105 protein-coding genes and 1 pseudogene (1 of these 106 running past the window's edge) are annotated in these 115343 nt (G+C 63.6%); 63 read left to right on the top strand and 43 right to left on the bottom strand.

The annotated features are described in order from the left end of the window. From mltG to nusB, 7 genes are all read left to right on the top strand, one after another. Positions 1–371 carry the final stretch of an endolytic transglycosylase MltG gene (gene mltG / locus AC5RTB_RS14780; protein ID WP_494061816.1) on the top strand. 856 nt of this gene lie to the left of the window's left edge, so the window shows 371 of its 1227 coding nt (coding positions 857–1227); the start codon falls outside the window, past its left edge; the stop codon is at positions 369–371. Then, entirely contained in the window at positions 372–1265 is an 894-nt protein-coding gene (locus AC5RTB_RS14775; protein WP_494061815.1) for a shikimate dehydrogenase, read from the top strand. Between the two features lie 31 nt (positions 1266–1296). Then, positions 1297–2496 carry a chorismate synthase gene (gene aroC / locus AC5RTB_RS14770; RefSeq protein ID WP_494061814.1) on the top strand — a complete coding sequence of 400 codons (1200 nt, stop codon included), beginning with the start codon at positions 1297–1299 and terminating at the stop codon, positions 2494–2496. Beyond that, positions 2496–3053 (top strand): shikimate kinase, encoded by a 558-nt coding sequence (locus AC5RTB_RS14765; RefSeq protein WP_494061813.1) that lies wholly within the window; start codon positions 2496–2498, stop codon positions 3051–3053. Before aroC ends, AC5RTB_RS14765 begins: the two co-directional genes overlap by 1 nt. Beyond that, positions 3043–4134 (top strand): 3-dehydroquinate synthase, encoded by a 1092-nt coding sequence (gene aroB, locus AC5RTB_RS14760; protein ID WP_494061812.1) that lies wholly within the window; start codon positions 3043–3045, stop codon positions 4132–4134. The genes AC5RTB_RS14765 and aroB overlap by 11 nt, the downstream gene beginning before the upstream one ends. A gap of 121 nt (positions 4135–4255) precedes the next feature. Then, complete coding sequence (gene efp, locus AC5RTB_RS14755; protein ID WP_494061811.1) at positions 4256–4819, top strand: elongation factor P; 564 nt, start codon at positions 4256–4258, stop codon at positions 4817–4819. Continuing rightward, positions 4816–5226 carry a transcription antitermination factor NusB gene (gene nusB / locus AC5RTB_RS14750; RefSeq protein ID WP_309069996.1) on the top strand — a complete coding sequence of 137 codons (411 nt, stop codon included), beginning with the start codon at positions 4816–4818 and terminating at the stop codon, positions 5224–5226. Before efp ends, nusB begins: the two co-directional genes overlap by 4 nt. Before the next feature lie 52 nt (positions 5227–5278). Here nusB and AC5RTB_RS14745 read toward each other — a convergent pair whose 3' ends face one another. Continuing rightward, positions 5279–6547 carry a PrsW family intramembrane metalloprotease gene (locus AC5RTB_RS14745; RefSeq protein ID WP_494061810.1) on the bottom strand — a complete coding sequence of 423 codons (1269 nt, stop codon included), beginning with the start codon at positions 6545–6547 and terminating at the stop codon, positions 5279–5281. A gap of 97 nt (positions 6548–6644) precedes the next feature. On the opposite strand from AC5RTB_RS14745, the gene pyrR reads away from it, so the two are divergent. The 13 genes from pyrR (at position 6645) to AC5RTB_RS14680 (ending at position 21461) form a co-directional block, all read left to right on the top strand. After that, positions 6645–7220 (top strand): bifunctional pyr operon transcriptional regulator/uracil phosphoribosyltransferase PyrR, encoded by a 576-nt coding sequence (gene pyrR / locus AC5RTB_RS14740; RefSeq protein ID WP_494061809.1) that lies wholly within the window; start codon positions 6645–6647, stop codon positions 7218–7220. Next, entirely contained in the window at positions 7217–8215 is a 999-nt protein-coding gene (locus tag AC5RTB_RS14735; RefSeq protein ID WP_494061808.1) for an aspartate carbamoyltransferase catalytic subunit, read from the top strand. The genes pyrR and AC5RTB_RS14735 overlap by 4 nt, the downstream gene beginning before the upstream one ends. Further along, a complete protein-coding gene (locus AC5RTB_RS14730; RefSeq protein WP_494061807.1) occupies positions 8212–9531 on the top strand; it encodes a dihydroorotase in 1320 nt (439 codons plus the stop codon). The genes AC5RTB_RS14735 and AC5RTB_RS14730 overlap by 4 nt, the downstream gene beginning before the upstream one ends. A gap of 3 nt (positions 9532–9534) precedes the next feature. Continuing rightward, positions 9535–10065, top strand: a complete 531-nt coding sequence (locus AC5RTB_RS14725; protein ID WP_494061806.1) for a PH-like domain-containing protein — start codon at positions 9535–9537, stop codon at positions 10063–10065. Continuing rightward, the gene (gene carA, locus AC5RTB_RS14720; protein ID WP_494061805.1) at positions 10062–11306 is read left to right on the top strand and encodes a glutamine-hydrolyzing carbamoyl-phosphate synthase small subunit; all 1245 of its coding nucleotides are present in this window, start codon (positions 10062–10064) and stop codon (positions 11304–11306) included. The genes AC5RTB_RS14725 and carA overlap by 4 nt, the downstream gene beginning before the upstream one ends. Further along, on the top strand, positions 11307–14618 hold the full coding sequence (gene carB / locus AC5RTB_RS14715; protein WP_494061804.1) for a carbamoyl-phosphate synthase large subunit: 3312 nt from the start codon (positions 11307–11309) through the stop codon (positions 14616–14618). Between the two features lies 1 nt (position 14619). Then, the gene (pyrF, locus tag AC5RTB_RS14710; RefSeq protein ID WP_494061803.1) at positions 14620–15468 is read left to right on the top strand and encodes an orotidine-5'-phosphate decarboxylase; all 849 of its coding nucleotides are present in this window, start codon (positions 14620–14622) and stop codon (positions 15466–15468) included. A gap of 98 nt (positions 15469–15566) precedes the next feature. Next, the gene (gene mihF / locus AC5RTB_RS14705; RefSeq protein ID WP_494061802.1) at positions 15567–15902 is read left to right on the top strand and encodes an integration host factor, actinobacterial type; all 336 of its coding nucleotides are present in this window, start codon (positions 15567–15569) and stop codon (positions 15900–15902) included. A 14-nt stretch (positions 15903–15916) separates the two neighbouring features. Continuing rightward, complete coding sequence (gene gmk / locus AC5RTB_RS14700; protein ID WP_494061801.1) at positions 15917–16501, top strand: guanylate kinase; 585 nt, start codon at positions 15917–15919, stop codon at positions 16499–16501. Between the two features lie 30 nt (positions 16502–16531). Beyond that, entirely contained in the window at positions 16532–16792 is a 261-nt protein-coding gene (gene rpoZ, locus AC5RTB_RS14695) for a DNA-directed RNA polymerase subunit omega (RefSeq protein WP_309070006.1), read from the top strand. A gap of 26 nt (positions 16793–16818) precedes the next feature. After that, positions 16819–18054, top strand: a complete 1236-nt coding sequence (gene coaBC / locus AC5RTB_RS14690; RefSeq protein WP_494061800.1) for a bifunctional phosphopantothenoylcysteine decarboxylase/phosphopantothenate--cysteine ligase CoaBC — start codon at positions 16819–16821, stop codon at positions 18052–18054. Between the two features lie 94 nt (positions 18055–18148). Further along, the gene (gene metK, locus AC5RTB_RS14685) at positions 18149–19363 is read left to right on the top strand and encodes a methionine adenosyltransferase (protein WP_494061799.1); all 1215 of its coding nucleotides are present in this window, start codon (positions 18149–18151) and stop codon (positions 19361–19363) included. 16 nt (positions 19364–19379) lie between these two features. Continuing rightward, positions 19380–21461 (top strand): primosomal protein N', encoded by a 2082-nt coding sequence (locus tag AC5RTB_RS14680; protein WP_494061798.1) that lies wholly within the window; start codon positions 19380–19382, stop codon positions 21459–21461. On the opposite strand, the gene AC5RTB_RS14675 is transcribed toward AC5RTB_RS14680, so the two are convergent. Genes AC5RTB_RS14675 through AC5RTB_RS14660 form a run of 4 tightly spaced genes read right to left on the bottom strand, consistent with a single transcriptional unit; the run spans position 21458 to position 25250 of the window. Then, positions 21458–22567 carry a glycosyltransferase family 4 protein gene (locus AC5RTB_RS14675; RefSeq protein WP_494061797.1) on the bottom strand — a complete coding sequence of 370 codons (1110 nt, stop codon included), beginning with the start codon at positions 22565–22567 and terminating at the stop codon, positions 21458–21460. The genes AC5RTB_RS14680 and AC5RTB_RS14675 overlap by 4 nt on opposite strands. Continuing rightward, positions 22564–23478: an alpha/beta fold hydrolase gene (locus AC5RTB_RS14670; RefSeq protein WP_494061796.1), complete on the bottom strand. Its 915-nt coding sequence runs from the start codon at positions 23476–23478 to the stop codon at positions 22564–22566. The genes AC5RTB_RS14675 and AC5RTB_RS14670 overlap by 4 nt, the downstream gene beginning before the upstream one ends. Continuing rightward, positions 23447–24283, bottom strand: a complete 837-nt coding sequence (locus AC5RTB_RS14665; protein ID WP_494061795.1) for an aldo/keto reductase — start codon at positions 24281–24283, stop codon at positions 23447–23449. Before AC5RTB_RS14665 ends, AC5RTB_RS14670 begins: the two co-directional genes overlap by 32 nt. A gap of 55 nt (positions 24284–24338) precedes the next feature. Continuing rightward, positions 24339–25250, bottom strand: coding sequence for a sugar-binding transcriptional regulator (locus AC5RTB_RS14660; protein ID WP_494061855.1), 912 nt, complete (start codon positions 25248–25250; stop codon positions 24339–24341). A gap of 212 nt (positions 25251–25462) precedes the next feature. Here AC5RTB_RS14660 and AC5RTB_RS14655 point away from each other — a divergent pair, with 212 nt between their 5' ends. The 3 genes from AC5RTB_RS14655 (at position 25463) to glpK (ending at position 29675) form a co-directional block, all read left to right on the top strand. Continuing rightward, entirely contained in the window at positions 25463–27199 is a 1737-nt protein-coding gene (locus tag AC5RTB_RS14655; protein WP_494061794.1) for a glycerol-3-phosphate dehydrogenase/oxidase, read from the top strand. 137 nt (positions 27200–27336) lie between these two features. Further along, entirely contained in the window at positions 27337–28077 is a 741-nt protein-coding gene (locus tag AC5RTB_RS14650) for an MIP/aquaporin family protein (protein ID WP_494061793.1), read from the top strand. Positions 28078–28160: 83 nt separating this feature from the next. After that, positions 28161–29675 carry a glycerol kinase GlpK gene (glpK, locus tag AC5RTB_RS14645; RefSeq protein WP_494061792.1) on the top strand — a complete coding sequence of 505 codons (1515 nt, stop codon included), beginning with the start codon at positions 28161–28163 and terminating at the stop codon, positions 29673–29675. 121 nt (positions 29676–29796) lie between these two features. Here glpK and AC5RTB_RS14640 read toward each other — a convergent pair whose 3' ends face one another. Next, entirely contained in the window at positions 29797–33267 is a 3471-nt protein-coding gene (locus AC5RTB_RS14640) for a bifunctional proline dehydrogenase/L-glutamate gamma-semialdehyde dehydrogenase (RefSeq protein WP_494061791.1), read from the bottom strand. 322 nt (positions 33268–33589) lie between these two features. Between AC5RTB_RS14640 and leuS the strand changes: the two genes are divergently transcribed. The 5 genes from leuS to holA all read left to right on the top strand — a co-directional run bounded on the left by leuS (position 33590) and on the right by holA (position 41720). Then, positions 33590–36130: a leucine--tRNA ligase gene (gene leuS / locus AC5RTB_RS14635; RefSeq protein ID WP_494061790.1), complete on the top strand. Its 2541-nt coding sequence runs from the start codon at positions 33590–33592 to the stop codon at positions 36128–36130. Positions 36131–36153: 23 nt separating this feature from the next. Continuing rightward, complete coding sequence (locus AC5RTB_RS14630) at positions 36154–37077, top strand: DegV family protein (RefSeq protein ID WP_494061789.1); 924 nt, start codon at positions 36154–36156, stop codon at positions 37075–37077. A 93-nt stretch (positions 37078–37170) separates the two neighbouring features. After that, positions 37171–38052 carry a ComEA family DNA-binding protein gene (locus tag AC5RTB_RS14625; protein ID WP_494061788.1) on the top strand — a complete coding sequence of 294 codons (882 nt, stop codon included), beginning with the start codon at positions 37171–37173 and terminating at the stop codon, positions 38050–38052. 36 nt (positions 38053–38088) lie between these two features. After that, the gene (locus tag AC5RTB_RS14620; RefSeq protein ID WP_494061787.1) at positions 38089–40641 is read left to right on the top strand and encodes a ComEC/Rec2 family competence protein; all 2553 of its coding nucleotides are present in this window, start codon (positions 38089–38091) and stop codon (positions 40639–40641) included. Positions 40642–40709: 68 nt separating this feature from the next. Continuing rightward, positions 40710–41720, top strand: a complete 1011-nt coding sequence (gene holA, locus AC5RTB_RS14615; protein WP_494061786.1) for a DNA polymerase III subunit delta — start codon at positions 40710–40712, stop codon at positions 41718–41720. Positions 41721–41835: 115 nt separating this feature from the next. Here the strand turns inward: holA and rpsT are convergent, their stop codons facing one another. Further along, positions 41836–42099: a 30S ribosomal protein S20 gene (rpsT, locus tag AC5RTB_RS14610; protein ID WP_490891617.1), complete on the bottom strand. Its 264-nt coding sequence runs from the start codon at positions 42097–42099 to the stop codon at positions 41836–41838. Positions 42100–42300: 201 nt separating this feature from the next. After that, a complete protein-coding gene (locus AC5RTB_RS14605) occupies positions 42301–42849 on the bottom strand; it encodes a type II toxin-antitoxin system PemK/MazF family toxin (RefSeq protein WP_494061785.1) in 549 nt (182 codons plus the stop codon). Positions 42850–42987: 138 nt separating this feature from the next. On the opposite strand from AC5RTB_RS14605, the gene lepA reads away from it, so the two are divergent. Both lepA and hemW read left to right on the top strand, forming a co-directional pair. Next, positions 42988–44841, top strand: a complete 1854-nt coding sequence (gene lepA / locus AC5RTB_RS14600; protein ID WP_494061784.1) for a translation elongation factor 4 — start codon at positions 42988–42990, stop codon at positions 44839–44841. A 27-nt stretch (positions 44842–44868) separates the two neighbouring features. Continuing rightward, positions 44869–46098: a radical SAM family heme chaperone HemW gene (gene hemW / locus AC5RTB_RS14595; protein ID WP_494061783.1), complete on the top strand. Its 1230-nt coding sequence runs from the start codon at positions 44869–44871 to the stop codon at positions 46096–46098. 4 nt (positions 46099–46102) lie between these two features. Here hemW and AC5RTB_RS14590 read toward each other — a convergent pair whose 3' ends face one another. Then, on the bottom strand, positions 46103–46534 hold the full coding sequence (locus AC5RTB_RS14590; protein ID WP_494061782.1) for a DUF4870 domain-containing protein: 432 nt from the start codon (positions 46532–46534) through the stop codon (positions 46103–46105). A 113-nt stretch (positions 46535–46647) separates the two neighbouring features. After that, positions 46648–47502 (bottom strand): DUF3097 domain-containing protein, encoded by an 855-nt coding sequence (locus AC5RTB_RS14585; RefSeq protein ID WP_494061781.1) that lies wholly within the window; start codon positions 47500–47502, stop codon positions 46648–46650. A gap of 144 nt (positions 47503–47646) precedes the next feature. On the opposite strand from AC5RTB_RS14585, the gene hrcA reads away from it, so the two are divergent. From hrcA to AC5RTB_RS14570, 3 genes are all read left to right on the top strand, one after another. Continuing rightward, a complete protein-coding gene (hrcA, locus tag AC5RTB_RS14580) occupies positions 47647–48663 on the top strand; it encodes a heat-inducible transcriptional repressor HrcA (RefSeq protein ID WP_494061780.1) in 1017 nt (338 codons plus the stop codon). Between the two features lie 66 nt (positions 48664–48729). Beyond that, complete coding sequence (dnaJ, locus tag AC5RTB_RS14575) at positions 48730–49857, top strand: molecular chaperone DnaJ (RefSeq protein WP_494061779.1); 1128 nt, start codon at positions 48730–48732, stop codon at positions 49855–49857. A 15-nt stretch (positions 49858–49872) separates the two neighbouring features. Further along, positions 49873–50628, top strand: a complete 756-nt coding sequence (locus AC5RTB_RS14570; RefSeq protein WP_494061778.1) for a 16S rRNA (uracil(1498)-N(3))-methyltransferase — start codon at positions 49873–49875, stop codon at positions 50626–50628. Between the two features lie 40 nt (positions 50629–50668). Here the strand turns inward: AC5RTB_RS14570 and AC5RTB_RS14565 are convergent, their stop codons facing one another. Further along, positions 50669–51628 (bottom strand): GerMN domain-containing protein, encoded by a 960-nt coding sequence (locus tag AC5RTB_RS14565; RefSeq protein WP_494061777.1) that lies wholly within the window; start codon positions 51626–51628, stop codon positions 50669–50671. Between the two features lie 378 nt (positions 51629–52006). Here AC5RTB_RS14565 and AC5RTB_RS14560 point away from each other — a divergent pair, with 378 nt between their 5' ends. From AC5RTB_RS14560 to AC5RTB_RS14540, 5 genes are all read left to right on the top strand, one after another. Further along, positions 52007–53053 (top strand): PhoH family protein, encoded by a 1047-nt coding sequence (locus AC5RTB_RS14560; protein ID WP_494061776.1) that lies wholly within the window; start codon positions 52007–52009, stop codon positions 53051–53053. After that, entirely contained in the window at positions 53043–53516 is a 474-nt protein-coding gene (ybeY, locus tag AC5RTB_RS14555; protein WP_494061775.1) for an rRNA maturation RNase YbeY, read from the top strand. Before AC5RTB_RS14560 ends, ybeY begins: the two co-directional genes overlap by 11 nt. A gap of 31 nt (positions 53517–53547) precedes the next feature. After that, a complete protein-coding gene (locus AC5RTB_RS14550) occupies positions 53548–54867 on the top strand; it encodes a hemolysin family protein (protein ID WP_494061774.1) in 1320 nt (439 codons plus the stop codon). Next, positions 54864–55793 carry a GTPase Era gene (gene era / locus AC5RTB_RS14545; RefSeq protein ID WP_494061773.1) on the top strand — a complete coding sequence of 310 codons (930 nt, stop codon included), beginning with the start codon at positions 54864–54866 and terminating at the stop codon, positions 55791–55793. Before AC5RTB_RS14550 ends, era begins: the two co-directional genes overlap by 4 nt. A gap of 115 nt (positions 55794–55908) precedes the next feature. Further along, on the top strand, positions 55909–57432 hold the full coding sequence (locus tag AC5RTB_RS14540) for an LCP family protein (RefSeq protein WP_494061772.1): 1524 nt from the start codon (positions 55909–55911) through the stop codon (positions 57430–57432). Between the two features lie 6 nt (positions 57433–57438). Here AC5RTB_RS14540 and AC5RTB_RS14535 read toward each other — a convergent pair whose 3' ends face one another. After that, entirely contained in the window at positions 57439–59388 is a 1950-nt protein-coding gene (locus tag AC5RTB_RS14535; protein WP_494061771.1) for a M13 family metallopeptidase, read from the bottom strand. A 229-nt stretch (positions 59389–59617) separates the two neighbouring features. Between AC5RTB_RS14535 and leuA the strand changes: the two genes are divergently transcribed. From leuA to AC5RTB_RS14520, 3 genes are all read left to right on the top strand, one after another. Beyond that, complete coding sequence (gene leuA, locus AC5RTB_RS14530; RefSeq protein ID WP_494061770.1) at positions 59618–61348, top strand: 2-isopropylmalate synthase; 1731 nt, start codon at positions 59618–59620, stop codon at positions 61346–61348. 73 nt (positions 61349–61421) lie between these two features. After that, complete coding sequence (recO, locus tag AC5RTB_RS14525) at positions 61422–62171, top strand: DNA repair protein RecO (protein ID WP_494061769.1); 750 nt, start codon at positions 61422–61424, stop codon at positions 62169–62171. Further along, positions 62168–62959, top strand: coding sequence for an isoprenyl transferase (locus AC5RTB_RS14520; protein ID WP_494061768.1), 792 nt, complete (start codon positions 62168–62170; stop codon positions 62957–62959). Before recO ends, AC5RTB_RS14520 begins: the two co-directional genes overlap by 4 nt. On the opposite strand, the gene AC5RTB_RS14515 is transcribed toward AC5RTB_RS14520, so the two are convergent. Then, positions 62926–64020: an alpha/beta hydrolase gene (locus AC5RTB_RS14515; protein WP_494061767.1), complete on the bottom strand. Its 1095-nt coding sequence runs from the start codon at positions 64018–64020 to the stop codon at positions 62926–62928. The two genes, AC5RTB_RS14520 and AC5RTB_RS14515, sit on opposite strands and share 34 nt — an antisense overlap. 65 nt (positions 64021–64085) lie before the next feature. On the opposite strand from AC5RTB_RS14515, the gene AC5RTB_RS14510 reads away from it, so the two are divergent. After that, the gene (locus AC5RTB_RS14510; RefSeq protein WP_494061766.1) at positions 64086–65162 is read left to right on the top strand and encodes a quinone-dependent dihydroorotate dehydrogenase; all 1077 of its coding nucleotides are present in this window, start codon (positions 64086–64088) and stop codon (positions 65160–65162) included. A 72-nt stretch (positions 65163–65234) separates the two neighbouring features. Here AC5RTB_RS14510 and AC5RTB_RS14505 read toward each other — a convergent pair whose 3' ends face one another. Further along, a complete protein-coding gene (locus AC5RTB_RS14505) occupies positions 65235–65822 on the bottom strand; it encodes a DUF3043 domain-containing protein (RefSeq protein ID WP_494061765.1) in 588 nt (195 codons plus the stop codon). Positions 65823–65882: 60 nt separating this feature from the next. On the opposite strand from AC5RTB_RS14505, the gene AC5RTB_RS14500 reads away from it, so the two are divergent. The 6 genes from AC5RTB_RS14500 to AC5RTB_RS14475 all read left to right on the top strand — a co-directional run bounded on the left by AC5RTB_RS14500 (position 65883) and on the right by AC5RTB_RS14475 (position 72048). Next, a complete protein-coding gene (locus AC5RTB_RS14500; RefSeq protein ID WP_494061764.1) occupies positions 65883–67283 on the top strand; it encodes a dipeptidase in 1401 nt (466 codons plus the stop codon). A gap of 199 nt (positions 67284–67482) precedes the next feature. Beyond that, positions 67483–67866 carry a HesB/IscA family protein gene (locus AC5RTB_RS14495; RefSeq protein WP_494061763.1) on the top strand — a complete coding sequence of 128 codons (384 nt, stop codon included), beginning with the start codon at positions 67483–67485 and terminating at the stop codon, positions 67864–67866. A 220-nt stretch (positions 67867–68086) separates the two neighbouring features. Then, positions 68087–68968 carry an aa3-type cytochrome oxidase subunit II gene (ctaC, locus tag AC5RTB_RS14490; RefSeq protein WP_494061762.1) on the top strand — a complete coding sequence of 294 codons (882 nt, stop codon included), beginning with the start codon at positions 68087–68089 and terminating at the stop codon, positions 68966–68968. Between the two features lie 4 nt (positions 68969–68972). Continuing rightward, positions 68973–70694 carry an aa3-type cytochrome oxidase subunit I gene (gene ctaD, locus AC5RTB_RS14485; protein WP_494061761.1) on the top strand — a complete coding sequence of 574 codons (1722 nt, stop codon included), beginning with the start codon at positions 68973–68975 and terminating at the stop codon, positions 70692–70694. Next, entirely contained in the window at positions 70695–71096 is a 402-nt protein-coding gene (locus AC5RTB_RS14480) for a cytochrome c oxidase subunit 4 (protein ID WP_494061760.1), read from the top strand. A 169-nt stretch (positions 71097–71265) separates the two neighbouring features. After that, entirely contained in the window at positions 71266–72048 is a 783-nt protein-coding gene (locus AC5RTB_RS14475; protein ID WP_494061759.1) for a GntR family transcriptional regulator, read from the top strand. 139 nt (positions 72049–72187) lie between these two features. On the opposite strand, the gene qcrB is transcribed toward AC5RTB_RS14475, so the two are convergent. The 4 genes from qcrB to ctaE all read right to left on the bottom strand — a co-directional run bounded on the left by qcrB (position 72188) and on the right by ctaE (position 76521). After that, positions 72188–73873: a cytochrome bc1 complex cytochrome b subunit gene (gene qcrB, locus AC5RTB_RS14470; protein ID WP_494061758.1), complete on the bottom strand. Its 1686-nt coding sequence runs from the start codon at positions 73871–73873 to the stop codon at positions 72188–72190. A 1-nt stretch (position 73874) separates the two neighbouring features. Continuing rightward, complete coding sequence (gene qcrA / locus AC5RTB_RS14465) at positions 73875–74900, bottom strand: cytochrome bc1 complex Rieske iron-sulfur subunit (RefSeq protein WP_494061757.1); 1026 nt, start codon at positions 74898–74900, stop codon at positions 73875–73877. A 76-nt stretch (positions 74901–74976) separates the two neighbouring features. Beyond that, positions 74977–75771, bottom strand: a complete 795-nt coding sequence (gene qcrC, locus AC5RTB_RS14460; protein WP_494061756.1) for a cytochrome bc1 complex diheme cytochrome c subunit — start codon at positions 75769–75771, stop codon at positions 74977–74979. 111 nt (positions 75772–75882) lie between these two features. Next, positions 75883–76521 carry an aa3-type cytochrome oxidase subunit III gene (ctaE, locus tag AC5RTB_RS14455; protein ID WP_494061755.1) on the bottom strand — a complete coding sequence of 213 codons (639 nt, stop codon included), beginning with the start codon at positions 76519–76521 and terminating at the stop codon, positions 75883–75885. 149 nt (positions 76522–76670) lie between these two features. Between ctaE and trpD the strand changes: the two genes are divergently transcribed. Then, positions 76671–77729, top strand: coding sequence for an anthranilate phosphoribosyltransferase (gene trpD, locus AC5RTB_RS14450; protein ID WP_494061754.1), 1059 nt, complete (start codon positions 76671–76673; stop codon positions 77727–77729). 7 nt (positions 77730–77736) lie between these two features. Here the strand turns inward: trpD and AC5RTB_RS14445 are convergent, their stop codons facing one another. After that, on the bottom strand, positions 77737–78018 hold the full coding sequence (locus AC5RTB_RS14445; protein WP_494061753.1) for an Lrp/AsnC family transcriptional regulator: 282 nt from the start codon (positions 78016–78018) through the stop codon (positions 77737–77739). Further along, the gene (locus AC5RTB_RS14440; protein WP_494061752.1) at positions 78015–78464 is read right to left on the bottom strand and encodes a DUF3054 domain-containing protein; all 450 of its coding nucleotides are present in this window, start codon (positions 78462–78464) and stop codon (positions 78015–78017) included. The genes AC5RTB_RS14445 and AC5RTB_RS14440 overlap by 4 nt, the downstream gene beginning before the upstream one ends. A 115-nt stretch (positions 78465–78579) precedes the next feature. On the opposite strand from AC5RTB_RS14440, the gene AC5RTB_RS14435 reads away from it, so the two are divergent. The 6 genes from AC5RTB_RS14435 (at position 78580) to AC5RTB_RS14410 (ending at position 83872) form a co-directional block, all read left to right on the top strand. Next, positions 78580–78852: a DUF2277 domain-containing protein gene (locus AC5RTB_RS14435; RefSeq protein ID WP_494061751.1), complete on the top strand. Its 273-nt coding sequence runs from the start codon at positions 78580–78582 to the stop codon at positions 78850–78852. Positions 78853–79006: 154 nt separating this feature from the next. After that, positions 79007–79426, top strand: coding sequence for a VOC family protein (locus tag AC5RTB_RS14430; RefSeq protein ID WP_494061750.1), 420 nt, complete (start codon positions 79007–79009; stop codon positions 79424–79426). Between the two features lie 312 nt (positions 79427–79738). Further along, positions 79739–80611, top strand: a complete 873-nt coding sequence (gene ppk2, locus AC5RTB_RS14425; protein WP_494061749.1) for a polyphosphate kinase 2 — start codon at positions 79739–79741, stop codon at positions 80609–80611. Between the two features lie 164 nt (positions 80612–80775). After that, positions 80776–81939, top strand: coding sequence for an alpha/beta fold hydrolase (locus AC5RTB_RS14420; protein ID WP_494061748.1), 1164 nt, complete (start codon positions 80776–80778; stop codon positions 81937–81939). A 118-nt stretch (positions 81940–82057) separates the two neighbouring features. Further along, entirely contained in the window at positions 82058–83233 is a 1176-nt protein-coding gene (locus AC5RTB_RS14415; protein ID WP_494061747.1) for an MFS transporter, read from the top strand. Positions 83234–83242: 9 nt separating this feature from the next. Continuing rightward, positions 83243–83872: a peptide deformylase gene (locus AC5RTB_RS14410; protein ID WP_494061746.1), complete on the top strand. Its 630-nt coding sequence runs from the start codon at positions 83243–83245 to the stop codon at positions 83870–83872. Between the two features lie 11 nt (positions 83873–83883). On the opposite strand, the gene AC5RTB_RS14405 is transcribed toward AC5RTB_RS14410, so the two are convergent. Further along, positions 83884–85899, bottom strand: coding sequence for a S9 family peptidase (locus tag AC5RTB_RS14405; RefSeq protein WP_494061745.1), 2016 nt, complete (start codon positions 85897–85899; stop codon positions 83884–83886). 276 nt (positions 85900–86175) lie between these two features. On the opposite strand from AC5RTB_RS14405, the gene AC5RTB_RS14400 reads away from it, so the two are divergent. From AC5RTB_RS14400 to AC5RTB_RS14385, 4 genes are all read left to right on the top strand, one after another. After that, entirely contained in the window at positions 86176–86856 is a 681-nt protein-coding gene (locus AC5RTB_RS14400) for a methyltransferase domain-containing protein (RefSeq protein ID WP_494061744.1), read from the top strand. Positions 86857–87001: 145 nt separating this feature from the next. Beyond that, entirely contained in the window at positions 87002–87481 is a 480-nt protein-coding gene (locus tag AC5RTB_RS14395) for an NfeD family protein (protein WP_494061743.1), read from the top strand. Between the two features lie 37 nt (positions 87482–87518). After that, positions 87519–88469, top strand: a complete 951-nt coding sequence (locus AC5RTB_RS14390) for an SPFH domain-containing protein (protein ID WP_494061742.1) — start codon at positions 87519–87521, stop codon at positions 88467–88469. Positions 88470–88711: 242 nt separating this feature from the next. Further along, positions 88712–89059 carry an RNA polymerase-binding protein RbpA gene (locus AC5RTB_RS14385; RefSeq protein ID WP_026543576.1) on the top strand — a complete coding sequence of 116 codons (348 nt, stop codon included), beginning with the start codon at positions 88712–88714 and terminating at the stop codon, positions 89057–89059. Positions 89060–89138: 79 nt separating this feature from the next. Here AC5RTB_RS14385 and AC5RTB_RS14380 read toward each other — a convergent pair whose 3' ends face one another. From AC5RTB_RS14380 to AC5RTB_RS14295, 18 genes are all read right to left on the bottom strand, one after another. Further along, positions 89139–89876, bottom strand: coding sequence for a polyprenol monophosphomannose synthase (locus AC5RTB_RS14380; RefSeq protein ID WP_494061741.1), 738 nt, complete (start codon positions 89874–89876; stop codon positions 89139–89141). A 499-nt stretch (positions 89877–90375) separates the two neighbouring features. Beyond that, a complete protein-coding gene (locus tag AC5RTB_RS14375; RefSeq protein WP_494061740.1) occupies positions 90376–92004 on the bottom strand; it encodes an amidohydrolase in 1629 nt (542 codons plus the stop codon). Positions 92005–92040: 36 nt separating this feature from the next. Then, on the bottom strand, positions 92041–94854 hold the full coding sequence (locus AC5RTB_RS14370) for a DEAD/DEAH box helicase (protein ID WP_494061739.1): 2814 nt from the start codon (positions 94852–94854) through the stop codon (positions 92041–92043). Positions 94855–94904: 50 nt separating this feature from the next. Further along, positions 94905–95732, bottom strand: a complete 828-nt coding sequence (gene tatC, locus AC5RTB_RS14365; RefSeq protein WP_494061738.1) for a twin-arginine translocase subunit TatC — start codon at positions 95730–95732, stop codon at positions 94905–94907. 5 nt (positions 95733–95737) lie between these two features. After that, positions 95738–96031: a Sec-independent protein translocase subunit TatA gene (gene tatA, locus AC5RTB_RS14360; RefSeq protein WP_494061737.1), complete on the bottom strand. Its 294-nt coding sequence runs from the start codon at positions 96029–96031 to the stop codon at positions 95738–95740. 40 nt (positions 96032–96071) lie between these two features. Beyond that, positions 96072–96404, bottom strand: a complete 333-nt coding sequence (locus AC5RTB_RS14355) for a hypothetical protein (RefSeq protein WP_494061736.1) — start codon at positions 96402–96404, stop codon at positions 96072–96074. 9 nt (positions 96405–96413) lie between these two features. Continuing rightward, positions 96414–98393 carry a helix-turn-helix transcriptional regulator gene (locus tag AC5RTB_RS14350; RefSeq protein ID WP_494061735.1) on the bottom strand — a complete coding sequence of 660 codons (1980 nt, stop codon included), beginning with the start codon at positions 98391–98393 and terminating at the stop codon, positions 96414–96416. Positions 98394–98488: 95 nt separating this feature from the next. Beyond that, positions 98489–98884, bottom strand: coding sequence for an FKBP-type peptidyl-prolyl cis-trans isomerase (locus AC5RTB_RS14345; RefSeq protein WP_494061734.1), 396 nt, complete (start codon positions 98882–98884; stop codon positions 98489–98491). 16 nt (positions 98885–98900) lie between these two features. Continuing rightward, the gene (locus tag AC5RTB_RS14340) at positions 98901–99833 is read right to left on the bottom strand and encodes an FKBP-type peptidyl-prolyl cis-trans isomerase (RefSeq protein ID WP_494061733.1); all 933 of its coding nucleotides are present in this window, start codon (positions 99831–99833) and stop codon (positions 98901–98903) included. A 130-nt stretch (positions 99834–99963) separates the two neighbouring features. After that, a complete protein-coding gene (gene pafA / locus AC5RTB_RS14335) occupies positions 99964–101325 on the bottom strand; it encodes a Pup--protein ligase (protein WP_494061732.1) in 1362 nt (453 codons plus the stop codon). Beyond that, complete coding sequence (gene prcA, locus AC5RTB_RS14330) at positions 101325–102056, bottom strand: proteasome subunit alpha (RefSeq protein ID WP_494061731.1); 732 nt, start codon at positions 102054–102056, stop codon at positions 101325–101327. The genes pafA and prcA overlap by 1 nt, the downstream gene beginning before the upstream one ends. A gap of 2 nt (positions 102057–102058) precedes the next feature. Continuing rightward, complete coding sequence (prcB, locus tag AC5RTB_RS14325) at positions 102059–102874, bottom strand: proteasome subunit beta (protein ID WP_494061854.1); 816 nt, start codon at positions 102872–102874, stop codon at positions 102059–102061. 6 nt (positions 102875–102880) lie between these two features. Further along, positions 102881–103090 (bottom strand): ubiquitin-like protein Pup, encoded by a 210-nt coding sequence (locus tag AC5RTB_RS14320; protein WP_494061730.1) that lies wholly within the window; start codon positions 103088–103090, stop codon positions 102881–102883. A 38-nt stretch (positions 103091–103128) separates the two neighbouring features. After that, positions 103129–104712: a depupylase/deamidase Dop gene (gene dop / locus AC5RTB_RS14315; protein WP_494061729.1), complete on the bottom strand. Its 1584-nt coding sequence runs from the start codon at positions 104710–104712 to the stop codon at positions 103129–103131. Positions 104713–104774: 62 nt separating this feature from the next. Then, positions 104775–106541 carry a proteasome ATPase gene (gene arc / locus AC5RTB_RS14310; protein WP_494061853.1) on the bottom strand — a complete coding sequence of 589 codons (1767 nt, stop codon included), beginning with the start codon at positions 106539–106541 and terminating at the stop codon, positions 104775–104777. 108 nt (positions 106542–106649) lie between these two features. After that, positions 106650–107744 carry a tRNA (adenine-N1)-methyltransferase gene (locus AC5RTB_RS14305; protein WP_494061728.1) on the bottom strand — a complete coding sequence of 365 codons (1095 nt, stop codon included), beginning with the start codon at positions 107742–107744 and terminating at the stop codon, positions 106650–106652. A 56-nt stretch (positions 107745–107800) separates the two neighbouring features. After that, positions 107801–108955 carry a site-2 protease family protein gene (locus AC5RTB_RS14300; RefSeq protein WP_494061727.1) on the bottom strand — a complete coding sequence of 385 codons (1155 nt, stop codon included), beginning with the start codon at positions 108953–108955 and terminating at the stop codon, positions 107801–107803. Next, a complete protein-coding gene (locus AC5RTB_RS14295) occupies positions 108952–109719 on the bottom strand; it encodes an HAD family hydrolase (RefSeq protein WP_494061726.1) in 768 nt (255 codons plus the stop codon). Before AC5RTB_RS14295 ends, AC5RTB_RS14300 begins: the two co-directional genes overlap by 4 nt. Before the next feature lie 104 nt (positions 109720–109823). On the opposite strand from AC5RTB_RS14295, the gene AC5RTB_RS14290 reads away from it, so the two are divergent. Next, on the top strand, positions 109824–110720 hold the full coding sequence (locus tag AC5RTB_RS14290) for a proteasome assembly chaperone family protein (protein WP_494061725.1): 897 nt from the start codon (positions 109824–109826) through the stop codon (positions 110718–110720). A 360-nt stretch (positions 110721–111080) separates the two neighbouring features. Next, positions 111081–111533 (top strand): annotated as a pseudogene (locus tag AC5RTB_RS14285) (integrase core domain-containing protein); the annotation flags it as partial. Here the strand turns inward: AC5RTB_RS14285 and mshC are convergent. After that, positions 111530–112813 carry a cysteine--1-D-myo-inosityl 2-amino-2-deoxy-alpha-D-glucopyranoside ligase gene (gene mshC / locus AC5RTB_RS14280; RefSeq protein ID WP_494061724.1) on the bottom strand — a complete coding sequence of 428 codons (1284 nt, stop codon included), beginning with the start codon at positions 112811–112813 and terminating at the stop codon, positions 111530–111532. The pseudogene AC5RTB_RS14285 and the gene mshC overlap by 4 nt on opposite strands. A gap of 63 nt (positions 112814–112876) precedes the next feature. Then, the gene (locus AC5RTB_RS14275; RefSeq protein WP_494061723.1) at positions 112877–113701 is read right to left on the bottom strand and encodes an undecaprenyl-diphosphate phosphatase; all 825 of its coding nucleotides are present in this window, start codon (positions 113699–113701) and stop codon (positions 112877–112879) included. Positions 113702–113751: 50 nt separating this feature from the next. Here AC5RTB_RS14275 and AC5RTB_RS14270 point away from each other — a divergent pair, with 50 nt between their 5' ends. Further along, the gene (locus AC5RTB_RS14270; RefSeq protein WP_494061722.1) at positions 113752–114690 is read left to right on the top strand and encodes an aldo/keto reductase; all 939 of its coding nucleotides are present in this window, start codon (positions 113752–113754) and stop codon (positions 114688–114690) included. 20 nt (positions 114691–114710) lie between these two features. Here AC5RTB_RS14270 and AC5RTB_RS14265 read toward each other — a convergent pair whose 3' ends face one another. Further along, positions 114711–114956 carry a hypothetical protein gene (locus tag AC5RTB_RS14265; RefSeq protein WP_490891539.1) on the bottom strand — a complete coding sequence of 82 codons (246 nt, stop codon included), beginning with the start codon at positions 114954–114956 and terminating at the stop codon, positions 114711–114713. Between the two features lie 41 nt (positions 114957–114997). Here AC5RTB_RS14265 and AC5RTB_RS14260 point away from each other — a divergent pair, with 41 nt between their 5' ends. Beyond that, complete coding sequence (locus tag AC5RTB_RS14260) at positions 114998–115231, top strand: DUF5703 family protein (RefSeq protein WP_490891538.1); 234 nt, start codon at positions 114998–115000, stop codon at positions 115229–115231. A gap of 27 nt (positions 115232–115258) precedes the next feature. Here AC5RTB_RS14260 and AC5RTB_RS14255 read toward each other — a convergent pair. Further along, the coding region (locus tag AC5RTB_RS14255) for an integrase core domain-containing protein (protein ID WP_494060840.1) at positions 115259–115343 on the bottom strand (85 nt) is incomplete at its 5' end.

The raw sequence follows: 115343 nt of genomic DNA, 5'->3' as shown, positions 1-115343 counted from the left end.
AGGTAGCCGGCTCGATCATGAATCGGTTGGGTCCGGATAATACCGAGACGAATGGACTGATCCAGTCCGATGCGACCGTGACCTACGGGCTCGACCGCAAGAGCTATAACCTGACAGACGAGGAAAAGACCGACAAGTCCAACCCGTACAACACGTACGCGATTCCCGGCTTGCCGGTTGGGCCAATCGGTTCCCCGAGCGCGGAAGCGATCGAGGCAGCGGTCAACCCGGACGATGTGCCCTACTACTACTGGGTCACGGTCAACCTCGACAGCGGTGAGACCAAGTTCTCCGAAACTCTTGCCGAACACGCACAGTACGTTCAGGAGTACCAGGCATGGTGCGCTGACAACGCCGGAAGGTGTGAATAAGTGGTCTTTGACCGGACGCCGGCCCGACATCGGGCCGGCGTCATTGGTCATCCCATAGCGCACTCAAAGTCCCCGCAGCTTCACAGTGCTGCGTACGCCATGTTGGATTTCGACTGCAGCTACACGGCGATTGACACTGCTCCAGACTCGCTCGGCGCCATCCTTCGGGAGGTCCGGGCTGACCCTGCCTGGTGTGGGCTCTCTGTCACGATGCCGCACAAAGCTGCCGCGCTGGCTTACCTGGATGAGGTAGCGCCGGACGCCGCCGCACTGGGCGTGATCAACACCGTGCTTGCCGTCGATGGCGACCAGCGACGTTTGGTGGGCTACAACACGGACGTGGAGGGGATTGTCCGTGCGGTTCGCCATGCCGGAGCCGAACGTCCGGAGCAGGCGCTCGTCCTGGGTGGTGGCGGCACCGCTTCGGCGGCTGTTGCAGCGCTTGCCCAAATGGGGGTGGAGCGCGCTGATATCTGCGTCAGGTCCCCGCTGAAAGCCGGGTCCCTGGTTGAGCTGGGTCGTCGGCTCGGCATTGCTGTGGACCTGAGGGATTTCGCCGCGGCCGCGGGGTTGTGCAGCGCTTCTCCGCTGGTCATCTCGACGCTGCCGCCGCACGGGGCGGACGAACTGGCTGCTCTCCTCAACGTCGCACCGTCTTTCGCCGATGACTCCGGCTCGCCGGAACCACGCGTGCTGCTTGATGTGGCGTACGACCCGTGGCCCAGTGCCCTCGCTGAGGCTTGGTCCGCCAGGGGCGGGGTCATCGTTCCGGGCCTGGAAATGTTGCTCTACCAGGCGGTGGCCCAAGTGAAGCTCTTCGCCGGTGAGGCTTTCCGCGATGAGTCTGCTGTCATAAATGTGATGTGTGACGCGGTGGGGGCTCCCCGGCGCTAGTTGGGGTCGTGGCCCGTGGCAGGATGGATGTATGTTGCGTTGGTTGACGGCCGGGGAATCCCACGGCCCTGCTCTGGTCGGAATCATCGAGGGAATGCCCGCGGGCGTTGAAGTTGCCAGTGAGGCCATTCAAGCCGCTCTGGCACGTCGCCGCCTCGGCTATGGTCGCGGCGCCCGGATGAAGTTCGAACAGGACCAGGTTCGGATTATCGGAGGTGTCCGGCACGGCCTGACACAGGGCGGTCCGGTGGCGATCGAGGTGGGGAACACCGAATGGCCGAAGTGGGAACAGGTCATGTCCGCCGATCCGGTCGACGCCGCGATTCTCAGGGATTCTGCGCGTAACGCTCCCCTCACGAGGCCCCGCCCCGGTCACGCCGATTTCACCGGCATGCAGAAGTACGGTTTTGATGAGGCCCGGCCGGTGCTGGAACGCGCAAGTGCGCGGGAAACTGCTGCGCGAGTGGCCCTTGGCACCGTCGCTGCTCAGTTTCTTTCCGCTCTGGGCATTGAACTTGTCAGCCACACTGTCGGCGTCGCCTCCGTTGCCGTTCCCGAAGGGTCGCCGCTTCCCGCGCCCCGCGACCTCCTTGCACTGGACGAGGACCCGCTGCGCTGTTTTGACCGCGAGACGTCAATCGCAATGGTCGCCGAGGTCGACGCCGCACACAAGGAGGGGGAAACCCTCGGCGGAGTAGTCGAGGTCCTCGCCTACGGTCTTCCTCCCGGACTTGGAAGCTACGTGCACTGGGACCGCCGGCTGGACGCGCGCCTCGCCGGCGCGCTCATGGGTATCCAGGCGATCAAGGGCGTTGAGGTCGGCGACGGTTTTGAGACTGCGCGACGTCGCGGATCGGCGGCTCATGACGAGATAGTCCGTGAGGAAACCGGACGGATCGGCCGGTCAACCAACCGGGCCGGAGGTATCGAAGGCGGTATGAGCATCGGCGACGTCCTGCGCGTGCGCGCTGCGATGAAGCCCATCGCCACAGTCCCCCGGGCGCTCCAAACAATCGACGTGACTACTGGCGACGCCGCCAAGGCACATCACCAGCGCTCCGACGTGTGCGCGGTCCCAGCAGCCGGTGTGGTTGCCGAGGCTATGGTCGCACTCGTTCTGGCAGAAGCGGTAACGGAGAAGTTCGGCGGTGACTCGGTGCAGGAGACAAAGCGCAACCTCGACTCCTACCTTGAGAGCATCCCGGCGTCCCTGAATTCGGTCGCGCGCTGATGCTGCCGGCGGCTCATGGACCGCTGGTACTCATCGGCCTCATGGCCACCGGCAAGTCGACCATCGGGCGGCGGATCGCCTCCCGGCATGGCTGGCGATTCGTCGACACAGATGCCGTGATAGTCGACCGGCATGGCCCCATACCGGCAATCTTCGCTGAACAGGGTGAGCCAGGTTTTCGGCGTATTGAGGCCGAGGTCGTTAGCGAAGTCCTTTCAGGAGCTGGAGCCGGCGCCGTCATCTCCCTCGGCGGAGGTTCGGTTCTCCACGAAGACACTCGGCGGCTGTTGAAGGATGCCTTTGTGGTCTTCCTCGACGCTGACCTTGCAACGGTTCTTCCACGGTTGGTCGGCAACACCGGCAGGCCGTTGCTGGCGGGAGATGCGGGGGAAACCTGGGCACGGCTTGACCAGGAACGGCGCCCTATCTACGAAGCACTGGCGGACGCGGTGATAGACACACGCGACGCTTCACCCGATACCGTGGTTGACCGTCTCGAGACGCAGCTGCGCCGGACCATATTTACTGAGGAAGGAACCTTCGGCAATGACCGCTGAACCTACTGCCATCCGCGTCACGGGCAGTGTCCCGTCAGAGAATTACGACGTCGTGGTTGGACGTGGATTGCTGGACCGGCTGGCGCCGCTGCTGGGCGAGCGGGTCCGGCGCGTGCTGGTGATCCATCCCCGCGCGCTCCGCTCCACAGGGGACACAGTGCGGGAGCAGCTGGCGGCGGAAGGATTCACAGCGGTAACGGCGGAAATTCCCGATGCCGAGGAAGGCAAGCATATCCAGGTGGCGGCGTTCTGCTGGCAGGTGCTCGGACAGAATGACTTCACGCGGTCTGACGCAATCGTGGCCGTCGGGGGAGGCGCTGTCACCGACCTCGCCGGTTTTGTGGCAGCGACCTGGCTCCGCGGCGTCAAGGTGGTACATCTGCCCACCACGCTCCTCGGTATGGTCGATGCGGCTGTGGGCGGCAAGACCGGGATCAACACGGCTGAGGGGAAGAACCTCGTGGGTGCCTTCCATCCGCCGGCGGGTGTGCTCGCCGATCTGGACGCGCTGCAAACGCTTCCCACCAATGAGCTGATCACCGGCATGGCCGAGGTTGTGAAGTGCGGATTCATCGCCGACCCGCGCATTCTCGAGTTGGTCGAATCCGATCCTGAGGCCGTCAAGGACCCGACCAGCGACGCCGTCCGGGAGCTGGTGGAGCGTTCAATAGCGGTCAAGGCGGCGGTTGTGTCGGAGGACCTCAAGGAATCCGGTCGACGCGAGTTCCTGAACTATGGGCACACACTGGCGCACGCGATCGAGCTGGCGGAACGGTACTCCTGGCGGCACGGTGCGGCCGTGTCGGTAGGCCTGGTCTTCGCGGCGGAGCTCTCCCGGATGGTCGGCCGGCTTGACGACGCGACTGCGGACAGGCACCGCGCCATCCTGGAAACACTCGGCCTTCCGGTGACCTACCGGCGGGATCGCTGGGCAGCGCTCCTGGACGGCATGCGGCGGGACAAGAAGGCACGCGGCGACCTGTTGCGCTTCGTAGTGCTCGACGGCGTCGCCCGCCCCGGAATCCTCGAGGTCCCGGACACATCACTCCTGTTCGCTGCGTACCAGGAGATCGCTTCCTGATCCGGTTCCGTCCGGCAGGGTACACTGGACTCTGGTCTTTTGGCGAGCAGATCCTGAGCAGTCGTGCACTGCGCCTGCTGCGACGTAAGCCAAACATCAGTCAATCGACGAAAGAGAATCCGTGGCCACCACGAACGACATCAAGAATGGCACCGTCCTCAAGCTCGAGGGGAACCTCTGGAACGTGCTTGAGTTCCAGCATGTAAAGCCTGGCAAGGGTGGCGCTTTTGTCCGCACCAAGCTCCGTAACATCCTCTCGGGCAAGGTCGTCGACAAGACCTTCAACGCCGGTCTCAAGATCGAGACCGCCACCGTGGACCGCCGCGATTACCAGTACCTGTACAAGGACGGCGACGACTTCGTGTTCATGGACACGACGGACTACGACCAGATCACCGTTCCTGGGGCAACCGTGGGCAACGCCGAGAACTTCATGCTTGAGAGCCAGATGGCAACAATTGCCATGCACGAGGGTTCACCGCTGTACCTTGAGCTGCCGCCGTCGGTTGTTCTGGAGATCACCTACACCGAACCGGGCCTTCAGGGCGATCGTTCGACCGGCGGCACCAAGCCTGCCACTGTTGAAACCGGATATGAGATCCAGGTACCGCTGTTCCTGGAAACCGGTACCAAGGTCAAGGTCGACACCCGCTCCGGTGAGTACCTGGGACGCGTCAACGAGTGAGCGCCCGTAGCAAAGCACGGCGTCGGGCGCTGGATATCCTGTTCGAGGCCGAGCAGCGGTCCGTGTCGCCTATCGAGGCACTGCAGGGCCGACGCGAAAAGACTGACACAGTCATCAACGAGTACTCCGTGGAGATCATCGAAGGCGTGATGGCACACGGCACGCAGATCGATGAATTTCTGAGCACCTATTCGCAGGGCTGGACGTTGGACCGTATGCCGGCCGTGGACCGGATGATCCTGCGAGTCGGGTCCTGGGAGTTGCTGTACAACGAGGATGTGCCGGATACCGTCGCGGTCAGTGAGGCCGTGCAGCTTGCAACCATGCTGTCGACGGACGAGTCCCCCGCGTTCATCAACGGTCTGCTTGGCCGTCTTCAGCAGCTCAAGCCCACTCTGCTGGCGTAGTCCGCGGACTGATCAGTGCCGGACTTCGTGTCCGGACAAGCGCGCCGGTATGTCAGAACCGGCGCGCAGACGCGGCGGTGATGATCTGACGACGGGCTGCATTGAGGTCGTGGAGCAGGTGGAGTTCCAGTGCCCGATCAGAACCGTTGGCATGACCGGCACGCAACCTTTGGCGCACGAAAGCCAGGCGCACCGCCGTGTTGATAAAGCGCTTCATGGCTGCAGCGGCTCCCACACGCCGGGCCCACGCGAGTGCCGATGAACGGCCGCGCGGCGAAGCCACCATGTCGACCTCCTGCCCGGTGATCCAGCCGGAGCTTGAGTATTCGGCGAGCCGTTGGTGGGTCACGGCGCGTTCGGCGCGACGCAGGGCGAATACAACCGCTATCACCGCGATGAACAGCGGCACCTGGACCAGGAAATAGAACGAGAAGAAGTCTGTGAACAGGACCACCAGTCCGCCGTTCCACAGCATGTGACCGGCAATCGCGGGGATAAGGCCGATCACGAATGCGACGACCAGTCCGCCCCTGGTGCGGCCTTTCGCGACCGCCAATCCGAGTACGAGACCCAGCGCGCCGGTGAACATGACGTGGGCAAAGGGTGAAAACAGCCCGCGCATCACAAACACCGTGATCAGCCCGCCGAGTCCTGCCGGGTCAGTGAGCGCCGACCCGAAGTACAACACGTTCTCGGTGAAGGCGAATCCGGCCGCGATCGTGCCGGCGTAGACAATGCCGTCGACAGGCCCGTCGAAGTGGCTGCGGCGGGAGAGAACGAGGATGAGGACGCCCATGCCCTTCGCGAGTTCTTCGACGATCGGGGCCTGCAAGACCGGACCCACAATGTCGGGGCTCGCTCCGTTGAAACCTGCGCTGAGAAGCATGGTGACGGTGGGGCCGAGCAGGAATGTGACGCCGACCGACATTCCGGCACCCCACAGGAAGGCGAACACCAAGGCTCCACGCGGCTCGGGGTCCCACCGGTCCACCCAACGGATACCGACCAGACAGATGGTGAGCGGTACGAGTGCCAGTGCCGCGCAGAGAACCAGCGCGGCGGTCCCGAGCTGGGCAGTGACCATCACCGCCACGCCCACAAGGACCAGCGCTGCGCCGATGAGCAGCAGTGCATTGACGACGGCGTAGCCCGGCGGGTAGGCGCGCTTCCTCGCAGGCGGTTTCAGGCCCGCGTGGATCTCAGGGGAGGGCGGAACCGGCGGCCCCGGGTGTACCTGCTGCCACATTCCCAGCGGCGGCTGCTCTGCTGAAGGGACCTCACTGCCCGGTCCCGTGTACGCACTCCCGGAGTTCATACTCATGCACACAGGATAGGTGCCGGAGATGTCTATGGTAGTTTGAAGCCGCAGCCAACCCTTTAAAGGCCGTCCTGTGAGGCGGAGAAGGAGGACGCGTTCCTTGAGTGTATCGAGCCCTGAATCCGGAGGGTCCGTGTTCCGTACGGTCCTCGGTGATGCTGATATTGACCGGGCCCTGACCCGGATCGCCCACGAGATCCTCGAAGCCAACAAGGGCTCCCAGGACCTTGTCCTGCTCGGCATTCCCCGCCGTGGCTTCCCGCTGGCCCAACGGTTGGCGCGCAAAATCGCCCGCACTGATCCAGGCGTGGATCCTGAGCGGATGGTCGGCCGCCTGGACGTCACAATGTTCCGCGACGACCTGCGCAAGCATCCCACCCGCCCCCCGGGCCCCACCAAGCTTCCTCCCGCAGGCATCGACAATAAGGTTGTGGTGCTGGTCGACGACGTGCTCTACTCCGGCCGCACCATCCGCGCAGCACTGGACGCAATTGTCGACATTGGTCGACCCAGGATCGTCCGGCTCGCGGTGCTGGTGGACCGTGGGCACCGGGAACTGCCGATCCGTGCCGACCACGTGGGAAAGAACCTTCCCACCTCCTCCGCCGAGAAGGTCCGCGTGAGGATCAGCGAGGTTGACTCCGTCGACGAAGTAGTGATCGAGGGTCCGGCATGAAGCACCTCCTGTCCACAGAAAGCCTGACGAGCACGGACGCCATCCGCATTCTCGATACAGCCGAGGAAATGGCCGAGGTCGGAGAAAGGGAAGTCAAGAAGCTTCCAGCGCTGCGCGGACGCACCGTCGTCAACCTCTTCTTCGAGGACTCGACCCGAACGCGGATCTCGTTCGAAGCGGCAGCAAAGCGGCTGTCGGCCGACGTCATCAACTTCGCTGCCAAGGGTTCTTCAGTGTCCAAGGGTGAATCGCTCAAGGACACCGCGCAGACCCTTGAGGCGATGAGCGCCGATGCCGTGGTGATCAGGCACTGGGCATCCGGTGCTCCCGCGAGGCTTGCCGCCTCGGACTGGATCGACGCCGCTGTAATCAACGCCGGCGATGGGACTCACGAGCATCCAACCCAGGCCCTGCTGGATGCGTTCACGCTCCGCCGGCACTGGTCGAAGGTTGCGGGTCGTCCATCCCTCGGTGAGGATCTGAGGGGTCTGCGCATCGCGATCGTGGGGGACGTCCTGCACTCCCGGGTCGCCCGTTCCAACCTGTGGCTTCTCACGACGCTCGGTGCGGAGGTGACCCTGGTGGCGCCTCCCACCCTGGTCCCCGTCGGTATCGCCGACTGGCCGTGCAAGGTCAGCTTCGACCTCGATGAGGTCCTTGCGACCGGCCCCCACGCGATCATGATGCTCAGGGTGCAGGGCGAGCGTATGAACGCTGCGTTCTTCCCTTCCACCCGTGAGTACACCCGCACCTGGGGATTCGACGACGAGCGGCTGGCTACGCTCGAGGCATCGGCAGGCAAGGACACGATCATCATGCACCCGGGTCCCATGAACCGCGGCCTTGAGATTTCATCGGCTGCCGCTGACTCACCCCGCTCAACGGTCCTTGCGCAGGTACGCAATGGCGTATCTGTCCGGATGGCCGTCCTCTATCTGCTGCTGTCGGGCGATGACTCCGCACAGCCAACCCCCGCCCAGGAGGCAACAGTATGAGCACCAGCTACCTGATCAAGGGCGCCACGACCGCAGCCGGTGAAACCGGCGTTGATGTACTGATTTCACACGGGCGCATCGCCGAGCGGGGGAGGTCGTTGTCGGCAGCGGGCGCCGTCGTCGTCAACGCCGACGGGCTGGTCCTGTTGCCGGGCATGGTGGATATCCACACACATCTTCGCGAACCCGGCCGCGAGGATGCCGAGACGGTGGAGACGGGCACACGTGCGGCTGCCCTGGGCGGTTACACGGCAGTGCACGCCATGGCCAACAGCATGCCGGTTGCCGACACAGCCGGCGTGGTGGAGCAGGTCCACGCGCTGGGGCGGCGCGCCGGTTGGGTCGACGTCCGGCCCGTCGGAGCGGTAACCATCGGGCTCGCGGGGGAGAGGCTCGCTGAACTCGGAGCCATGGCGCAATCCCGCGCAGGCGTTCGGGTCTTCTCCGATGACGGCATCTGCGTATCCGATCCGGTGCTGATGCGCCGTGCGCTCGAGTACGTGAAGGCGTTCGACGGCGTGGTCGCCCAGCACGCGCAGGAACCGCGCCTCACCGAGGGCGCCCAGATGAATGAGGGCTCGGTGTCCGCTGTCCTGGGCCTGGCCGGCTGGCCCGCGGTTGCCGAAGAAAGCATCATCGCCCGGGACGTCCTGCTGGCTCAGCACGTCGGTTCGCGCCTCCACGTCTGCCACGTTTCGACGGCCGGCTCGGTCGAGATCATCCGCTGGGCGAAGCAGCGCGGCGTCAACGTTACTGCCGAAGTCACGCCCCACCACCTCCTGCTCACCGATGAGCTCGTCCGCACGTGGAACCCGGTGTACAAGGTCAACCCGCCACTACGCACTGACGACGACGTTACGGCTCTCCGTGAGGCGCTGGCCGACGGGACCATCGACGTCGTCGGGACGGACCACGCCCCGCATCCTTCCGAGCACAAGGAATGCGAATGGGCCCAGGCTGCCATGGGCATGACGGGGCTCGAGACGGCACTGTCCGTGGTGCAGCACACCATGATCGAGACCGGGCTGATGGACTGGTCACGCTTTGCCGAGGCAACGTCCATCCTCCCCGCACGAATCGGCCGGGTGGTGACGCAGGGAACGCAGCTGGAATCCGGGGTGACGGCAAATCTCACGCTGGTGGATCCCTCAGCCCGGTGGACAGTAGATCCACATAGGATGGCCACCAAGGGCCGTAACAGTCCCTTCGCCGGCCTTGAGCTGCCGGGTGCAGTCATCGCAACCTTCTACGCCGGCCACCCCACGGTGCTGGAGGGGCGGCTCAACACACCGCATCCCGATGCGCAGGGGGACTGACGCGTGGACCTAGGTACAACCGCCATAGTTACCTCACTGGTTGCCATCGTGCTGCTGATTGGTCTCATGGCCCTCGGCTGGCGCAACCGGCTCAAGCGCCAGGAAGCAGTGCAGGCTCCGCCCAGTGCCCCGGAGGATCCCGGAGCGCCCCTCTACGCGGCCGAAGGCCAGTACGTGGTCACTACAACCGGGGGAGACTGGCTGGACCGCGTCACCGCGCACGGTCTCGGGAACAAGGCAACGGCAACCGCCGCCGTCTACCCGCACGGCCTCCTGTTCGACCGCTCCGGTGATACCGGGGTGTACATCGCCAGGCAGAACCTGACGGGTGTGCGCCTGGAGCGGGGCATGGCCGGAAAGTTCGTCGAAAAGGACGGACTGGTGGTGGTGTCCTGGACGATGGATTCACAGACCTTCGATACCGGTTTCCGGACCAGGTACGCCGCGGACAAAACGCAGCTCCTGGCAGCGATCAGCGCACTGATCGAGGACGCCGATCCCCTCAACAACCCCACAAGCAAGGAAGTACAGTGACAACACACGCGGGAGTAACAGGAGCCGGTGCCGCGGCGGTTTTGGTCCTTGAGGACGGTCGGACTTTCCGAGGACAAAGCTACGGCGCACGCGGCACGGCGCTTGGCGAGGCGGTCTTCGCGACCGGCATGACCGGATACCAGGAAACGATCACGGACCCGTCCTACGCGCGCCAACTCGTGGTCCAGACGGCGCCCCATATTGGCAATACCGGTGTGAACCGCGACGACGCCGAGTCCCGCCGGATCTGGGTTGCCGGGTACATTGTGCGCGACGCAGCACGGCGTCCGTCCAACTGGCGCTCGGAAAAGAGCCTTGATGACGAGCTGGTCGAGCAGGGCATCGTGGGGATCCAGGGCGTCGACACACGTGCCATCACCCGCCACCTGCGTGAGCGCGGCGCCATGAAAGCCGGAATTTTCTCCGGAGCTGACGCTGACCGCAGCGAGGCCCAGCTGCTTGCAGAGGTAAACGGCCAGCGCAGCATGGAGGGCTCACGGCTCGCGGAAGAAGTGAGCATCGACTCCCGCTACGTCGTCGAGCCTTCCGACCACGGTTGGGAAGGTGAGCCGCTGTTCACCGTCGCTGCGCTCGACCTCGGAATCAAGGCGATGACTCCCAGGCACTTCGCCCAGCGCGGAGTGCGCACAGTCGTGCTGCCTGCGGACGCAACGTACGACGACGTCGCAGCCGTAGGTGCCGACGGTGTCTTCATGTCGAACGGTCCGGGGGATCCCTCCACTGCTGACGCCCAGGTTTCGCTGCTGCGTCAGGTCCTCGATGCGAAGAAACCGTTCTTCGGTATCTGCTTCGGCAACCAGATCCTCGGCCGGGCTCTGGGTTTCGGCACCTACAAGCTGCGCTACGGACACCGCGGGATCAACCAGCCCGTGCTCGACCGGCGTACCGGCAAGGTCGAGATCACCAGCCAGAATCACGGCTTCGCCGTGGATGCCCCGCTCGACGGGCCGGTTACGGCACCCGAGGAGCGCTTCGGGCGGGTTGAGGTAAGCCACGTGAGCCTCAATGACGACGTCGTCGAAGGCCTCGCGTGTCTGGATCTGCCGGCGTTCTCCGTCCAGTACCACCCCGAAGCAGCGGCCGGTCCGCACGACTCCGCGTACCTGTTCGACAGGTTCATCGACCTCATGGCTGAGGCCGCCCGCATGGGCGACGGCTCTAACGAGCTTGATGCTTCAGAGGTCTCCAAAGCTCCCACCCCCGCGCAGGAAGAAAACTAGATGCCCCGCAGAACCGATCTCACCTCCATCCTGGTCATCGGATCGGGACCCATCGTCATCGGGCAGGCCGCCGAGTTCGACTACTCAGGCACCCAGGCGCTGCGCGTTCTAAAGGAGGAAGGCCTCCGGGTCGTCCTGGTCAACTCGAACCCGGCAACGATCATGACCGACCCGGAGTTCGCCGACGCAACCTACGTCGAGCCGATCACGCCGGAAGTAGTCGAGAAGATCATCGCCAAGGAACGCCCGGACGCGATCCTTCCCACCCTGGGCGGTCAGACGGCGCTCAACACCGCGATCGCCCTGGACAAGAACGGCGTCCTCGAGAAATACGGCGTGGAACTTATCGGCGCAAACATCGCCGCTATTGAACTCGGCGAGGACCGCGAGAAGTTCAAGGGCGTCGTGGAGCGCTGCGGCGCCGAGTCGGCCCGGTCACGCATCATCAACACACTCGATGCTGCGCTGGAGGCAGCAGAGGACCTGGGTTACCCGATGGTGGTGCGTCCGTCCTTCACCATGGGCGGCCTGGGCTCCGGCCTTGCCTACAACGAGCAGGACCTGCGTCGCATCGTGGGCCAGGGCCTGCAGTACAGCCCTACCAGCGAGGTGCTGCTCGAGGAGAGCATCCTCGGGTGGAAGGAATACGAGCTGGAGATGATGCGCGACAAGAACGACAACGTCGTCGTCGTCTGTTCCATCGAGAACTTCGACCCGGTCGGGGTCCACACGGGTGACTCCATCACCGTGGCCCCCGCGCTTACCCTCACCGACCGCGAGTACCAGCGTATGCGGGACATCGCCATCGCCGTCATCCGCGAGGTGGGCGTGGATACCGGCGGCTGCAACATCCAGTTCGCGGTAGAGCCGGACACGGGCCGCGTGGTGGTCATTGAGATGAACCCGCGCGTGTCCCGTTCCTCGGCCCTGGCGTCGAAAGCCACCGGGTTCGCCATCGCGAAGATCGCGACCAAGCTCTCCCTCGGGTACACGCTGGACGAGATCCCGAACGACATCACCCGTCAGACCCCTGCATCCTTCGAACCCACCCTCGACTACGTCGTGGTCAAGGTGCCGAGGTTCGCCTTCGAGAAGTTCCCCGCTGCGGATCCGACGCTCACCACCACCATGAAATCCGTCGGCGAGGCCATGGCCATGGGTCGCAACTTCACGGAGGCCCTCCAGAAGGCGCTGCGTTCCCTTGAACAGAAGGGCTCACAGCTGACCTTCGACTCGGTCAGCGAATTCGATGTCCCCGAACTCATTGAGGCCGCCAAGCGCCCGACGACGGAACGCCTCTCCCAGGTGCAGCGCGCGCTGCTGGGCGGTGCAAGCGTCGAAGACCTCTACGAGGCCACGGGCATCGATCCCTGGTTCCTGGACCAGCTCGTGCTCCTCAATGAGGTGGCGGCTATCGTCCGCAAGGAGGGAATCAAACCGGACACGCTGCGGCTGGCGAAACGGCACGGTTTCTCGGACGAGCAGATCGGCCTCCTGACGCACACTCCGGAGGCCGTGGTGCGGGGAGTGCGCCATGCACTCGATATCCGGCCGGTCTTCAAGACCGTGGACACCTGCGCAGCCGAGTTCGCGGCGTACACCCCGTACCACTATTCGTCCTACGACGAGGAGGACGAGGTTGGCCTCCACGCCAAGCCGTCCATCATCATCCTCGGCTCCGGTCCGAACCGCATCGGACAGGGTATCGAGTTCGACTACTCGTGTGTCCACGCCACGATGGCACTGCGCAAGGCCGGCTACGAGACTGTGATGGTCAACTGCAATCCGGAGACCGTCTCCACCGACTACGACGTCTCCACCCGGCTTTACTTCGAGCCCCTCACCCTGGAGGACGTGCTCGAGGTCATCGCGGCGGAGGAGCGCACCGGCGGTGTCATGGGCGTCTTCGTACAGCTCGGCGGCCAGACTCCGCTGAAGCTGTCCCAGGCTCTCGCTAACGCGGGCATTCCGATCCTCGGTACGTCCCCCGAAGCCATCGACCTGGCCGAACACCGTGGAGAGTTCGCGCGGGTTCTGGCCGAAGCCGGATTGATAGCCCCGAAGAACGGTACGGCCGTCTCCTTCGAGGACGCCCGCGCCATCGCCGACGAGATCGGTTACCCGGTCCTGGTCCGCCCGTCCTACGTGCTGGGCGGCCGCGGGATGGAGATCGTGTACGACGAGGCGCACCTGTCCCGCTACATCTCCAACGCCACGGAAATCACCCTGGACCACCCGGTCCTGATCGACCGCTTCCTCGAAGATGCGGTGGAGATCGACGTCGATGCGCTGTACGACGGCAAGGACCTTTACCTTGGCGGAATCATGGAGCACATCGAGGAAGCGGGCATCCACTCCGGTGACTCTGCCTGCGTGTTGCCGCCGATCACGCTGGGAACGAATGTGCTGGAGCGGGTCCGCGTGGCGACCCACGCGATTGCCGAAGGCGTCGGTGTCCGGGGCCTCATCAACATTCAGTTCGCCCTTGCGTCCGATGTGCTCTACGTGCTTGAAGCAAATCCGCGTGCCTCACGGACGGTGCCGTTCGTATCGAAGGCAACAGGCGTGCAGATGGCGAAAGCGGCTGCCCTCATCGGCACGGGTGTCACCATCCACCAGCTCCGCACCGCGTACAAGATGCTGCCCGAGACCGGTGACGGTTCACGGCTGCCGCTGTCCGCTCCGGTGTCCGTGAAGGAAGCTGTGCTTCCATTCAGCCGCTTCCGCACGCCGGAAGGCACCGTCGTGGACTCCCTGCTCGGTCCCGAAATGCGTTCCACGGGCGAGGTCATGGGCATCGACAAGCACTTCGATACCGCCTTCGCCAAGAGTCAGGCCGCAGCGAACAATGCACTGCCGACACAGGGCAAGGTGTTTATCTCAGTCGCCAACCGCGACAAGCGTTCGGTGATCATGGGCGTCAAGCGGCTCTCCGACCTTGGCTTCGAGATCGTCTCCACCGGGGGTACCGCCGACGTCCTGCGCCGGAACGGCATTCAGGCGACACCGGTCCGCAAGGTCGCCGAAGGTAGCAGTGCCGAAGGCGAGGGCACGATCGCTGATCTGGTGATCGCCGGCGAAATCGACATGGTGTTCAACACGCCCTCGGGCGGTGAGGCACGCAGCGATGGCTACCAGCTGCGCGCGGCGGCCACGTCGATCGGCATCCCGTGCATCACCACCGTGGCCGAGTTCAACGCGGCGGTGCAGGCGATCGAGGCGCTGCGCACCTACCAGTGGTCCGTCACGAGCCTGCAGGACCACGCGCGCGCCATCCGCGGCGAAACCGTCACCGAGCCGGTTGGAGCGTAGGGTGACGTTCGGTCTGCGGCTGGATGCCGCCGTCGGGCGTTTCGGGAACCTGTGTGTGGGAATTGACCCGCACCCGGCGCTGCTTGCGGCGTGGGGGCTTCCCGATACGCCTGCCGGCGTCGACCGGTTTTCCGCGACAGTGCTGGATGCCGTCGCGGGCAGGGTTGCGATCATCAAGCCGCAGGTCGCCCTGTTCGAACGTCACGGCTCGCAGGGGATGGCTGCGCTGGAGCGTTTGCTGGCCCGAAGCGCCGAGGGCGGGGTTCTGACCATCGCGGACGCCAAACGCGGGGACATCGGGTCGACCATGGCCGGTTATGCCGATGCCTGGCTGCGCGATGGCTCCGCCCTGGCAGCAGATGCGTTGACGTTGAGCCCCTACCTCGGCTTCGAGTCGTTGCGCCCCGCGCTGACTGCGGCCCGGGAGACAGGCCGCGGGGTGTTCGTCCTGGCGCTGACCTCCAACCCTGAAGGCGCATCTGTACAGCACGTGGGCGGAGAGAATTCGGTTGCCCGCCGGATCGTCGAGGCAGCCGCTGCCGAGAACGACGACGGCATGCCAGGTTCAGTCGGTCTGGTGATCGGCGCCACCGCCGGGGAAGCCGTGCGGCGCCTCGGCCTGGACCTCACTGCGCTGAACGGCCCCATCCTGGCCCCCGGAATAGGGGCTCAGGGCGCCGGGCGGCAGGAGCTTCGCGACACCTTCGCCAGCGCCTCCGGCATCGTCCTGCCCAATTCGAGCAGGGAGATCCTGAGCGCCGGGCCCGCGGTCGAAGGACTGCGCGAAGCCATAACGGCGACTCAGCGTTCGGTGGACCTGTCCGGTGACGCCGGTCCTCGAACGGATTGATTTTCGGCCAGCCGAGCAGATAGGTTCAGTGCAAGCCGAAACTCCAGACCCGTGACTGCCGGTGCTTGGCCGACGGTTCAACTGCCTAGGGAGCCCGAGTGAGCCTGAAGCCTCTCACTGATAGCGAACGAACACTGGCGCGGGAAAAAGCAACGGCTGCGAGGGCTGCCCGAGCGGAGCTGAAGGCCCGGCTGAAGTCCGGTGAGATCACCGTCGAGGACGTTATCAACGGCTCAGGCCAGGAGGAAGCCATCGGAAGGCTCCGGGTTCTGGACCTGTTGAAGGCACTGCCCGGCGTGGGGGAGAAGCGGGCTGCCGGGATCATGGACGCCGTAGGAATCGCCGCTACCCGCAGGGTTCGGGGTCTCGGCATCCATCAGCGCAAGGCTCTCGTTGAGCATCTGATGCATCATCCGGCGAACAACCGCCACTAGAGAAGGAAGTATTCGTGAATCAGCCGCGGCTGACCGTGCTTGCGGGCCCAACGGCTGTGGGCAAAGGGACCGTATCGACCTACATCCGCGACAATTACCCCGAGGTGGAGTTGTCCGTCTCGGCCACCACCCGTCCGCCCCGTCCAGGCGAAACGGACGGCGTCCACTACCACTTCGTTTCACCCGAGGAGTTCGACGTCCTCGTGGAAAGCGACCAGATGCTGGAGTGGGCGGTGGTGCACGGGCGTAACCGCTACGGCACGCTGAGGCGCACCGTGATCGCCGCAATGGAAGCAGGAAAGACCGTCCTGCTGGAGATCGATCTCCAGGGGGCGCGGCAGGTGAAGAAGAACATGCCGGACGCGAATTTTGTGTTTCTTGCGCCTCCCAGCTGGGAGGAAATGGTGCGTCGCCTCGTCGGCAGGGGCACCGAAACTCTCGAGGAACAGCAGCAGCGCCTTGAAACCGCTAAACTGGAACTTGCTGCCGAACCGGAATTTGACCACACCGTGATTAATGACGACGTTCAGCGTGCAGCAGATGAGCTTGTTTCATTGATGGGCCTGACCGCGCACTCGCACTCAAAGCACGCGCAGTAGCTTTACGGCCCAGCGACTATTGGAGATTTTGTGTCTACTCACCCCGAAGGCATCATCAACCCGCCGATCGACTCCCTGCTGGAGGCATCGGACTCGAAGTACGCCCTCGTGATTTACGGAGCCAAGCGTGCCCGGCAGATCAACGCGTACTACTCGCAGCTGCATGAGGGCCTGTTCGAGTACGTTGGTCCGCTCGTGGAGACGAAGCTGAACGAGAAGCCGCTGTCCATCGCCCTGCGCGAGATCAACGAGGGCATGCTCGTCGCGGCGCCCGCCGAAGCTTCGGAGTAAGCCCCGACGGGAAGTAAAAAACCGACGTGCGTATCGTCCTGGGAGTTGGAGGAGGGATCGCCGCCTACAAGGTGGCGTCCCTCCTGCGTTTGTTCACTGAAGCCGGTCACAACGTGACGGTCATACCCACCGAGGCAGCACAGCGCTTCGTGGGAACACCAACCTGGGAAGCGCTCTCGGGGAACCCGGTCAGCAACAGCGTCTTCGACGCCGTCGACCAGGTACGCCACGTCCGCCTGGGTCAGGAAGCCGATCTGGTGGTGGTTGCTCCCGCGACCGCAGACCTACTGGCCCGTGCAACCGCCGGTATGGCTGACGACCTCCTGACCGGTACCCTTCTGGTGACCCGCGCGCCGGTTCTCTTTGCACCGGCCATGCACACCGAAATGTGGCAGCATCCGGCCACCGTCGCCAACGTGGCGACGCTGAGGCAACGCGGCGCCGTCGTACTGGAACCGGCGACCGGACGCCTCACGGGCACGGACAGCGGCCCGGGTCGGTTGCCGGAGCCTGAAGCCATCTTCGCGGCCGCGCTGCAGGCGGTGGCCACGCCCGTGGATCCCGCGACCCGCCCGCTGGCCGGCCGCACGGTCACCATCACAGCCGGCGGCACGCGCGAGCCGCTCGACCCGGTCCGTTTCCTCGGCAACCGGTCCTCGGGAAAGCAGGGCGTGGCTCTGGCCGAAGCCGCGCTCGACGCCGGCGCGACGGTCCAGTTCATCGCAGCCCATATGGAGGTGCCGCCGCCGGCGGGTGTGGAACTGACGATCGTCGAGACCGCCGACGAGCTGCGGGAGGCCACGCTGAAGCTTGCCCAGCACTCGGATGCCCTCATCATGGCTGCGGCAGTCGCGGATTTCCGGCCGGAGACTGTCTCGGAGACCAAGGTCAAAAAGCGCGACGACGGTGAAAACCCCGTCATCACCCTCATCAGGAACCCCGACATCCTCGTCGAAACCGTGCAGCAGCGGCGCGAGCTGGGGTCACCCTCGGTGATCGTGGGATTCGCAGCTGAAACCGGTGACGACGACGCCACACCGCTCACGCACGGGATGCGGAAACTCGAACGCAAGGGTTGCGACCTGCTCGTCCTCAACCGGGTGGGCAGGACCCTGGTCTTCGGCCAGGACTCCACCGAGATAACCATCCTGGAGGCGGGGGGCGCGGAACCGGAGACCGTCAGCGGCAGCAAGACCAGCGTGGCCGGAGTGGTTGTCGCGCGGGTCGCCGCGGCTCTCAATCCTGCGGGTCAGACCGCCTGACGGCTCCCGATGTGCCCTCCGGCAGAGCACCGTCGTCGTAGCACCCGGTCACACAAGCCGCCAGATACATCGACCGACCAAGTAGAGTGATCACGTGAATTCACCCCATACGCCTAGCCCTTCCTTGCGATTGTTCACCTCGGAATCGGTAACGGAGGGCCATCCCGACAAGATCTGCGACCAGATCAGCGACGGCATCCTGGATGCGCTGCTGGAAGCAGATCCGCGCTCGCGCGTGGCGGTGGAAACCCTCGTGACCACGGGCCTTGTCCACGTGGCCGGCGAGGTCACCACTGACGCCTACGTCGAGATCCCCGAGATCGTCCGCAAGACCATCCTCGGGATCGGCTATGACTCCTCGGCGAACGGGTTCGACGGCGCACGCTGCGGCGTATCGGTCTCCATCGGCCAGCAGTCGCCCGAGATCGCCTCCGGTGTGTTCACCTCACTCGAGACGCGCGAGGGAACCAGCACGGACCCCTACGATGCCCAGGGCGCAGGCGACCAGGGAATCATGTTCGGGTATGCCAGCGACGAGACGCCGGTCCTGATGCCCACCCCGATCTGGCTGGCCCACCGGCTGTCCGAGCAACTCACCGACGTCCGTAAGAACGGCACCCTGTCCTACCTCCGTCCGGACGGCAAGACCCAGGTCACGGTCGGTTACGACGGCGACAAACCGGTCAGTGTGGACTCGGTGGTCATCTCCTCCCAGCACGCGCAGGGCGTTGATCTTGAGACCCTGCGCTCCGACCTCGTGGAACACGTGATCACGCCGGTTCTGTCGACCTCCCACCTGGATGTCTCGGATGTCCGCCACATCCTGAATCCCGGCGGTGAGTTCGTGATCGGTGGGCCCGTGGGGGACGCCGGCCTCACCGGGCGCAAGATCATCGTGGACACCTACGGCGGAATGGCACGCCACGGAGGCGGTGCGTTCAGCGGCAAGGATCCGTCGAAAGTGGATCGCTCGGCGGCGTACGCCATGCGCTGGGTGGCCAAGAATGTGGTCGCCTCCGGGCTTGCGCGCCGCGCGGAGATCCAGATCGCCTATGCAATCGGCATGGCGCACCCGGTCGGTATCTATGTGGAGACATTCGGGACCGAGCAGGTCGATCCCGCCGCAATCGGGTCTGCCATCACCGAGATCTTCGACCTTCGCCCCCTGGCCATCATCAACTCCCTTGATCTGCTCCGGCCGATCTACCAGAAGACTGCCGCACACGGGCACTTCGGGCGCGAGGGCGAAGGCTTCAACTGGGAGCTCACCGACCGCACCGACGAACTGAAGAGCTACTTCAACGCCTAGGAACCGCCTCAAGCCGATGAGTTCCAACGACGGGCAGCAGCTGTCGCTGCTGCAGGGCTTCACCGCACCGGCAGCACCCCGCGGGAAGTCCCCGGTTGCTGCCGAGCTGCCCGTCGCCCGGGTCATCATCGATTCACCGTTGCCTCATCTGGACCGTCCGTTCGATTACCTCGTTCCCGCGGAGCACGACGACGACGCCGTCCCCGGCGCACGGGTGAAAGTCCGATTCGCCGGCCGCGACCATGCGGCGTTCCTGGTGGAGCGTCGCGCTGCCTCTGACAGCCCGGCGCGTTTGCTGCCCCTGACCAAGGTGGTCTCCGGCCAGCCGGTCGCCAGCCCCGAGATCCTGGCCTTGGCTGCCGCGGTCGCTGCCCGGTACGCCGGGTCCACCAGTGACGTTCTCCGATCGGCGGTGCCTCCGCGTGTGGCCCGCGTCGAGAAGGAATTCAGCGCCGGGCCAGTGCCGGCCCCTGCCGGTAGCCACGGTGAGGAGCGCCCGGACTGCCTTTTCGCCCGTTATGCCAATGGCAACTCCTTCCTGGCCCGGGTGGCCGCGGGCGAGAGTCCACGTGCGGTGCTGACGACACTCGCTGGCTATGGGCCGGCCGGCTGGCCGGCGGAACTGGCCGAAGCGGTCCACGCAGCATGGACGGTGGGGCGCGGCGCCGTCGTCGTTGTTCCAGACCAGCGTGACCTCATGCGGGTGGAAGAGGCGCTGCGGGAACGCATCGGTCCGGACAGCTTCGTCCGGCTCACCGCGGAAGACGGGCCCACTCCGCGCTACCGCAACTTCCTCAGGCTCCTGCACGGCCACGTTCGGGTGGCGGTGGGGACACGGTCCGCAGCCTACGCGCCGGTACAGGATCTGGGGCTGGTATGCCTCTGGGATGACGGTGATGAGTCCCACAGCGAACCACGCGCACCGTACCAGCACACCCGTGACGTGCTCCTGCTGCGCAGCGAACTGCACGACTGCGCCCTGCTCTTTGCATCGGCGTCGAGAAGCGTTGAATCCCAGAGGCTGGTCGACAGCGGGTGGGCGCAGGCAATTGAGGCGGACAGGCCGACCGTCCGGCACCTGACGCCACGTGTCCTTCATTCTGCAGATACCTATCACGCAGAACGGGAACCCCTGACCCACCAGGTCCGAATCCCTCCGGTGGCCTGGCGTGCAGCCCGGGACGGACTGCAGCGCGGGCCTGTCCTGATCCAGGTGGCGCGCACCGGTTTCTCACCGGCGTTGGCGTGCGAGGACTGCCGGGAACCCGCACGGTGCCGACACTGCGCCGGTCCACTGGCGCAGTCCGGCCGGGGGTCCGCGGTCGCGTGCCGCTGGTGTGGACGCCCCGAGCACACCTGGCGCTGCCCGCACTGCGCGGGCGGCAGGCTTCGCTCGGCCGTGAGCGGCGCCGCCCGGACCGCCGACGAGCTGGGACGTGCATTTCCCGGCGCCGTCGTCGTCTCCTCATCGGGCGACCACATTCTTGATGAGATCGACGATTCTCCCCGCGTGGTCGTGGCGACACCGGGTGCCGAGCCGGTGTGCGCGTCGGGCTACGCCGCGGTACTCCTGCTTGACGGGAATGCCCTCTTGGGTAGGGAATCCCTGCGGTCCCTTGAGAGCACGCTGCAGCGCTGGTTCAACGCGGCGGTGCTTGCCCGGTCCGCTTCGGCGGGCGGTGTTGTAGTGGTCACGGCAGACGACGACGCCGCCGCCGGGCACCTTGTGCGCTGGGACCCGGCCGGGGCCGCCGCGCGCGACCTTGCGTTGAGGACCGAGCTGGGGCTGCCGCCGGCGGTGCGGTACGCAGCGCTGACCGGCTCCCTGGAAGCACTGGCTGCCTTCATTGACGGGCTCGACGTGCCGCCGTCGTGCAGGATGGTGGGGCCGACGGCAGTGCGAACGGCAGCGGGACCCCCCGCCGCCCAGAAGCCTGGCCAGCAGTCAGCCGCCGGATCGCACCGGACCCTGCTGTTCTTCCGCTACCGGGACGCTGCGAATGTAGTCGGTGCCCTGCGCGCCCGTCGGGCGTCCCTCTCGGCCAGACGAACCACGGAGCCGGTGCACGTGCGGGTGGATGGCATCGACGTGCTCTAGTGCCCCTGTACGGGTGCGGTGCGGCCGCGTCGCCGGGCATGCAGATCGACCGCTTCTTCAAGGGCGGCGATAAGTGAGTCCGCTGACGTCTCCCAGGAGTGGGTATCGGCCTGCGCGCGGCCCGCGATCGAGGAGTTTTTCCAGTGCAGCGGATCATCGAGCGTCCGCACGGCCCGCGTGAACTCCTCCGGGGAGTCAGGGTCCACGTACAGCGCAGCGCTTCCCCCGACCTCACGGAAGATCGGTGTATCCGCCGCGACTACGGGTGTGCCGAGCGCCATTGCCTCTATGACGGGAAGTCCGTAACCCTCGGCGCGGGAGAGGGTTACGAGAGCGGTTGCCGCTCGCAGCAACCGCTCGTATTCTTCGTCGCTGACACCATTGTGGAAGACCACTGTCGCCCCGGTCGGAACAATGGCCTCCAACTCCCGCCGGCGCTCAGGCGTGATCCGGCTCAGGAGATGAAGCGTGTAGTCGGGCAGCCCGGCCATCCCCGCCAGCAGCGTCTCGACGTTCTTGTAGGGCATGAACGATCCCATGTACAGCAGGGACTTCTCGGGCGGAATCTCCGTCGACCGGGGCGTGGCGGCAGGCTGCGGGGCGTTGCCGACAATGCGGATCGGGCGGCGCGTCAGCCGATATTGCTGCATCAGCGCGCGCGTGGTCTCCGAAATCGTGGCGACGACGTCGGCACGGTTCAGCAACAACCGCTGCGGCCAGTAGGCCAGGTGGTACAGCCGCCAGAGAATCCGGACAGGAAGCGGCAGGAACCCCGGGGGAGTGCGGTTCTGGTAGTAGATGAGGTCATGCAGCGTGAGAACCAGCGGGTAGCGGCGGCCGACGGACCCCATGGTCTGCATGGGGCAGAACACTGCGTCGGCACCGAGCCGATTGATCCGTCGGGCGACGAACAGCTCAGCGGGGGAGAGAGGGCTGTTGATCAACACGTGCGGGACGTCCGGCAGCAGTGCCAGCTGGCGGCGATCGTGGATGAGCATGGTCACGTCAGCCCGGTGCGAGAGCGCCTCGATCAGGCTGGCGCCGTAGCGGCTGATGCCGTCATGGTGATCATGGCGGGTGAACCTGGCGTCGATCAGTACTTTCATGGAGTCCTCGCATTGACGAAATCGGAGATATGCCCGGCGGCGGCATGCGGCGTTTCGTAGTGAATGAGGTGACCAACCTCCGGAAGGACCACGAGGGTGGAATCGGGAATCAGCGCCGCGAGCTCCCGTTGCGTCTGCACCGTGCCGAGATCGTCCTTTTCCGCAGCGATCAGGAGCACGGGCAGCCGCAGCCGCGAAGCGCTGTCCCGTACGGTTGCGCTGATCGATGCGGTGAACGCTTGCAGCACCACGTCGCGCGAGGCAAAGGCGCTGAAGTAGGCACGGTGCTGGGCATGGATCCACCGGCGCAGCGAACGGTCCCGTGTCTTCGCCATCAGTTCACTCATCGCGCGCACGATGAGCCGGTTACGCAGCAGCGCCTGTCCGGCCTGCTCGGGCAGCGCCGCCCCGAGGCGGTAATAAAGCTCGGCCAGCCGGGTGGCAATCCGGCTCGCGCCCTCGAGGGCCGGTGCGCTGATGGGGTTTATCAGCACGAGCGCGGCGTAGGCGTTCGGAGCGTCAGCCGCAGCCCTGCTTGCGATGATGGATCCGAAGGAATGCCCCACGAGGACCGTCTCCGGGCCGAGGGTGAGCATCTCGACGCTGCTTCGGACGAACGTTGCGTAAGCCGCCACATCGTGCGTTCCTTCCAGCGGTTCGGACTCACCGAAGCCCGGAAGGTCGGGCGTGATCACGCGGTGGGCGGGGAGCTCCTCGATGATGCGTAACAACCCGTGGTGGTCACCCCGGAACCCGTGCACCATGAAGAGCGCAGGGGCATCAGGCGTATCGTGAACCGCGGGGAAATCCCAGAACCGTTGGCGTTTGCCGTCCAGATACAGTGTTCGCACCGTGGCGGGGCGTGTCAGGGATATCACCTCAGTTGACCAGGTCCGGGTGGGATCCGACACGGGTGTCCGTGTTGAGTTGCTCGATGGCGGTCATGTCGACGGCATCAAGGGTGAAGTCGTCGATGGAAAGATTCTCCACGATCCTCTCCCGCGTGCTCGCCTTGACTACTGCCGCCCCGCCAATCTGCAGATGCCAGCGAAGGATGACCTGTGCCGGGGAGCGGGAATGTTTTGCGGCGATGTGCGTGATGGTGGAGTTGGTCAGCAGTGTCCCGCGGGCGAGCGGGCTCCACGCCTGGGTGAGGATGCCGTGTTCGGCATTGAACTCCCTGAGACCCTGCTGCTGCAGTAACGGGTGGAGCTCGATCTGGTTGACCGCGGGCACCACTTCTGTCTGGGATAGGAGTTTCTCGAGGTGGTGGCGCTGGAAGTTGGATACACCGATCGCACGGATCCTGCCCCTGGCATAGAGCTCCTCCAGCGCCCGCCAGGAATCCACATAGAGGTCCTTGCCGGGGCACGGCCAATGGATCAGGTAGAGATCCAGGTAGTCGAGACCGAGGCGCGTGAGGGAGTCCTCGAACGCCGCATGGGTTGCGCGGTAACCATGGCTGTCATTCCAGAGCTTGGAGGTCACGAAGACGTCGCTGCGGGCAACATAGCCGGCACTGACGGCATCCTGGAGGGCACGGCCGACACCCTGCTCGTTGCCGTACATAGCCGCAGTGTCGAGCAGGCGGTAGCCGGCTTCAAGCGCAAGCGCGCAGAGTCCGTGGGCATCCTCCGCGGGAACCTTATAGAGGCCGTAACCCAACCGGTCCATCAGGACGCCGTTGGAGAGAGATACCTTCCCGGGTTTATGCATACTTCGACTTTACCGAGGGTTGGGGCGGGTGCGGTCGCAGCCGGCACGCGTCGGACTACGTCTGGCGGACGAGTGCGCGTGCTGACCGTTCGTCCAGGATCAGGTCGGTGACCAGGCCTGCCGCGAGCGCCCCGCGCAGACCGTTTATCTTCGATTCACCGGATACCACGCAGATACGCCGACTCACCTGGGCAAGCATCCCCAGGTCGGGGCCGGTGCTCCTTTCATTGATTACGATGTCGCTGTGTGAGCCGTCCGCGCGGAAGAAGACGGTCGCCACATCGCCAACGACCTCGTGCTCGCGGAGAATGGCGAGGTCTTCCTCGTCGAGGTAGCCGCCGGCATACACATGGCTGGGAATGCCGGAGCCGGTTGATCCGACGCCGAAGATGGCCATGGTCATCCGCTCCTGCAGGTCCAGGATCCGCCCGACGCTGCGCTCCGCCCACATCGCCGTCTTCGTCGCGGCGTGATCGAAGAATGCAGGGACCGGGAACTGCTCAACCCGCGCGCCGTAGGCCGCGCCGAAGCGCCGGAGGATTTCGCTGGCGTAGGTGATGCCCGTCGTCTGGGTGTTGCCTGCGCCGTTCAGCTGAACGATGGTGCTGTCGTGGGTGGTCTTGCGCGTCAGGTGATGGCTCACGGCGCTGATCGTTGACCCCCAGGCGACGCCGATAATCGCGTTCGAGTCGACGAGCGGACCGAGGGTCCGGGCAGCCTGGATAGCGACCCGGTCCAGCGCATCCGAATCACTCACGAGATCCGTTACCGGAACAACATGCGCTTCCACACCGAAGCGGTTCCCGATTTCCCGTTCCAGTGCGGGCGCCCGGTCGAGGGGATTGTTGATCTGGATCTGGACGAGGCCGGTGTCGCGGGCCATGGAAAGAAGCCGCGACACGGTGGATCTCGAGGTCCGCAGCTCCCGGGCGATGGCGTTCATCGTCAGGTCCTGCAGGTAGTACATCTGGGCCGCCCGCAGCGCGTCCCGGCTGCGGCGCGGTGTGAGCTCAGTGGATAGGGCATTTTCCCGGTCGGGGGTGTTTCGTGCAGGACTGTTCACTGGTTTCTCCGGGAGGGTGTGCACGTTTGTGCAATGTGATTGACGAGTATTCCCAACCCTCCAAAGAATAGGTTGCGGAACCCGATTTCACCACTAGTTGAGGAGCCCAGCCGCCCGTGAGGAACAGCACCGGGCCGACGACGCCGTCGGCCGAACAGAATCGTCCAGCCCGCGACAGCGTCCAGGAGCTGAAGAACCGACCGAAAGCTTCCGTCCTGATCATCGGCGGCGGCATCAACGGCGTCGGGACCTTCCGGGACCTGTCGCTGCAGGGCATCGACGTCACACTCGTGGAACGGGGGGACTACTGCCAGGGTGCCTCCGGTGCGTCCTCACACATGATTCACGGCGGCATCCGCTACCTCGAGAACGGCGAGTTCCGGCTGGTTCGTGAGTCCGTCGTCGAGCGCAATGCACTGTTGAAGCTCGCGCCCCACTACGTCAAGCCGCTCCAGACGACGATCCCCGTCTTCAGCACCTTCTCCGGCATCCTCTCTGCCCCGCTGCGCTTCCTGACCCACCGCCACGGTGCGCACCGTGAGCGCGGCGCCGTTTTGATCAAGGCAGGGCTGACGCTGTACGACGCGTTCTCCCGCGCAGGCGGCACCGTACCCCGCCACAGGTTCGTCGGGCGAAAGTCCTCCCTGGCTCAGCTTCCCAAGCTCCGCCCGGACGTGAAGTACACCGCCACCTATTTCGACGCCTCGGTGCACAACCCCGAGCGTCTGACCCTCGACATCCTCAGGGACGGACTGGCAGCCAACCCCCGGTCCCGCGCCGTCAACTATGTCAGCGCGGTGGGAAGCAACGAAGAGGGGATCGTCCTGCGCGACGAGCTCACCGGCGACGTCTTTCCGGTCCAGGCCGACGTCGTCGTCAATGCCTCTGGCGCGTGGGTGGACGGCACCAACAGCGCGCTCGGGCAGCCTAGCCGCTTCATGGGCGGAACCAAAGGGTCGCATATCGTGCTCGACCACCCGGAACTCCTGGCAGCCTGTGCGGGGAGGGAGATCTTCTTCGAGCACTCGGATGGACGCATCGTCCTCATCTATCCAATGGGTGAGCGTGTGCTGGTGGGCACCACGGACATCGAAACGGATATGGATACCCCGGCTGTCTGCACCGATGCAGAGATCGACTACTTCTTCGATCTGATTCATCACGTGTTTCCCACGGTGCGGGTCGGCCGGGACAGTATCGTCTACAGTTTCTCGGGCGTTCGCCCCCTACCCCGGCATGATGACACGCAGCCCGGCTTCGTCTCCCGCGACTACCGGATCGAGCGTGGAACCACCGCCGGCCGCCCCACGCTTAGCCTCATCGGCGGCAAATGGACCACCTTCCGCGCGCTCTCGGAACACCTCGCGGACGAGGTACTCGGTCTGCTGCAGCGCGGCAGGATTGTGTCCACTTCCGCTCTGCCGATCGGGGGTGGGCTGGGGTTCCCCCAGCAGCCGCGCGACGTCGCAGCCTGGATCGAAGCCAACGGCGCCGGGTTGCCCGCCAATCAGGTCAGCCTCCTGCTTGGCCGTTACGGCACACGGGCGGCGAATGTCGCCGCCTTCATTGCGGCCGGTGAGGACTCCCACCTGCACACCACGAAGGAGGTTTCAACCCGCGAACTCGAGTACATGGTGCGGTACGAGCAGGTGCAGCACATTTCCGACGTCCTCATCCGGCGGACCGCGCTGGCCTTCAACGGCCTCGCCAGCGCCGAGCTCATCGATGAACTTGCGGACGTCCTAAGCGGTCTCCTCGGATGGTCGGCGTCCGACCGGAAGAACGAAGTCGAAGATACCCGCCGAATATTGCAGGAACAACACAAGGTAAGTGTGCATAGCTTGGTTGCGTAAGTAATCGGAAACCTCCGGTCGCCCGCGGGCGACCGGGAACCAACGGCAGATTCTGCCGGAGGAGTAGCGCGGTGCCGCGACCACCATGGCACCGGGGCCAACGTGGCCTACCGTTTGAATCAATTGAGGAGTCAAAGATGTCTCTGGAAGTATTCGTCGCCGAAATGTTCGGCACGTTCATGCTGCTGTTGCTTGGTACAGGAGTCGTGGCCAACGTCGCGCTGGCGGGAACCAAGGGCAACAACGGAGGGTTCCTGATGGTGAACTTCGGCTGGGGCCTTGGCGTCTTCGCCGGTGTTTTCGTCGCGGCGCTCTCAGGAGCCCACCTGAACTTCGCTGTCACGGTCGGCCTCTGGGTGAACGCGGACGTCGGGGAATTCGCTCCGGGCGTCGACAAGAACGTCATCAATGCACTGGCCTACTTTGGCGCGCAGATGCTCGGATCGATCCTCGGTGCTGTGGGTTGCTGGCTCGCATACAAGCAGCACTTCGACGCTGAGCCGGACCCCGCCAACAAGCTCGGCGTGTTCTCCACGGCCCCTGCCATCAGGTCGAGCGCCTGGAACCTGGTGACTGAGATCATCGGTACCTTCGTTCTCGTGTTCGTCATCCTCGCGTTCGCTTCAACCCCCTCAGGCCTTGGCCCGCTGGCCGTCGCGCTTCTCGTCGTCGGTATCGGTGCGTCGCTTGGCGGACCCACCGGGTACGCCATCAACCCGAACCGTGACCTTGGCCCCCGTATTGCACATGCATTCCTCCCGATCAAGGGCAAGGGAAGCAGCGACTGGGGCTACGCCTGGGTTCCGGTTGTAGGACCGATCATCGGTGGTCTGCTGGGTGGCCTTGGCGCCATGCTGATCACCTACCCTGCAGTCTGACCATCAATAACCAACCGGTGGTCCCGGCCGATCCGGGCCGCCGCCGTCTCAAACACCAGCAACACACTCAATGAGGAGCAGTAATGCCGCAGTACGTAATCGCCATTGACCAGGGAACCACCTCAAGCCGCGCAATCGTCTTCGACCACCAGGGAAACATCGTTTCCTCCGGGCAGAAGGAGCACGAGCAGATCTTCCCTAAAGCAGGCTGGGTGGAGCACAACCCGCGCGAAATCTGGGACAACACCCGCGAGGTCATCGGCAACGCACTCTCAAAAGCAAACCTGACCCGTCATGACATCGCCGCGGTGGGCATCACGAACCAGCGCGAAACAGCAGTGGTATGGGATAAAAACACAGGCCAGCCGGTGTACAACGCCATTGTCTGGCAGGACACCCGCACACAACCGATCGTGGACGAGCTGGCAGCCGACGGTGGAGTGGAAAGGTTCAAGCAGACTGTCGGCCTGCCGCTGGCAACCTACTTCTCCGGGACCAAAATCAAATGGATCCTCGACAACGTGGAAGGCGCCCGGGAGAAGGCCGAAGCCGGAGACCTGCTCTTCGGCAACACTGACTCCTGGGTGATCTGGAACCTCACGGGCGGCACCGACGGCGGCGTGCACATCACCGACGTCACGAACGCTTCCCGCACCCTTTTCATGGACCTCGAGACGCTGAGCTGGGACTCGTCGATCCTCGACACGTTCGGCGTGCCCGCCTCGATGATGCCGGAGATCAGATCCTCCTCCGAGGTCTACGGCAAGGTACACAGCTCCCAGCTTCTCCGTGAGGTGCCGGTAGCGGGAATCCTCGGCGACCAGCAGGCTGCGACCTTCGGTCAGGCAGCGTTCGAGAAGGGCGGTGCGAAGAACACCTACGGCACCGGTAACTTCATGATCGTCAACACCGGGGAAGAGATTGTCCACTCCAAGAACGGCCTGCTCACGACCGTCTGCTACAAGCTCGGCGATGCCAAGCCCATCTACGCGCTCGAAGGTTCGATCGCCGTCACCGGTTCACTCATCCAGTGGCTCCGTGACAACCTCGGGATCATCAAGAGCGCTCCCGAGGTTGAGCAGCTCGCCAAGACTGTCGACGACAACGGTGGGGTCTACATTGTCCCGGCGTTCTCGGGACTCTTCGCACCGTACTGGCGTTCCGACGCCCGCGGCGCGATCGTCGGCCTCACACGCTTCGTGAACAAGGGTCACATCGCCCGCGCCGCGCTGGAGGCAACTGCTTTCCAGACCCGCGAGGTGCTCGACGCCGCCAACGCCGATTCCGGCGTCAACATGGAGGACCTCCGGGTCGACGGCGGCATGGTCGCCAATGACGCGCTGATGCAATTCCAGGCTGACATCCTCGGTATCCCCGTCATCCGACCGAAAGTCACCGAAACCACCGCGCTGGGCGCCGCCTACGCCGCCGGTCTCGCCGTCGAATTCTGGAAAGACACCGACGAGCTGTCCGCCAACTGGTCCGAAGACAAGCGCTGGAACCCATCCATGGACGACGCCGAACGCGATCGCCAGCTGCGCAACTGGAAGAAGGCCGTCACCAAGACCTTCGATTGGGTGGACGAGGACGTCAGCTAAGGCGCGATAGACCCACAATAGGCACCACCAAGATAGAGGCGGAGCGGACATTGTCCGCTCCGCCTCTCTTCACATCTGAAGTACGAGCTCGGTCCGCGTCCCGGCGGCCACCGCGGTCCGGTTAGCGCAGTACTTCCCCTGAGACGTTGTCCGGGTTACCGAAACGGTGCGCTGTGATGGTCACTGCCTGCTCACGCAGGAACGGCAGAAGCTCGATCCTGCCTGCTTCCGTGACCGGCCCACTGTAGATCGATATGTCCGGGTCGCCGTCAGTTGCCTCACAGAGCTCCGAATAACCGCCTCCAACGAGACGGACGCGACCAAGGTTCGCTGAAGGCGCTGCCGCGAGCCATGTGGCGTCGTCCTCCACCCGGTGGCTGACATTGTGCGCGGACAAGACTGCTGCCAGGGCGGGAGCAAGCGGCTCCGGCGTCGAAACCGACATGGACGATCCGCTTCTCAGCCCAGCAGCAACCACACGGATGAAGTCGCTCAGGGTTCCGGCTTCATTGAGCCTTACGGTAACCGGCACCGGCAGGTAGCGGAATTCGTTCCGTTCGACGCCAAGGGCTGAGACATCAGCATGGGAACCGAAGGTACGTACCCAGTGACGCTGGTCGTCCGCAGCAGAGCGTGCGAGGAAACCCCGATCGCGGTCGGATACCTCCGCTGCATGCAGAAGCTGGCGAACGGGTTCGCTCAGCGGAGCATGGACATTCCCGGGGTGCAGTTCCTCGCGCTCCCAGGTGCCGAGGTGGATGAGGTAGTTGGGTCCGCCTGCCTTTGCGCCGGGCCCTACGGCTGACCGCTTCCAGCCGCCGAACGGCTGTCGACGAACGATCGCACCGGTGATCCCGCGGTTCACGTACAGGTTGCCCGCCTCCACCGAGTCAAGCCACTGCGACACCTCATCCGGGTTCAGGGTGTGAATGCCACCGGTCAGACCGTAGGCGCTGGCGTTCTGCCACTCGATCGCCTGCTCGAGCGTGTCGGCGTGCATAATACCGAGCACCGGGCCGAAGAACTCCGTCATATGGAAGTAGCTGCCGGGCTTTACACCGGTGCGCACGCCCGGGCTCCAGAGCCGGCCGGTGTCGTCAAGCTGCCTGGGCTTGACGAGCCAGGACTCGCCGTCGCCGAGCGTAGTGAGTGCGTCCTTCAGCTTGCCCTCGGCCGGCTCGATGATCGGGCCCACCTCCGTCTCCGGATCCTCCGGGTACCCGACCTGGAGGGAAGCCGCGGCGTCGACCAGCTGGTTGCGGAACCGCGCGGATGTACCCGCCGAGCCTACGAGGATCGCGAGCGAGGCGGCGGAGCACTTCTGGCCGGCATGGCCGAATGCGGACCTGACGACGTCGGCTGCGGCCAGGTCGAGGTCCGAGCTGGGGGTGACGATGAGCGAGTTCTTTCCGCTCGTCTCCGCGAGCAGTGGGAGGTCTTTCCGCCAGGACCTGAAGAGCTCCGCGGTGTCGTAGGCGCCCGTAAGGATGACCCGGTCGACATCGGGGTGGGAGATCAGGTGCTGCCCGACCGGTCCCTCGGCGACGTCGGCGAACACAAGGATGTCCCGGGGGACGCCCGCATCCCAGAGCGCCTCCACCATCACTGCCGCGCACCGCTTGGCCTGCGGCGCCGGCTTGAGGATGACGGCGCTGCCGGCAGCCAGTGGGGCGAGCGCAGAACCGGCGGCAATGGCGACGGGGAAGTTCCACGGCGGGGTAGCGACGGTCAACGTCGCCGGTACGAACCGTGCACCTTCCACTGTGTCGAGTTCTTCGGCGAGCAGGGCGTAATAGTTTGCGAAATCGATCGCCTCCGAGATTTCCGGATCAGACTCGGCCACTGTCTTGCCGGTTTCGCTTGCAGACACCTCCACGAGGTCTCCACGTCGGGCGGCGAGCTCTGCGGCGGCGCTTCGAAGCACCTTCGCGCGCTCAGCTCCCGACTTCGATGCCCAATCCCGCTGCGCAGCGCGCGCGGAGCGGATGGCGGCGTCGACGTCGTCGTTGGTTTCAAGCGTGGATGCCTCGACCAGGGCAACGCCGAGGGTGGACGAGGGAACGCGGCTGAGAACGTCGCTGGCCCACTCACGGATCACGGGAAGCGAGGGATCGGAGTCCGCTTGATTCTTGAACTCGCCGGGACCGGTTGCCGTAAAGCGGTCCGGGGTCTGTGACCGGTTCGGCTGCGGAACCGTGAAATCGAGTCCCGCAAGCGAGGCGAGGAAGCGGTTCTTCTCCCGCTCGAAAAGCTCTTCGCTCTTCGTGAGTTCGAAGACTGCACTCATGAAGTTTTGCTGGCTCGCGTTCTCCTCGAGGCGGCGGATCAGGTAGCTGATGGCGACGTCGAACTGCGCGGGCTTCACCACGGGAGTGTAGAGGAGCAGCGAGCCTACCTCCTTGCGGACTTCTGCGGCCTGGTCTTCCGCCATACCGAGCAGCATCTCGAACTCGATCCGGTCCTCGACCCCACGTGCGACCGAGAGGGTTCGCGCCAGGGCGATGTCGAAGAGGTTGTGTCCGGCAACGCCGATCCGCACCGCGTCCGCGTTTTCGGGACGCAGCGCCCAGTCCAGACAGAGCTTGTAGTTGGTGTCGCTGGCCTGCTTGCTGGGCAGCGTTGCAGGCTCCCAGTTGTGGACGGCGGCGTCCACCAGTTCCATTGCGAGGTTGGCGCCCTTGACGAGGCGGACCTTGATGGCCGACCCACCGGCGGCACGCCGTTCCTGCGCCCACGCAGTCAGATCCTGGAGGGTAGCGAGCGCGTCCGGCAGGTACGCCTGCAGCACGATCCCTGCTTCGAGGTTGCGCAGTTCCGGCTTCTCAAGGATGCGCTTGAACACCGCGACCGTGAGGTGGAGGTCGTGGTACTCCTCCATGTCGAGGTTGATGAACTTCGGAGCCGGCGACGAGGCGGCAAGGTGGTACAGCGGAAGTAACCGCTGAGCGACCCGCTCGACAGTCCCCTCGAAATCCCACAGATTGAGGGTGCTGACCACGGAGGAGACCTTGATGGAGACGTAGTCGACGTCGTCGCGCGCCAGCAGTTCCCTGGTTCCGTTGAGCCGGGCGTCTGCTTCCTTGTCACCCAGGACAGCTTCACCGAGGAGGTTGATGTTCAGGCGCACACCCTCGCCGCGGAGGGCGGCAATGGACTTGCCCAGGCGGGCGGGCCGCGCGTCAACGATGAGGTGTCCGACCATTTCACGCAGCACGCGCTGGGCCACGGGAACCACGACCCGGGGCAGAACCGGCGCCATCACGCCGCCGAGCCGTACCGCGCCCTTCATGTACCAGGGCAGGAACGACGGCGCCTTCCGGGCCAGTTGCGCGAGGTTTCGCGCTGCAACGGCCGGGTCCTCGGGACGAATCACCCTGTCCACGAAACCGATCGTGAAATCGAGTCCGTTCTGATCCTTGAGGACTTCTGCCAGAAGCTGCGCCGACTTCGAGCCGCGTGTTGTGCCGGCGCGTGCCGCACGGTCTGCGGTGCCGTCATGGTCATCGAGATGGAGCCATCGCCGGACGAGGGCAACCGCATCATCGCCGAGGGTCTGCGGCGATGGATCGGCGGTGGGGATGGTTTGTGTCATTGTTTTTCGTCTACCTAACGACGACGGGCCAGATAACCTGCAGAGCAGTCCACCTCCTGAGGGTGGCTGGCCGATCAGCCGCGGGCGCATTCCGCCTCGGCATGCTGGGTGCGATAACAGAAATCAGCGCCCAATGGAAATATGGTAACTCTTGCAGCACGCTGCCCGTACCAAACTGCGCTAAGGTTGAAGCATGTTCGCCCAACTGCTCCTTATCTAGCCGCGCACAACCGCGCGGCAGCCCCTCCTGTGTCGAGGGGCTTTTGTATGTCCGGGGCCTGATTCGGTTCCGACAACGCATTCACGGGAGCGGTGAAGCGGATTGAAGACGGTCACCAGTGATCAACAGACAGGGCAAGTAACAGTGAGCATCAATCCCACGACCGAAGAGTCGGATGCCGGCGCGTACAGTTTCGCGGACATCGAAGCGAAATGGCCCTCGGTGTGGGAGAAGCTCGACACCTTCACCCCGGTTGACGACGGCAGCAGGGAACGCCGCTACGTTCTCGACATGTTCCCCTATCCTTCCGGCGACCTCCACATGGGGCACGCAGAAGCATTCGCCATGGGGGACGTCGTCGCCCGCTACTGGCGTCAGTTGGGCTACGACGTCCTGCACCCGATCGGCTGGGACTCCTTCGGGCTGCCTGCCGAGAACGCTGCGATCAAACACAACGCGCACCCCAGCGAGTGGACCTACGCGAACATCGAGACACAGGCAGCATCCTTCAAGCGTTACGCCATCAGTGCCGACTGGTCCCGCCGGATTCACACCTCGGACCCCGAGTACTACCGGTGGACGCAGTGGCTGTTCCTGCGGTTCTTCGAGAAGGGGCTCGCGTACCGCAAGGACCACCCGGTCAACTGGTGCCCCAAGGACCAGACGGTGCTCGCCAACGAGCAGGTCGTCAACGGTGCCTGCGAGCGGTGCGGCAGCCCGGTCACCAAGAAGAGCCTCAACCAGTGGTACTTCCGCATCACTGACTATGCGGACCGGCTGCTCGACGACATGGAGCCCCTGGCGGGACACTGGCCGGACCGGGTGCTGGCAATGCAGCGGAACTGGATCGGCCGCTCTGAAGGCGCTCACGTGACCTTCACCATCGAAGCGGACGGCGACCTGCCGGCAGCCGATGTCACAGTCTTCACCACACGTCCGGACACCCTGCACGGTGCCACCTTCTTCGTTGTTGCCGCCGATGCCCAGCTGGCCGCCGATCTCGCCACCCCCGAGCATGCTTCCGCCCTCGCTGAATATCGGGTGAGCGTGAATGCGCTGAGCGACATCGAGCGTCAGTCCACCGAACGGGAGAAGACCGGCGTCTTCACCGGACGTTATGCGGTGAATCCCCTGAACGGGGAGAAGCTGCCCGTATGGGCGGCAGATTATGTACTGGCGGACTACGGGACGGGCGCCATCATGGCCGTTCCCGCCCACGACCAGCGGGACCTGGACTTCGCGCGTGCCTTCGGCCTCCCCGTCCGCATGGTGGTGGATACAGGAGAAGAGGATCCGGCGGTCACGGGCAAGGCGACCACGGGAGAGGGGACGCTGGTCAACTCCGGTGAGCTGAACGGCCTCAGTAAGGAGGCCGCCATCCAGCGCGCGATCGAACTCGTCGCAGCCCAGGGCACCGGCGAGCGCACAGTAAATTACCGGCTGCGGGACTGGCTGTTGTCCAGGCAGCGCTTCTGGGGTACGCCCATCCCGATCATTCACTGCGCGGCGTGCGGCGAAGTTCCGGTTCCTGATGAGCAGCTGCCGGTCCGCCTCCCCAGCAACCTGCGTGGGGAAGACCTGGCGCCCAAGGGAACGTCACCGCTGGCCGCCGCGACCGACTGGGTCAACGTGCAGTGCCCGCAGTGCTCAGGACCTGCCACACGGGACACCGACACGATGGACACATTCGTCGACTCGTCCTGGTACTACCTCCGATTCGTCGATCCGAAATCCACGGACGCGCCGTTCGACGCCGGGAAGGTCAACCAGTGGCTGCCGGTCGGTCAGTACGTCGGCGGTGTGGAGCACGCCATCCTGCACCTGCTCTACAGCCGGTTCTTCACCAAGGTCCTGTTCGATCTGGGCCTGGTCAACTTCACGGAGCCGTTCTCGGCGTTGCTCAACCAGGGCCAGGTCCTGAACGGCGGCAAGGCCATGAGCAAATCCCTCGGCAACGGCGTGAACCTGGGCGAACAGCTTGACCGTTACGGCGTCGATGCAATCCGCCTGACCATGGTGTTTGCCTCCCCGCCGGAGGACGACGTCGACTGGGCCGATGTCTCGCCGTCGGGTTCGGCCAAGTTCCTCGCCCGTGCCTGGCGGCTCGGTGCCGACGTAACGTCCCAGCCCGGCGCTGACCCTGCGTCCGGCGACCGTGCGCTGAGGTCGGTCACGCACCGGACCGTGGCCGATGCCGCGGATCTGCTGAAGAACAACAAGTTCAACGTCGTGATCGCGAAGGTCATGGAACTGGTGAACGCCACCCGCAAGGCGATTGACTCGGGAGCCGGAGGCGCGGACCCGGCTGTCCGTGAGGCAGCGGAGACCACCGCCATTATCCTGAGCCTCTTTGCGCCCTACACCGCAGAGGATCTGTGGGAACGGCTCGGTCACCCTGCTTCGGTGGCCGCGGCCGGCTGGCCGGTAGTGGATGAGTCACTGCTGGTTCAGGACACGGTTACGGCCGTCGTGCAGGTGCAGGGAAAGGTGCGTGACCGCCTCGAAGTACCGGCTGACATCACCGAAGACGCGCTGCGTGAGTTGGCCCTCGGAACCGCGCAGGTGCAGCGGACGCTGGCGGGGAGGGACATCCGGACGGTCATCGTCCGGGCGCCGAAACTGGTGAACATCGTTCCGGCCTGATCGGTTGGGGAGAAGGTCTTACCGTGGCCTGGCTTGATCGCCGAGTTAGCCGCAGCGTCGTCGGGACAGGGGAAACGCCTGAACCGGTGACGGCGGTCGTTACGGATTCCGCTGCTGCCTTCCCGCAGACGTGGATAACCGGGCCTGGTCCTGCCGCGGGCGTCACCATTGTCCCCATGCCGGTGATCATCTCGGACCGCCATTACGGCGAGGGCGCGGATAACCTGCTGGAGCCGCTGTCGGTAGCGCTGGTCGAGGGGGCGGAAGTAAGAACGTCGCGCCCATCTCCGGGTCACTTCCAAAGCGTGTACAGGCGCCTGGAGCAGGAGGGCGCGAGGGAGATTGTCTCTATCCACCTCTCCGGGGAACTATCCGGAACGGTTGAAGCCGCCCGTTGGGCAGCGCGCACAGTCTCCCTTCCCGTTCACGTAGTTGATAGCAGGACCGTTGGAATGGCGCAGGGGTGCGGAGTCGCTGCAGCGGTCCTTGCACTGCAGAGCGGGGCCACCGCCTCCCAGGCGGCCGACCGGGCCGCAGCCACGTGCGCGCGGACGAGCCTGCTGTTCTATGTTCCGAGTCTTGAGCAATTGCGCCGCGGCGGCCGGATAGGCGCAGCGGCAGGGTTCTTCGGGAACCTGCTCGCGGTAAAACCGCTCCTGACCGTGAGGAACGGAGCGATCGAGCCTTTGGAGAAGGTACGCACGGCCGTGCGAGCGAGGCAGCGCCTCGACGAACTGGTGAGCGAAGACCTACAGCGCCGTCCGCGTGGCAGCATTGCGGCATTCCACTATTTCGGCAACCGGGCTCAAGCGGAAGCCGCCGCCTCCCGACTGCCCGAGGGTGCCGATGCCGTGCTGACCCAACTGCCGGCCGTTCTCGCCGCCCACACCGGGCTGGGCGTTCTGGCGGTCGCTATCTCCGACCCGTTGATACCGACGCCCGCCTGATCTTCCGCTCCACATTCGCACGGATACATGCGAATTGTGCACATAACAAACGGGGTGTGGCGCCGGGGGAGGAGGCGTCCATACGCTGATCCCATGGCAAGGCACCGCTGGGCGACGGGGGAGCACATCTCCAGCCCGGACCGGCTGGAGCGTATCCTTCAACTCAGCCGCGCCCCGGATCCGGCCGCCGAGCGGGGTTGGGGAGAGGTCGACAAGGACAGCACGTCTGACAGAGGGTCTTTTGATCTCAGCGATCTTCCCGCACACGGTGCCGGTCGCCCGGATGCCGAACGTCGGCGTTCCGGCAGACGCTGGGTCGCTACGCGCCGGGCGGCGTTGCTGGCGGCAGGCTGCGCCCTCGCAGTTGGAGGCTGGCAATTCATCAGCGCCGACCGGGGAACCACCGAAGTTGTGCCGATCGGCCCGCCCTCCTCTTCGGCAACCGGCGCGCCGGCCGGCGAGCACCCTTCCGCTGAAGTTGCCCAACCTGCCGAAGGGACACAGACAGTTCCCCAGCCGGAGGGGCCGGGCGGAGCAGACGCAGGGACCGTCGTCGTACACGTTGCTGGAGCCGTGCAGGCACCCGGCGTCGTCGAGGCGGCTGTTGGCTCGCGGGTCTTCGAAGTGCTGGAGAAGGCTGGAGGCGCCCTGCCGGACGCGGAACTCTCTGCTGTCAACCTCGCTGCCGTCGTCCAAGACGGCCAGCAGATCGTCATTCCCCTCGCCGGAGAGCCGGTACCGCCGGTCAATGCGGCCCCAGGGCCAGGCCCCGGGACGGGGAGTGCGCTCACCAATCTCAACACCGCCGACGTCGCCGAACTCGAGGAACTGCCCAGGGTGGGGCCGGTCCTGGCCGAGCGCATCGTGGAGTGGCGTACCCAGCACGGCCCTTTCACGCAACCGGAAGACCTTGATGCTGTGCCCGGAATAGGCCCGACGATGCTCGAATCCTTGCTGCCTCTGGTGACGGTCTGAATGGGAAGCACGCGGTCAGCGCCATGGGAACGCTTTGTGCTCTCTGCAGCCCGCCGACCGGCAAACACGCTGCACGCTGGGGCGGCGCGGCAGGAACGTGACTCCGGGCCACGGACTGGACGCGTCGCCCGCGGGCGGTCAAAGCCGGACGAAGCCAGGCACAGTCCCGCGCGGGACCTCCGGCTCCTCCCGGCAGCAGCTGTCGCCTGGGGCACCGCGGCGCTCGCAATCCGGCTGGACGCCGAGGGCGCACTGCTGCTCGGCGGCCTGCTTGTACTAGGCACACTCTGCTGCGTCGCCGTCGCAGTTGTGGGCAGGAGAAGGAATCCGGCAGTGCAGGTGTTACTCATTGCCCTCGCCGTGGGAGCCATGGTGTGCATTCCCACAGCCGCGCATCTGGAACAGCGCTACTCTCCTTCGCTGAGCGCCGCCGTCTCAGCCCAGGCACAGGTCACGGTCACACTTCGGGCCACTGCGGATCCACGGCAAGCCTCAACCGCCGGCCCGGACGGGGCTCCACGTTGGCTACTTGAAGCCCAGCTCCTCGATGGGACGTTCAACGGTTCACGATTCACCTCGAGCGCGCCGGTTGTGGTGCTTGGCAGTGCGGCATGGAGCTCCGTCACTCACGGGGACGTCATGCGCACGGCGGGAAAACCGCTGGCCACCGACCCCGGGGATCGTGCGGAAGCATTGCTGATCGCAACGAGAGGCCCGGCACTGCTTGAGGAGCAACCCACGGCAGGATCACCAGTTGAGGGCTTGAGGCAGCGATTCCTGACGCTATCGTCCTCCACTGGTGTGCCCGACGATGGCCTGATGCCGGGCATGGTCATCGGCGCCAGGTCCTCGGTGAGCCAGGACCTCGTGGAGACAATGAAAGCGACCGGACTGACGCACCTTACAGCGGTTTCGGGGGCCAACTGCAGTTATGTGCTCGCTTTCGTGTTTGTCCTCTGCCGGGCGTGCAGGCTCCCCCGGTGGGCCGCCGCCGTAATCGGTATTGGAGCTCTTGTGGGGTTCGTCCTGCTCGTCCGGCCGGAGCCAAGCGTCCTGCGGGCCGCCGTCATGGGCGCAATCGGTGTTCTTGCCATACTCAGCGGCCGCGGCCGGCTTTCCATGACGCTACTGTTCCTGTCCATCGCTGTCCTACTGGCCGCGGACCCCTGGCTGAGCATCGAATACGCGTTCATCCTTTCAGTTGCCGCCACCTGCGGGTTGGTGCTTGTCGGTCCACTCGTTGCGGATCGTTTGGCGGTGTGGCTGCCGACCTGGGCAGCGCAACTGATTGCTGTTCCGCTCGCCGCGCAGCTCTTCTGTGCGCCGGTTCTGGCCCTTATTCAGCCGAGTTTGCCGACGTACTCCCTGCCCGCCAACATCGCGGCGTCACCGCTGGTTCCCTTCATCACCATCACCGGTATGGTGTCCGTTGTGCTCGTGGCGGTGGCGCCATGGTCCGCTGTGCCTTTCGCAGCCGGGGCAGGGTGGGTGGCAGCGGGAGTCGCGCAGATCGCCCGATTCTTCGCCTCCGCCCCGCTTGCCGCGATACCGTGGCCGGCCGGAATTGGAGGCGTGACCCTGACAACGCTGGCAAGCGCCCTCGTGCTTGCGGCTGTGTTGCGGGGCTCGGAGGTTGTCACAGCAACCCGTGCTGCAATCCTCGCGGCACGTTGGACGGTTGCCCATGACCACGCCGGGCGGGCAGGATCCGTCACGTCCAGCCTGGTGATGCGCTCCGTGCTCTGGATAACGGCGGGCTGCGTTCTCGGTTCCGCGGCCGTCTGGGTGTGGAACGGCGCCTACGCTCATCGAGCTGAGGACTGGACGGTCGCCGCATGCGACGTCGGGCAGGGGGATGGGCTGGCGGTCAGGACCGGTGCGCGCAGTGCCATGGTATTCGACGCCGGTCCTGAAGCCGCACTGATGGATTCCTGTCTCGACCGTCTGGGCGTGGATACGGTCGATGTCCTTGTGCTGACCCACCTCCATGAGGACCACTACAACGGAATCGCGGGGGTGTTCCAGGACCGCTCGGTGGACCGCCTGCTTTACTCCACAGCGGAGGAATCCCTTCCTTCCATAGTGTCCGAGACGACAGCCGGCGTCGGCATCACCGGCGAACAGGTAAGCGCCGGGGCGACAGGGAGCGTCGGCAACGTTGACTGGACCGTCCTGTGGCCCAAGCCCGGACCTGTTGCGAGCTCCGAGAATAATGCCTCCGCCGTAGTGCTCGTAACAGTGGCCGGAGACCCCGGACACCCCGATTTCGACATACTGTTCACCGGTGATCTGGAGGAAGACGCCGCCGACCGCTTCCTGGCCGGCCATGCCCAGCTCACCGAGGTTGGGGTGGACGTTCTGAAGGTGGCGCACCATGGCGCCCGCAATGGTGGAGCGGGCATGATCGATGCGCTCTCCCCGAAACTGGCGCTCATATCAGTCGGTAGCCGGAACGATTATGGCCACCCGCATGCTGAAACGCTCGACGCGCTCGAGGCAGCGGGTGCGCGTATTCTCCGTACAGACCTGAGCGGCACCATCCTGCTTACCCTGGAGGGCAACGCGGTGCATATCAGGGCCACGCGGTGAGCTTGGATGCTCCGCACGCCCATGGCAAAGTTGAGCCAGCCCATCCCTATTGATCAGGAGCCACGTCTGTGTCCCCAAGCCCTGCAGTTTCGGTTGCTACGAGCTGGCGCGAGGTTGCCCCGGCACCTGTCATCCTGCTGCTCGGTCCGGAAGATTACCTCGCTACCCGCGCTTCCGAATCCGTTCGACGGCGCATGCGGGAAACTGAGCCGGACGCCGAGGCAGTCCGTCTGGACGCCGCGCAGTATGAGGCCGGGTCACTGATTGTGCTGGGTAGCCCGTCGCTCTTCGGCGGTACGCAGATCATCGAAGCCCGAGGCCTCGCCCAGATGAACGATGCGTTTCTGCAGGACGCGCTGGATTACATCTCGAATCCCGCTCCCGACGTGGTGCTCGTCATGCACCATGCCGGTGGAACCCGCGGCAAAAAGCTGCTCGACGCCCTGAAGGCAGGAAAGGCGGTCCTGGTTGAGTGCCAACCCCTGAAGAAGGACTCCGACAAGGCTGACTTTGTTACCGCGGAGTTCCGTCACGCACGGCGCCGAATCGAGCCTGACGCAGTGCGGGCACTCGTCGCCGCGGTGGGGTCCAGCCTCTCCGAACTGGCGGCCGCCTGCCATCAGCTCGCCTCGGATTCAGACGGAGTGATCTCCGCGGAAACGGTGGAGAAATACTATGGCGGCCGGATCGAGGCAACGGGTTTCAAGGTGGCTGACGCCGCTCTGGCCGGCCGCGGCGGACAGGCGCTCGCCATGCTTCGTCATGCGCTCTCTACCGGTGCCGACCCCGTGCCGCTGGTTGCAGCGTTAGCCATGAAATTGCGCGCGGTAGCGAAGATCTATGGAGTCAGGGGCAGTTCCGCCCAGCTGGCCAAGGAATTGGGCATGGCACCGTGGCAGGTGGATCAGGCGCGGCGCGAAGCCCAGCGGTGGACACCGGAGGGCCTCAACCATTGCATCCAGGTCCTCGCGGAAGCTGATGCCCAGGTCAAGGGTGAGGCGAGGGATCCGATTTACGCGGTGGAGCGCGCAGTCACGGCCATAGCACTGGGCGGATCCGCACCGGGCGGATCGCGCTGATGGTGCTGGCTGCTAGCTGACAGCTGAATCGGCGGCGGTGATCGCGACGGCGGCTAAACAGCAATGGCCGGCCCCTGAGGGCCGGCCACTACAGCACGCTGAAACGGAAGGGCAATTAGCCGAGGTTGTTAACCCTCTTGGCGATTCCCGACTTGCGGTTAGCTGCGTTGTTCTTGTGCAGAACGCCCTTGCTTACGGCCTTGTCCAGCTTGCGGCCGGCAACGGCGAGCGCAGCCACCGCAGCATCCTTGTCGGAGGACTCGACAGCAGTGTTGACGGCGCGGATAGCCGTCTTCAGCTCGGACTTAACCGAGTTGTTGCGCTGACGTGCCTTCTCGTTGGTGAGAATGCGCTTCTTCTGGGACTTGATATTTGCCACGTATAAGACTCTCTTTGTATTGCGGACTGGTCGTGAGGGATATTCGGTGCGGCCAGAGACTGAGCGGCGTGGGGATACCGTGGCGACCGAGCCGAAGTGCCCGTCGACCTGCGCGGACACACAGCTATATAGGCTACCAGAACTAGCGGGCCCGCGCCTCCAGAGCCCTGTCGGCGATTCGCGGACGCGAGGCTGCGAGGCTCATTGCCCGGATGTGCGGTCCAGCCGGCTCATGACGCGATCGAAGACATGGCGGTCGAGGGTGGCGCCGATGCGGCGGACATCCTGCGGGTCAATCGTGAGCAGACGGTCCAGATAAACTTCGCTGGGCCTGCCCTGCCTGTCCCACGCGCCGCTCCCGATGTCGACGTATCCATCGTGTTGGTTCTCGGCATTGTTCCGGTCCCGGGATGTAAGCATGAGAGCGAGGAGAGCACCGGGGTCGCGCCCGATGATCAGAACCGGTCTGTCCTTTCCCTGGTCCGGGTCATCCTCGTACGGCACCCACGTCCAGACAATTTCTCCGGGATCCGCGGTGTTTCCGGGTTGTGGGTCATAGCGGCCCGAAGGAGTGCGGCGGGCAGGAGACCGTCCCGCACCGGCTTGACCTGTCCTGCGTCGAAGAGGGATGCGGCTCGACGACCCGCTCCCGGCGTCCGATTCACCGGCCCGGGTTCGGCCCGGGCGGGTGGCGATCGACTTCAGTACCGCTTCAGCAAGACGGAACAGCGACTGTCCTAGGGATGACATGGGGCAGCGTACCCGCCAGATTGCAGGCTCGAGACATACCCATGGGACAATGGGATCTGCACATTTCCGCGCGGTCCGCGGCGCCGGCGTCGTCGTCCTCCGCGGACATCCCGAAGTCCCCAAAGTAAGAGGTACCGAGTGTCACCCATGGCCCGCACCGCTCCGGTGCCCGCTGCCACGGATCCCGCGATCATCAGGAACTTCTGCATCATCGCCCATATCGACCATGGCAAATCCACGCTGGCCGATCGTATGCTCCAACTCACCGGCGTGGTGGAGCAGCGGGACATGAAGGCCCAGTACCTGGACCGCATGGACATTGAGCGCGAGCGCGGAATCACCATCAAGTCACAGGCCGTAAGGCTCCCGTGGGAACTTGAGGGCGTCAGCTATGCCCTCAACATGATCGACACTCCCGGCCACGTGGACTTCACCTATGAGGTCTCACGATCGCTTGCGGCGTGCGAGGGCGCAATCCTCCTGGTCGACGCCGCGCAGGGGATCGAGGCACAAACCCTGGCCAACCTCTATCTCGCGATGGAAAACGATCTCACGATCATCCCGGTGCTGAACAAAATTGACCTGCCGGCGGCCCAGCCCGAGAAGTACGCGGCAGAGCTGGCGAGCCTGATCGGCGGCAGGCCCGAGGACGTTCTGCTGGTTTCAGGAAAGACGGGCGTCGGAGTCGAAGCGCTCCTCGACAAGATTGTCCGTGACCTCCCCTCACCCGTGGGCGACGCCAATGCGCCGGCCCGGGCCATGATCTTCGACTCGGTTTACGACACCTACCGTGGTGTCGTGACCTATGTCCGCGTGGTTGACGGTCACCTGAGCCCGCGTGAGCGCATCCAGATGATGTCAACCCGTGCCAGCCATGAACTCCTCGAGATTGGTGTCAGTTCACCCGAACCCACACCGTCCAAGGGGCTGGGCGTGGGCGAAGTGGGCTACCTCATCACCGGGGTCAAGGACGTCCGGCAGTCCAAAGTCGGCGATACCGTCACCAATCTGGCAAAGCCTGCAGCGTCGTCGCTGAGCGGCTATGCGGATCCAAAACCGATGGTCTTCTCCGGTCTATATCCTCTGGACGGCGCGGACTATCCGGTGCTTCGTGATGCGCTGGAGAAGCTAATGCTCAACGATGCCGCGCTCGTGTATGAGCCGGAGACCTCTGCCGCGCTTGGATTCGGTTTCCGCGTGGGTTTCCTCGGTCTGCTCCACCTGGAGATCACCCGAGAGCGCCTCGAACGTGAATACAACCTGAGCCTGATCTCCACTGCGCCGAACGTCGAGTATGAAGTGACTCTCGAGGACAAGAACGTCGTTCACGTCACCAACCCGAGCGAATACCCCGTCGGCAAGATCGCGGAGGTTCGCGAACCGATGGTTTCTGCCACAATCCTCGCACCCAACGAGTTCGTCGGCACCATCATGGAGTTGTGTCAGAGTCGGCGCGGTGTCATGGGCGGAATGGACTACCTTTCGGAGGATCGGGTGGAGATACGGTACCGGCTCCCGCTGGCCGAGATCGTCTTCGACTTCTTCGACATGCTCAAATCCAGGACCCGCGGGTACGCATCGCTGGACTGGAAGGCCGACGGCGATCAGGTAGCCGATCTGGTCAAGGTCGACATCATGCTCCAGGGAGAGCAGGTCGATGCCTTCTCCGCAATCACGCACCGTGACAAGGCGTATGCCTATGGCGTCATGATGACCGGAAAGCTGCGCGAACTGATTCCACGGCAGCAGTTTGAGGTCCCCATTCAGGCCGCCATCGGCGCGCGCATTATCGCGAGGGAAAACATCCGGGCTATCCGCAAGGATGTGCTCGCCAAGTGCTACGGCGGTGACATCACCCGGAAGCGCAAGCTGCTCGAAAAGCAGAAGGAAGGCAAGAAGCGCATGAAGATGGTGGGCCGAGTGGAGGTTCCCCAGGAAGCGTTCATCGCCGCTCTGTCGTCGGACGAGTCCAAGGACAAAGCCAAGAAGTGACTGTAGTACTCCGCCGGGAGGGCAACCATGCCTAGCGCACTACCGCTCGGTGACCCCGCTCCGTCCGATGGCGTGCTGCCTCCGACGGCGGCGGCCGGTGCGATCGATCGCGACTTCGGGCTGTACGTGCACATCCCCTTCTGCGCTGTCCGCTGCGGTTACTGCGATTTCAACACGTACACAGCGGCCGAGCTTGGCGGCGGAGCGTCGCAGGCCAACTATGCACTCTCCGTTCAGCGGGAGCTTACCTTCGCTGCCGGGGCGCTGGCAGCCTCCGGAGTCGCCGAGCGTCCGCTGACCACGGTGTTCTTCGGTGGGGGGACGCCCACGCTCCTGCCGTCGCGGGATCTGGCGCAGGTGCTGCAGACCGCCGGGGACGTTTGGGGCCTGGCGCCCGGAGCCGAGGTGACCACCGAAGCGAATCCCGACTCGGTCTCTCCCGAATCGCTCGATGAACTGGCACGCGCCGGGTTCACCCGGGTGTCTTTCGGCATGCAGTCCGCCGTGCCGCACGTGCTGGCCGTACTGGACCGTACCCACTCACCGGCGCGGGTTCCACTTGCGGTCGAGTGGGCGCGCGCTGCGGGACTGAAGGTGAGCCTTGACCTGATCTACGGCACGCCCGGCGAGGAGCTTCAGGACTGGCAGACGTCCCTCGAAGCCGCGCTGGCGCTCGAGCCCGATCACCTGTCCGCATACGCTCTCATCATTGAAGACGGCACGGCGCTGGCGAGGCGGATGCGGCGCGGTGAGGTTCCAATGGTCGACGACGATGACCACGCCGACAAGTACGAACTCGCCGAAAAGATGCTCCAGTCCGCTGGGATGTCCTGGTATGAAGTAAGCAACTGGGCGCGTACCGAAGCGGATCGGTGCCGCCACAATATCGCCTACTGGAAGGGGCACGACTGGTGGGGTGCCGGTCCTGGGGCCCATTCTCACGTAGGCGGAACGCGCTGGTGGAACGTCAAGCATCCATCTGCCTACGCCCAGCGTCTGGGCGCAGGCGCTTCCCCCGCGGCCGGGAGGGAAACACTGGATGACAACTCGCGCTATGTCGAGGATGTCCTCCTGCGCAGCAGGCTGGCCGAGGGGTATCCAACAACCGAACTGCACGCCGCGGGACGCCGCGCAGTCGCCGGATTGATTGCCGACGGGCTGATCGAGCCCACCGCGGCATTCAAGGGGATTGTGCGCCTGAGTGGGCGGGGGCGGCTGCTTGCTGACGCCGTCGTTCGCCGACTTCTGCCCGACTGATCTCCTAGTGGAAGATCCGCAGGTTGAACGGGTACCGGTACGGCCGGCCGCGGTTCACATGGATTCCTGCCGCAACGGCGAAGGCCGCAAGGGTCACCCAGATGAGGGCATTGAGGACCGCGAAAATCCCGCCGATTCCGGGTAGCAGAGACAACAGCAGGCAGACTGCCGCAGCGATGCTCGGCGGGAAAGTGAAGTTGAACGCTTCCTTCGATTCCTGTTCGGTGAAGGGTCCGCGGTCCCGGTAAATCAGGAAAATGATCAGTGACGGGACGAAGCCCAGGATTCCGAGGAAATGGGCGAGCGTTGCCCACTGACGGTCCTCCGACGGAGTCAGCGGTGGAGCGCTGGGACTGGCACCCTGGAATGCGGGGACATTGTCCGGGGGTGCAGGGCGTGACGACGCGTCACTGTGCCGGTCTGCGCTGTTAGACAACGGAACTTCCTTCAAACTGTGGGACTTCACCGCGCGTTCGCGCAGAACTTACTCCATAAGGGTACTTGGTGGACTGGATGCCCGGCGTCGTCCACTCCTGCAGGAGCCCGGTGCTACGCGTCTGATCCCGGTATGGTCAGGAAATCGATGACTTCCTCGACGCGGGCCAGCAACGACGGTTCGAGATCAGCATAGGTAGTGACACCGCCAAGGATGCGCTTCCAGCCGGCGGCAACATCTGCCTGGGTGGAGTGCGGCCAGCCCAGGCGGGTCAGTATCCCTGTCTTCCAGTCCTCCCCGCGGGGAATGACCGGCCACGCCTCGAGTCCGAGCGCCCTCGGTTTCACGGCCTGCCAGACGTCGACGTAGGGGTGCCCTACGATCAGCACGTTGTGCGCAGCACCCTGCACCTTCATGGCTTGGGCCGCTATCCGGGCTTCCTTGGTACCCGGCAGAAGGTGGTCCACTAGGATTCCCAGGCGGCGGTCGCTGGATGGTGCGAAGTCACGCACCGCGCCCGCAAGATCATCGACACCGTGCAAAGGTTCGACGACGATGCCCTCGACGCGCAGATCGTCGCCCCATACTTTCTCCACGAGTTCGGCGTCGTGGCGGCCTTCAACCCAGATCCTGCTCGCCCGTGCCGTGCGCGCCCGCTGGCCCGCAACACGGACGGAACCTGAAGCAGTCCGTTGTTGCGGTACCGCCGCGTGCTTCAGCGCAGCAACCAGCTCAACCGGTGAACCCTCGTAGTGGAAACCGAAGCCGAGCGGAAACGTGCGGCGCTTGCCGCGGCGGTCCTCCAATATCATGACGTGCATCCCGCCCGACTTCTCGGTCCGTAGAATCTCGCCCACGAACCCGCTTTGGACGTCTTCAAGAACGACGCCGGGGCGGGCCTCGATCTTTTCGATTACGGCGCGTCGGGGCTGGGAGAGATCCTGTGCGCCCCACTGGTGATACGACATGTGACTTCTCTCGCTTCCGCAAATCCCTGCCGTCGGTGCAGGCAGAGCCAATGCTAACAATCGCCTCAGACGTATTAGACTTGGCACTTAGGCGTGTTGAGTGCTAACTCAAGAAGCGGGCAGCGAAGTACATCGGAGGTGAACATGAGTGAGCCCAGGCGGCTTGAAGTGCTGCGAGCCATCGTTGAGGATTACGTCCATTCCCGTGAGCCGGTGGGGTCCAAGGCTCTGGTTGAACGCCACAAGCTGGGTGTGTCCTCGGCGACTATCCGCAATGACATGGCGCTTCTGGAAGAAGAAGGCCTTATTACCGCCCCGCATACCAGTTCCGGCCGTATCCCCACAGACAAGGGTTACCGCCTGTTCGTAGACCGGATCGCCGAGGTGAAGCCGCTGTCGGCACCGGAGAAGCGGGCCATCCGGGCGCTCCTGGAAGGCGCCGAAGATCTCGACGACGTCCTGGAACGCACGGTTCGATTGCTGGCGCAGCTCACCAACCAGGTCGCCGTGGTGCAGTACCCGCACCTGGGTGCAGCGTCCGTCCGCCACATCGAGTTCGTCCTGCTTGCACCGGCCCGCGTCCTCGTGGTGCTCATCTCCACTAACGGTGCGGTACAGCAGCGGGTGGTCCCCGTTCCCGCCGACGCGAACGAGACTGCACTTGCCGAGCTGCGTCAGCGCTTCCTTGAGAAGGTGTCTGGCGTGCGGCTGCCGTCGGTGCCGCAGGAACTCGGCGCGTGCGCTGCGGAGCTTCCCCCGGCGCTGCAGCCGTTGGGCCAGGCACTCGCACATGGTCTCGAACAGTTGTCGGCCGCCAACCGCGAGGACCGCATTGTGTTGGCCGGCACAGCCAACCTTGCCCGTTCGACGCTAGACTTTCCCCTCACCATCGGCCCCGTTCTGGAAGCGCTTGAAGAACAGGTAGTCATGCTTCGTCTGCTTTCGGAGATGGAGCAGGACGCGCTTGGCGTCTCGGTCCGCATCGGCCGGGAAAACCCTTACGGCGGTCTCGCAGAGGCGTCCGTGATTGTCACCGGATACGGACCGGACGCGCTGGCGAAGGTGGGGGTTCTCGGACCCACCAGAATGGATTACCCCACCACCATGGCTGCCGTCAGGGCGGTAGCCCGTTACCTTTCCCGCATCCTCGATGAATCGTGACCGGATGACGGATCCCATGAACAGCAGCCGCTTACGCGGTGAGATAACAGGAAGTGATGTGCAGGAGTGAGTAATCACTACGATGTCCTTGGCGTTGCACGCGATGCCAGCGGCGAAGAAATAAAGAAGGCGTACCGCAAACTCGCCCGCAAACTCCACCCGGACGTCAACGTCGGCCCTGAAGCGGCTGAGGAGTTCAAGCTGGTTACCCGCGCGTACGAGGTGCTTTCGGATCCGCAGAAGCGGCGTGTCTATGACACCACTGGAAACGAAAACGGCACCGATAACGGGTTCGGCGGCGGCTACGCCGGCCCCGGCTTCGCCTTCCACGACATCTTCGAGACCTTCTTCGGTGGAGGCGGTCCCAGCGGTCCGCCGTCGCGTACCCAGCGCGGCCAGGATGCCCTCATCGCGGTCCGTATCGATCTGAAGGATGCGGTGTTCGGCTCCAACAAGAAGATCGAGGTGGACTCCGCGGCAGTATGCCCCACCTGTGACGGATCCTGCACCCAGCCCGGGACGTCACCGAGAACCTGCGATATCTGCGGTGGATCCGGCCAGGTCCAGCGTGCGGTCCGGTCCATCCTGGGCCAGGTTATGACGACCGCAACCTGCGGCACCTGCCAGGGGTACGGAACCGTGATCCCGCACCCCTGTAATGAGTGCAACGGGGACGGCCGGATACGATCCCGCCGCAGCCTGACTATCAAGGTGCCTGCCGGTGTATCGACGGGTACGCGAATCCAGCTGTCCGGTCAGGGCGAGGCAGGCATTGCGGGCGGTCCCCAGGGGGACCTGTACGTCGAGATCCGGGTCAACAGCGACCCGACCTTCCTGCGGGAGGGCGACGATCTTCACGCCACTCTGAGCGTGCCCATGACCGCGGCAGCTCTTGGCACCACCGTGACCATGACCAGCTTCGACGGCGACCAGGAACTCATGATCAAGCCGGGTACCCAGTCCGGTGAAGTCATCGCACTCAAGGGTCTTGGAGTCACGCATCTGCGCGGATATGGCAGGGGAGATCTCCTCGTACACCTGAGCGTCGAAACTCCCCGCAACCTCGACAGCGCCCAGGAGGAGCTCCTTCGACGTCTGGCGGAAATGCGCGGCGAGCAGTTCACCGAAGGTCAGCTGGCCAGCAGCGGATCAGGGGTCTTCGCCCGGTTGCGTGAGCGCCTCGGAAATCTCTGACCGGCAGCCCGGACCATGACCAACCAGGCTTTCTTCGGCGACCCCGAGGACGTTCAAGGCGCTGTCGCGGGCGCCAGCATCACGCTGCGAGGTAGGGAAGCGCATCACGCTGCGACCGTGAAGCGTGTGGTGCCCGGCGAGACAATCGACGTGGTGGACGGTAGAGGACATCGACTGAGCTGTACCGTCGTCGATGCAACACCTGCTGCCGTCGTAATGACGGTCGACAGGATCTCTTTCGATCCGCTTCCTGAATTCCGCATCGTCCTGGTGCAGGCGCTGGCGAAGGGGGACCGCGCGGAACTGGCGGTCGAGGCGGCAACCGAACTCGGCGTTGACGCAGTGCTGCCCTGGCAAGCGGATCGCAGCATTGTGCGGTGGCGTGCCGATAAAGCCGTAAAGGGCCGCGCTAAGTGGGAGTCCCTGGTCCGCACCGCTTCGAAACAGAGTCGGCGCACCAGAGTGCCGGACGTCCTCGATGTGCTGGACAGCCGGGGACTCGGGCGTTGGCTTGACGGCGTAGAGCATCCCGTCCTGCTGCACGAGGAAGCACAGGAATCCCTCGCGGGCTTCTGGAACCGCGAGCCGGGAGGCAGAACAGGAACGCTGGCCGTCATTGTGGGGCCGGAAGGGGGAGTGAGCCCGCAGGAAGTCGAACTGCTTGCCGGCCACGGAGCCTTGCCGGTGCAGCTCGGAAACAATGTCCTGCGCGCCTCGACGGCCGGGCCGGCGGCGCTTGCCGTGCTCAACCAGCTCTCGGGCCGCTGGTAGCTCCTCGCACCTAGGATAGCTGGGTGCTGACAGCAGCAAATCAGCGGATGCTGACCAGCTTGTCATCGGCGATGTCGTCGGCGGCAGGCCCTGATCCGGGATCTGTCTCCGAGGCCTCGTAAACCTCAACGAGGTAGGTTCCCTGCTCCAGGGCCACACTGAATTCATACAGCCCTACCGTGCCTGTTCCCACCTCGACCGGAACGGTTCCGTTCACAACATTCTCAGCAGGCACACCGCCCCCGTCGACGCGTCGGACCCTCCATTCAAGGCTTGTGTCCGTCGTCGTTGTGCTGCCCTGAATGATCACAGTCCGATCGGTGCGGACCGAGCTGTCCTGCGGGTTAATGATCCAGACGGGTGCAACTGCGCTGACGTCCCGCCGCAGAAGGGAACCCAACGCGATATGTCCGAAAGCTTCGTAGCCCGCCTTGCCGTCCACCAGCAGGCGCACACTGCTCGGACTTCCGCTCGCGATCAGGCCGGAGTTGGCGGCTGCGGCCGTCGCGGTATACACCAGCTGCTGCACTGCCCGCGCAGCAGTCTCCGCGTCAACCCCTGTGGCGAATGAATCGGAGGAAATGTCGACTGTGATCACGTTGTCCGGCGAGATCGAGGTGTTAACCGCGGAGGCGTTCTGCCAGGGGCTGTAGTAGTCGTCATCGAGAGGCTCAGCACTGGTCATCGCCCAGACGGCAGCGGCAATCGGGTCTCCTGTCGATTCGGCGGGCAGGAACTCGCGGTAGAGGAGTCCGCTCGCCTCACCCAGCCAGTAGACCGGAAGCAGGGAGGCCGCGTCTGTGGCTTCGGGGCTTCGCAAAGCGAGCTCAGGCATACTCGCCGCCGACTCCAGCAGCACTTCTGCCTGAGGCGCGATCTCCGTGTTGGACTCGGCCGGCCCTCCGATGGTGCAGGCCTGTAGCCCGAGCGCGCTCGCGAGAAGTATGGACACCTTCCAGCGGCGGCCCTTCGGAGGTACGAAAAGAGGGATGGCGGCCATGCTTTTCCATCTCCTCTCATTTATCAATGTCGATCCGCTCGCTATCAGCACCGGCTGAAATGTCAACATCAGGGATGATGACACCGGAAGCCGGAGCTGCCATGCGCAGTAGTAATTCAGCTTGGCATAGGAAGTGTCAGCTACCGGCTGGTTTTCCTCAATCGCCGCACGACTGAGACGTGATTGATATCGGGCCGTTGCGTTCCTGAGACATTTTGTCCGCCCAGCCGGTCGGAGTCGTTGGTCCGCACATTCCATGCGAGCAGTAGCTGGCCTGCGGCGGTACGCTAGTAGAAGGCTTCTTCAAAGGCCTGGATCAGGACATAACCGGAAATTCCGGCGGCACGAGGAGAGATGGAAGGCCCACGGGCCGATAATATGACGGATTCTGCAGTGGGTATGGGGGCAGCAGGCCTGGACAGCCGGGTCATCGAGTTCGATTCAGCCGACCAGATGGTGCAGGCTCTCGGCGCAAATGACGAGGCTCTTGCCATGATCGAGGGTGCTTTCCCGGGCGTCAGCCTTCACGTACGCGGCAATGACCTCTCCATCACCGGTCCCGCGACGGACGTTGGGCGCACTGAGCGTCTGATCAGCGAGATCCGGACCCTCGCGGCCACACAGACACCGGTGACAGCGCAGGTGTTGGAGCAGCTCCTTTTCATGCTCAAGACGCAGGGTGCTGCGAAGCCGGCCGATGTCCTGTCGATGAATATCCTCTCTTCGCGCGGCCGTACCATCCGCCCGAAGACGGTCAACCAAAAGAACTATGTTGAAGCGATTGATGCGCATACCATCGTCTTCGGCATCGGCCCGGCTGGAACCGGCAAAACCTACCTGGCAATGGCGAAGGCGGTTCAGGCTCTCCAGCACAAGGAAGTTAACCGGATCATCCTCACTCGGCCGGCGGTCGAGGCAGGGGAGCGCTTGGGCTTCCTCCCCGGAACTCTGAACGACAAGATCGATCCGTACCTGCGTCCGCTCTACGACGCCCTTCACGACATGATGGATCCCGATTCGATTCCGCGCCTGATGGCCGCCGGAACGATCGAGGTCGCTCCGCTTGCGTACATGCGCGGCCGTACCCTGAATGATGCGTTCATCATCCTCGATGAAGCGCAGAACACCACTCCCGAGCAGATGAAGATGTTCCTCACCCGGCTGGGCTTCGGTTCGAGGATGGTGGTCACCGGTGACGTGACCCAGGTCGACCTGCCGGGCGGGACCAGTTCCGGGCTGCGCGTGGTGAGTGAGATCCTGCAGGGTGTCGACGACGTCGCCTTCTCCACACTGGATGCCACCGACGTCGTACGACATCGCCTGGTCGGTGACATCGTGTCCGCCTACGGCAAATGGGACGAATCCCAGCGGGTTGCCATGAACGGACGCCGGAGCCCCGGGAAGACGGGCCGCAATGAGCATTGAGGTCAACAACGAGTCCGGTATCGCGGTGGACGACGAGTCGCTGGTCCGGCTCGGCCGACACGTGCTCGAACGGCTCTATGTGCACCCGGAGTCCGAGCTGTCCATCATCCTGGTGGACGTTGATGCCATGGAAAAGCTCCACATAGAGTGGATGGACGAGCCGGGACCCACTGACGTCCTGTCATTTCCGATGGACGAGCTGCGGCCGGGTACGGCTGCTCGTCCTACTGCCTCGGGCATACTCGGTGATGTTGTCCTGTGCCCCGAGGTAGCCCGCACCCAGGCCGCCAACGCCGGGCACAGTATGGGCGAGGAGCTTCTCCTGCTCACCACTCACGGCATGCTTCACCTACTGGGCTTCGATCATGCCGAGCCCGAGGAGGAGAAGGAAATGTTTGGCCTTCAGCGCCAGCTCCTCGCCGATTTCCTCGGCGGCACCGCTCCTATGGAAACAACCCAGTGACCAGCTTCCCAGCAGTGGAGCAGTCCAGCCCATGATCGTATTCCTTTTGGCGCTGATGGCCATCGTCTTCGTACTTATTGCCGCGCTGGTAACGGCTGCAGAGGCGGCCTTCAGTTTTCTTCCACGCCAGGACGCCGAGGCGCATCTGCATGGGCCAATGGGCGAGCCGGTCCGGCGCATCCTGGAATCCCCCGTGGCGCATATGCATGCGCTGCGCTTCTGGCGCGTCTGGTTCGAAATGGCCGCAGCCGTTGCAGTTGCCCTCCTGTTCGCCGATGTACTGGACAACATATGGATTGCAGGGCTGCTGGCCACAGTGACGATGGCCGGTCTCGGCTTTGTTCTCGTCGGGGTCTCTCCCCGTCAACTCGGCCGAACGCACGCGGCCACACTGGTCCCGCTCACCGCGCGCATGGTGGGTGTCCTGCGCTTCGTCCTCGGGCCTATTCCGCGCTGGCTCGTTGGTGTCGGAAGCGCTATTTCTCCCGGATCAGCCCGCGCCGAGGCAGCATTCTTCACGGAGGAAGAATTCCGGGAGCTGCTCTCGCGGGCCAGTGAGGCGGAAATGATCGAGGACAGCGAAGCGGAGCTGATCCATTCGGTTTTCGAGCTCGGAGACACCAAGGTGCGGTCCGTGATGGTCCCGCGCACCGACATGGTCTCCATCGAGGCCGGATCCACACTCCGGCAGGCCATGTCCCTCTTTCTCCGCTCCGGGTATTCCCGCGTCCCGGTCATCGGAGACAACGCCGACGACGTCCGGGGAATCCTGTACATGAAGGACGTCGTCGCGGTGCTGAACGCAGACAATAACAGTGACCACGACGCTGTCGATGGAGTCAGCCGCGACGTCCGGTACGTGCCCGAGTCGAAGCCGGTCGGGGATTTCCTCCAGGAACTGCAACGGGAATCCACCCACGTTGCCATCGTCATCGACGAATACGGCGGCACCGCAGGCCTCGTGACGCTGGAGGACCTGATCGAGGAAATAGTCGGAGAGATCGTCGACGAGTATGACTCCGAAGTTCCTGAGATGGAACAGCTGCCCGAGGGCGGCTTCCGCGTCAGCGCCCGGATGAGCATCGATGACCTGGGCGAACTCTTCGACATGGACCTCGAGGATGACGAGGTGGACACGGTGGGTGGCCTCCTCGCGAAAACCCTCGGCCGTGTGCCGATTGTCGGAAGCGAGGTTCAGGTCGGAGATATTGTCCTTCGCGCAGAGCGTGTCGAAGGACGTCGCAACCGCGTCTCGCACATCCTCGCCTGGAGGGTCGAACGGACCTCGGACGAAGACGTGCACACAGACCAGGTGAGTGAAGATTCGAGGGAGACGGTGGACAACAAATGAGCACCCAGCAGTACCGGGCGGGCTTCATCTCGCTGGTCGGCCGGCCCAACGCCGGAAAATCGACGCTGACCAACGCGCTGGTCGGACACAAAGTGGCGATCACCTCCGCCAAACCCCAGACGACCCGGCACACCATCCGCGGTATTGTGCACCGTGAAGACGCGCAGCTCATCCTCGTCGACACGCCGGGTCTGCACAGGCCCCGCACCCTGCTCGGCCAGCGCCTCAACGACCTCGTTGCCGACACGCTCGCCGAGGTGGACGCCATCGGGTTCTGCCTCCCCGCCAACGAGCAGGTCGGACCGGGCGACCGCTACATCTCCGCACAGCTGGCGCAGCTGAAGGGCAAACCGATCATCGCAGTGGTCACAAAGGCCGACCTCGTCAGCAAAGAGGCGCTGGCGCGTCAGCTGCTCGCAGTGACCGAACTGGGGCGGGAAGTGCTGGGAGAAGAGGGGTGGGCCGACGTCGTGCCTGTTTCCGCGGTGGACGGCTACCAGGTGACTACAGTGGCGGACGTCTTTGCTTCCCATATGCCGGAATCTCCTCCGCTGTATCCCGACGGTGAGCTGACCGATGAGCCTGAGGCCGTCATGGTCGCCGAACTGGTGCGGGAAGCTGCCCTCGAGGGGGTTCGGGACGAACTCCCTCATTCCCTGGCTGTTGTCGTGGAGGAAATCGTCCCGCGCGAAGGCCGTCCGGAAGGCAACCCGCTGCTCGACGTCCGGGTCAATCTCTACGTCGAGCGTTCGTCGCAAAAGGCCATCATTATCGGCAAGGGCGGTGCGCGTCTGCGTGAGGTGGGCACCGTGGCGAGGAAGGGGATCGAAGCCCTGCTGGGGACGAAGGTCTACCTCGACCTTCACGTCAAGATAGCGAAGGACTGGCAGCGTGATCCCAGGCAGCTCGTGAAGCTCGGATTCTAGCGCTGCAGGGCCGCTCGCGGTCCGGGCACTTCGGGCAGCAGGTGCTCGTTGACCTACAGATGTCCCGTTCGCAGGGGCAACAAGTCTTAGAACCAACTCGAAAGGGCCGAGCGTCATGAGTGAATCCGGCGGTGAGCGGACTGGCTCCCCGGATGGCATCCGGCTGGGGACCGGCGGACGGCATCTCGGCAGAGGACGGCCGCGTGTCCTGCAGATCGTGGCCATCTCGCTCGTCGCCGCGCTCGTGGCGGCCGTGGGAATCGTTGCGTTCTCCGTGCTTCGCCTGCAGGGAAACGTGGCCACGGAGCCCCTGAACCTCGGGGCAGGAGGTGAGACTCAGTTGCCGGTGGACCTGAGCAGGGATCCTGTTCAGATTCTCATCATCGGTAGTGACACCCGGGCGGGACAGGGCGGTGACGAGCCCGAGGATGAAGAGGGCCAGGCGGACGTCATGATGCTCATGACCATGTCCGCAGACCGAAGCAACGTCACGATGGTGAGTTTTCCCCGTGACCTGTTGGTCCCGCTGCCGGAATGCGTAAACCCCGACACCGGTGCGAGCAGCGACTCCATGGCGCTGGGTCAACTCAACAGCTCGCTGGCGAACGGCGGTCCCGGCTGCACAGTCGCGGCTATCAACGAAATCACCGGACTCCAGATCGACCACTTCATGATGGCCGACTTCAAAGCGGTGACCGAATTGTCGAAAGCAGTCGGCGGTGTAGAGGTCTGTGTCAACCAGGCAGTCGACGACGAATACTCGGGGCTGAAGCTCGACGCCGGTACCAGCGAGATCGAGGGGGAGCAGGCGCTGGCATTCCTGCGCACGCGGCATAGCTTTGGCAGCGGAGGAGATGAAGGACGCATCCGCGCCCAGCAGGCTTTCCTTGCCTCGCTGGCACGGAAGGTCAAGGAGGAAGGCACGCTGAGCAATATCCCGCGCCTGTACTCGATCGCCGAAGCGGTTACACAAAACCTCACGGTCGACGACGGCCTGGTCGAAATCCCCGAGTTGCTCAAACTTGCCGGCCGCCTGCAGCAGGTCGATCTCGGCAATGTTGCGTTCGTGACGGTCCCTGTCGTTCCCTACGAACCCGATGTGAACCGCCTCGTTTTGGACGAAGACAAGGCGGATGATCTTTTTGAGGCGCTCCGCGCCGACCGCGACATCACCAAGCCGGCACAGGAGCCCTCACCCTCAGCGAGTGCAAGCCCCAGCACCGATCCGTCCAGCGAGCCGGAGCCCACCCAGGAACCCGAGCCCACCCCGACCGAGGAAGAGCTCGGATTCGATCCCGCGCTGGTGCCCATCACCGTGCTCAACGCGTCCGGGGAATCGGAGCGCGGGGAGGAACTGCAGGACGTACTTCTTGAGGAGGGATACACCCAGGCGGCCGTCTCGGAGGGCGACGATCGCCCGGCTACCCAGCTGTTTGTGGGTCCCGGCTACGAGGGGATCGCGCCCGTGGTCGCCGAACTGTTCGGACTCTCTGAAGTCCAGGTGATTCCGAGCGCCAACACTGTTGGGCTTCAGCTGTCCGTCGGGAGCGATTTCACCGAGGGAAAGACGATCAAGACGGAGGGCGTGGCCGGGGACCTGCGCGGCCAGACAGCCGCCCAGGTCACCTGCCAGTCCTGACGGTGGTTACCAGATCCTGACGCGGTCCTCGGGAGCGAGCCAGAGTCCGTCCGTCTGCGTCACGTTGAAGGCGTTGTGGAATTCGTCCAGGTTGCGCACCACCTGGTTGCACCGGAACTCGTTCGGCGCATGAGGATCGATGGCGATGCGGCGCGCTGCCTCTTCGGGACGGATGTTCTGCCGCCAGCACTCCGCCCACGAGTAGAAGAATCGCTGGATGCCTGTCAGGCCGTCTATGACGGGCGGCTCGGCTCCGTCGAGGCTGATCAGGTACGCGGCGAGGCTGATTCCCAGTCCGCCGAGGTCACCAATGTTCTCGCCTAGGGTGAGTTTTCCATTGATCGGGTGATCCGGAGCCTCGGTGGGCGCCAGCTCGGCGTACTGACTGACCAACTGGCCGGTGAGTGCCTCGAACGCTGTCCTGTCCGCTTCGGTCCACCAGTTGTGCAGGGCTCCCGCCCCGTCGAACTGGGAGCCCTGGTCGTCGAATCCGTGCCCGATCTCATGACCGATGACGGCCCCGATTGCCCCGTAGTTCGCGGCGGGGTCCGCGTCGGCGTCGAAGAACGGCGGTTGCAGGATTGCGGCGGGGAAGACGATCTCGTTCATGGTCGGCATGTAGTAGGCGTTGACTGTCTGCGGAGTGAGGTGCCACTCGCCGCGGTCGATGGGACCGCCGAGCTTTGCCAGCTGCCGGTTCGTCTCAAACTCGGTTGCCCTCCGCACGTTGCCGTGGAGGTCGCCCGGCGTGATCCTCAGGTTCGAATAGTCGATCCAGCGTTCCGGGTAACCGATTTTGGTCGTGAAGAGCTGCAGCTTCTCGAGCGCCCGCTGGCGCGTGTCAGCGCTCATCCAGTCCAGCCGGGTGATCCTCTCACCGTATGCAGCCAGAAGGTTGTCAACGAGGTCCTGCATGGTGGCCTTGTGCGTTTCCGGGAAGTGGCGGGAAACGTATTCGCGACCGACCGCCTCGCCGAGAGCTCCTTCGACAACAGCAACTCCGCGCTTCCAGCGTTCCTTCAGCTGCGGCGTGCCACTGAGCTTGGTCCCGTAGAACGAGAAGTGGGCGTCAACAAACTCGTCGCTGAGGAAGGGGGCTGCATGCAGCAGTACCCTTGCGGCGAGCCAGTTCTTCCATACGGGCAGCGGGACCTCGTCCAGCGCCTCCGTCAGCCCGGCCACATAGGCCGGCTGGTTGACGATCACCTCGTCGCCAAGCCCGACGCCGGCAGCCAGCTCCGTGAGCCAGCTCCCCAGATGCGGAGCGTGGCCGGTCAGTTCCGCGATGCGGCGAAGGTTGTAGGTCGCCTGCGGATTGCGCCGGGTCACAGTGTCCATGTGTGACGACGCCAGTCTTGCCTCGAGGTCGAAGACGCTGGCTGCCGCTGCCCCGCTCTCCGGGCGTCCTGCGAGCTCGAAGAGCCGGTGGAGCAGCTCGACGTAGGCCAGGCGTGCCTCTTCGAATTTGCCCTCGCGGTAGTAGGACTCGTCGGGCAGCCCGAGGCCTGACTGGTAGAGGTGCAGCAGGTAACGCTCAGGGTTGCCGGCATCATTGCTGACGTAGGGCAGAACTATTCCGGCGGTGCCGGAGCGCGTCAGTTCGGCGTCGAGCCGGACGAATTCCTCGATCGTGCCAGCCGCATCAATCGCGGTGAGCAGCGGCTGGACCGGTGCTGCGCCCTCCCTGTTGAGGTGCGCGGTGTCCATGAAGTCCGCGAACAGGGCGCCGATACGGAAGCGGTCGCCGTCGTCGTCCTTGTCGGCTGCCGCGTCCTGGACGATGGCGCGCACGGCCAGTTCAGCTGCGTCCGCGAGCTGGGAAAACGAGCCCTCCCGGGCGCGGTCATCAGGAATGGGCGTGTTCCGAAGCCAGACGCCGTTGACGTGGCGGAAGAGGTCGTCCTGCGGGCGAACGGTGGGATCGACGTTCGAGAGATTGATGCCTGTTGCAGTCATGGAAGCTCCTTCGTTGGTGCGTCTTCTCATCCTAGGGGCCGTGCTAGTGTTGAATTGTGCGCGCAGAGCTGCTTCTTCTTAGCTGCCGTGGCGGGGCTCAACCGACCGGCTAGTCACACCATGACTACCCGATCGCAGGCCGAACCCCCGCTGCGGAGTTTGTGTTGCCGGCCGCCATCCTGTGAAGCCAGAGCCTGAGAAGCTCACCCAAGGAAAGGCCCCCACCGCCATGCGCAATGCACAGAAAACCTCCGGAATGCCATTCCACAAGTACGTCCCGTTCCAGGATCAGATCACCGTGGAACTCCCGGACCGGACCTGGCCGGACAAGACCATCACCAAGGCCCCGCGCTGGTGCGCCGTAGACCTCCGTGACGGTAACCAGGCGCTTATCGACCCCATGAGCCCCGAACGCAAGCACAAGATGTTCGACCTGCTCGTGAAGATGGGCTACAAGGAAATCGAGGTCGGTTTCCCGTCGGCGTCGCAGACCGACTTCGACTTCGTCCGCCAGCTCATCAAGGGCGACCGCATTCCGGACGACGTGACTATCCAGGTACTCACCCAGGCGCGTGAACACCTCATTGAGCGGACCTACGAGTCCCTTGAGGGCGCAGACCGCGCGATCGTGCACCTCTACAACTCGACGTCGGTGCTCCAGCGCCGGGTCGTGTTCAACCAGGACATGGACGGCATCGTCGATATCGCCCTGACCGGTGCGCGGCTGTGCCGGAAGTTCGAGGAGAACATGGGTGACACGCACATCACCTACGAGTACTCCCCGGAATCCTTCACCGGCACCGAGCTCGAATTCGCCGCGCGCATCTCCAATGAGGTCGCCGCTGTCTTCGAAGCGTCCGCCGATCGGCAGATGATTCTGAACCTGCCGGCAACCGTTGAGATGGCCACGCCGAACGTGTACGCCGACTCCATCGAGTGGATGTGCCGGAATCTGGCCAACCGGGACGCCGTGATCCTGTCCCTTCACCCGCACAACGACCGCGGCACCGGCGTCGCAGCGGCTGAACTCGGCTACCTTGCCGGTGCTGACCGCATCGAGGGATGCCTGTTCGGCAACGGGGAGCGAACCGGGAACGTCGATCTCGTGACGCTGGGAATGAACCTGTACGGGCAGGGCATCGACCCGCAGATCGACTTCTCGGACATGGACCACATCCGCCGCACGGCGGAGTACTGCAACCAGCTCAACGTGCCTGAGCGCTCACCGTACGGTGGAGACCTGGTATTCACCGCTTTCTCCGGTTCACACCAGGACGCCATCAAGAAGGGCTTCGAGCGGATGGAAGAGGACGCTGCCGCCGCTGGAAAAACGGTCGAGGAAATTCCCTGGGCGGTACCGTACCTGCCGATCGATCCCAAGGACATCGGGCGCTCCTACGAAGCCGTGATCCGCGTGAACTCCCAGTCCGGCAAGGGTGGCGTCGCCTATCTGCTGAAGCACGAGCACAGCCTGGACCTGCCGCGCAGGGCACAGATCGAATTTTCCGGAGTCGTGCAGCGCCGCACGGATACCGTCGGCGGTGAAGTCAGTGGTGCCGCGCTGTGGGAGATCTTCCAGGACGAGTACCTGCCGTCGCGTAACGGTTCCTGGGGGCACTATGTGCTCACCTCCACCAACACTGACGCCTCCGAGGACGGGCGCTTCAATCTGACGGCGACGCTCCTGATTGACGGCGTCCAGCAGCGGCGCACCGCGCAGGGCAACGGACCGATCGACGCGCTCGTATCGATCCTCGGTCAGGACGGCGTCGACGTACGCGTCCTTGACTACACGGAACATGCACTCTCCTCAGGCGGGAATGCCCGCGCTGCCGCGTACGTGGAGTGCGCGGTGGGAGAGCGGGTGCTCTGGGGCATCGGCATCGATTCCAACTCGACCATGGCATCCCTGAAGGCAGTCGTTTCCGCGGTCAATCGTGCCATTCGGGACCGTAGCTAGCGTTCCCGGACACGAATCCGGGGGTCGGGCGCGGCGACGGCAGCACCCGGCCGTACGGGTGGGAAAATAGAACGTGGCCAGATCATTCGCGTCGCGGACCTACCGTACGGAAGGCGTCGTCCTTCGTACGTACAAGCTCGGCGAAGCCGACCGCATCATTGTGCTCCTGACCCGTGAGCACGGCCAGGTCCGGGCAGTTGCGAAGGGTGTTCGGCGAACGAGCAGCAAATTCGGGGCACGCCTTGAACCATTCATGACGGTTGATCTTCAACTCGTCGCCGGACGCACGCTCGACGTCGTCACTCAGGCCCAGACGCGTGGCGCCTACGGACACGGTATCGCGGCCGACTATTCCCGCTATACGGCAGCGGCTGCAATAGCTGAGACCGCTGAAAAGCTTACGGACGCCGACGGCGAGTCAGCCGGAGCACAGTACGGTCTGGTTATCGGCGCCCTGTCCGCTCTGAGCAGAGGGCTCCACCCGTCGGAGCTAATCCTGGACTCCTATCTGCTGCGCGCACTCGCAACGGCCGGCTGGGCGCCAAGCTTCACCGACTGCGCCCGGTGCGGCGCAGCGGGCCCGCACACGGCATTTTCGGCCGCCCTGGGCGGAGCCGTGTGCGCCTCTTGCCGGCCGCCGGGCGCGGCGTCACCGTCCCCTGAAGCCATGACCCTGCTGGGCGCCCTGCTGTCGGGCGACTGGGCAGTGGCTGACGCCGCCGCGGATTATGCGCGGCGGGAAAGTGCGGGACTGGTGGCCGCCTACGTACAGTGGCATCTGGAACGAGCAGTTAAGGCCCTTAAACATGTGGAGCGTGTGTGACAACATCCCAAAGCGAGCCGTTGCAGCCGTGGCCTCACCCCAGCGGCGAGCTCCCGCCGCAGATCCCCGCCGAACTGGTTCCGGCGCACGTGGCGATTGTCATGGACGGAAACGGACGCTGGGCGAACCAGCGCGGTCTGCCCCGTACCGAGGGACACCGGGCGGGTGAAGCGGCACTGCTTGACGTGATGGCCGGTGCCATTGACATTGGTGTGCGTCACGTCAGCGTGTATGCCTTCTCCACGGAGAACTGGAAGCGTTCCCCGGACGAGGTGCGGTTCCTGATGGGGTTCAGCCGTGACGTCCTGCGGCGGCAGCGCGACCAGCTCAACGAGTGGGGAGTACGCATACGGTGGGCCGGACGTCGCCCGCGTCTCTGGCGCTCCGTCATCAACGAACTAGAGGTGGCGGAGGAACGCACCCGGTCCAACTCGGTCTGCACCCTCACAATGTGCGTCAATTATGGAGGACGGGCGGAGATTGCCGACGCTGCGCGCGCCATCGCCGAGGATGTCGCGGCCGGGCGGCTCAAGGCATCATCGGTGTCGGAAAGCACGATCCAGCGATACCTGGACGAACCGGACCTGCCGGACGTTGACCTCTTCCTCCGGACCTCGGGCGAGCAGCGCACGTCCAATTTCATGCTGTGGCAGTCGGCCTACGCCGAAATGGTGTTCATGGATGTCCTCTGGCCAGACGTTGACCGTCGCACCCTCTGGAAGGCGGTTGAGGAGTATGCCGCCCGTGACCGCCGTTACGGTGGAGCAGTGGACCGGGCCCGGGTCTGATCTTCGCTCTCCGCTACAGCCTTGCCGTAGCAGTGCATCCACCGATCAAGTTCCGCGTACACCTTCTGTCTCACCGGTGCCGCTGACAACAGCGTGTCGTGAAGGGCGCCGTCGAACCGGCACACCGTGACATGGGGTCCAAGCTGGAGCGCGCGCTGCGTCATGACAGTCACGTCAAGCACACTGTCGGAGGAGAGCATCGCGTCGTTCCACACGGGACTGATGGTTGACCGCGAGGAAGCCAGAACCAGAACCGGGACGTCAATCGAGAGTCCCCGGCGCACCTGCGCGTGCCCGGTCAGCACCGCGGTGAGCCAACCCGCCCGGATGGGAAACCCGAATTGCGGCCGCCACTGACCATTCAGTTCCCATTCGCCGTCGGCCTGGTTGCTGATGCTTCGCCAGTAGAAGCCGAACTCCGGCAACTTCAGACGTGCCTTCGGCCTGAACCGGGTGATCGGATCCAGCAGGCCCTGGGTAGTGGTGCGCAGTATCGCACTGCCCTGGACGTCCAGCCACGGGCTGTTGAGAACGAGGTTGGAGACCCGCCCGGGAAAACGGTGGGCCCACAGCGATGCGACCAGCGCCCCGGTGGAGTGCGCCATCAGGGTGATTCCCGACGGCGGTGCCCCGGTTCCGGTTTCGATGTCCTCCGCGAGGGCGGCCAGCGCGGCGTCGATGTCATCATCGTAACCCGACAGGTCCGTCACATACCCCGGTGTCTGCCACGGCCTGAGACTTCGTCCGTATTTACGCAGGTCCAGCGCATAGAACGCGATTCCCCGTTCCGTGAAAAAGTGCGCCAACTCGTGCTGGAAGAAGTAGTCGCTCCAGCCGTGAACGTACAGCACGGCCTGGACCGGTTCGGCGGCCTCACCGCGCCGGCCGGGAAGCTTCAGCATCCGTTGCGCTGTACTCAGGAAGTCGGTCGGGGCCTCGACCGGGGGCGGCGTATAGGAGACGAGCGTTGCAACACAGGGGCCCTCATCATCCGCGCCGAGTTCAAGCTCCGTGAGGGCAAAGCCATCACCGAGATGGTCCGGCTGCCAGTTGATGCCCATGAATCGAGGATATCGATGCAATCATCAACTTGGTGAAGCGGCGGGCGCCGTGGCAACTTTGAACCATGCGTATTTATCCCGTCTTCTTTCGCGTCGTTTTCAGCGGCATGGACCCTGAACGCGCGCACCGCGTCGGCTTCCGGCTGATCCGGTGGACGGGCAAGACGCCGGCCGCCAGCGTACTGCGCCGCATCACGCAGCCGGCCCCGGAACTGACCACGACGGCGTTTGGCGTCACCTTTCCGTCGCCGTTCGGTCTGGCCGCCGGTTTCGACAAGGAGGGTCACGGCATTGCCGCCCTCGCGGACCTGGGGTTCGGCCACATCGAAGTCGGAACGATCACGGGGCAGGCCCAGCCGGGCAACCCCAAGCCGCGGTTGTTCCGCCTGGTGAGAGACCGTGCGGTCATCAACCGGATGGGATTCAATAACGACGGCGCAGCCGCCGTCGCGCCACGGATCGCCGCAGCACGGCGGATTCTTGAGCGACGCTATCCGACACAGCGACCGGTCATCGGTGTGAACATCGGCAAGACAAAGACGGTCGACCTGCGCGATGCCGTTGCCGACTACCGCATCTCCGCGCAGGCGTTGGCTCCGCTCGCCGACTACCTTGTGGTGAACGTCAGCTCACCGAACACGCCCGGTCTTCGATTGCTGCAAAGCGTCAGTTCCCTCCGACCGCTCCTGAAAGCCGTGCGGAAATCAGCGGATGAGAGTGCGGGCCGGCACGTGCCGCTGCTGGTGAAGATCGCCCCCGACCTGAGCGATGAGGATATTGACGAGGTTGCATCGCTGGCACTGGAGCTGGAACTGGACGGCATCATCGCCACCAACACCACCGTTACGCGTGAAGGACTCACCACCGACGACGAAACCGTGATGGCATGCGGCGTCGGTGGCTTGAGCGGCGCACCGCTCAAGGAGCGTTCGCTGGAAGTCCTGAAGCGCCTGCGTCAGGCGGCCGGGCCGGAACTGGCCCTGATCTCGGTCGGCGGGGTGGAAACCGCCGAGGACGTCAGTGACCGCCTGGAGGCCGGGGCCACGCTTGTGCAGGGCTACACTGCGTTCCTCTACGAAGGTCCGTTCTGGGCCGCCTCGATCAACCGCGCTCTGAAGAATCGCGTGGCCCTGAGCCGTTGACAATCCTCGTACGCTGAGGCTGCCGGTTTGGCGTGAGCGGGCCGAACGTGGACTGAACGGGCGGACCTTCCTCTAGGCGGGGTATTGGCCGCGGCCTACCTGCGGCTTGGGCAGCCGGAGACGCCTGATCTGCATGGCGCGTGAGATGCCGTACCAGAGATCACCGCGCCCGGGCTCGCCGAACTTCTCAGTAAGGAGCTTCTTGAGCTTGCGGCGCAGGAGCAGGCAGTCAATGACGACGGCAACGATGATCACCCAGAAGGCGAGCATGATGTAACCCTGAAGCGTGAGGTTCGGGATGAAGCTGAGGAAAACGAAGACCAGCGCCGCAAACATCAGGAACTCAGCCACGTTCCACCGTGCGTCCACATAGTCGCGGACGAAGCGGCGCGCAGGACCCTTGTCGCGGAACGGCAGGTGCCGTTCATCGCCGCTCTCGAGGGCGCGGCGCATGCGCATCTGTTCCTCGCGCCGGGCCAGCCGGTTGGCTTCGCGTGCTGCCTTCCGGTCGTTGGGAACGAGCGGGCGCTTGCGTGCTGCTTGCTGGACACTGCGCTTCGGCGTAGGCGCGCCTTTGCCCACCGCCTTCAGGCGCTGCTCTTCAGCAGTTCGCTCAGCGGGAGTCTCAACAAAGGCAGCGTCTTTTTTTCGTCCAAACACTCCTCTAGGATACCCGTCCCCGGGGCAGCGGTTTCCGCCCGCGTGTGTAGGCTCGGTGGCATGAACAAGCTATCTACCGAGGCACTGTCGGACACCACCGTTGCTGCCCTGCGTTCCAGCGTCGACTCCGCGTTCCCCCGCACAGTCGAGGAGCTGAAGTCACTCGTGGCCATCCCGGGCGTGGCATGGGAAGCGTTCGACCCGGCAGAGCTCGACCGGAGTGCGGAAGCGGTCGCGTCGCTCGTGCGTTCTGCAGGTATCGAGGACGTTCGCATCCTGCGCGTGGACAACAATGGCGCACCAGGCGGACCTGCCGTCGTCGCGCAGCGCCCCGCTGCTGAGGGGAAGCCGACCGTTCTGCTTTATGCACACCACGATGTGCAGCCGCCCGGGGCGCCGGAATTGTGGGAGAGCGAGCCCTTCGTCGCACACGAGCGTGGGGGCCGGTTATACGGCAGGGGAGCGGCCGATGACAAAGCCGGCATCATGGCGCACATCGGCGCGTTCCGTGCGGTCTCCGATGTTCTGGGTGATGACTTCGGCGTTGGCATCACCCTGTTCATTGAAGGCGAAGAGGAGGCCGGGTCTCCCACCTTCCGCCGGTTCCTGGAGGAACACCGCGAGCTCTTGCGATCCGACGTCATCGTGGTTGCTGACTCGAGTAACTGGAAGGTCGGTATACCGGCGCTCACTACCAGCCTGCGCGGGCTGGTGGACGGCACGATTGAGGTTCGGGTTCTCGAACATGCGGTGCATTCCGGTATGTTCGGCGGCCCGGTGCTTGACGCGCCCACGCTGCTCTCCAGGCTGATTGCAACCCTGCACGACGACAACGGCAGCGTCGCCATCGAAGGCCTGCTTGCTACAGACACCGCCGAGGTGGAATACCCTGAGGCGGATTACCGCGCGGACGCGTCCGTCCTTGACGGCGTGCAGCTGGCGGGCACCGGTTCCCTTGCTTCACGGTTGTGGACCCAACCCGCGCTCTCCATCATCGGCATCGATGCTCCAAGCGTGGCGGTATCGTCAAACACTCTGCTGCCTAGCGCGAGGGCGAAGTTCAGCCTTCGTCTTGCACCCGGGCAGGACCCACAGGAGGCGATGTCCGCCGTCGAACGCCATGTGAAGGTCAACGCCCCGTTCGGCGCCGCTGTCACATTCACCCCCGGAGAGTCCGGCAATCCTTTCTCCACCGACACCACCAGGCCTGCCGCCCAGGTCGCCATGTGGGCGCTGCGGACAGCCTGGGGGACGGACGCCGTTGAGGCCGGGATCGGCGGATCCATACCGTTCATTGCAGATCTGACGGAGGTCTACCCCGACGCGCAGATACTGGTGACCGGAGTGGAGGACCCTGATTCTAGGGCGCACAGCGCCAACGAATCGCTCCATCTGGGTGAGTTCAGGCGCGCGGTGTTGGCCGAGGCGCTGATGCTCGCCCGGTTCAACGACGCCGGCTGACCCACGGCGTGCCCGGCAGCGCCCCGGGCGACGGAATGTTTCGAGTGCACGTTTCGTTACATAGCTGGGCAGGCCGTGACGACCGGACGTACCATGGAACGGACAGCGCCGCGAGGTGCTAATGGCCATATGCCGCCGTCGTCGTAGTTGCAGACACGGAACCGGCGGGGTAGGCACAAAGCTAAGGAGAACGCACATCATGAGCACATCAACAAGCGAACCGACCACTGAGACGGCCGCAGACACCGAACTGCCGGTACACGAGGTCAACCTGTCAGATGTCGCGGCCAACAAGGTACGGAGTCTTCTGGAGCAGGAGGGTCGCACCGACCTCAGGCTGCGGGTTGCAGTTCAGCCCGGTGGGTGTTCCGGACTGATCTACCAGCTCTACTTCGATGAGCGTGTGCTCGACGGCGATGCAGTGAGGGATTTCGACGGCGTGGAAGTAATCGTCGACCGGATGAGCGTCCCTTATCTCGCGGGAGCCTCCATCGATTTCGAGGACACCATCTCCAAGCAGGGCTTCACTATCGACAACCCGAACGCAGGCGGTTCCTGCGCCTGCGGCGATTCCTTCCACTAGGAACCTCACACCGGCAGATGATAAAGCCTCCGTCACGTATCCAAAACGGCTACGTGACGGGGGCTTTGTTGTCACACGATGGCTGCCGTTACAGGTAAGCTCTACAGTGAGTAGTAAAACTGAAAGTGCATCGCATTTGAGCAGTAGCTCAAGTAGCGGCGTGCACCAAAGATGCTGCCACCGTCGGTGGCACCGCACGTAAGAAAAGGAAGGGCCGTCTGTGAGTTCGCAGGACCGAACCGGCAGCCGACGCGCAAAGATTTTCAAGGTCTCAAGCCTCGTGGTCATGGCTGCGCTGTTCTTGTCTGGTTGTTCATCAGAAGTCCAAAAAGGTTGGTTGCCCGCTGAGCGCGACAACACCGACCACACCGGCCGGATCATTGACCTTTGGGTCAACTCCTGGATCGCCGCCCTGGTAGTAGGCGTGATCACCTGGGGCCTGATCATCTGGTGCATCGTGGCGTACCGCCGTCGTCGGGACGAGACCGGCTACCCGCGCCAAATCAGCTACAACCTTCCGTTGGAAGTGTTCTACCTGACCATCCCGCTGTTCATGGTGCTGGTGTTCTTCTACTTCACCGACCGCGATCAGCAGGCGATTGACACCCGCGTCGAGGATCCCGATGTCATCATCGACGTCCGTGGGAAGCAGTGGTCGTGGGACTTCAACTACGTCCTCGAGGACAAGTACGACTCCGGCGTTCAGGCGCAGCTCAACGGTGAGCCGGGAGTTCCTGAGTCTCTGCCGACGCTGTACCTTCCTGTCAACCAGACGGTCGAGTTCCGCCTCAACGCGCGTGACGTTCTTCACTCTTTCTGGGTTCCGGCCTTCCTTCAGAAGCGCGACATGATCCCGGAGCGGGAAAACTACATCACCCTTACACCAACTCGTGAGGGCGTCTTCGAAGGCAAGTGTGCCGAGCTGTGCGGCGAGTACCACTCGGAAATGCTGTTCAACGTGGCCGTTGTTTCCGAAGAGGAATACCGAGCGCATCTGGAAACCCTTGAGGATGGCCAGCTGGGCGAAGAGTACGACCGCAATCCGCAGACCATTACCGGCGAGGACCCCAGTGGAGCCGACGAGCAAATTGGGCGTGATTAATTAGATGTCTACTTACGAATACACCGCTACGGACGCCGGCACTACTGTTGCGCCGCGGGTGGTCCCGAGGTCCAAGGGACGCATCGTCGTCAACTGGATCACCTCAACTGACCACAAGACGATCGGGTACATGTACCTGATCGCGTCGTTTGTCTTCTTCTGCCTGGGTGGAGTGATGGCGCTCGTCATCCGCGCCGAACTGTTCGAGCCGGGTATGCAGATCCTGCAGACCAAGGAGCAGTACAACCAGCTGTTCACCATGCACGGCACAGTGATGCTGCTGATGTTCGCAACCCCGCTGTTCGCCGGCTTCACCAACGTCATCATGCCGTTGCAGATCGGCGCTCCTGACGTCGCGTTCCCGCGGCTGAACGCTTTGGCTTTCTGGTTCTTCCTGTTCGGCAGCACAATTGCCGTTTCGGGCTTCATCACTCCGCAGGGAGCCGCGTCGTTCGGGTGGTTCGCGTACGCGCCGCTGTCGAACACAACATTCTCACCGGGCGTTGGTGGTGACCTGTGGGTCTTTGGCCTCGCCTTGTCCGGCTTCGGTACCATCCTGGGCGCCGTCAACTTCATCACGACGATCATCTGCATGCGCGCTCCCGGCATGACGATGTGGCGCATGCCGATCTTCACCTGGAACGCACTGGTCACGTCGATTCTCGTACTGATGGCATTCCCCCCGCTGGCCGCCGCACTCTTCGCGCTCGGCGCTGACCGCCGGTTCGGTGCGCATATCTTCGACCCGGACAATGGCGGTGCCATCCTTTGGCAGCACCTCTTCTGGTTCTTCGGCCATCCCGAGGTTTACATCATCGCGCTGCCGTTCTTCGGAATCGTCTCCGAGATCTTCCCGGTCTTCAGCCGCAAGCCGATCTTCGGTTACAAGGGTCTTGTATACGCGACGATCGCCATTGCTGCACTGTCGGTGACTGTGTGGGCACACCACATGTACGTGACCGGCGCGGTGCTGCTGCCCTTCTTCGCGTTCATGACCATGCTGATCGCAGTACCTACCGGAGTGAAGTTCTTCAACTGGATCGGCACTATGTGGCGGGGATCGATTACCTTCGAGACCCCGATGCTCTGGAGCCTCGGGTTCCTCGTCACCTTCCTCTTCGGCGGGTTGACCGGAATCATTCTTGCCTCACCGCCGCTGGACTTCCACGTCTCTGACACCTACTTCGTGGTTGCCCACTTCCACTACGTGGTCTTCGGCACCGTGGTGTTCGCGATGTTCGCCGGATTCTACTTCTGGTGGCCGAAGTGGACCGGCAAGATGCTCAACGAGCGTCTGGGCAAGATCCACTTCTGGCTCCTGTTCCTCGGCTTCCACGGCACGTTCCTGATCCAGCACTGGCTCGGTGTCATCGGGATGCCCCGTCGGTACGCCGACTACCTGCCCGAGGACATGTTCACCGCAATGAACCAGTTCTCGACCATCGCATCGTTTGTTCTCGGCGCCTCACTGATTCCGTTCTTCTGGAACGTTTATGTGACCTGGCGCAGCGGAACCAAGGTCGAGGTTGATGATCCCTGGGGCTTCGGAGCATCACTGGAGTGGGCAACTTCGTGCCCGCCGCCGCGGCACAACTTCACGTCGCTGCCCCGTATCCGTTCTGAACGGCCCGCGCTGGACCTGCACCACCCAGAGCTCGCACAGTGGCATACCCCAAGTTCACCGGCAGGCCAGCTGCTGGGATCCGCCGATCGGAAGGACGCGTAAGTGAAGGTAGAAACTCGGCTCTTCTTCTGGGGCGTACCCTTCTTTGTCCCGGTATCCCTCGTCTACGGATTCCTGACCAACTGGTCCGAATGGGTTGGCATTCTCGGCATCCTCCTTGTGGGTGGCCTCGCCGGAATGATCGGCTTCTACCTGGGCTTCACGGGGCGGCGTGTTGGCCTCCGCCCGGAGGATCGCCGCGACGCTGAAATCCACGAAGGCTCCGGGGAACAGGGACACTTCAGCCCCTGGAGCTGGTGGCCGCTGGTACTCGGACTGTCAGCAGCAGGCGGCTTCCTTGGTCTCGCCGCCGGTTGGTGGATTCTTTACATCTCCGCAGGGCTCGCAGCCATCGCACTCGTCGGCTGGGTTTACGAATACAGCAGGGGAGACCACGCCCACTAGGCGTAGCAGGCACTGCACGGACGAAAGGCTCCACACACTCGGTGTGGAGTCTTTCGTGCGTCCTGGTACCTCACTGCTGCTCGGTGTATAGGCGCCGAGCGATAGAATGAACTGACCAGACCGGTCCACTTTCATACGGGTCGGTTACAGGCGCCCTGAGGAGTCCACCATGCGAGATCAGCTCAGCGGACTCAGCACCGCGCTCGATGGCAAGGGCGCCAAGCACGTACAGCTCCGCGAGTTGCTGCGTGCTTACATACTGGAGCACGCGGAGCCGGGCACAGCCATTCCCTCGGAACGCAAATTGACGGAACACTTCGGTGTCGCCCGCATGACGGTACGGCACGCGATCGATGCGCTTGTCGCTGAAGAGGTACTGGAGCGGATCGTCGGACTGGGAACATTCGTCGCTCATACAAAGCTGGACCTCCAGATGAAGCTCACCTCGTACAGCGAGGAGATGCACCGGCGGGGCATGGTGCCTGATGCCCGCGTCCTGAGCTTCGAGCAGATAGCAGCGACGCCACTGATCGCACGCGAGCTTCAGATAGACCAGGGAGCGCCAGTTGTGCGGTTCCGGCGCCAGCTTTTAGCGGACCGTGAGCCCATGAGCGTCGACGAAAACTTCATCCCGGCTCACCGGGTGCCCGGCATTCTCGACGATGATCCTCCCACGTCCCTGTACAACGTGCTCAGCGAGAGGTACGGGTTGGTGATGGAGTGGGGGGAGGACACTGTGGAAGCCACTGCTGCTTCCCCCTCCATTGCGCGTCTATTGAACGTGGAGATGGGCGCACCGCTCCTGAAGATCCAGAGGCACGCATACGTTGCCCGTGCGATGGTGGACTATTCCGTCTCGTACTACCGGGCGGATCGGTACAAACTGTGGGTTCCGCTCCAGCGCCCGGGTGTGCGGACGCCGAGGACATACACAGCCAAACGCTTCAGCTAGACGGCTGGTTACGCCCGGACCCTCTGTCTGCGATTACAGGTCCGGGACTGGCCTGACGCGTATAGCGAGCGGCAGGCAGACACCAGAGAGCGGGGCGCACGATGCCGTGCGCCCCGCTCTCTGGGTAATTGCAACGCGACTAGTGGCTGGAGATTGAAGCCTTGTCGTGTTCGCCGGCGACCTCGCCGTGGTGCCCGTGTGAGTGGGCCTCCTCGAGCTCCCTCGGCGTAACCGGCGCAACGCGATCCTCGAAGAAGAATCGAGACGCCCAAGCGCGGCTCTTTTCGTTCCTCGACACATGGCCGTTGACATCCGGCTGAGCAGTCAGAGCTTCGGGGGAGTCAAAGCTGACCAGCTTGTACCGCTTGTACTCATCTACGGGCTCGTGGACCTCAATGAACTCGCCGTGGGGAAGCCGTACGATACGTCCCGTCTCGCGACCATGGAGCACTATCTCGCGATCCTTGCGCTGGAGAGCGAGGGCAATGCGCCGGGCAACAACGAAGCCGACGATCGGCCCGAAGATCACCAGAGCACGCAACCAGTAGGTCACATCGTTGAGCGACACCATGAAGTGTGTGGCGATCAGGTCGGAGCTGGCTGCTGCCCACATGACGCAGTAGAAGATGACGCCTGCCACGCCGATGCCGGTGCGGGTAGGAGCGTTCCGTGGGCGATCAAGGAGGTGCTTTTCACGGCGGTCCTTGGTTACCCAGGCCTCGATCCAGGGCCATGCAAACAGGAGCATGAAGACGATGCCCGCCGGCACGAGCGCCGGGAACAGGACGTTCATGGACAGCGTGTTCGTGCCCCAGGGGAACGGAATGTTCCACTCGAACGGGAAGTTGCCGATAGCGCCCGGCATAAGCCGCAGAGCGCCGTCAACCCATCCGATGTACCAGTCCGGCTGAGTGCCGGCGGACACGGGCGACGGGTCATACGGTCCGTAGTTCCAGATCGGGTTGATCGTGAATGCTGCCGAGATTGCGGCGACGATACCGAAGACGATGAAGAAGAAGCCGCCGGCTTTGGCCGCGTATACAGGACCAACCGGGTAGCCCACTACATTGTCATTGGTCCGGCCCGGGCCGGGGAACTGGGTGTGCTTGTGAACCACCACCAGGAAAAGGTGCATTGCGATCAAAAGGAGGATCAGTGCCGGAATGAGCAGGATGTGAAGCACATACAGGCGGGGGATGACCACGGTGCCGGGGAATTCGCCTCCGAAGAGGAAGAAGCTGATGTAGGTGCCTACAACAGGGATCGACTTGATGACACCGTCGATGATGCGGAGGCCGTTTCCGGAGAGCAGATCGTCCGGGAGCGAGTAGCCGGTGAAACCTGCAGCCATCGCCAGGATGAGCAGGACGCCGCCGATCACCCAGTTGAGCTCACGGGGCCGACGGAACGCGCCGGTGAAGAAAACCCGCAGCATATGCACGGATACAGCAGCGACGAAGAGCAATGCCGACCAGTGGTGGACCTGACGCATGAAGAGCCCGCCGCGGATATCGAAGGAGATATCCAGGGAGGTGGCGTACGCCATGGACATTTCGATGCCGCGCAGGGGTACGTAGCTTCCGTCGTAATGCGTTTCGGCCATCGATGGGTCGAAGAAGAAAGTCAGGAACGTACCCGAAAGCAACAGGATCACGAAGGAGTAGAGCGCGACCTCACCGAACATGAACGTCCAGTGGTCGGGAAAGATCTTCCGCCCGAACTCCTTCACAATGGCGGATCCGCCAACACGGGTGTCGACGAAGTCGGTGATCTTACCGACGCTGGTTTTGGGCTGGTACTGCTGTCCAGCTGCCGAGCTGCTCATATCAGCCACGCTCCCAGTAACTTGGTCCTACGGGTTCTTGGAAGTCGCTCGTCGCTACCAGGTAACCTTCCTCATCCACAGAGATGGGAAGCTGGGGCAGCGGGCGGGTTGCCGGGCCGAAGATAACCTTGCATTCCTGTGTGAGGTCGAAGGTTGACTGGTGGCACGGACACAGCAGGTGATGTGTCTGCTGTTCGTAAAGGGCTACAGGGCAGCCCACATGAGTACAAATCTTGGAGTAGGCAACGATGCCCTGGTAGCCCCAGTCCTCGCGGCCGGGGGAAGCGTTCAGCGATTCAGGGTTCAAGCGCATCAGGAGAACTACGGCCTTGGCCTTCTCTTCGAGCTTGTGCTCCGATTCGTTCAAACCTTCAGGAATGACGTGGAAGGCCGAGCCGATGGTGACGTCAGAAGCTTTGATCGGAGTCCCGCTCGGGTCACGGGTCAGGCGCACCCCTTCGTCCCACATCGTCTGACGCAGTACGTCGCCTGGCAGCGGACCGAGATCGCGAAAGATTGCAATAGCAGGGAAAATCGCCAGAATGCCGGCTCCAAGAAGAGTGTTCCGGATGAGCGGGCGGCGCTTGATCCCTGATTCTTCGAGGATATCGCCCACAATCATCGCGGCATCCGCGCGGTCAGCCTCGGGGCGGATCTCGTGGCGGTCCTCGGCGATCTCATGGTCCGGCATCAGGGTTTTAGCCCAGTGCACGATGCCTACTCCGATGCCGAGCATCGCGAAGGCAGTTCCCAGACCGAGCAGGAGGTTCTGGAGACGCAGCGTGCCGATTGTCTGGTCGAGCGGAATGAAGAAGTATCCGAAGAAGAAGAGCAGCGTTCCAAAGATGGAGAGGAGGAACAACACTCCAACCTGGCGCTCTGCGCGCTTCTCTGCGCGAGGATCTCTGTCAGCCAAACGGGGCCGGTGCGGCGGGAGTCCAGGATCCTGGAACCTCTGAACGCCGCCCTGACCAGGCTTAGCTACGGTAACCGCGTCTTCCGGGCTGCCGTGACTATGGTCGGCCATGATCCCTCTCATCCTTCTTTAGAAACTTCACTCATAAATCCTGTGTAATTGGTTCTTTTGCTGCGCCAACAGCCCGTTACGAGGAGCGGGATGTCAGCCAGACGGTAAAGGCAATGATCACTCCGAGTCCGGCTACCCAGATGAAGAGACCCTCAGAGACCGGGCCGAGCGAACCGAGGTCCGCTCCGCCGGGCGAGCCCTGTTCTTCAATGGTCTTCAGGAAGGCAATGATGTCCTGCTTGTCCTCGGGCGTGATGTTCGCATCGCTGAACACGGGCATGTTCTGCGGGCCTGTGACCATAGCCTCATAAATGTGCTTCTCGCTTACGCCATCGAGCGCCGGCGCGAACTTGCCTCGGGTGAGAGCACCGCCGGCAGCTGCTGCGTTGTGGCACATCGCGCAGTTCACGCGGAACAATTCTCCGCCTGCAGCCGGGTCGACTCCCTCGCCTGAGGTGTCGAGGAGATCTTCACCGGGAATAGCCGGACCGGCACCCAGAGAGGCGACGTAAGCGGACATTTGCTGGACTTGCTCTTCAGTGAACTGGACCGGCTTCTGCAGAGCCTGAGGCCCCTGCATCTGCAGCGGCATGCGCCCCGTGCCGACCTGGAAGTCAACGGCTGCCGCTCCCACACCAACGAGCGACGGGCCGTTCGCCGTGCCTACGGCGCCCATGCCATGGCAGGTCGCGCAGTTGGCCATGAAGAGCTTCTCGCCTTCTTCGATGTCGCTGGCAGAAAAGCCGGTTTGTGCTTTGGCCTCGTTCGCGTTGCTCGCGACGGCGTAGATGCCACCCGTTAGTAACAAGCCCATGAGCAGCAGCGCTATTGCTGCCAGGGGGTGACGCCGCCTCTGCGAAAGTGCCTTCACGTCCTGTTTCCTGCCTTCTGTATTGCCTTGGTACGTTCCACGATTGATGTCAGCCACCGTCGCGACCGCCACGCTAATTCTACCCCGGGTAGAAAAGGGTTCAAGAGAAATCTACTTCAAGAAGTAGATGATGATGAACAGCGCGATCCACACCACGTCGACGAAGTGCCAGTAGTACGAGGTGACGATCGCAGAAGTTGCTTCAAAGTGTCCGAACCGCTTGGCCGCGTACGCCCGTCCAATGATGAACAGGAACGCAATCAGGCCTCCGGCCACGTGCAGGCCATGGAAACCGGTGGTGATGTAGAAGGCCGAGCCGTAGGCGTTCGCGGACAGGGAGACGCCCTCGGCCACCAGTTCTGCGTACTCGTATGCCTGGACGGCGACAAAGACTGCACCCATCAGGAAGGTCAGCAGGTACCACTCGACCATGCCCCATTTGGTGAAGTTGAAGATTCCGCCGATCCTGCGCGGCTGGAGGCGCTCAGCAGCGAACACACCCATCTGGCAGGTGAAAGAACTGGACACCAGAATGATGGTGTTGATCAGGGCGAAGGGCACGTTGAGCTTCTCGGTCTCTGCAGCCCAGAGTTCGCCTGATGTGGAGCGCAATGTGAAATACATGGCGAAGAGTCCGGCAAAGAACATGAGTTCACTGGATAGCCATACAACGGTGCCAACCGAGACCATGTTCGGCCGGTTCAGTGTTGGATGCGCAGTGGAGCTGGGGGCATGGGTCGCTGTCGTCACCCTGACATTATGTCTCTAAAAGTTCCTACTTCACCAATGCGAAACGGCGTCGGCGCGCCCCATGAACAACCACTAGGGCGGGACTTGCCCGTAATGGCGCGGGAGTAATAACGTGATGACTTTCTACAATTCGTAGATAACCTAGGGGAGTGACTGCGATTTCCGCTCCCGAAGCCCCTTCAACAAGCTGGCCCCAGCTGATCTCGAAGCTGATTGAGGGGGAGGATCTCACGGCTCCGCAGGCCCGTTGGGCGATGGATTCCATCATGGAAGGAATCGCCTCGCAAGCACAGATTGCCGGGTTCCTCGTGGGCCTACGGTCAAAGGGCGAGTCCGTCGAGGAGCTCACCGGACTCGTGGAAGCCATGCTCGCCCGTGCCCATCGAATCGACGTGGCAGGACCGGCGCTGGACATTGTGGGGACCGGGGGAGACGGACTGAACACCCTGAATATCTCCACTATGTCTTCGTTGGTTGCTGTCGGTGCAGGCGCACGGGTAATCAAGCACGGCAATCGCGGTGCGTCCTCCTCCTCAGGGGCCGCAGATGTTATCGAGGCATTGGGAGTCCGGCTGGATTTGTCAGTGGAGGACGTCGCACGTTCGGCCGAGCAGGCAAACATCACCTTCTGCTTTGCGCAGGTCTTTCATCCTTCGATGCGGCACGTCGCGGTGCCGCGAAGGGAACTAGGTGTGCCGACGGCCTTCAACTTTCTCGGTCCCCTCAGCAATCCGGCCGGCGTGGAAGCCCAGGCGCTGGGTTGCGCGAATGAGCGCATGGCTCCACTGATGGCCGGCGTTCTTGCTGCCAGGGGGATTCGTGCGCTTGTCTTTCGCGGTAGTGACGGTCGCGACAAACTGACGACCAGCGGCTCGTCGACTGTGTGGGAGGTGCGAGGCGGCGTCACCACAGAGCACACGGTCCATCCCGAAGATTTCGATCTCCCGGTCGCGACCGTTGAGGCCCTGAGGGGCTCGGACGCGCAAAGCAACGCGAAAGTGGTGCGGGCTCTGTTGGCGGGGGAGAAGGGGCCGGTGCGCGACGCCGTCGTACTCAACGCGGCGGCAGGGCTGACAGCGCTGGACACCGAGCACTCGGCGCCGCTCGTGGAGCGCATGAGGGCGAACATGACCCGCGCTCGGGAGTCCATCGATTCCGGCGCTGCGCAGGCGGCGCTGGATCGATGGGTTGCCGTCACCAGCGGCTAGTTCCGGATCAGCCTTCGAAGCCGAGGGAGAAAGCGGCGTCCAGGTCGTGATTCGAGTAGGACCGGAATGCGATTTGGGTGGTGGTCGATTCGACGCCCTCCACTTTGGACAGCCGGTCAGCGATGACGTCCGCGAGTTCCTCGTGGCGTTTCACCCGTGCAATGGCGATCAGGTCCCATTCGCCGGTGACTGAATACACCTCGCTGATGCCTTCGAGTTCCGAGATCTCCTGGGCGCACTCGGGAATCCTGGAGGCGTCGGTCTGGATGAGTACAAAAGCGGTGATCATGTGGCTGCTCCTTGGTTATGGCTGGGGGAGTGAGGAATGGTCGACTGACTACGACGACGGCGCTTCCGCGCCAGGGCTGCGACTGCACGCGGGACGATGAGGAACAGCCCCAGGACACAGACCGCGACGATCTGGAAAGACAGCGCCGCGCTCTCTCCGAAGAGGACGCGAAGTATCAGGCCACCGGTGGCCGTGCCGATCCAGAGCGGGCACGCGGTGCGCAACAGCGCGGTGGGCTGACGCCAGGGACGCAGAATTGCCGTCGCTGCCAGATACGCGAACATGAAGGGGAGTGCCGTGGTCACGATGCCCGAGGGGGAAAGCGTCCCGTAGTGGGAAAGGTGACCGAGGAGCGCGAAGAGCGTGATCAGCACGACGTCGGCGGCCAGCCAGGCGCCATAGCCCGGTCCGGCCCCATCACGGCTGCGGGCCCTTACGCTCGTCATGGGTTCAGCCTACTGGTTCCCGACGCAGGAGCCGGCTCCTGTGTCCGCTGGCTGACGCGGGAAGAACCTGCGCAAATCTGTTCCATGGTCGTGACCCCGGATCTACCCTTGAGACATGTGCAGGAATATCAGGACACTCCACAATTTCGAGCCCGCAGCAACCAGTGAAGAAGTTCACGCGGCGGCCCTTCAGTACGTCCGGAAGATCAGCGGTGTCACCAAACCGTCAAGGGCGAACCAGGAGGCCTTCGACAAGGCCGTTGAGGAAATCGGATTCGTCACCGAGCGGCTGCTGTCAGAGCTTGTCACCACGGCGCCGCCGAAAGACCGGGATGAAGAAGCGGCCAAGGCGAAAGAGCGTTCAGCGCGTCGCTTCGCCAACGCCTGACCCGCCTTTTGCCCTGGGTGTCGCGGGGGATCAGGCGGTTGCGGCACTGGGAGTCCAAACCGTCCGTGGTGCACTATGGTGACGGAGCGCACCGCAAGCGTGTCAGACATGAGAAGGCACCGGTGGCCCACAGACGCGACACGAGGAGACCGATATGAGCACCCGCCTGAATCCGTACCTTGGCTTCCGTGACACAGCCAGGGACGCCATGACCTACTACAAGTCCGTCTTCGGGGGTGAACTCACCCTCAGCACCTTCCGGGATCTTCATGCCACCGAGGATGAGAGCGAACTGGACAAGATCATGCACGGAATGTTGACCACCGCAAACGGAATGGTCCTCATGGCAGCTGACACCCCGAACAGCATGGATTACAACCCGGGCAATACGTTTTCAATTTCCCTGAGCGGTGAAGACGAGGACGAGCTGCGAGGTTATTGGGACCGCCTTTCCGGGGACGGCACAGTCACCGTTCCGCTCGAAGTTGCACCGTGGGGCGATCGATTCGGGATGTGCACCGATAAGTTCGGAGTCGCCTGGCTGATCAACATCGCAGGCAAGCCCCAGCAATAAGGGAAGCTCCGGCAGGTCGTCGGCGGCGGTCTGCTGGGATGCACGACGAGGTGAGAGGGGGATGTCCGATCTCAATCAAGGTGGCACTTCTATATCGCTCTGACAGGGGGCTATGCCATGTTCAACGAGACTAACGCGCAGGTTTCGTCTCACTGGACGTGGCACTTCGGAATCTCGAGCGATCGCACGCCTAGTTCGGGGGAAGAATGGCGAGCGTCGCCGAGTTGCTGCTGTACCCGACGCAATAATTGAGATACTTCGAGCAGTGGTAGCACCTCGCTGAATGCTCTGGTTTGGGGCAGGATATGAGGTGTGGTCAAGAAAACGCCAGATGAGGCGAGCTCCCAGGTCCTATCCAAGAAGGACTACGAAAAGGAACTGCTGCGGTTGCAGGAGGAACTGGTCGCCTTGCAGGAGTGGGTGCGCGCAACCGGAACGCGGCTGGTCGTTATTTTCGAAGGACGCGACACAGCCGGTAAGGGCGGAACGATCCAACGCATCAGCGGTGCGCTCAACCCGCGCTCCTGCCGGGTTGTTGCGCTCCCGGCGCCGACGGAGCGCGAGCGGTCGCAGTGGTACTTTCAGCGCTACATTTCCCATCTGCCGGCGGCCGGGGAGATGGTGCTGTTCGACCGTTCTTGGTACAACCGGGCCGGGGTGGAGCGGGTGATGGGCTTTTGTACTGACGAACAGTATGCCCACTTCGTCGACACGGTGCCCATGCTCGAGGAGGCAATGATCTCCGATGGGATCGTCCTGGTGAAGTACTGGTTGAGTCTTTCCGACTCCGAGCAGCGCCGTCGGTTCCAGCGCCGCATCGATAACCCGGCTAAGCGTTGGAAGCTGAGCCCCATGGACCTTGAGGCGCAGGCCCGCTGGGTTGACTACGCCGAGGCCAAGGACAAGATGTTTGAGTTCAGTGACACCGAGCGCAGCCCGTGGTGGGTGGTGGACGCCGATAACAAGAAGGAGGCCCGGCTCAATCTGATGGCCCATCTGCTGTCGCTGTTGCCTTACGAGCAGCCGGAGTTGCCGGACATCGAGTTGCCCGACCGCCAGAACCGGACCTACGAGCGACCGCCGTTGGACCGCCAGCGGTTCGTGCCCCAGCGCTACGAGATCGGAAAGTCTGAAAAAGGGCCGAAGGGCAAGAAAAAGGATTCCGCCCAGCATAAGTCCCGTTGAGTGGACCAATCGTTATTTGTTGTTAGGGACATGCGCCTCGGGTTCCCGCCCTCCCTCCTAAACCACTAGTTGACATAATGTCGATTATCGGCACTTGATATCGCCAAGTCTTCTCACATGCGGCGCACCTATTGCGCCCGCAGTGCCAGGAGTACGCTGGCGATGTGAACGATCCCGAACTCGTGGCATTGCCGGCAGGATTCGAACGGTTCCATCGACGGGACTTCGTCAACTACCAACTTAATCGGGCGCACGCGCTGGGCTTCGCCGACCGCCAGGAACTGGTCGACGCCGCGGCAGACGTAAGGTCATTCGATGATTGCGTCACTGTCTTCGAGGCGTTGTCGAACCGTGCGGCTGCCGATGCCCGGCCCCGGAATGCGGCGGGTTATGCACGGATCGCTGAATTCTTCACGTCGCCATGGTCCGCGGAGAAAACGAACCGCTACCGCCGCTTTCTGAAGCTCTTCGACACCACATACGCAGATACTTGCCTCGTGCGTCATGACATCCCCTACGCCGATGCGGCAATGCCGGCGTATCTCCTCCCGGCTGCCGGGACGCCAACCGGCGAGACGGTGCTGCTCCTCGGCGGGCTCGACTCCTTAATTGAAGAGTTCTTCCCCATCTGTCAGCGTGTCGCCGCTGCCGGCTTCGATGTGATTGCCTTCGAAGGGCCCGGACAAGGCGGTGCGCGGGCGTTGCACGGGCTCACCTCCGACCACGACTGGGAAAAGCCTGTCGGCGCGGTATTGGACCACTTCAGCCTCGACCAGGCAGCCCTCATCGGCATCTCGATGGGCGGACACTGGGCGTTGCGTGCTGCAGGACGCGAGCCCCGCATTCGACGTGTCGTTGCGTGGCCACCGGTGTACGACTGGCTTCACCGGGTCCCGCCCGTGTTGCGCGCCCCGGTCCGCACGATGGTGCAGCACCGGCGCTTCATGCGCTGGAGCGTGTGTACCCGAGCGCGGCTGTCGCCGACTCTGCGCTTCGTGGTCGAGCAGGTCCTGTACATGCTCGACAGCGACGATCCGGCCGATGTTGCCGAGTGGTTCCTGGGCATGAATGCCGACCACCTCGACAGCGGGCGGGTGACCCAGGATGTGCTGCTGATGTGCGGCGAAAACGACGCCTTCCAACCACCGGCATTGACCCAAGCCCAGGCTCAAGCGCTCGTTGCCGCCCGAAGCGTCACGACCCGCATTTTCACCCGCGCCGAGCAGGCCGATCAGCATTGCCAGATGGGGAACCTTGAGCTCGCCTGCGAGGTTCTCACCACGTGGTTGCAGGCTGCAGACACGAACTTGGGTTCTTCCAGGCAATGATCCGGTCCCGCTCACCCTGGGGTATCAAGTGACGAGACGCACTCATCCTGCTTCTACACGTCTCGCTGCCAACTTACGCTGGTCCGGAAGGGGCCGGGCGGCCGTATCCAAACAGAACGTGCTGATTGTCCTCTGCCTGACGGAAATCACGAGTTGGGGCATCCTGTTCTACGCATTCCCGGTTCTTGCCGGTGAGATCAGCTCCACCACCGGCTGGTCGTTGCCGGTAGTCACCGGTGCATTCTCCATCGGCCTGGTATGTTCGGCGCTCACCGGATTGGTGGTCGGGCGCATCCTGGATCGCCACGGCCCGCGAGCCGTCATGACCACGGGATCCGTTCTGGCCGTACCGGCACTGTGCCTGGTCGCTACGGCCGGCAGCCTGCCGATCTTTTTCAGTGGGTGGATCCTGGCGGGCATTGCCATGGGTATGGTTCTTTATCCACCGGCATTCGCGGCCGTCACTCGATGGTGGACCAGCCGCCGTACGCGCGCACTGACAATTCTCACTATCGTCGGCGGACTTGCCAGCACCGTCTTCGCGCCCCTGACTGCTGTGCTCTCCGCCGGCGTCGGCTGGCGCGCCACCTATCTGGTCCTTGCAGCGGTGCTTCTTGTGGTGACCGTTCCTGCGCACTTCTTCGGGCTCCGCAGGCCATGGGAGCCGCACCGAGGAAGCTCCGATGAGCCGTCACTCACGGATAACCCGCCCGCGGCCATCATCCGAAGTGTGCCCTTCGTCGCCCTCATCGCCGCCGTGAGCCTTGCGGCCCTGGCGTCATTCGCCGCCGTCGTCAATCTGGTTCCGTTGCTGACAGAGCGCGGGATCGGCACCACTCTGGCGGCAACAGCGCTCGGGGTCGGCGGTATCGGACAAGTCCTCGGCAGGCTGGGCTACGGCCTGTTCGAGCGGCTTCCGCTCCGGCTGCGGACGGCGCTTGTGCTGCTCGCAACAACGCTCACGACGGCGCTGCTTGGCCTAACGGAAACGTTCAGCGCCGCGTTACTGATCGCCCTCGCGGCCGGTGTGGCACGCGGGATTTTCACCCTGCTGCACGCAACTGCCGTACCTGATCGCTGGGGGTCAGCAAACTACGGGCGCCTGACAGCGCTCGTGGCCGCGCCGATCACCCTCGCGACAGCGCTTGGGCCTTGGGCTGGTGCCGGACTCGCCGCCATGCTCGGAAGCTACTCCCGTGCCTTTCTGGTCCTGGCCGGGATCAACGCCGTCGCAGTCCTGGTGGCGTTCTACAGCGTGCCACGTGCCGTCCCCGGGGATGACAGGCGAGCCTAGTATGGAGCGATGGATAACTACGCGCGCGAGGACATACGGGCGCTGGTACGCGACGTCCTTGAACAGGAGCAGCCGCCGATTGTCCAGCTCGGTGATCCAGTGCTGCGGATGCCCGCCGCGACGTTTGACGGCCAACTCGATGACGCAGAGCTTGCCGCGCTCCTTGCCGTAATGCGCAAGGCCATGCATGACGCGCCAGGGGTCGGACTGGCTGCGCCGCAACTCGGGATCCCCCTGCGGATAGCGGTGATCGAGGACGTCCTCCCCCAGCCGGATGAGATTGTTGAGCTTCGCGAACGCCCGCTACTGCCCTACTTCGCGATGATCAATCCGACGTACACGCCGGTGGGACGCGACACGGCGTCGTTCTTCGAGGGCTGTCTGTCCTTCAGCGGCTGGCAGGCTGTGGTGACGCGGCACCGCACCGTCCAGCTTGAGTACCGAACTCCTGAAGGGCTGGACGCCACCAGGCAGTTCACCGGGTGGCCAGCCCGCATTGTCCAGCACGAAACCGACCATCTCAACGGCGTGATCTACATCGACAAGGCGAACACGCGGTCGCTCGTAAGCAGCGCGGCATACGGCGAGCGCTGGGCGCAGCCCGGGATTGGACTGACCCAACGCGCTCTCAACTTCTGATGCGCCCGTGGTCAGGCCGGCTGGTTCTTCTTGCTGGGTAGCTTGTCCGCCCACCACCGCAGGATGTGCTCGAACCGCTGACGGCGGTGCCAGGGAGTGCCGGAACGCGAGAGTTCGTGGTTCTCCCCCGGGAAAATCAGCATCTGAGTCTCCACGCCGTGGCGCTTCAGGGCCGTGTAGTAGCGCTGAGCCTGTTCGAGTGGGCAGCGCAGGTCCTCCTCCGAATGGATGACAAAGGTGGGTGTACGCACCTTGTCAACGTGCGCGTATGGGCTCTGTGCCAGAACCTTCTCGGGGTCCTCACCCGTGTAGGCCTCCGAGAAGAACCACCCGATATCCGAGGAGCCGATGAAGGACTCCGGGTCAAGGAAACCCCGTTCCACAATGGCACCCTGGAACCGATGGTCGTTGGCGATCAGCCAGGCCGTCAGGTAGCCGCCGTAGGAACCGCCCATCACGCCCAGCTTGTCGCCGTCGAGCTGGTCGTACTTGTGGACCGCCCCCTCAAGGAAGGCAAGGACATCCTGCATGTCCACCGTCCCCATGGCTTCCTTGATAATGCGGCCGTGTTCCTGTCCGTAACCTGCGGCGCCGCGGGGATTGCACATGAGAACCGCGTATCCGGCTTCAAGGTAGACCTGCGCCTCGTCGAAGTAACCCCACCCGTACTGCGCGTACGGCCCGCCGTGGATGTTCAGCAGCACCGGGTGCGGCCCTTCGCCCTCCGGCACGAGAACCCATCCGTGCACCGGATAGCCGTCTGGCGCGGTGAACGTTTCCTCGACGGGTTCGACCACCGTGGTTTCGGTGCGCAGATCAGCGGAAAAGTCCGTCAGCGGGGTGAGCGCCCCGCCGTCGATCCGTGCAACGTCACCCATGGTGCGCGGATCGGTATAGGCGACGACGACGGCGCCAGCCACGCTTGCGGCGCCGGTCACGATGTACTCGCCGTCCGCCACGGTCTGTACGACTCCCTCCGAATCGATCCGACGCAAATCACCGGCGCCGCGACTGCGGTTGAAGACGAGAACGCTGTCCGCTCCCGCCGGGACGATCTCACCGACCTCCCCCAGATCGAAGGTGGCGGGGTCAGTGAGTAGCCGTACCTGCGCGGGGTCCTCGACGGGCGCGACGTACAGAGCCGTGTTGCGGGCAACAAAATCGACACCGCTGGGTGAGAGCGAACTCCCGAGGTAGAAAAGCCATCGGCCGTCTTCGCTGTGGACGGGGTTGCCGCAGTTGAGCAACTCGTCCGTGAAATTGCTCAGACGCTCCCGGTCGGATCCGTCCAGCCCGATGGAATAGATATCCGAGCGGAGGTTCGTCGCCGAGTCAGGTTCAAGCGATGCACTGAACAGGATGCGGGATCCATCAGCGGTGAATCTCGGTGCAGAGTGGTCCGCATCCGCGTCGGTGAGCTGCTTCGGCTCGGAGAATGCTGACGGCGTATCCTCCTCCGCTGAACGTGCTGCCCGTCCCACCGGCTTGACGAACGGCTCCTCCCCCAGCGACGGCACGTCCAGGAGGTACAGCTGGGTCCGCTTGTCCCCGGTATAACCGACCCCGTTCATCTGATACTTGTATCCACTGATGAGCCGCGGGTCCTCCTGGCCGGCGGAGATACCGTCCACGGTGCCGTAGCGTCCGTCCTCGGGAGCACGAGCGCTGAAGACCAGATACCGCGAATCGGGCGACCATTCGAAGTCGGACACACCGAGCGGCCGGTCAGTCAGTTGCAGTGGCTCCCCTCCCCTGCTGTCGGTGATGAACAGCTGTGGCTTTTCGCCCTGACGGGCCCTCAGAAAGGCTATTGCTTCGCCGTCCGGCGAGTGTTTCGGAGTGGTGTCCCGAAAACCCCGGGTCAGGCGGCGGGGTGTACCGTCAGCCAACGGCACCTCCCACAACTGGCCGACGTAATCGTCGGCGTCGTAGTCCGGCCTGGTTACGGAGACTACGCATCGTCGGGCGTCCGGATGGAGCGAGGGTGTGCTCACTGATTTCAACAGGTTGAGTGTGTTTGGTTTCACAAACCGAGACTATGCCTCCAAGGCGTCACCGCTCAAAGTGGAAGGGCGGGCACCTAGGATGGTCCAGTGTCGCCTTTTCGCGGATCTGTCCTCCTCTGTCCGGTGTGTCAGGGCCGACTCACCACGGAGCCCTTCGACTGGCCGGGGGCCTCAGGGGACGACGGCGTCCCAGGACTTCTCCGGTGCGAAACAGGGCATCGGTTCGAAGCCGCCAGACAGGGTTATTTCAACCTTCTGACGGGTCGGGGAACCGGCTTCGAAGCAGATACCGCAGAAATGGTCCAGGCACGCATCGATTTCCTCGGCAGCGGCCACTTCCTACCCCTCGCAGATGCAGTCTGCGCTGCAGCGACTGAACTCGCCGCTGACTGGCCGATGATTCTGGATGTCGGTGCGGGCACCGGGTACTACCTGGGGGCTTTGCGGCAACGGATGCCGGCGTCTGCAGCCATCGCCCTCGACATTTCAAAGTTTGCGCTGAGACGTGCCGCCAAACTTCTGCCCGGTGTCTTGTGCCTGGTGTGGGACGTCTGGAGGCCGCTGCCCGTCGAAGAAGGAAGCGTGGACCTGCTCATCAATATCTTCGCTCCGCGTAATCCCGCAGAATTCGCGCGCGTCTCGCGAGACGGAGGACTCCTGCTCGTGGTTACTCCCCTGTCCCGGCACCTGCAGGAGATCGCAGAGACCGCAGGGCTCCTCGAAATTCGCCCGGGTAAGGACGAGGACGTCGCCGCCAGCCTGGGCGGCTCGTTCGAGTTGGCTGCAACCAGGGTCGTGGAATTCACCATGACGCTGTCGCCCGGGGACGTGCGCAATGTCGCGGCTATGGGGCCGGCCGGCCACCACGGAAATCCTGTTGAGGTTGATCTGCTCCCGGAGAGCCTGCCTGTTACGGCGGCTTTTACCGTTCAGACGTTCCGCCGCCGCGTTCGCCCCATCCGCGGCGTAAGCGGGTAGTCACTTGCAGCGATCCGGCCGGCGAGCGTTACACGAAGGATATTCCCGGAGGGCTATATTCCGTTGCGCGGGTTTGGCATGATGGTAGTAGGCACTATGCATACGGTTACAGCGTCAGCAGGTGTCGACACCGAGGGGAAACGCAATGTTCGATTGGCTTGTACAGAACACCTGGATCCTGTGGCTCGTGCTCATGCTCGGATTGGCCGCTGTTGAAACTCTCACCCTTGACCTCTTCTTTCTCATGCTCGCAACCGGTGCGCTCGCGGGACTCGTTGGGGCGTTAGCCGGAACCACCTTCTTTATCCAGGTAGTCATCTTCTGCGTGGTCTCGCTCATGATGGTGCTGCTGGTAAGACCCGTGGCTCTGCAGCACCTGAAAGGCGGCTCAGCCGAAAAGTTGAGCAATATCGACCGACTGATCGGCGAGCCCGCCCTCGCCCTGGAACCTGTTACCGGCCGGTCCGGAACAGTCAAGATCGGCGGCGATACCTGGACTGCACGCAGCGCCGACGGTTCATCGTTGCCCGCAGGCAGCCAGGTGACGGTTTCCCGTATCGACGGGGCAACCGCCGTCGTCGTCGGCACGCACCAAGCCGAAAGCGGTCCGATCACCTCGTCCTGAGCCGAGATCCGGCACCATCCACAACACAAGGGGAACCATGTTCACAGATTCAGGCGCAATCGGACTCACCATCGTCCTGATTGTTCTGATCGTTTTCGTTCTGATCATCCTGGTCAAGTCCGTGCGGATCATCCCGCAGGCTCGCGCCGGTGTGGTTGAACGGCTCGGAAAGTACCAGCGGACGCTCCTGCCGGGGCTGACGATCCTCATTCCGTTTGTTGATCGGCTGTTGCCGCTCCTCGACCTACGCGAACAGGTTGTGTCGTTCCCTCCCCAGCCAGTGATCACCGAGGACAACCTGGTGGTGTCCATCGACACGGTGGTCTATTTCCAGGTGACCGACGCACGCGCCGCCACTTATGAGATCGCCAACTACATTCAGGCGGTCGAACAGTTGACCACCACGACGCTTCGAAACGTTGTCGGTGGCCTGAATCTGGAAGAGGCCCTGACTTCGCGTGACCAGATCAATGGCCAGCTCCGTGGAGTCCTCGATGACGCCACCGGCCGATGGGGTATCCGGGTCTCGAGGGTGGAGCTGAAGGCCATCGACCCGCCGCACTCCATCCAGGATTCCATGGAGAAGCAGATGCGTGCGGAACGCGACCGCCGGGCTGCCATCCTTACCGCGGAAGGAACCAAGCAGTCGCAGATTCTTACAGCTGAGGGACAACGACAGGCAGCTATCCTTGCTGCCGAAGGTGATGCCAAAGCCGCCATCCTGAGGGCCGACGGCGAGTCGCAGGCTATCCAGAAGGTCTTCGACGCCATACACAAGGGCAACCCGACCCAGAAGCTCCTCGCTTACCAGTACCTGCAGACATTGCCGAAACTGGCGGAGGGCAACTCGAACAAGCTGTGGATCATTCCGAGCGAAGTAGGGGAAGCACTCAAGGGCATCGGGAATGTTCTCGGCGCCCAGGACGGTGAGAACTCCGAGCGGAGTTCGCCCCTCACCGCTCCTGCGGAAGACAACTCTCGGTCCTGACTGTCCTCCTACGGGGGGGTATACCGGCGCTCCCACTCGCGGCAGCACCGAATTGGGTGATTCATGCTGCGTTCGGTATAGTTGGGTGTTTGCCGGATGAAGCGCCGCCGGGAACAGACGGTGGCCCACCGGCGTTATACCTGTGGTAACGCGGCGTTGACGTCGTGGTGTTGCGCATCCCGTTGGGTGTGCAGCAGGGGCAACTGGAAGTCCAGGATGCCATACGTAGTTAGGGAGAAAAGATGAGCGACCGTAGCCTGCGGGGTATGCGCCTTGGCGCCCAGAGCATGGAAACCGAATCCGGCGTGGAGCCGGCACCCCGGCAACGTATTGAGTACCGTTGCGAGGACGGAGAGCGCGTCTTCGTTACCTTTGCCGCGGAAGCGGAGATCCCCCCGGTGTGGGTCTCCAAGACGGGCAAGGAGGCGCTGCTCGTCGATGGAGAGCGTCCCGACACCTCAGGAGACAAGCCGGTTCGTACCCACTGGGACATGCTGCTTGAGCGTCGTTCCATGGAGGAGCTGGAGCAGATTCTCGAGGATCGGCTCAATATCCTCAGGGAGCGCCGCGGAGAGCGCCGCTCGGCCTGACCGATTCAAAGATGGCCCGGGTACTTCACAGAAGTACCCGGGCTTTTTGGTGTCCGCAGGACACCCGTGAACCGCTGGTCTACTTGCCTGCCGAGAGGCGGCCTGTCAGCGTCCGCCATCGGGCGGCGAGACCCCAGACTGTGACGTTGGCGATGGCTTCAAAGACGATATTGCCGCTCATTTTGGAATCGCCATACTCGCGCTCGACAAACGTGATCGGCACTTCGACGATGCGGAGTCCCTTTTTTGCCACCCTGAACGTCATGTCGACCTGAAACCCATACCCGACGGAATCCACGGTGGACAGATCGATGCTTTCGAGGGTTTCGCGACGGAACGCACGGTAGCCGGCTGTTATGTCACGCACGGACAGCCCCAGCATCATCCGCGAGTACAGACTCCCGGCACGCGAGAGCAGCTTCCGATGGAACGGCCAGTTGACAACGGATCCACCGGGAACCCAACGCGAGCCAATCACCAGGTGGGCCCCGGAAACGGCTTCAAGGAGGGAAGGAAGCTGCTCCGGCCGGTGGGAACCGTCCGCGTCCATTTCGACGATGATGTCGTACCCACGCTCAAGAGCCCAACGAAAACCCGCGATGTACGCAGCGCCCAGGCCTTCCTTGCCCTCGCGGTGCAGGACATGCACAGCACCGTCGCTGGCGGCTCTGGTGTCCGCCAGCCCTCCAGTGCCATCAGGGCTGTTGTCGTCCACTACCAGTACATCTGAGTGGGGCACCGCTACCCGGAGCCGGTCAAGAGTCAGAGGGAGTGACTGGCGCTCGTTGAAGGTAGGAATGATGGTGACAACGCGCACTCATGAACCTTTCGATGGGGCAGGTGCGCATGGCGCAGCAGCTCAGTATCCGGACCGGCTTACCAGTATAGGCCGACGACTTGAGCGAGCCCTTCACAACCGTGAGCGTTGTCTGAACCTCAGCAGCGTGTGTACAAGGAAGCAGTCATCAGTTGGAACGTGTCACAGAGTTGGGTTCTGCGGGGTAGGTTCGCACGCCTTCGGGCCAGCAGTGATCAATCGATCGGCGCTGTTTTCTACTGACGTGCAAACCTACCCGTTGTGAGTACCGAGCCTTCCACCGCGCGAAAGAGCCTAACATTCACGTTCGGTCCCCCTTGGCGTCACGTATGCGGCGGCTCGGTCAGGTCTATCCGGAAGTGCCGAATTCCGACCCGTAGATCTAACAGCTTACGTCCTGTGGAGGACGTGTCAACAGGCGCCTGACCTGCTGTTTTATTCGTTTGTGCAGGTCAGCCAGTGGGCCGGCCGGGTAATCGGATCGGTCTGTGGATCGCGTTTACCGGAGGCCCAGGTCATCGCAGCCATAGAGTTGCTCGCCCCTGTGCACCGTTTCCAGGCAGCGTGGCTCCTTCCCGTCGTCGAGCGCGGGGAGCAGCGGTGTACCGGCCCGCGGATCGGTGCTCCAGGACTGCACCCTGCTGTCTGGTGTCTGCACCATCAGCTCTTCCACCTCCCACACGGCGTAGGATGCTGGCGCGCCGGGAACCAGCTGACCGAGGAGCGGGTTCTCTGCTCCCACCGCACGCCACCCGGCGCGAGTGTGCGCCAGGAAGGCAGCACGCGCTGAGATCCGTTCCTCCGCGCTGGCGTGCGCTATGCAGGCCCGGACTGACTGCCACGGCGACATCCGGGTGACGGGCGAGTCGGACCCAAGGCACACCGGCACGCCCTGACTCAGCAGGCTTCCCACCCTGTTCATCGGGGTATAGCGGTCCCGGCCGAGACGCTGTTCGTACAATCCGCCCGGCGCCCCCCACAGCGCGTCAAAGCCTGGCTGGGCGCTCACGATGGCGCCGAAGTGCACCAGGCTGCGGATAGCTGCGTCGTCGGCCATTTCCACGTGCTCCAGTCGGTGCCGCGAGGCTCGCACCCTATCGATCCCATGAACAGCAGCCGTCTTCTCCAACCCGGCGATGACCGTATCCAGTCCTTCGTCGCCGATGACGTGGAACCCGGCCTGCCTGCCGGCCGCCGTCGCTGCTCCGAGGTGGGCTGCAACGTCGTCGGTGTGCATGAAAGTGGTTCCGCAGGAGTGCGGCGCGTCCGCATAGGGAGCCCGCATGCGCGCCGTGTGAGAACCGATTGAACCGTCGACGTTCAGGTCTCCGCCGAGCCCTAGGACCCGCCCGTCGAAGCCCTCGAGGATACTGCGCATCTCCTCTGCAGAAGTCGCCGGCTGCCCCCAGTACGCAAGGATTTCCGGATGGGGACCCTCGAGCGCGAGCAGCGAAAGGACGTCTTCGCGGGGCGCGATGTGGGGGGCGGCCATTTCAACGACGGCAACAATCCCGTGGGCCGCTGCGTGGTTCAGTGCTGTCCGCTGAAGGTCCTCCCGCTCGTCGGCACCTAGGTTCCGGACGGCAGTCCGGGCAGCCAGGTGCGCGTCGCGTACGACGAAGCCGTCGTCCCACCCGTCGTAGGCATCCAGGGAAAGGCGCTGGGCCAGTGACGCGGAGACGACGGCGGAGTGAACGTCAGCCCGCACCAGATAGACGTCGCGGCCTCCTGAGGCATTGTCGAGTTCAGCCGCGGTCGGCGGGCGACGATCGGACCACCGTGATTCGTCCCAGCCGTTACCTATGATCGTTCCTGACGTACCCGCGCCGGCCTGCGCGATCAGGTCCAGCAGCTCACCGAGACTGTTAATCCCGGTGAGGTCGAGTGAGGTGAGCGCGAGCCCCGACTCGGTGGTGTGTACGTGCGAGTCGACGAACCCAGGGGCGATGAGCGCTCCCTGCAGGTCGACCACGTCCATGCTGCTGTCCGCCAGGGCGGCCGCCGCGTGCTCGGACCCGACCCAGGCCACCGTATCGCCCGTGACAAGCATGGCAGTGGCGAACGGATCAGCGGCGCTGTAGACGGAGCCGTTGCGGTACAGAATGGGCTTCGGGTCATGTGGAGACACAGGCGGATAACTTTCGGATCGAGAACGAGGGATTTGCTATTCGGTCACAGCGGAGTAGGCGACGACGCCACGCCGGATGAGGTCGATCGAGTCGATGCACAACCGGCGGAATCCGGGGGGCAGGTCGGGCACCTTCGCCAGCTGGTCGATCAGGTCGATGATCTGCTTCGCCCAGCGCACGAAGTCGCCTGCTGCGAGGTCGGTTCCCTGCAGCGCGCTCTGAAGGCCCTTGCCGCGTGCCCACTTGTAGACCGGCCAGACGAGGCCGAAATCGGGTTCACTGGTGACCGAAAGGCGGTACTGCTCCTCGAGATCGGTCAGTCGGGACCATTGGCGGATGACAATGTCGATGGAGGTTTCCAGGGATACTGAAGGCATGCGCGGGCGAAGGCCGCGTTCCTCCCGCTTGGCCTGGTAGACCAGTGCCGAGGCAAGCGCCGCGAGTTCGGCTGCGTCGAGATCCTGGAAGGCGCCGTGCTCAAGGGACAGAGCGATAAGGAGATCCTTTTCGCCATAGATACGGCGAAGCTTCTGCCCCGCAGGGGAGATCGCCAGGCCGTGCTCGTCGTGTTCCTGCAGGTACCCGTAGCTGAGGAGAACTTCGGAGACCCGGTCGAACGTCTTCGCGATGGTGTTTGTGCGGCCCTGGATTTGCTGGGCCAAACGGTCTGTCTCCCGCCGAAGCTTCCACCATCTCTCAGCCCACCGGGCGTGGTTCTCCCGATCGCTGCAGCCGTGGCAGGGGTGAGCCCTCAACCGTCGGCGCAGGTCAGCAATGGCTTTCTCCTGGCGTTCGGTGCCGACAGTCGGGAACTCCACCGGTGTCCTCGTGGTGGGCGGCCGTCGGTCGTTCAGGGAGTTCCGGAGGGAAGCAGCGAGGTCCCGGCGGTCCTTGGGCTTCCGTGCGTCGAACTGTTTCGGAACCCGAACCCGCGACAGCACCTCCACAGGCCCGTCGAGATCCTGTGCGGACAGCCGGCGCACATGCTTTTCCAGAGTGAGGACGGTGGGCCGTGGATCACGGGCTGCATCTCCGGCGAGAACAACCGCGTAACCGGTGATCCGCCCGGCCGGGATGTCGACGACGTCGCCTGGGCGAAGCGCTTCCAGTGAGGCTGCTGCCGCGCTTCGACGGTTACGGGAACCGGCCTTCGACGCGGCAGTTTCCAGATCGGAGAGTTCCCGGCGGATCGCTGAGTATTCGGAGAAGTCGCCGAGGTGGCATGTCATCGCCTCGGCGTAACCCTTCAGGGATTCCTCGCGTGTGCGGACCTGTCGGGCGAGGCCGACCACGGAGCGGTCAGCCTGGAACTGCGCGAAGGAGGTTTCCAGTATTTCCCGCGTTCGGTGCTGCCCGAACTGGGATATCAGGTTGATGCTCATGTTGTATGTCGGCCGGAAGCTGGAGTTCAGCGGATAGGTACGGCGCGATGCCAATCCTGCGACCGCTCCAGGGTCAGTTCCGGGCTGCCACAGAACGACGGCGTGGCCCTCCACGTCGATACCCCGCCGGCCTGCCCGCCCGGTGAGCTGTGTGTACTCCCCCGCAGTTATGTTGACATGGGCTTCCCCATTGAACTTGTCGAGTTTCTCGAGCACAACGGATCTCGCTGGCATGTTGACGCCGAGCGCCAGCGTCTCGGTGGCGAATACCGCTTTGACCAGCCCCTCCTCGAAGAGCTTCTCGACCACTTCCTTGAAGGTGGGAAGCATTCCCGCATGGTGCGCGGCGAATCCCCTGATCAGTCCTTCGCGCCAGGCCCAGAACCCGAGCACTTCCAGGTCTTCCTCCGGTATGTCGAGGGTTGCTTCCTCGATCCGGTCGCTGATGATGCCCCGCTCGTATTCGGTGGTGAGCCATAGTCCAGCGTCAAGGCACTGGCTTACTGCGGCCTCACAGCCGTTACGGGAAAAAATGAATGTGATCGCGGGAAGAAGCCCTCCCCGGTCAAGTGCGGCGATCACCTGTGGCCGACTTGCCCGCCGCACGGCCGTCTGCGGTTGCTGGAAGCGGTTCTGCCCACGTCCACGCTTGGTGCCCGTCCCCCAGCGCGCCCTCTGATTCAGTCGTGTTTCGGTGGTGGCGAGGTCCAGCAACTCCGGGTTCACGGCGAACTTGTCCTCGGCGCCGCTGGACGATCCTTCGGCGGCCGCTTCGTCGAACGCCACCTCGCCCGCGAAGAGGTCGAGCAACTGCTGACCGACCATCACGTGCTGCCAAAGCGGTACGGGCCTGTGCTCTGACACCACGACGTCGGTGTGGCCGCGCACGGTATGCAGCCAGGCTCCAAACTCCTCAGCGTTGGACACGGTCGCGCTCAGGGAGACGACCTTGACCTCGGTTGGGAGGTGGATAATCACTTCCTCCCACACCGCGCCCCGGAACCGGTCCGCCAGATAGTGCACCTCGTCCATGACGACGTATCCGAGGCCTGCCAGTGTGTCAGAGTCCGCGTACAGCATGTTGCGGAGCACTTCCGTGGTCATGACGACGACGGGAGCCTCCGAGTTGATGCTCGTGTCACCGGTGAGGAGCCCAACGCGGTCGGCACCGTGCAGGGCGGCGAGCTCAGCATATTTCTGGTTACTGAGCGCTTTGATGGGAGTCGTGTAGAAGGCCTTCAGGTCCTGGCTGAGCGCCATGAAGATCGCGAATTCCCCGACGACGGTTTTGCCTGCACCGGTTGGCGCCGCGACCAGCACTCCCCTGCCGGCCTCCAGGGAGGTGCAGGCGTCCCGCTGAAACTCGTCCAGCTCGAAACCGAGAGTCTGTTCGAACTGATGCAGACGGGTTTTTTCATACCGGTTACGCGCCTGCGCTGCCTGGTACCGCTCGGCTGGGGAGGTCATGGTTCAAGCCTAGACTCTCCGAACCTCCGGCTACGGCATTCGAGTAGGCGTCAGAGCCCGTCGATCCTCGATGCGGTGTCGGCGTTCGCTTCGATGTCTGCCTCCCGCGCAGCGTTTCGCTTATCGCGGCGCTTGTCATTGAGGAGGCACAGGCCAATCGCAACAAAGAACAGGAGCAACAGCGGTATGGCCAGGTAAAACATGCTCATCGCGTCACCGCCCGGCGCTGCCATAGCCGCGAACAGGCAGATCAGGAACACGGTGATGCGCCATGATTTGAGTATCTGTTTGCCCTTGATGATGCCCACGAGGTTCAGTCCGAACAGCACCACGGGCAGGAGGAAGGCGATACCGAAGGCCAGCATCAGCCGCAGCAGGAAGGTTATATACACGGGGACGGAGATGAGGTTCGCGAACCCCTCCGGCGTGAAGTCGGTCAGCACCCGCACAGCGCTGGGCAGGATGAGCCAGGCCAGGTAAAGGCCCGCGATGAACAGTGGGACGGCGACGGCGATGAATCCGAGCGCAATGCGCCGTTCTTTCGAACGCAGCCCCGGGGTGATGAACGCCCACAGCTGGTAGAGCCAGACCGGACTGGCGATGACGAGACCGAGAAAGACCGAGATCTGGATCATCAGGTCGAAGGGGGACCCGACGCCGTCGAAGTTCAGTGCTGCGTTTCGGCCGTCGAGCTGGTTGATATTGCGCACCGGTGTTGCCATTGCTTCAAGCACCGGATTGTAGATGAAGAACCCGATGACGGTGCCCACCACAACGGCGATGGCCGACTTGAAGAGCCGGTTGCGCGCTTCGATGAGGTGTTCCTTGAGCGCCATCCGCCCTTCGGGATTCGCTTTGCGCCCTTTCACCCGCGGCATAGTGCTCAGCTGGTGGAGGACGTGCTACCCGGGCCCGAGGAGCGGGTGGACCCGTGCTGGGGATCGTCGTGGGTGCGCTGCGTCTCGTCGTGGCGCGACTGATTCACTACGCGGCCTTCGACCGGCGAGGACCCGTCCTCGTGGTCTGAGCCGTTCTCTTCCTTCATCTGCCGGACCTCAGACTTGAAGATGCGAAGCGACTGGCCGACGCTGCGTGCCAGACCAGGAAGCTTGGGCGCACCAAACAGCAGAATCGCAATGACGATGATGATAAGGATGTGCCAACCCTGGATCTGCATGACGAAATGTCCTCTCGGTGAGTCTAAGTTCAAGTCTAGGTCATAGGTGCGGTAAATCACGCAGGAGCTGGGGCTGCCTACGAAGCGACCGCCGTCGTACTCTGCGCTCCAGCCGCTGCCATGCGCGCGCCCTCGAAGCGAGGGAGTTTTCAGCCCGAACGGCTGCAGGCGACTTGAAGACGGCAAGCCGGGTGGGCGGCGCATCTCCGGCTTCGGCAGCGTCGAAATCAGGAGCCAACAACTCGGAGGCCCGACCTACTTCGTCCATCAGGGCGGTGAAGCCGCGAAACAGGCGCCAGGCGAGGAAACCCAGAAAAAGGAGCGCCAGCGCGGCAAGCGCCAGCCACAGGATAATCCACGTCCACCATTCCATAGGTCCAGTCTAGTTGCCGGTGCGCTGTGCGTAGGCGGCCAACGCGGCGTCGACGAAATCCCGGGCGCTCTCCCGCTCTGCTTCCGGTTCCGCCACGGTGCAACCACCGCCGAGACTCGCGACGAGCCCAGGCAGCCAGGTGGTTGAGCCGACCCTGATCTCCGCGGCCATCCTGCCGTCGCTTGTCTCTGCGGTGCGCTCGGCGGCATACGACTGGGCGATCCAGTGGGCCCCCGCGCCCAGGAGGAGTACGACGGCGCGGTCCGCGCTGGAAAGGTCGAAGATGACGGACGGTGATTCAGCCTCGACGGTAGCCGGCCGCTCAGTCAGTTCGACGTGCTGCACGCGGTCCAGGCGGAAATTGCGCCGGCCGACTGCGCTGTGGCACCAGGCATCGAGGTACCAGGCGTCGTCGTGAAGGAAAGCCCTCAACGGCTCGACGAACCTGTCGGTCACCTCATCCCGGGCGGGTACGACATAACGCAGGTGCAGCTGTCTGTGCTGTTCGATGCCCGCGCGCACTGTGGCAAGCACGGGGGCGACCTCGTCCTCGGTGATCCTCGTTGCGATCGAATCGTTCATTCGGGCTGCATCACCCGCTCCCGCGCGGAGCTTCTCCCGGGCGGAGCGGACCGCAGAGTCATCGGGCAGGCCCGGAAGGTTGATCAGCGTGTCGAGTCCTACCAGGAGGGCGCACACCTCGTCAAGACCGAAGCGAATCGGATCGCCCAGCGACTGCGGGTCGGTGATGTGGATACGGTCATCCTCAAGCTGAATGTCGATCAGGCCGTCCGGATAGAAGCGCGGGCCGCTGACGAAGAGCAATTCAACATCCTTGATCAGCTGGGCCGGAGACACCCCGAAGTCGCGGGCCGCGACGGCGACCTCCACTCCGGGGTGGTTCAGAAGGTAGGGCACCAGGTCGAGCAGGCGCAGCAGGCGGTCCTCAGTTGAGCTGCCTGGGCGGGCGGAGGTAGACGGCGCAACCGTCCCCTCGAAAGCAAACGACGGCGGCACCTCCCGGAGCGCACGCGCCGCCCCTTCCAGCCGGCGTTGTACCTCCGCGACGAGGGAGTCCGGGGAGAGAACTACAGCGTTTCGGCCGAAGGACGCAATGTCGCCAGCAGTCGTAGCCTCATCTGAATAGCTGAAGTCGAGCGTGTCCCACCCCTCGCTTCGTTCCGTCGACATAGCACCCGGCCGTGCCCTGAGGATGTGGCAGGTTCCCGTCCTCACAGCGACTGTTGCGCGCCGACCAAGCGCGTCCGTAGTGAGCGTGGCGAGGGAAGCAGACATCGAAAAGTCCAGCGGCACGCTGTAGGTTCCGGCCTGCGTCGTGGGCGGCGTGGTGATCCGGGTGAGGCGGAACCAGCGCTCCGCCTGGCGGTCAATGTCGAAGCCCACGAGGTACCAGTGCCCGAACCGGCTGCCCATTCCCCACGGCTGCACGGTGCGGTCCCGCTCCTCGCCGGTGCTCGCTGCCCGGTACCCGAAGCGGATGACGCGACGTCCGGTGGTTGCCTGCCAGAGTTCGTCCCAGAACGGTTCGTTCGTGCGGATCCGCGCGTCTATCGGCGACGGGGAGGCCGACTCCGTGCTTACTCCCCTGCCCTGGAGCTTCCGAAGCGCCCGCGATGCCGCTGAACCCAACGAGGCTTCCTCCCACATGCCTGCAGCAATGGTGAGGGCCGCTGATTCCGCCGCGGTGAAGCTCATACCCGGGAGACGGTAGTCTTCCGCGTTGATCCGATAGCGAGCGGACGCATTGTCATTCTCGAACAGGGGGTCCTCGGTGAATGACTCAAGCGGGATACCCTGTTCGCGCAGCGTGGCCTTGTCGCGGTCGAAGAGCTTCTCGCGCGCGGCGACGGTCGATGCCTGTTCGTACTGTTCGATCTCACGAAACAGTTCCTCCTTGGTCCACCCCTGCCGGGTGGACAGGAGCAGCATCACCAGGGTGAGCAGGCGTTCTGTACGTTTCGCGGACACGCTGGCAAGGATACCTTCTCGGGCTCCGCGAAGACGACGAAGGGCGGGCAGCTTCACTTTTCGGTGTTGCTGCCCGCCCTTCAGACCGATTGGTGCTAGCGAACGCCCATGAGGTCCACGACGAAAATCAGGGATTCGCCAGGTGCAATTGCGGAACCCGCGCCGCGATCTCCGTATGCGAGGTGTGGGGGAATTTCCAGACGGCGTCGCCCGCCGACCTTCATGCCGGGGATTCCCTGATCCCATCCCTGGATGACCTGCCCGACACCGATCCGGAAGTCCAGCGGCGTGCCGCGGTTCCAAGAGGAGTCAAACTCCTCGCCGGTGGAGAATGCCACTCCGACATAGTGGGCGGAGACGGTATCCCCCGCCTGAGCTTCCCGACCGGTGCCCTCGATCAGGTCCTTGATGACTAGATCCTCAGGCAGATCCTCACCCGGGAAATCGACCTCGGGCTTGGTCCGGTCGTATTCGCGCTGACCAAACGACATGGTGGCTCTCCTTTACTTACTCTGCGGCTACTTTTTCGACGATTTCAACGTAGAAGGCGAGCGGACCCGCCGGTCCCTGCGCGGGCTGGTCACCGTAGGCCATGGCCGACGGGATAACGAGCAGGACTTTCGAGCCGACCTTCAAGCCGGACAGACCCTGGGTCCAGCCCGGGATGACTCCGTTGAGCGGGAACTCCGTCGGCTCGCCCCGGTCAAAGCTGGAATCGAACTGCTCACCCTGCCAGGACCACCCGGTGTAGTTTGCGGCGATGGTGTCTGTTTCGGTGATCTCCTCGCCGGTCCCCTCCTCGATGACCTTGACGACGAGGTCGGACGGGGCATCATTGTCCGGGAACTCGATCGAGGGAACACCCTCGCTGTCAAGCGTCACGGTGGGAAGCTGTCCGGCTTCCTCAAGCTCAGCAACCTCCTCGGAGGAAAGCTTCTTGGGGGGATTCTCGGCGCTGATCACCTGCAGTATAAGCAGCACGTTCTGGGACTGGGGCTGCTCCTCTTCGGCAGGGATAGCGAACGCAATCTGTGAACCGACCTTCGACCCGAGCATGACCTCGTACAGCGACGGGTAGACCTCCTGAAGCTGGTCGTCGAGCGGCAAGCCCTGTGGGGCGCCTTCTTCATAGGAGTCCCGAAGCGCGCTGCCGTCCTCTGGGTTGAGTGAGAGGACATGAACCTGGAGGTTCTGGCCTGCCTCGATGACGGCGCCGTCACCCTGGGTCACGACGCGTGCGCCCTGCTCTGTGATGTCAAGCGGTGCATCGAATTCAACCTCCGGCGCGGTGTCCGGGCCGGCGTCAGAGACCTCGACGGACTCGAGGGTGTCGGCTACACCGGCGGACTTGCTGTCTCCGAAATCCGCCGGCGTGGTTGCCCCGCCGCAGGCGGTCAGGAACAGCATTGCGGGCAGCAGGAATGCTAATACTTTTCGCACGGTATTTCTTTCAAGTGGAGTGGAGAACGCGGTTCCGCGATCCTGCCGGTCGTCCTCTCGGCACCGGACTTTACCTACCCTAACGGTTTGGGCGAGGAAGTTTCTCCTATCCCGGTGACCGTAGGGATGCTTACAGATGCTCCAGGAGGGCGCTGACCCGCTCGTCTTCGGAGGCAAAAGGATCCTTGCAGAGGATCGTTTGCTGTGCACGGTCATTGAGTTTCAGGTGCACCCAGTCGACCGTGAAGTCCCGGTTGGCTTCCTTGGCCCGGCGCACGAATTCCCCACGAAGCCGGGCACGGGTGGTCTGTGGGGGGATGTCCACCGCAGCCTTGATGTCGACATCGTCCACGACCCGCGCCGTTTCTCCGCGTGCCTGCAGCATGAAAAACAGGCCCCGAGCTCGGGATATATCGTGGTACGTCAGGTCAATTTGTGCGACCCGCGCAGAATCCAGGTCCAGATTGTTTCGTTCCATGTAGCGGTCGACGAGCTTCTTCTTGATTGCCCAGTCAACCTCGCGATCGACCAACGCGTGGTTGTCCGTCTCCACCGCCCGCAGGGTGCGTTCCCACAGTTCCAGTACCCGTGGAAGATGCGGTGTGTGCGCACCTTCAGCTTCAACGAAGGCGCGGGCACGGTTGAGGTACTCGTGCTGGATATCGAGGGCAGACACCCGTCTGCCGTTGGCCAGCTTCAGCGGTTGCCTGCCGGTGAGGTCGTGGGAGATCTCACGGATGCTCCGGATCGGGTTTTCAAGCCGGAAGTCCCGCATTATGATTCCGGCTTCGATCATGCGCAGGATCAGGTCAACGGAGCCGACCTTCAGGAGAGTGGTCGTCTCCGACATGTTCGAGTCACCGGCGATCACATGGAGCCGACGGTAGAACTCAGCATCAGCGTGCGGTTCGTCGCGCGTATTGATGATCGGCCTGGATCGGGTTGTCGCTGAAGAAACGCCTTCCCAGATGTGGTCGGCCCGCTGGGAGAAGGCGTACAGGGAGCCGGACTGGGTCTTCAGCACCTTTCCGGCCCCGACCAGGAGCTGGCGCGTCACAAGGAACGGAATCAGAATGTCGGACAGCCGTGAGAATTCCAGTTTGCGTGGAATGAGGTAGTTCTCGTGGGAGCCGTAGGAGTTGCCCGCAGAATCCGTGTTGTTCTTGAAGAGATAGACGCGGCCGTCATAGCCTTCCTGACCGAGTTTGCGCTGGGCCTCGGCGATCAGGTCCTCGAGGATGAGTTCCCCGGCGCGATCGTGCGCGATCAGTTGTGCGACGTCGTCGCACTCGGCAGTGGCGTACTCCGGGTGGGACCCCACATCCAGGTAGAGCCGGGACCCATTGGTCAGGAAGACGTTCGATGACCGCCCCCAGCTGACCACCTTTCGGAAGAGGTAGCGGGCAACTTCCTCCGGGGACAGCGGCCGCGAGTTGGGACCGGAGTAGGCGATCCCGAACTCCGTCTCAATCCCGTAGATCCGGCGGTCCATTAGAGTGACACCCGCTCGTTGTTCAGCATGGCGTCCAGCTCATGCCCGGAAATGCGGCGAAACGCCCGGACACTGCCCCGGGTGGTGAGCGGGTCGCGGTCCAGAACGGCTACTTCGAGGGTCTTGGAGCTAAGGGGCCCTCGCGGTTCGGAGGTGGTGCCGCCGCTATCCCGAAGGGAGTCGACCGCCGCGCGAATGACCTCGCCGAAGTCCTGTTCGGCACTCCAGCGGCCTTTCAGCGCTTCGACGACGGCGTCCGCCTGGCCACCCATCACGATGAACCCGGTCTCGTCGGCGATGGAGCCGTCAAAGGTCAAACGGTAAATGTGGTCCTCGGCGATGGTCATGCCTACTTCAGGCACAGCGAGTTCCACCTCGAACGGTTTACTCTCCGCGGTAAACACGGCACCAAGGCTCTGCGCGTAGACGCTTGCGAGACCTCGCGCAGTGACGTCCTCGCGGTCATAGGAGTAGCCGCGGACATCCGCGTACCGAACGCCGGCCTGCCGGAGGCTCTCGAACTCGTTGTACTTCCCCACCGCAGCGAACGCGATGCGGTCGTAGATCTCACCGAGCTTGTGCAGCGACGGTGAGGGATTCTCCGCCACCAGCGCGATACCTTCCCTGCAGGAGAGGACAGCAACGGAACGCCCGCGCGCGATGCCCTTCCGCGCAAAATCGGCGCGGTCCTTCATGAGCTGTTCCGGAGAGACGTAGAACTGCTGAGTCATGGTTAGGCCTCCCGCCCTGATACCGAACGCGATGCAATGATCTCCTCGGCTGCCCGGGCGAGGCTCCGCTCGGGGATACGCCGTGCTCCGGCGCCGTTTACGGTGTAGACCACAGGCCAGAGCTGCCGAACGACGTCGGGGCCACCGGTCGCGGAATCGTCGTCAGCGGCGTCGTACAGGGACTCCACCGCAACTTTCACCGCCGCGTCCTCTCCGAGGTTGGGCTTCCACAGCTTCTTCAGTGCACCTCGGGCGAAAACCGATCCGGATCCAACCGAATGATGTTCCTGCTCTTCGTACCGCCCGCCGGTGACGTCATAGGAGAAGAGCCGCCCGACCCTGCGGGTGGTGTCGAACCCTGCGAACAGGGGAACAACGGCCAGACCCTGGAGAGCAAGGGGTAGGTTTGCCCTGATCATGGCGGCGAGCCGGTTTGCCTTGCCATCAAGACTCATCCGCGTGCCTTCGATTTTCTCGTAGTGCTCCAGCTCAACCTGGAACAGGCGCGTGATATCGAGGGCGATTCCGGCGCTTCCGGCAATCCCCAGTACCGAGAACATGTCCGCCGGAAATACCTTCTCTATGTGACGGCTGGCAATGACGTTGCCCATGGTAGCCCGCCGGTCACCGGCCATGAGGACGCCGCCCGCATAGGTCAGCGACACGATGGTTGTGGCGTGCGGAGCAAGGTCAGCGCCGCCGGAGTGATTTGTTGCGTTGCGGGCAGAGGGGAGTACGGCTGGGTTCTGCGCGGCTATGTAGTCAGAGAAAGAGGTGGATGCGGCCCGGCCTATGGTTGCGGCCGCGTCTTCCGGCAGCATGCGTTACTGTCCGCCCTTCTGTACAAATCCCCGGACGAACTCCTCCGCGTTGGACTCCAGGACGCCGTCGATCTCATCAAGGAGATCATCGACCCCTTCTGTCTCCGCATTGTCCTGCGACTGGCCGGCGGCTGGGGCTGTCGCGGGGTCGGGAGTGACCTCGTCCTGCTCTTCGGGGCGCGATCCGGTATTCCGCTGATCCTGTGTTGCCATGATGAGTGCCCTTCTCTTCGGCCTGTTGTCGGCTACTTCTATGGTGCCATGCTGGGTTCCGGACCGCCCTGTAAGCGGGAGACAAATTCCTCAGCCGTCCGCGAACCCGCGAACAGTTCCTCCGTCAGCGCTGCTGTTCCGCGAAGCGGCTCGCGAGTCTGAATACGCTGCAGTCTGCGCTGTGAGGGCAGCTCAAAAATGATGGAGTCCCAGCTCGCGCCGACAACCTCCTTCGGGAAAGAGGAGATGCAGCGTCCGCGGAAGTATGCGCGCGTGTCCCGCGGTGGATCAGCGACGGCCGCAACGACGTGGTCGTCGCTCACCAGCCGCTCCATTGCGCCCCTGGCTGCCAGCCGGTAGTAAATTCCTTTGTCCGGCCTGAGGTCGGCGTACTGCAGGTCAATCAGCGCCAGCCGGGGGTCATTCCACTCCAGGGAATCCCGGTCCCGGTAAGCCTGCAGGACCTTCAATTTAGCGACCCAGTCCACTTGCCGTGCAGCCTCCATGGGATCCCGGCGGAGCGTTATGATCAGGGATTCCCACCGACGGAGCACATCGGCAGTTTGCCGATCCCCACCGCCCTGCGTGTCCACCGCACTGCGCGCCGCCTCCAAGTAAATTTCCTGGACGTCCAGCGCGGTGACCCTCCGCCCGTCAGAAAGGGTGACGAGGTGGCGCAGCGTCGGGTCATGGCTAATAGCCTGGAGTTCCCTCACGGGTTCAGCGATGGCGGGGACCGGAACCAGCTCATTTTCGATCAGTGACAGAATCAGTGAGGTTGTGCCCAGCTTCAGGTAATTGGATACCTCGCTCAGGTTTGCATCCCCGATGATGACATGAAGACGGCGATACTTTTCGGCGACTGCATGCGGTTCATCCCGGGTGTTGATGATCGGCCTGCGCACAGTTGTCTCAAGACCCACCTCATTCTCGAAGAAGTCCGCCCGCTGGCTGAGCTGATAGCCAGGCTGTTGGTTCAGTGCACCGATACCTACCCGTCCGGCCCCGCAGATCACCTGGCGCGTCACGAAGAATGGAATCAGCGCCGTAGCGATCCTGCCGAAGGGAACGCTCCGCGGAACAAGGTAGTTTTCATGGGACCCGTAGGAGACGCTCTTGCTGTCCGTGTTGTTTTTGTAAAGGATCACCGGCGCGAAACCGGGCGTCGCAGCGATGCGCGCCATTGCCCGCTGCACCACGACGTCGCCTGCCCGGTCCCAGCGCACGGAGTCCAGGGGGCTCGTCACCTCGGGACTTGAGTACTCGGGGTGCGCATGGTCCACATAGAGCCGGGCACCGTTGCTGAGGACGAGATTCATCAGCACCGCGGCATCTTCTGCTGGATCACCGGTGCCCTGGTCAACGAGCGCCACCTGTTCCGCCGTCAGGACGGGCGGCTCATCGGTGAGCTGCGAGGGCTCAGCTGCCGCGCGGCCGACCTGCCATCCGCGTGCGTCAGACAGCGGAGCTTCGTCCGTATAGTCCCAGCGCGTGCCCGCGAGGTTTCCCAGACCTTCCCGCAGTGTTGCCGCGTAAGCATTCACCACCTGTGTCGAGAGCACCGTGGCGTTCGCGTCCGAGATCCCGGGAGCGATTATGCCGTATTCGGTTTCGGTGCCCATGACCCTGTGTACGGTCAGGAGCGGCAGATCGGTTGTGGATGTAACTTCGGAGGGATTTCCTGTCACAGATACTGCCCCGTGTTGGCCGCAGTTTCGATTGTCTTGCCGGGTTCCTGACCGGCCTTGCCCTGAACGATCGTCCGGATGTACGTGATACGTTCGCCCTTCTTGCCGGAGATGCGCGCCCAGTCGTCCGGATTGGTCGTGTTTGGCATGTCCTCGTGCTCGCGGAACTCGTCCACTACAGCCTGCAGAAGGTGTTCAATGCGCAGGCCCTTCTGCCCGTTCAACAGGAGATCCTTGATCGCGCTCTTCTTAGCGCGGTCCACGACATTCTGTATAACCGCACCCGAGTTGAAGTCCTTGAAGTACAGCATCTCAGTGTCCCCGTTGGCATAGGTGACTTCGAGGTACTCGTTTGACTTCTCCGTTGAGTACATTTTCTCCACTGTGCGGCGGATCATCGCCTGGATGGTAGTGGTAACGTCTCCGGCGTACTCTGCCAAATCATCACGGTGCAGCGGGAGGTTGCCGGTAACGTACTTGGCGAAAATCTCGGCCGCGCCCTCCGCATCGGGACGATGGATCTTGATCTTCACATCGAGGCGTCCGGGCCGGAGGATAGCCGGGTCGATCATGTCCTCGCGGTTGGAAGCGCCGATGACAATCACGTTCTCGAGTTTCTCCACACCGTCGATCTCGCTGAGAAGCTGCGGCACGATAGTGGTTTCCACATCGGAGGAAACCCCGGTGCCGCGGGTGCGGAACAGGGAGTCCATCTCGTCGAAGAAGACGACGACGGGCGAGCCGTCGGATGCCTTCTCCCGGGCACGGGCAAAGATCAGCCTAATGTGCCGTTCTGTCTCACCGACATACTTGTCCAGCAGCTCAGGTCCCTTGATATTGAGGAAATAGCTGCGGGTTTCTTCCGAGCCTGTCCGCTCGATAGCCCTCGCAGCTAGCGAGTTGGCAACGGCTTTGGCAATGAGTGTCTTCCCGCACCCGGGCGGGCCGTAGAGGAGGATGCCCTTGGGCGCCTTCAGTCCGTGCTCGCGGTACAGGTCCGGGTGAAGGAAGGGCAGCTCAACGGCATCGCGGATCTGCTCAATCTGCGGACCCAGCCCGCCGATATCCTCGTAGGCAATGTCCGGCACCTCTTCAAGCACGAGGTTTTCGACCTCGCTGCGCGCAATCTTCTCGAGAGCGTAACCCGTCCGGTTATCCACGGACAGGGCATCCCCGACCCGGATCTTCTGCTGCTGGAGCGGTCCGCTCAGGCGGACGACACGCTCTTCGTCGGCACGGCCGATTACGAGTACCCGGTCCTTACCCAGCAGCTCCTTGATGGTCACAAGTTCACCGGAACGTTCGAAAGAAAGCGCTGCAACGATTGTCAGGGACTCGTTGAGCAGGACTTCCTGCCCGGGCATGAGCTGGTCGACGTTGACCAGCGGGCTGACGGCAACCCTCAGCTTCCTGCCCGACTGGAAGATATCCGCGCTGTCCTGCATTGCAGCTTCCGCGCCGTTGACTCCGGTTTGGGAGGTACGCTCATTCACCTCGATGACGGTTGCGAAGCTGAACGGCGCTGCCCCCTCCTTCTCCAGCGCGCCCTTCAACCGCACGATCTCGGTTCGTGCTGCCTCCAGCGCGGAGACGAGCTTGGAGTTGTTCTGGGTTGCGGCCGCCAACTGCCGATCGATATGCCGCAGCTTGTCACGCAGAACGTTGATCTGGCGCTGGGCAACTGCAAGCTGCCCATCGGAGGGAGTTCGGGCTGGTTCCGGCGCTGACTGGGGCGTTCCGGAGTCGTTATTCGATGTATCCAACGCGATCGCCACCTTCTCCGTTGCTGTTGCGTTCTCTTTTGACCATAGCGCAGTGAACATGGGATTAGCCTGAAAGTGACAACTTCGTCACTTTCAGCTGAGGTCGACTCAGTCAGCCTGTTCGGTGGACTGGGAGTCGCGCCGCGCCTGTGCCTCCTCGGGTGGAAGAGCACCTCGCTGGATGGTTGAACTGGCGTCACGGGCAACCCGCCGAAGCCGTTTGTCCGATACCGCCCGCTCCCCCACTGCCTGCGGTGTCCACGCATTGAGGTCCTCGTCGCTGAAACCGGTCTTCGACGGCCGGCGCTTCGTGCTGATACCGGTCACACCGTGCGCAAGCCGCCGCGTTGTGAGCAGGAAGCCGGTGTGCGCCACCATTCGGTGATCGGGGCGGACCGCCAGACCCTCCAGATGCCATCCGCGCACCATCGATTCCCACGCTTCCGGCTCGGTGAATCGTCCGTCCGCGCGTATTGCCTCGGCCGTGCGGGACAACTGGGTCACAGTAGCGACATAGTTGATCCACACTCCGCCCGGCGCCAGCACGGTAGCGACCGCGTCGAGGCACTCCCACGGTGCAAGCATGTCAAGGACTACGCGGTCGACGCTTCCCGGCTTCTCTGCTTCGAGGACCTGCTCCTGGAAATCACCAAGCGTGATCTGCCAGGCGGGGTGTTCGCCGCCGAAGATCGTCTCGACGTTGCCCTTCGCGATGTCCGCGAACTCTTCGCGTCGCTCGAAAGAGTGCAGGTATCCACTGTCACCGACGGCACGCAGGAGTGAGATGGAGAGTGCTCCTGAACCGACGCCGGCTTCCACCACCCGCGCCCCCGGGAAGATGTCCGCCATTGTGACGATCTGACCGGCATCCTTCGGATACACGACCGCAGCGCCACGCGGCATCGAGAGCACGAAGTCCGAAAGCAGGGGGCGAAGCGCCTGGTACTGCGCACCGGTGGTGTTGGTGACGATCGTCCCCTCCGACGCCCCGATCAGCTGGTCATGGCTGAGGAAACCCCTGTGCGTGTGGAAGGCACCGCCGGGAGTCAGGGTGATGGTGTTCATCCGGCCCTTCTCGTCGGTCAGTTGCACGCGCTCGCCCGGACGCAGCGGTCCACGGCGCGCCGCCGCACCGTGGGGTTGCTGTGCGGCCTGGTGTTCAGACTGAGGTTCAGTCTCCGTCTCGAACTGGCTGGTGTTCATAAGATCCTCCGGTGGTTCTGCTAAGGCAGCCCGAAGGCGCCCACGAGCTTTGAGTGTCAGTTACTGCCTGGATGAGAGCGGCCGGTGATCGCCGCGATAACAACGGACTGGTGCAGCAGACCAGTAACCGTTCCCTGCCTGTCCGTCACCGCATACTCGCTGCCCGCGAGCCGGGCAAGATACTGCACGAGTTCCTGGCCTTCGGCGAACTCCGGAACATAGGCCCCAGGGGCAAGCGCGCGGGCCACTGCATTCACCGGTGTCGCATCTGCCTGCGAGTCCGGGACTGCCGCCAGTGCCCCGCGGTCCACAACAGCTTCCGGCAGACCGTTCGGACTGGTCAGAACGATGTCGACGCCCGGCCGATCGGTGAGCAGACGCTTGACCTGTTGCACGGTGGTTCCGGCCGGCATGCTCACGGCCGGGTGCTTCAGCCTGCCCGCGCTGACCTCCGGGAGCCTCAACCGCATTTTGGCGTTGGCAATTGCGGAGCTGGCTCCCAGCCAGAGGAAGCCGCCCATCACAACGGCGACGATCACCGTGATGGCGCTGGGCTGGGCACCGATAAGGAGCGGCACCAGCACGACGGCGGCGATCAGACCGACGGCAATCACCCGTCCCGTCCACCCAGCAGCCACCGTCCCCTTTTCCTGGCTCCCGGTCGCGCGCCAGACCGCGGACTCAACGATCCGTCCGCCGTCGAGCGGCAGACCCGGCAGCACATTGAACGCCGCAACAAGGAAATTGGCCCACACCAGAATGTTGGCGAGGAGATTGGTCACTCCGGAAGGCTCTATGAGTACGATCGCTCCCCAGCCGGCAAGGGCAAGCACGAAGTTTGCCGCGGGACCTGCAAGGGCGACGATGAGTGAGCGCCCGGGGCTGGCAGCGAAATTCTCGAACTGCGTATGACCGCCCCAGAGATTCAGTACGATACGCGTGGTCGGCCAGCCGAAACGGCGCGCGGACAGCGCATGGGCAAGCTCATGGATCAGGACTGAGGCCGCGAGCAGCACCGCGTATGCGAGAGCAATGCCGTAGGCTCCGAGGCCCAGTGCCGGATACAGGTCTGCGACTTGAGGCCCGAAGACAATGACCACGAAGGCCGCGATGATGAACCACGACCACGCCAGCACGACAGGGATGCCGAGAATGCGACCCAGCGGTATGCCGTCCTGTCGGGCCGCCTCAGGTTGCCGTGGCCTGTTCACGCAGTCCCCCTGCTACCGGCACGGTCGGCATACGACCCAACCAGGGTTTCGAGATCCTCAACACTTCGGCCGGCGAGGCTGGGCCACAGGTGGTCCGCGGAGTCTGGGGGCAATGCAACGAAATGGGGCACGCCGAGGGTCACCACTCCGGCTGCCCTGGCCGAGGTGACCCCTGGGAGGGAGTCCTCGATAGCTATGACGCGCTCCTTGCGCAGAACCCGGGCTTTCGAGAGTTCGTCAAACGCCGTCTGGTACGCCTCCGGATCGGGCTTGCCCTTGGCAACCCGATCGCCGGTGATAAGCAGTTCAAAGGTGCCGACCGGCAAATGGCGTTCCACTTCCGCGGCCAGCTGCTGCTCCGACATCGTGACCATTGCGCAGGGAATGTCCTGCTCACGGAGGGCGAGTAGAAGCTCGCGCGCACCTGGCCGCCACGGCACCGACTCGCGCACCTTTGCTGTCACCTGTTCCGTGAGCGTATCGATGATCCCGCGTACGCTTAGCTTCACGCCGGCGGCCTGCAGCACGCCGGCGGAAAAGGTAAGCGCCTGTCCGACCAGGCCCTCGGCCTGCTCATCCGACCAGGAGCCACCATGGGCGGCAACCAGCTGATACTCAGCCTCAATCCAGTACGGTTCCGTATCGACGATAGTGCCGTCCATGTCCCAGAGCACCGCCTGCAGGTCAAGCACTGCAGGCGCTTTGTGTTCAGCATGCTGTTCGATATCTGAGGGCACAGCCGTATCGCTGAAAGGGGTGACCATGCCCCAAGTCTACGTGGCCACGCCCGGCCGACCGGCGGGTCCGCTCTGCGCGAAGCAGCGTGGTAAGCCTGACAACGGCCGCGGCGGAGGTCTAGGGTGAAACGGTGAGTACGTTCGAAGAGAACCAGAACCAGGGCGTTCCTGACGGCCTTCCCGGGCTCTTCCCTGAGGGGGATGGTGAGCGCAGGGTTACGGTCATGCTCGCCGCGTTCGAAGGATGGAACGACGCCGGCGAGGCCGCAAGCGATGCCCTGAAGTTTGTCGGCAAGCAGTGGGGCGGGGAAAAAATCTCGACCATCGATGCTGACGAGTTCTATGATTTTCAATTCACCCGGCCAGTCATCAAACGCAACAGTTCAGGGCAGCGACGCATCAAGTGGCCCACGACGCGCATCAGCAGGGCCTCAGTGCCCGACAGCGATCTCGACGTCATCCTGGTTCACGGAGTCGAACCCTCCTATAAGTGGCGTGCGTACACCGCGGAACTTGTAGGTATGGCAAAGGAGCTCGAGGTGGACTGCCTTGTGCTGGTCGGTGCCCTGCTCGCGGATGTGCCTCATACCCGTCCCATCCCGGTCACGGTGTCTTCCGACGACGACCTGATTCGAGAGTCGCTCAACGTGGAGTCCTCGACCTATGAAGGCCCCATAGGAATCGTCGGGGTTCTTGCGGAGGTCGGCCAGCTCGCTGACATCCCGACGCTGTCCATGTGGGCGGCAGTTCCCCATTACGTCGGTCAATCTCCGTCACCCAAGGCACAGCTGGCACTGTTGAACCGCCTCGAAGAGCTGCTTCATGTCAGCCTGGATACCGCCGCGCTGGCGGAGGAGGCGGAAGCGTGGGAGCGCGGGGTCGACGAACTTTCCACTGAAGACCCGGAGGTCGCAGCGTACGTGCGGCAACTGGAGGAAGCGAAAGACACGGCAGACCTCCCAGAAGCGAGCGGCGAATCAATCGCACGCGAATTCGAGCGTTACCTAAAGAAACGAAGGAAGGACTAGTTGTGATGTCCAAGGAGGTTGTCCCGCCTCGAGGCGGTGAGTCGGCCTGACAGGCGAAGGCCTCCGGTAGTGAAGTGGAGCTGTCTAGTTCACCGCTTCACCCACCGGAGGCCAACATGTCCCACGCTAACGCTGTTTTGACCCCTCGTACCCGTTTGCGGTTAGCGCGGCTGGTCGTCGACGAGGGATGGACCTGTGCCGCGACGGCCAAGCATATCCAGGTTCGCTGGTCCACGTCGATGTCACCAAGTTCGGGAACTCCCCGACGGCGGCGGGCACCGGTTCCTGGACCGCCAGCAGAGCAAGCTCCATGCTCGGGCCACCGCCCACCGCACCGGTGAGCGCGGCAACGACTACCGGCCACGGATCGGTACCGCCTACGTCCATACCGTGATGACCATTCCAGGGTCGCCTACGCGGAAATCTGCGCCGACGAGAAGGCCGCCACCGCGATCGGCGTGCTGCATCGGGCGACCGCATGGTTCGCCACCCGGGGCGTCACTGTGGAACGAGTGCTCTCAGACAATGGGTCCTGCTACCGCTCCTACGCCTGGCGGAATGCCTGCACCGAGCTCGGCATCAAACCCAAGCGAAACCCGGCCCTACCGGCCCCAGACCAACGGAAAGATCGAACGCTTCCACCGCACCCTGGCCAACGGCTGGGCCTACGCCCGGTTCTGCACCTCCACGGCACAGCGCGATCAAGTCCTACCGGACTGGCTGCACTTCTATAATCACCATCGTGCCCACTCCGCCCTCGGAGGTCAGCCACCGATCACCCGACTGACCAACCTCCCTGAGCATTACAACTAGTCCTTCAACCGGATGCCCAGCAGGGCATCGAACGCGTCGGCAGCCAACTGAGCGCCGTCGTCGGTTCCCGTGAGGTGCGCGGTCTCGGCACACCACCGGTCCACCGCCTGCAGCGCCGCTGGAGCGTCAAGATCGTTCGACAAAGCCTCCCGAATTGATCCGAGGAGATGCTGGACGGACTCCACGGTCGCCCCGGCAAGCGCGGCGCGCCAAGTGTCCAGGCGGGACCGTGCGGCGTCGAGGCCAACCGAGGTCCATGACCAGTCAGAGCGGTAGTGGTTGGCGAGTATCGCGAGGCGAATGGCGGCAGGATCAGTGCCGGCTTCACGCAGTGCTGATACAAGCACCAGGTTGCCCTTGGACTTGCTCATCTTCTCGCCGTCGAGCCCCACCATGCCTGCGTGCGCGTAATGGCGGGCGAGCGGGCGGCCCGAAATCGCCTGGGCATGTCCGGAGCTCATCTCGTGGTGAGGGAACATCAGGTCTGATCCCCCGCCCTGGACAGCGAAGGGTGCGGGAAGGTGCTGAAGCGCAATCACCGAGCACTCAATGTGCCATCCGGGCCGTCCGGGACCGAGGGAAGCGCCGTCCCACGAGGGCTCCTCTGGCCGGGCAACGCGCCACAGCAGGGGGTCCAGCGGGTTGTGTTTGCCCGGGCGGGCGGGATCGCCGCCTCGCTCAGCGAAGGTGGGAACCATCTCCTCCTCGCTCATATGCGAGATGAAACCCGGCTTCCACTCCACTCCGCCCGAGGTGGCCGACAGCTGGGCCGCACGGTCGACCGAAAAGTAGACGTCGCCGTCGGGATCTGTTTCATGTCCCGGCACGCGATAGGCAAGATTGCGCTCAAGCAGGTCTTCGACCATCGGGACGATGGCCGCGACCGACTCGACCGCTCCCACGTAGTGGGAAGGTGCCAGAACGTTGAGGGCCTCCATGTCCGTGCGGAAAAGGTCCGTCTGCGAACGGGCGAGATCCATCCAGTCGACGTTGGTTGCAGTGGCGCGCTCCAGCAGTGGATCGTCAACGTCGGTGACGTTCTGGACGTAATCGACGACGTAACCCGCATCGCGCCAGAGCCGGTTCAGCACGTCGAATGCCACATAAGTTGCTGCGTGGCCCATGTGCGTGGCGTCATACGGAGTAATTCCGCAGACGTACAGTCCCTGCCGGGATTCGGCACCGAGCTCCAGAAGATTTTCCCGCGCGCTGTCCCAGAGGCGGATGGGCGGCGGGCTGCCGGGCAGGCCAGGAACGGTCCGGGAATTCCAGGAAATCACGGTACTACCTTACGGGGTCGGGAGTTGGCTTTCGGTGGACCTCCCAGAGGACCAGGAGTGCCGCTACGCGGAAATGACACCGAAGCCGAGAAGCAGGAAGATCACCAATCCGAGTCCAATCCGATACCACACAAAGATTCCGTAGCTTCGGGTTGATACGAACTTGAGGAACCAACCGATGATCACATACCCCACCGCGAACGCGATGATTGTTGCGAAAAGCGTTTCGAGTGCCCCGTACGGACCCGGCGTACCGGCGCTCTTGTACAGCTGGTACAGGCCGCTGCCGAAGACTGCGGGAATGGCAAGCAGGAATGAGTATCGGGCTGCACCCTCTCGGGTGTAACCCATCAGCAGGCCGGCGGTGATCGTTCCACCTGAGCGGGACACCCCGGGAATGAGAGCCAGCGCCTGCGCCAGGCCGTACAGGATTCCGTGCTTGTATGTCAGCCGGTCGAGGGTGAGCCGCTGCCGCCCAATGGCGTCCGCCGTGGCGAGGATCACACCGAAAACCACCAGCATGGTGGCTACCAGCCACATGCTCCGGAACGTGCTTTCGATCTGGTCCTGAAACAGCAGCCCAAGGATAACGATGGGGACGCTGCCGATGATAACGAGCCAACCTATTCGAGCATCCGGGTCGTTGCGCGGCACCTTGCGGGTGAGGGATCCGAACCATGCACTGATGATGCGGAGGATGTCCCGCCAGAAGTAGACAATCACCGCGGTTTCGGTCCCAAGCTGGGTGATGGCGGTGAAGGCAGCCCCCGGATCCTGTTCCCTCGGGAGTAGCTCTCCGACGATCCGCAGGTGTGCACTCGATGAGATTGGCAGGAATTCGGTAAGGCCCTGAACAAGGCCCAATACGGCCGCTTCTATCCAAATCACAAGTTAAGACCCTACGTCACCGTTTCGAACGCAGGCTTTAGGCTTGGCGTATGCAGTGGCGAAAAGTGGGTGGCAGCGGGCAACTGGTATCCGTGCTCGGCCTTGGAACAATGACCTGGGGTATGGACGTCGATGAAGAAGCGGCGCGGGAGCAGCTGCGTCTGTTCGTGGAGGCCGGCGGAACCCTGGTGAGCACTGCCGCCCGATTCTCTGACGGTCAGGCAGAGGCTGTGCTGGGTTCACTGCTGGGCGACGTTGTTGCCCGTTCAGAGGTGATTCTTGCCGTACTCGGCGGCATTCCCCAGCACTGGTCCGAGGGCCGTCTCGACGCCTCGCGCAAGGGCTTGCTTGACTCGCTGGACGCCTCCCTCTCACGCCTCGGAACGGACAGCGTTGATTATTGGCTGGCGCCGGCGGCCGGCGCAGAGGTACCTGTCGATGAAACCCTGGCAGCGCTGGAGTGCGCCTACCGCTCTGGACGCGCCCGCTATGTGGGTGTGACCAACTACACAGGTTGGGAACTCGCCCGGCTGTGCTCCGAAGCGGGGTTCCCGATCTCCGTTCACGAAACTGAATATTCGCTGCTGAGCCGACGCGCCGAGGACGAGGTGCTGCCGGCATCGGGCGCATACGGTATCGGAACTTTCGCCTGGGCGCCGCTGGGACGGGGTGCGCTGACCGGCAAATACCGCTCGCAACTGCCATCGGATTCCCGCGCCGCATCGGACGACTGGGCCGGGTACCTCGAACCGTACCTGGCCGGCCGAGCTGCTCGAATCACCGATGCGGTTTCAACCGCTGCCCGCGGATTGGAACTGCCGGCTGCTGAAGTGGCGCTTCGCTGGCTGCTTCACCGGCCAACGGTCGCCTCGGCCTTGCTCGGGGCACGTACGGGAGCACAGCTGAAGGAACTCCTGGGGTGCTCGCAGGAACCGCTGCCCGCGCAGATATCTGAGGTACTGGACGAGATCTCGGCACCCGCTAGCTGAATCAGGTGGGGGGAAGCCGGTCAGGAACCGCTGACTGCTTCGCCTTCTACTTCTTCCTCTTCGTCGTCTTCGTAAATGACGAGCGGGGTCACTTCACCGTAGGCGTCATACAGTGATTCCTCGTAGGCCTCAAAGGAATCAGCGATCGAAAGATAGGCCGACTCGACCGCGGGATCATCGTCTCCCCTGCGCGATGCTGCAGCGGCGAGGTGTTCTTCCAGTGCGGAAACCAGCGATTGCAATGCGACACGCGGATCGATGCTCATGGTCTAGACGTTATCGGTAAAGTGAAGCAAATTGGAGGGAAATGCGCGAACAATTTCTGAACTCAACCGCCATTCGGGAACGTGACTACGGCCGCCAGTACGAGTACCTCGTAGTCACCATCAGCGCTGGCGAACCGCTGTCCGCCGCACGCCAACTCCTCACCGAGCACGCGGAGTACGGCAAGTGGGAACTGGAGCGTAGCTGCATCTATATCGGCGGTCACCGAAGGTTCTGGCTCAGGCGCAAAGTGCTCCGGGTGCAGCGTACGGCCTGATGAGCACGCGCTAGTTGTACCCGGCCATCAGGTTGGTGCCAGTCGACTGATCGGTGGTTTGCCTCCGAGTGCGCTGTGACTGCGTTCAGTGTTGTAGTGCTCGAGCCATGGC

It is taken from the genome of Arthrobacter sp. M71 S08 (assembly GCF_059089725.1).
The sequence above is the reverse complement of the archived record's forward strand: the minus strand, read 5'-3'. Positions and strand labels throughout refer to the sequence as shown.

What these genes read in the sequence shown, in the direction of transcription:
- tatA (WP_494061737.1), bottom strand. Translation starts at nt 96,031, where the DNA reads ATGCAGATCCAGGGTTGGCACATCCTTATCATCATCGTCATTGCGATT.
- AC5RTB_RS14570 (WP_494061778.1), top strand. Translation starts at nt 49,873, where the DNA reads ATGACCAACCAGGCTTTCTTCGGCGACCCCGAGGACGTTCAAGGCGCT.
- AC5RTB_RS14270 (WP_494061722.1), top strand. Translation starts at nt 113,752, where the DNA reads ATGCAGTGGCGAAAAGTGGGTGGCAGCGGGCAACTGGTATCCGTGCTC.
- AC5RTB_RS14730 (WP_494061807.1), top strand. Translation starts at nt 8,212, where the DNA reads ATGAGCACCAGCTACCTGATCAAGGGCGCCACGACCGCAGCCGGTGAA.
- ybeY (WP_494061775.1), top strand. Translation starts at nt 53,043, where the DNA reads ATGAGCATTGAGGTCAACAACGAGTCCGGTATCGCGGTGGACGACGAG.
- AC5RTB_RS14410 (WP_494061746.1), top strand. Translation starts at nt 83,243, where the DNA reads ATGGATAACTACGCGCGCGAGGACATACGGGCGCTGGTACGCGACGTC.
- AC5RTB_RS14650 (WP_494061793.1), top strand. Translation starts at nt 27,337, where the DNA reads ATGTCTCTGGAAGTATTCGTCGCCGAAATGTTCGGCACGTTCATGCTG.
- AC5RTB_RS14680 (WP_494061798.1), top strand. Translation starts at nt 19,380, where the DNA reads ATGAGTTCCAACGACGGGCAGCAGCTGTCGCTGCTGCAGGGCTTCACC.
- AC5RTB_RS14625 (WP_494061788.1), top strand. Translation starts at nt 37,171, where the DNA reads ATGGCAAGGCACCGCTGGGCGACGGGGGAGCACATCTCCAGCCCGGAC.
- AC5RTB_RS14440 (WP_494061752.1), bottom strand. Translation starts at nt 78,464, where the DNA reads ATGACGAGCGTAAGGGCCCGCAGCCGTGATGGGGCCGGACCGGGCTAT.
- AC5RTB_RS14550 (WP_494061774.1), top strand. Translation starts at nt 53,548, where the DNA reads ATGATCGTATTCCTTTTGGCGCTGATGGCCATCGTCTTCGTACTTATT.
- AC5RTB_RS14295 (WP_494061726.1), bottom strand. Translation starts at nt 109,719, where the DNA reads ATGGTCACCCCTTTCAGCGATACGGCTGTGCCCTCAGATATCGAACAG.
- glpK (WP_494061792.1), top strand. Translation starts at nt 28,161, where the DNA reads ATGCCGCAGTACGTAATCGCCATTGACCAGGGAACCACCTCAAGCCGC.
- AC5RTB_RS14265 (WP_490891539.1), bottom strand. Translation starts at nt 114,956, where the DNA reads ATGAGCATCGATCCGCGTGTCGCATTGCAATCGCTGGTTTCCGCACTG.
- aroC (WP_494061814.1), top strand. Translation starts at nt 1,297, where the DNA reads ATGTTGCGTTGGTTGACGGCCGGGGAATCCCACGGCCCTGCTCTGGTC.
- AC5RTB_RS14675 (WP_494061797.1), bottom strand. Translation starts at nt 22,567, where the DNA reads ATGAAAGTACTGATCGACGCCAGGTTCACCCGCCATGATCACCATGAC.
- AC5RTB_RS14320 (WP_494061730.1), bottom strand. Translation starts at nt 103,090, where the DNA reads ATGGCAACACAGGATCAGCGGAATACCGGATCGCGCCCCGAAGAGCAG.
- aroB (WP_494061812.1), top strand. Translation starts at nt 3,043, where the DNA reads ATGACCGCTGAACCTACTGCCATCCGCGTCACGGGCAGTGTCCCGTCA.
- AC5RTB_RS14345 (WP_494061734.1), bottom strand. Translation starts at nt 98,884, where the DNA reads ATGTCGTTTGGTCAGCGCGAATACGACCGGACCAAGCCCGAGGTCGAT.
- AC5RTB_RS14765 (WP_494061813.1), top strand. Translation starts at nt 2,496, where the DNA reads ATGCTGCCGGCGGCTCATGGACCGCTGGTACTCATCGGCCTCATGGCC.
- AC5RTB_RS14260 (WP_490891538.1), top strand. Translation starts at nt 114,998, where the DNA reads ATGCGCGAACAATTTCTGAACTCAACCGCCATTCGGGAACGTGACTAC.
- AC5RTB_RS14385 (WP_026543576.1), top strand. Translation starts at nt 88,712, where the DNA reads ATGAGCGACCGTAGCCTGCGGGGTATGCGCCTTGGCGCCCAGAGCATG.
- AC5RTB_RS14355 (WP_494061736.1), bottom strand. Translation starts at nt 96,404, where the DNA reads ATGGAATGGTGGACGTGGATTATCCTGTGGCTGGCGCTTGCCGCGCTG.
- AC5RTB_RS14605 (WP_494061785.1), bottom strand. Translation starts at nt 42,849, where the DNA reads ATGTCATCCCTAGGACAGTCGCTGTTCCGTCTTGCTGAAGCGGTACTG.
- AC5RTB_RS14495 (WP_494061763.1), top strand. Translation starts at nt 67,483, where the DNA reads ATGAGCACATCAACAAGCGAACCGACCACTGAGACGGCCGCAGACACC.
- AC5RTB_RS14515 (WP_494061767.1), bottom strand. Translation starts at nt 64,020, where the DNA reads ATGGGCATCAACTGGCAGCCGGACCATCTCGGTGATGGCTTTGCCCTC.
- hrcA (WP_494061780.1), top strand. Translation starts at nt 47,647, where the DNA reads ATGAGTGAGCCCAGGCGGCTTGAAGTGCTGCGAGCCATCGTTGAGGAT.
- AC5RTB_RS14445 (WP_494061753.1), bottom strand. Translation starts at nt 78,018, where the DNA reads ATGATCACCGCTTTTGTACTCATCCAGACCGACGCCTCCAGGATTCCC.
- AC5RTB_RS14665 (WP_494061795.1), bottom strand. Translation starts at nt 24,283, where the DNA reads ATGCATAAACCCGGGAAGGTATCTCTCTCCAACGGCGTCCTGATGGAC.
- dop (WP_494061729.1), bottom strand. Translation starts at nt 104,712, where the DNA reads ATGGGCACCGAAACCGAATACGGCATAATCGCTCCCGGGATCTCGGAC.
- AC5RTB_RS14510 (WP_494061766.1), top strand. Translation starts at nt 64,086, where the DNA reads ATGCGTATTTATCCCGTCTTCTTTCGCGTCGTTTTCAGCGGCATGGAC.
- AC5RTB_RS14400 (WP_494061744.1), top strand. Translation starts at nt 86,176, where the DNA reads ATGGTCCAGGCACGCATCGATTTCCTCGGCAGCGGCCACTTCCTACCC.
- AC5RTB_RS14560 (WP_494061776.1), top strand. Translation starts at nt 52,007, where the DNA reads ATGACGGATTCTGCAGTGGGTATGGGGGCAGCAGGCCTGGACAGCCGG.
- prcA (WP_494061731.1), bottom strand. Translation starts at nt 102,056, where the DNA reads ATGACTCAGCAGTTCTACGTCTCTCCGGAACAGCTCATGAAGGACCGC.
- AC5RTB_RS14745 (WP_494061810.1), bottom strand. Translation starts at nt 6,547, where the DNA reads ATGAGTATGAACTCCGGGAGTGCGTACACGGGACCGGGCAGTGAGGTC.
- AC5RTB_RS14565 (WP_494061777.1), bottom strand. Translation starts at nt 51,628, where the DNA reads ATGGCCGCCATCCCTCTTTTCGTACCTCCGAAGGGCCGCCGCTGGAAG.
- AC5RTB_RS14535 (WP_494061771.1), bottom strand. Translation starts at nt 59,388, where the DNA reads ATGACTGCAACAGGCATCAATCTCTCGAACGTCGATCCCACCGTTCGC.
- AC5RTB_RS14395 (WP_494061743.1), top strand. Translation starts at nt 87,002, where the DNA reads ATGTTCGATTGGCTTGTACAGAACACCTGGATCCTGTGGCTCGTGCTC.
- AC5RTB_RS14500 (WP_494061764.1), top strand. Translation starts at nt 65,883, where the DNA reads ATGAACAAGCTATCTACCGAGGCACTGTCGGACACCACCGTTGCTGCC.
- AC5RTB_RS14540 (WP_494061772.1), top strand. Translation starts at nt 55,909, where the DNA reads ATGAGTGAATCCGGCGGTGAGCGGACTGGCTCCCCGGATGGCATCCGG.
- AC5RTB_RS14475 (WP_494061759.1), top strand. Translation starts at nt 71,266, where the DNA reads ATGCGAGATCAGCTCAGCGGACTCAGCACCGCGCTCGATGGCAAGGGC.
- carB (WP_494061804.1), top strand. Translation starts at nt 11,307, where the DNA reads ATGCCCCGCAGAACCGATCTCACCTCCATCCTGGTCATCGGATCGGGA.
- AC5RTB_RS14305 (WP_494061728.1), bottom strand. Translation starts at nt 107,744, where the DNA reads ATGAACACCAGCCAGTTCGAGACGGAGACTGAACCTCAGTCTGAACAC.
- era (WP_494061773.1), top strand. Translation starts at nt 54,864, where the DNA reads ATGAGCACCCAGCAGTACCGGGCGGGCTTCATCTCGCTGGTCGGCCGG.
- pafA (WP_494061732.1), bottom strand. Translation starts at nt 101,325, where the DNA reads ATGGACCGCCGGATCTACGGGATTGAGACGGAGTTCGGGATCGCCTAC.
- AC5RTB_RS14640 (WP_494061791.1), bottom strand. Translation starts at nt 33,267, where the DNA reads ATGACACAAACCATCCCCACCGCCGATCCATCGCCGCAGACCCTCGGC.
- qcrA (WP_494061757.1), bottom strand. Translation starts at nt 74,900, where the DNA reads ATGGCCGACCATAGTCACGGCAGCCCGGAAGACGCGGTTACCGTAGCT.
- AC5RTB_RS14430 (WP_494061750.1), top strand. Translation starts at nt 79,007, where the DNA reads ATGAGCACCCGCCTGAATCCGTACCTTGGCTTCCGTGACACAGCCAGG.
- AC5RTB_RS14435 (WP_494061751.1), top strand. Translation starts at nt 78,580, where the DNA reads ATGTGCAGGAATATCAGGACACTCCACAATTTCGAGCCCGCAGCAACC.
- AC5RTB_RS14370 (WP_494061739.1), bottom strand. Translation starts at nt 94,854, where the DNA reads ATGACCTCCCCAGCCGAGCGGTACCAGGCAGCGCAGGCGCGTAACCGG.
- ctaD (WP_494061761.1), top strand. Translation starts at nt 68,973, where the DNA reads ATGTCTACTTACGAATACACCGCTACGGACGCCGGCACTACTGTTGCG.
- AC5RTB_RS14390 (WP_494061742.1), top strand. Translation starts at nt 87,519, where the DNA reads ATGTTCACAGATTCAGGCGCAATCGGACTCACCATCGTCCTGATTGTT.
- qcrB (WP_494061758.1), bottom strand. Translation starts at nt 73,873, where the DNA reads ATGAGCAGCTCGGCAGCTGGACAGCAGTACCAGCCCAAAACCAGCGTC.
- hemW (WP_494061783.1), top strand. Translation starts at nt 44,869, where the DNA reads ATGCCTAGCGCACTACCGCTCGGTGACCCCGCTCCGTCCGATGGCGTG.
- AC5RTB_RS14735 (WP_494061808.1), top strand. Translation starts at nt 7,217, where the DNA reads ATGAAGCACCTCCTGTCCACAGAAAGCCTGACGAGCACGGACGCCATC.
- AC5RTB_RS14585 (WP_494061781.1), bottom strand. Translation starts at nt 47,502, where the DNA reads ATGTCGTATCACCAGTGGGGCGCACAGGATCTCTCCCAGCCCCGACGC.
- AC5RTB_RS14660 (WP_494061855.1), bottom strand. Translation starts at nt 25,250, where the DNA reads ATGTACTACCTGCAGGACCTGACGATGAACGCCATCGCCCGGGAGCTG.
- tatC (WP_494061738.1), bottom strand. Translation starts at nt 95,732, where the DNA reads ATGCCGCGGGTGAAAGGGCGCAAAGCGAATCCCGAAGGGCGGATGGCG.
- leuA (WP_494061770.1), top strand. Translation starts at nt 59,618, where the DNA reads ATGCGCAATGCACAGAAAACCTCCGGAATGCCATTCCACAAGTACGTC.